We start from the raw sequence: 115,343 nt of genomic DNA on the forward strand, positions 1-115,343 counted from the left end.
ACGAAAAGTGTTGTGGCGGGGTCGAGTCCGTCGAGGGTGGCGACCAGGTGGGAGGGGTCGACGTTGGACACGAAGCGTGCTGAGATGCCGGCGTCGGCGTAGTGCCGTAGTGCGTCGTAGACCATGACCGGGCCCAGGTCCGACCCGCCGACGCCGACGTTGACCACGGTGGTGATGCGCTTGCCGGTGGCGCCGGTCCATTCGCCGGAGCGCAGTTTGTCGGTGAAGGCGCCCATCCGGTCGAGGACGTCGTGGACGTCGGCGACGACGTTCTGGCCGTCGACGGTCAGTTCGGCGCTGGCAGGCAACCGCAGGGCGGTGTGCAGGACGGCGCGGTCTTCGGAGGTGTTGATGTGTTCGCCGGCGAACATGGCGTCGCGGCGTTGTTCGAGGTCTGCGGTGCGGGCGAGGTCGACCAATAGCTTGATGGTTTCGCGGGTGATGCGGTGCTTGCTGTAGTCGATGTAGAGGTCGCCGACGTTCAGCACCAGTTCGGTTCCGCGGGCGGGATCTTCGGCGAAGAACTCGCGCAGGTGGGTCTGGCCGATCTTGTCGTGATGACGGATCAGAGCTTGCCACGCGGCAGTGGTCGAAATATCGGCGCTCTTGCTCATATGGAGAACCCTAGTGTGCGGTGGTGATGAATGGAGTAAATGATGAAGGTATGGATAGCGCAGCCTTGCTGAAGTCAGTTCCAACCGGACTGTGGATCGGCGGTGAGCAGCGGGAAGCTGCCTCGACTTTCGACGTCCTGGACCCCAGCGACGACCAGGTTCTGGCGTCGGTCTCCAACGCCACGGCCGAGGACGCGGTCGCTGCCCTCGATGCCGCATGCGCGGTCCAGGCCGACTGGGCCGCCACCCCTCCGCGGGAACGCGGTGAGATCCTGCGGTCGGTGTTCGAGAAGATCACCGAACGTGCCGACGACATCGCCGCGTTGATGACACTCGAGATGGGCAAGGTGCTCGCGGAGAGCAAGGGCGAGGTGAAGTACGGCGCCGAGTTCTTCCGCTGGTTCGCCGAAGAGGCCGTCCGCATCGACGGGCGTTACACCGCAAGCCCCGCGGGGACCGGTCGCATCATCGTCACCAAGCAAGCCGTCGGCCCTTGCTACGCCATCACACCGTGGAACTTCCCGCTGGCCATGGGAACCCGCAAAATGGGCCCGGCGTTCGCGGCGGGCTGCACCATGATCGTCAAGCCCGCGCAGGAAACCCCGCTGACCATGCTGCTGCTGGCCCAGCTGATGGACGAGGCCGGTTTGCCCAAGGGCGTGCTCTCGGTGCTGCCGACCAATGACGCGCGCGGGGTCACCACGGCGCTCATCGACGACGGCCGGCTGCGCAAGCTCACCTTCACGGGTTCGACGGGTGTCGGCAAGGCCCTGGTGAAGCAATCGGCCGACGCGTTGTTGCGGACGTCGATGGAGTTGGGCGGCAACGCACCGTTCGTCGTGTTCGACGACGCTGACGTCGACGCTGCTGTCGACGGCGCGATCCTGGCCAAGATGCGCAACGGCGGTGAGGCCTGTACGGCCGCCAACCGGTTCCACGTCGCCAATGCGGTGCGCGAAGAATTCACCGACAAGTTGATCAAGCGTATGAGCGAGTTCACCCTCGGCAAGGGTCTCGACCCGTCGTCCACATTGGGTCCGCTGATCAATTCCAGCCAGGTCGCCGCCGTCACCGAGCTGGTCTCCGATGCCGTCTCGCGAGGCGCGACGGTCGCCGTCGGTGGCGTCGCTCCCGGCGGCCCGGGCAATTTCTACCCGGCCACAGTGCTCACCGATGTCCCTGCCGACGCCCGCATCCTCAAGGAGGAAGTGTTCGGCCCCGTCGCGCCGATCATCGGATTCGACACCGAGGACGAGGGCATCGAAGCCGCCAATGACACCGAGTACGGACTGGCCGCCTACGTCTACACGCAGTCGCTCGACCGTGCGCTTCGGGTTGCCGAGGGCATCGAGTCCGGCATGGTCGGAGTGAACCGGGGCATCATCTCCGACCCGGCCGCGCCGTTCGGTGGCGTTAAGGAGTCGGGCTTCGGCCGCGAAGGTGGCTCCGAGGGCATCGAGGAGTACCTCGACACCAAATACATTGCGCTGACGAAGTAGGGATTTCCCAGCGCGCCTTCCCGATTCGGCGCCGCAGGCCACCTAAACTCTCATGCTCGAACCCTAGACGGGAGGGCATGGACGTGACTGCGGCGCCGGTCCGGGTTCCCGTTCGCCGGGCTACCACCGCCCGCCGCGACATCCCGGCACTGGACGGCATTCGTGCTGTCGCCGTACTGCTGGTCGTGGCCGCCCACGGCGGTGTTCCGGGCCTGGGTGGCGGCTTCATCGGTGTGGACGTGTTCTTCGTCCTCAGCGGTTTTCTGATCACCTCGCTGTTGCTCGACGAGTACCGCAAGACCTACCGCATCGATCTCAAGGCGTTCTGGGTGCGCCGGGCGCGCAGGCTACTGCCGGCGATGCTCGTGATGACACTGGCGGTGGTCGCCGCGCGGGACCTGTTCCCGCCCGACGCGGTCGCCAGTGTGCGCAACGACGCCGTCGCCGCATTCTTCTGGATTGCCAACTGGGGCTTCGTGCTTCAGAAGGCCGACTACTTCACCCAGGGCGGCACTCCGTCGCCGCTGCAGCACACGTGGTCACTGGGCGTGGAGGAGCAGTACTACCTCATCTGGCCGCTGCTGTTGGTGGGCGCGGCACTGCTGCTGCGCCGCCGCTCGGCGGGCACCGTGCGATGGGCGGTGTTCGGGCTCGCCGCCGCGGGTGTGGCGGCATCGGCCGCCGAGGCCATCCTGCTGGTCGGCGACAGCACGCAAGACGTCAACCGCGTCTACTTCGGCACCGACACGCGGGTGCAGGCCCTGCTGGTCGGGGCGGCTGCGGCGGCCCTGTTGGTGCGGGACTGGTCGGCACTGACCATGTCCGGCACGCTGATCCGCACCCGACGGCTGCGCTGGGTCGCCTGGCTGCTGCCGGTCGTCGGGCTCGCGCTGCTCGCGGTGGCCGCACATGTCGCCACCGGCGGCGCCGACGACTTCCGGCACGGCTTGCTGATCATCGTCGCGATCGGTGCGGTGTTGGTGGTCGCGCCGGTCGCCCTGGATCAGGACGGATACGTCGCGAAGGCACTGGCCTGGCGTCCGCTCGTGGCGCTCGGCGCCATCTCCTACGGCGTGTACCTGTGGCACTGGCCGATCTTCTTGATCCTCAACGGCGAACGCACCGGCTGGACGAGCTGGTCGTTGCTGACCCTGCGGTGCGCGGTCACGCTCGCAGCGGCCATCGCGTCGTGGTGGCTCATCGAGCAACCCGTGCGGCGTTGGCGTCCCGCGCACGTGCCGATGCTGCGGCTGGCCGCGGCGACGGTGGCGACGGCGGCCGTGCTGACGATGGGTGTCCTGCCCGTCGCGCAGCCCGCCGAACGCACCGGGCCCGACGTGATGTCGGCTGCCCTCAAAGAGGACGTCGGCGCCGAGGTGCCGGTCCCGGTGGGCAATACGCCGCTGCGCGACCCCGGCACCAAGGTGGTCGGGGTGTTCGGCGACTCGGTGGCCTGGACGCTGATGCGCTATCTCCCGTCGACGCCGGGACTGCACTTCAACGACTACACCACCATCGGATGCGGCATCGCCCGCGGCGGCCCGTACCGGTCCAGCGGGGAGACCCTCAACCAGAAACCTGAATGCGACACCTGGCCGGAACGTTGGACCCAGCGCGTGACCCATGACCGGCCTGACGTCGTCTTGCTGATGATCGGTCGGTGGGAGACCGTCGACCGGATGTGGCAGGGCCACTGGACACACATCGGCGACCCGGACTTCACCAAGTACCTGCAGGGCGAGCTGCAGCGGGCGCTGGACATCCTCGGTTCGACGGGCGCGCGGGTGGTGGTGACGACGGCTCCGTACAACCGGCGCGGTGAACGCTCCGACGGCAGCCTCTATCCCGAGGATCAGCCCGCGCGAGTGCAGGAGTGGAACAAGATTCTGCGCACGGCCGTCGGTAACCGGCCGAACTTCGAGGTCCTCGACTTCAACGCCAAGCTCGATCCCGGCGGCGTCTACACCGCGCGCATCGACGGGATCAGGATGCGCAGCGACGGCGTGCACCCCACGGCCGAGGCCGTCAAGTGGTTGGCGCCGTGGTTGGCCGACGCCCTGCGCACCCCGCCGTCGCCGCCGCCCGGCCCGCCGCCGACCCCGGCGCCGACCCCACCGCGGAACGGCATTCCCGGTCGTCAAACGAGCGGCTGAGCAACCCTGGCTGCAGTCTGGGGGCGCGTGTCGGAGCTGCTGAGCAAGATCGCCGGCATGGGCACCATCTTCTTGGGCAGTGAAGCGCTGGCACGTGGCGAACTGACTCGTGGACGCCTACGGTCTGCGTACCGGCCGATATTTCCCGACGTGTATCAACCCCGCATCGCAGAGCCGACGCTCTACGGCAACACCATGGCCGCCTGGCTGTGGTCCAAGCGGCGGGCGGTGATCACCGGACGGGCCGCATCGGCGCTACACGGGGCGAAGTGGGTCGATGACGAAGCTCCGATCGAACTGATCTGGCAAAACCACCGCCCACCGGCGGGCATCGTCACCCACAACGACCGCTTCACCTGTGACGACGTTGTCGAGATCAACGGCATGGCCGTCGCCACGATTCAGCGGACTGCGTTGGACCTCGGCCGGTTCCTGCCTCGAGGCGCGGCCGTTGCGCACCTCGACGCGCTTGCCGCAGCGACCGGCCTGGCGGCTGACCACGTCCTACCGCTCGTCGAGGACTTCCGGGGTGCGCATGGAGTGCGGCGGTGCCGTGAGGCACTGAGCCTGATGGATGCCGGCGGACAGTCACCGAAAGAGACGTGGCTTCGCTTGTTGTTGATGGACGACGGCTATCCCCGACCCGAGACCCAGATTCCAGTGTTGGACGAGTGTGGCTACGAGTTCGCCTATCTGGACATGGGATGGGAGCACGCGATGATCGCTGTCGCGTATGACGGCGATCAGCACCGCACTGACCGGGTCAGGTATGCGTGGGACGTGATCAGGCTCAGGAAGATCGAACGCCGAGGCTGGCTGCATGTCCGCGTCATCAAGGAGGATCGGCCGCGCGACATTCTTGCGCGAGTGCGCGCAGCGTGGGCTCGCCGCCAGGCGGAAGGGAGGGTTGCTCAGCGGCCGGCTTGACGACCCGGAATGCAGTTCCGCGTAACCCCTAGTGGCCGAGCCGTCCCCGACCGAGGCGCAGCAGCAGCATCGCCAGGTCTTTGCCTTCGGGCCCGAGCACGCTGAACCGTTCGATGACCTTCATCTCCCGGCTGTGCACCAGGCGGGTGCCGCCCGACGCCATGCGGGCTTGGCCGATCATCTTGGAGACCTCGGTGCGCCGCTGGACGGCAGCCAGGATGGTGGCGTCGAGTTCGTCGATCTCACGACGCAGTTCATCGATGTCAGGCACGGCTCGATGGTCTCAGTCAAGCCCGTGCCAGCGCAAAACTGTCGTGGTGCGGCGGTAAGTTTGATGGCGATATGACCACCTCGCCCGTCGCTTCGCCGACTGTTTCAGAAACCGATCAGCTCCTGGAAGGGCTCAACCCCCAGCAGCGTCAGGCCGTGCTGCACGAGGGCTCGCCGCTGCTCATCGTGGCAGGTGCCGGATCGGGCAAGACAGCGGTGCTGACGCGGCGGATCGCGTATCTGCTCGCCGCCCGCGACGTCGGGGTCGGGCAGATCCTTGCCATCACGTTCACCAACAAGGCCGCCGCGGAGATGCGTGAACGGGTGGTCGGGCTGGTGGGACCCCGGGCGAGGAACATGTGGATCTCCACCTTCCATTCCTCGTGTGTGCGCATTCTGCGCAACCAGGCCTCGCTGCTGCCGGGGCTGAACTCCAACTTCTCGATCTACGACTCCGACGATTCCCGTCGCCTGCTGATGATGATCGGCAAGGACATGGGTCTGGACACCAAGCGCTATTCGCCGCGGCTGCTGGCCAACAGCATCTCCAACCTGAAGAACGAGCTGATCCGCCCGGAACAGGCCGCGGCCGAGGCCTCGGAGGCCGCCGAGGAGATGGCGGGCATCGTCGCCCAGGTCTATGCGGAGTATCAGCGGCGTCTGCGGGCGGCCAATGCGTTGGACTTCGACGACCTGATCGGTGAGACGGTCGCCGTGCTGCAGGCGTTCCCGCAGATCGCGCAGTACTACCGGCGGCGGTTCCGGCACATCCTGGTCGACGAGTATCAGGACACCAACCACGCCCAGTACGTCCTGGTCCGCGAGTTGGTCGGACACGACATCGAGGGCACCGACAACACGGTGCCGCCCGCCGAGCTGTGTGTGGTGGGCGACGCCGACCAGTCGATCTACGCCTTCCGGGGCGCCACCATCCGCAACATCGAGGATTTCGAACGGGACTATCCCGACGCGACGACGATTCTGCTGGAACAGAATTACCGCTCCACCCAGACCATCTTGAACGCCGCGAACTCGGTGATCGCCCGCAACGCCGGCCGGCGCGAGAAGCGGCTGTGGACCGACGCCGGTGAGGGTGAGCTGATCGTCGGTTACGTGGCCGACAACGAGCACGACGAGGCCCGGTTCGTCGCCGAGGAGATCGACGCACTGGCCGACCGGGAGGGGCTCAAGTACGGCGACGTCGCGGTGTTCTACCGCACCAACAACTCCTCGCGTGCCCTGGAAGAGGTGTTCATCCGGGCCGGCATTCCGTACAAAGTCGTTGGGGGAGTGCGCTTCTACGAGCGCCGCGAGATCCGCGACATCGTTGCCTACCTGCGCGTGCTGGACAATCCGGGTGATTCGGTGAGCATGCGCCGCATCCTCAACACTCCGCGTCGCGGCATCGGGGACCGCGCCGAGGCGTGCGTCGCCGTCTACGCCGAGAACACCGGGGGCAGCTTCAACGATGCGCTGCAGGCCGCCGCAGAGGGTCGGGTGCCGATGCTCAACACCCGCTCGGAGAAGGCCATCGCGAGTTTCGTCGCACTGCTCGACGACCTGCGCGGCAAGCTCGACAACGAGCTCGGCGACCTGGTGGAGGCCGTGCTGGAACGCACCGGATACCGTCGCGAACTGGAGGCCTCCAGCGATCCGCAGGATCTGGCCCGGCTCGACAACCTCAACGAATTGGTCAGCGTCGCACACGAGTTCAGCACGGACCTGGCCAACGCCCAGGCCCTGGCCGAAGATGAACCGGTCGACGAGGACATCCCCGAGACCGGGGTCCTGGCTCAGTTCCTGGAGCGGGTCTCACTGGTCGCCGATGCCGACGAGATCCCTGAGGACGGCGCCGGTGTGGTGACGATGATGACGCTGCACACGGCCAAGGGGCTGGAGTTCCCCGCGGTGTTCGTCACCGGCTGGGAGGACGGCATGTTCCCGCACATGCGGGCGTTGGGCGATCCGACCGAGCTGTCCGAGGAGCGGCGGCTGGCCTACGTGGGCATCACCCGTGCGCGGCAGCGGCTCTACCTGAGCCGGGCCAAGGTCCGCTCGTCGTGGGGCCAGCCGATGCTCAACCCGGAATCCCGGTTCCTGCGGGAGATCCCGGAGGAACTCATCAACTGGCGCCGCGTGGAGCAGCCGGCGTCGGCGTTCAGCGCTCCTGTCGGTAACGCGGGCCGCTATGGCGCTCCACGTCCGGCCCCGGCCCGCCCGGCGGCAGCCCGTAACCGCCCCCTGATCGTGCTGGAGCCGGGCGATCGGGTCACCCACGACAAATACGGCCTGGGACGGGTCGAGGAGGTCTCAGGGATGGGCGAGACGGCCATGTCGCTGATCGACTTCGGCAGTGCGGGGCGGGTCAAGCTGATGCACAACCACGCGCCGGTGCAGAAGCTCTAGCCGGTTCCTCTACACCAGTGCCTGACGCCGGGCAGTAACGCCAACCCGGCGACGACGAGCGGTGCGATGCTCAAGGTCATGTGGGTGGCCCAGGCCAGTGGTGTGGCGATCAGCGCGACGGCGGAGACCACCGCGCCCACGATCACGATGACCTGACCAGACGTCTTGCACAGCATCAACTGAACCGCGCCGACGATCAGCGCCACCGCGGCGACGATCAGCACGGCGGCTGCGGCGACGAACCACCACGACGTCGAATGCTGCTGCGCGGAGTCCGGCTGCAGATTGTCCCAGTTCTGCACTGAGTCAAGCAGTTCGAAGAACAGATGCACCAAAACCCCACTCGCGGCGGCCAGCACGTTGATTCCCGCACAGAGCACGGCCAGCACCGTCGTGGTGATGGCGACGCCCTTGCCTCGACGCGTCGAAACAGGTTGGTAGGTCTGTGGATTCATTGCCGTGGTCCCGCCGCCCACCGCCGGGTGGACGGCAGCAAGGTGAGCGCGATGGCCGCGACCGGCAGCACCGGCATCGCGTACACCACGGGATGCAGCCTGGCGCCCGCGATGAACAGGCTGCCGAAGATCAGCAGGCCGATGATCGAGCCGACGACGACCAGCAGCCGCCCCATGCGTCTGCGCAGAAGCACGGCGATGAGCCCGCCGATGGTGGCCGCGGCCGATATCGCGGTGAGAAAACCGATCGCCAGGCAGAACAGCCGGTCGCTGTGCCACCACCCGGCGATGAGGTCGGTGGCGATCATGGCGGTGGCCCAACCGCTGAGGATGCCGGCCGTCGCGGCCGCGATGGAGGTGCGTGGATTGGCGCCGGCCGGGGAACGGGGAATCGCCAGCGGACGGGCGCGGGGAATGTAGCGGGTCTGGGCCTGGTCGTCGGTGTCGCGGGAGATCAAGCCGGTCGCGGGTTCGGCGTCGGCCGCGGTGGGGATGGCGCCGGTCGGGTGGCGACGGATGATGCTGGTCTTGGGTTCGTGCTGCGCCGTCATCGGTGCGGACACGGGCTCGGCGGGTTGTCGCCGGATGATGCGAGTCTGATCGTCGGACGGGCCGGTTGAGGCTCTGTTTTCGGCGGAGTCGCTCACTCAGCCAACATAGTTGCCCGGGCTGAGCCCGCGCTGCGCCAGCCACGGCACCGGGTCGATGCGCTGCGTGCCGTTGAGCAGAACTTCGAAGTGCAGGTGCGGGCCGGTCGAGTTGCCTCGGTTGCCGACGGTGGCGATCTGATCGCCTGCCATGACGCGCTCACCGACGCTGACGTTCCAGCTGTTGATGTGGCCGTACAGCGTGACGGTGCCGTCTGCGTGGCGCAGCTTGACCCAGGCGCCGTAACCGGCCGTCGGGCCGACGTCGATGACCACGCCGTCGGACACCGCGGCGATGGGGGTGCCGATCGGGCTTGCCAGGTCGATGCCGGCGTGCAGGACGCCCCAGCGGTATCCGAAGGTCGAGGTCCAGACGAAGCCCTTGGTGGGCATCACGAACAGTGGGCGCGACAGCCGGGCCTCGCGCTCGGCGCGCTCCTGCGCGAACGCGGCGGCCTTGGTTATCTCTTCGGCGTGCACCGCGGAGCTGTTGTCGGCGGCGACGGTGACGATCTGCATGCCGTCCACCGAGCCTGTGGCGCCGGCGGTGCGTGCGGTGTTGGCACCGGAGGCGACGATGGTGTCGTCGGCGCTGGCCTGCGTGCCGGTGGTCAACGAGTAGGCCCCTGCGGCGGTGGCGCCCGCAGCCATCGCGGCGATCAGCAGGCGGCTCTTGACGGGGCCGGGCGTTTCCTTGCGATGAGCGCCGCGGCGGCTGCTCATGTCGATGACGTCGGTGGCGGCATTGCCGTCACTCACGTCGGTGTGGTTGTCGCGGTAGGCGTGGCTCGAGCCGCGGGTGCCACGGTCGCTGCCGGATTCGGAGCGGAATTCCGACGGCACGGCCAACCGGATGGGGATCAGGTCATCGGTGTCGTGCATGTCGTCGAGCTCGGGGGCGTGGATCACCCGAGATTCCCGGTCGAACGCGCCGGAGCTGTGGAACTCCAGGTCAGAGAGTTTTCCGAACTCGTTGAACGGGATGATGTCGGTGATTTCCGCAGCGTCCAGTGCATCGGCCGACATGTTTTTCCGGTCCCGAGCGTTCATCGATACCCCTGTGGGAGATACGGACGAACGATGCTGCGACAACCCGGAAATCCTTCTCGTCGTGACCTCAACGTGATCTGGACCAGAGGCACGTTAACCAAATCCCAATGATGGTGGCAACTCCTCCGGCTATTCCGCCGCAGAATGTGATCTGTATCACCGCCAGGGCCCGGTGAGATATACCACATCGTCGGTAGGCGGTGGTTACCGCTCACGAGGTGATGGATAAAGTGCCCACGGGCCCGTCGGTGATACTCCAGACCGGGCAGCTTCGAAGTCAACGCAGACAGATACCGCCTCATAGAGGAAACACATGGATCTTTTCGAGTACCAGGCGAAAGAGCTGTTCGCCAAGCACAACGTCCCCACTTCGGCAGGCCGGGTCACCGACACCGCCGAAGGCGCCAAGGCCATCGCCGAGGAAATCGGCAAGCCCGTCATGGTCAAGGCGCAGGTCAAGGTGGGCGGCCGTGGCAAGGCCGGTGGCGTCAAGTACGCCGCCACCGCCGACGATGCGTTCACCCACGCGCAGAACATCCTCGGCCTGGACATCAAGGGCCACATCGTCAAGAAGCTGCTGGTCGCCGAGGCGAGCGACATCGCCGAGGAGTACTACATCTCCTTCCTGCTCGATCGTGCCAACCGCACGTACCTGGCCATGTGCTCGGTCGAGGGCGGCATGGAGATCGAAGAGGTCGCCGCCACCAAGCCTGAGCGGCTGGCCAAGGTTCCGGTCGACGCCGTCAAGGGTGTCGATCTGGCCTTCGCGCGGTCCATCGCCGAGCAGGGCCACCTGCCCGCCGAGGTGCTCGACGCCGCCGCGGTGACCATCCAGAAGCTGTGGGAGGTGTTCGTCAAAGAGGACGCCACCCTGGTTGAGGTGAACCCGCTGGTGCGCACGCCCGACGACCAGATCCTGGCCCTGGACGGCAAGGTCACCCTCGACGCCAACGCCGACTTCCGGCAGCCCGGCCACGCCGAGTTCGAGGACAAGGACGCGACCGATCCGCTCGAGCTCAAGGCCAAGGAGAACGACCTCAACTACGTCAAGCTCGATGGTGCCGTCGGCATCATCGGCAACGGCGCGGGCCTGGTCATGTCGACGCTGGACGTCGTCGCCTACGCCGGTGAGAAGCACGGCGGCGTCAAGCCCGCAAACTTCCTCGACATCGGTGGTGGCGCCTCGGCCGAGGTGATGGCCAACGGTCTGGACGTCATCCTCAACGACACACAGGTCAAGAGCGTGTTCGTCAACGTGTTCGGCGGCATCACCGCATGTGACGCGGTGGCCAACGGCATCGTCAAGGCGCTGCAGATCCTCGGCGACGAGGCCAACAAGCCGCTCGTCGTCCGCTTGGACGGCAACAACGTCGAAGAGGGCCGCCGCATCCTCGCCGAGGCCAACCACCCCCTGGTCATCCAGGCCGAGACCATGGACGCCGGCGCCGACAAGGCCGCCGAGCTGGCCAACAAGTAAGGGACACTTGATATGTCGATTTTTCTGAACAAAGACAGCAAGGTCATCGTCCAGGGCATCACCGGTGGTGAGGGCACCAAGCACACCGCGCTGATGCTCAAGGCAGGCACGCAGGTCGTCGGCGGCGTCAATGCACGCAAGGCCGGCACGAAGGTCGCCCACAAGGACAAGGACGGCAACGACATCGAGCTTCCGGTGTTCGCATCGGTCGCCGAGGCCATCAAGGAGACCGGCGCCGACGTGTCGATCGCCTTCGTGCCGCCGGCCTTCTCCAAGGACGCCATCATCGAGGCCATCGACGCCGAGATCCCGCTGCTGGTGGTCATCACCGAGGGAATCCCGGTGCAGGACAGCGCTTATGCGTGGGCCTACAACGTCGACAAGGGTCAGAAGACCCGCATCATCGGCCCCAACTGCCCGGGCATCATCACCCCCGGTGAGTCGCTGGTCGGCATCACGCCGAACAACATCACCGGCAAGGGCCCGATCGGGCTGGTGTCGAAGTCGGGCACGCTGACCTACCAGATGATGTACGAGCTGCGCGATCTCGGCTTCTCGACCGCCATCGGCATCGGCGGCGACCCGGTCATCGGCACCACCCACATCGATGCCATCGAAGCGTTCGAGAAGGATCCCGAGACCAAGATCATCGTGATGATCGGTGAGATCGGTGGCGACGCCGAAGAGCGGGCCGCCGACTACATCAAGGCCAACGTCACCAAGCCCGTCGTCGGCTACGTCGCGGGCTTCACCGCCCCGGAGGGCAAGACCATGGGCCACGCCGGCGCCATCGTGTCGGGCAGCTCGGGCACCGCCGCGGCCAAGAAGGAAGCTCTTGAGGCTGCCGGCGTGAAGGTCGGCAAGACCCCGTCGGAGACCGCGGCACTGGCCCGCGCCATCCTCGAGGGCTGATTTTCTCGCGCGAGCAGACGCGTAGGCCCCCGCACGCCCGGCGTGTCGGGGGCCTTAGCGTCTGCTCGGCAGTTAAACGCGACCGCCCAGGTGCTCGGCGAGGAAACGTTCGACGGCGTGGTACATGTCGATCTGGTTGTCCGGGTTGAGGAATCCGTGCCCTTCGTCCGCCTTGACCATGTACTCGACCTCGACGCCGCGGCTGCGTAGCGCTTCGACGAGATTGTCGGACTCGGCCTGGACCACGCGAGAATCATTGGCGCCCTGGACAACCAGCAGTGGTGTGCGGATCTGGTCGACCTTCGTGATGGGCGAGCGGGCCAGCATGTCGGCCTCCTGCTGCGGGTCGCTCGGGTCGCCGACGTACATGTGCCAATTGGTGGCCAGGAACGGCCGGGCCACGTTCGGCAGCGTGCGCATGAAGTTCGCGAGACTGGAGATTCCGACGTAGTCGATGGCCGCGGCGAAGACATCCGGGGTGAACGTGACGCCGACGAGCGCTGCGTAGCCGCCGTACGAGCCACCGAAGATGGCCACCCGGTCGCGATCGGCGTAGCCCTGCTTGACGGCCCAGTCGACGGCGTCGATCAGGTCGTCGTGCATCTTGCCTGCGAACTCCCCGATGGCCGCCTTGGTGAAAGCCTTGCCGTAGCCGGTGGAGCCGCGAAAGTTGACCTGTAGCACCGCATATCCGCGATTGGCCAGCATCTGCACATCGGGTTGGTAGGCCCAGACGTCGCGTGCCCACGGACCGCCGTGCACCAGCAGCACCAGCGGCAGATCCACCGGGTCGATCCCGACGGGCAGGGTCAGATAGGCGTGCAGGTCCAGGCCGTCGCGCGAGGTGATGGTGACCGGCTTCATCGGGGCCAGCGCGTCAGGATTCAGATTCGGGTGCGGCCGGAACAACATTCGGCTCTCGCCGGTCGTGTGGTCGTAGAAGTATGTGACGTACGGGTCGCGGTCGTGCATGAAGTTGACGACCCAGCGTTGCCCGCTGCTGTCGGACGATATCCCACCGAGATCGCCTTCACCGAGCTGACTCAGCTTCTGCAGCACCGCAGCGAAGTCCGCGTCCAGCGCGTGAATCACCTGGCGGTCACCGTAATACCGCGCCCCGATCAATTCGCCCGTGCGCTCGCTGAGGATCAGCGGTGACGGCAGCACCATTTGGGCGGCCAGGTCGAACGACGGGTGACTGTCCACTTCGGTTTCCACGCCGGTCGCGACATCCAGGCGGGCCAGCCTGGTTCGGTCGGTGCCGTGGTTGGACCCGAGCCACATGCCGGTGCCGTCAGGGGTGATCGTCACGGGATGGATACCCACGGGATAGTCGGTGCCATCGTAGGTCTTGATGGGCCGCAACGATTTCGTGGCGGTATCCCATTGCGACAGTTCGACATCGCCGTCGGCGGTCAGAACCGACGTGAACAACTCGCCGTGCTGGCTGCACATCCAGTTGACGACATTGCCCGGATTCTCGGCGAGCAGCGTGAGTTCGCCGGTGGCGATGTCGAGTTCGTAGGCGTCGAACAGCTCGGGGTTGCGCTTGTTGAACTGGACCATGGCCTTGCCGGGACGGCCTTTGAGAAGTGTGAAATCTGCCCGGATACCGGGAAACGGCGTGAGGTCGACCGCCGGACTGTCGGGATGGTCCAGGTCCACGCGGTAGATGTGCCAGTTCTCGTCGCCGCCGGTGTCCTGCATGTAGAGCAGCCAGCGCGGATCCTGGGTCCACCGGTAGATGTAGACGCTGCGGGTCTCGTCGGCTGTCACGCACCGCGGGTCGGTGTCGCCATCGAGGTTCTCTATCCACACGTTGAGCCGGTTCTTCCACGGAGCGAGATAGGCGATTCTGGTGCCGTCGGGTGAGATGGTCGCGGCGGTGCGCACGGGTGGGCTGAAGAAGTCCTCGACGGTGATGAGCTCGGGTAGCGCCATGGCGGTCCTTTCGCTGGGCAGGATTGTTCGACGGGCCAGGCTGGCTCGCGATGCGTATTCGGTTGGGGGATAGGGATTTACTGGGTGACCGGCCCTCCAAGGCGGCCGTTGGTGGCTTCGCGGATGGCTCGGTCCATGAGCGAGAGCGCCTCGTCTTGGCTGACGATCTTGCCGTCGACGACGATCGCCCGGCTGACGTCCTCGTCGACGACCCGGAACGCCCCGGTGACGGCGGCCGCGCACAGGCGCACGGTGAGATCGTCTTCCGGCAGGCCCAGCCGGTCCGCGATGACGGGGGTGAGGCCCTGTTCCATCCGGTCGTGCACCATGAGATAGGCAGTGCGCAGGGCAGGTTCGGTCGCCGTCATGGTGGCGAGCCGCACCGCGCTGAGCTCGTCCTCGATGTCCTGTGGTGACAGCGGATGCGCAATGGCGTCTGCCGCAAGGTGTTCGGACAACGACAGCTCGTGCGGCCAGCGCCGCGCGCTCGCGAGGAACCGGTCGGCCGACTTCGCGAGCAGGGGTTCGACGCAACTTTCCTTGCTGCGGAAGTAGCGCCAGATCGTGCGGGTGGAGAGCCCCGCTGCCTCGGCGATGTCGTCACCGCTGGTTCCGGCGACGCCCCGTTCCCAGAACAGGGCGCAGGCGATGCGCGACACCGCCAGACGTGCCTGGTCTTGCTTCTCGCCGATGGTCCTCACCCCCAACCTGTCACTTAGTGACACGTCCAAGGTGTCACTAAGTGACAGTCCTGTCAAGCGCGCCCGTCGCGATACTGCACGACGCGACGCAGCAGTGGGTCGGTCAGGTCGTACCACGTGGCGCGGCGGTCACCGGCGTCCGATTTCGTGCGGACCACCCACCGGGCAGCGGTCAGCCGGCCCAGCGCCGCTGACGCGGTCTGGTTCGAAACACCCACCGCGGCAGCGAGATCGGACACGGTCCGAGCACCTTCGCCGCGCGCGAGTTCGACCACCAGGCGCTGCTCACCGGCAGGCAATTGCCAGAGCCGCTGCTGGTAGGACGGTGCCAGCCGGTCCAGCAATGCGGCGGTCACCGGCTCCAACGCCTGCAGTGCCGGTACGTCGGCGACTTCGGCGACCATCTGCCACAGGCGCGGTGAGCCGCCGACCAAATGTTCGATGGCGGCAAGCCGGTCGCGTCCCTCGGGGGAGCGGAGGTAGTCGGCGAGATCGCCGGTGGGCGCGATGATCTGGGCCCCCTCGTCGATGGTCAGGGCGGGGAGCTCCTCGACGATGAACGATCCGTACCAGGGGTGGGTGCGCGACGCGACTCCCGGGAAGAGAGCTGGCGCGGTCGCGAAAAGCATGACTGCGGTGGATGTTTCGACCCACGCACGCAGGCTGCCTTGGCCTGCCTCGCCGATTGCCTCGAACACCCGGTCCAGGTTCTCGATCGCCACCAGGATCATTCGGCCGTCGGCGAGGTCCAGGATCGCGCGTTCCAACCCGATGACATCGTCGCGCAGTTCCCGAGCCTCGGGCAACCGCGACCGGATGAGCTCGACGAGCAGATCGCCGTAGCTTCCGATTGCGAGGCTGTCTTCCGGGAGCAGCAGCGGCAGAACGGCTTTCGACGTATCCCGGTGGGACAGTGCACGGTGCACCACGACGTGCAGCGTGTGCGTCTTGCCGCTGCCGTGCGGGCCGATCAGCAGCGTGTGCGGGCGTGAGCCGTCGTGCGCCGCATCGATGATCCGGTCGGTCAGCCGCGACAGGAATGCTGCCCGTCCGACGGTGTGCGCGTCGAGGTCGGCCGGATCGACCGCGCCAGGGGTGAACAGCGGAATGCTCATCGCCTCATCGCCAGCCAGGCGGCCTGCACCAAACCCGACGCGAAACAGTCGTCATCGCCGACGCGGCGCAGATAGTGGTCCTGTTCCAGGCGTTCGATGAACGACACCAGTTGGTCGCGGTTGCGGATCGGCGACCCCTCGGACTGCAGCAGATGTGCCGTGGCGTCGACACTCAACGCGTCCGACGCGTGCGCGTATATGTCGAGCAGGTCGGCAATGGCGGCGGCATCGTCGCCGTAGTAGTTGCGCAGCCGGTCCCGGTAGTGCCGCAGGTCCCATGGGTCGTGTGGGTCGATGATGGCGGCGCGCAACAGATCGGGTATCCGGCCGGGGTCGACCAGCCCGGCCTGCGCCGACGCCGCGACGAGGTGCTGGATGTAGTAGGGCACGTTCTCGGCTGCTGCCGCAATGGATTCGGCGACGCGGTGTCGGTCGGTGGTGGCCACTTGAGCGCCGAGCAGCAGGCACTCCGCCAGATAGGTCGCGTGGTCATGGCGGATCGGCCCGACGGTCACTTTACGGATGTCGTTCACCGAGCTCAGCGCGTCTTCTGAAACATGGTGAAAGCCAATGGATCCGGACAGCACGGTGGCGAGCCGGCCGGTGTTGTCCTGCCGGAAGCGTCTCAACAGATGGAGGAACGCGTCCCCGCCGCCGGGCTTCTCGCGTTCGAGGTTGCGCGCCAGCACGGTCACCTCGTCGATGAACAGCACGAGCGGTCCGCGCTCGGCGCGTGATACGGCGCGCTGCAACAGATCGTCGAGAGCGGCCTCGGCCTGGGTGCGTTCGAAGCGGATCGGGCCGGTGACGAAGGCGACCTTCCACCGTTCGACCTCGTGGCGCAGCGCGTTGTCGATGCGGCCGAGCTCGCCCGCCAACGCGGTCACAAATTCTGCGTAGGTCTGGCGTTCGGCGCTGACCGACACCACCGTCAGGCCCTGCTGACGGGCGGTGTGTGCGACGAGTCGGGCGAGCGACGTCTTGCCGTGCCGCCGGTCGCCGACCAACGCGGCGCCGCCCGCGGGCAGGCTCGCGAGAATCTCCTGCTGCTCGCGAACCCGGCCGACGACGTTCGCCGGAGGCACTATGCCGCCCACCACCAGGGACATCGGTCGGATGGGCCATGTCATTCCCAAAGTCTACGCCTGAATTGATGTACGTCTAGATCGATGTACGTCAACATAGGCGTGGAAATGCCGCGACGCCGATACGAACTCTCGAACGACAATCCGTTAGCGTGGCGAATTAACACGTGTCAGGAGGTTGTTCACAGTGGTCGATCAGCGCACACCGGTCATCGTCGGCGTCGGGCAGTTCACCGAGCACATCGGCGCCTCCGACTACCGCGGCATGTCCTCGGTCGAGCTGGCCGCCGAGGGTGCCCGGGCAGCCTTGCATGACTGTGGAGTCGACGCGGGAATGGTGGCCAGGGTCATCGACACCGTCGCCGGCGTGCGGCAGTTCGAGATCTCGAAGCCCACACCGCCTCCGTTCGGAGTGTCCGACAACTACCCACGGTCGGTGGCGCAGCGCATCGGTGCCGAACCCGCCCGGGCCGTCCTCGAGGTCATCGGTGGGCAGGGCCCACAGCATCTGGTCACCGAATTCGCCGGCTCGATCGCGGCGGGGCGCTCGGACGTCGTCCTGCTGTTCGGCTCGGACGCGGTGTCCACCGAGCGGTATTACGCCAAACGGGACGACAAACCCGACTTCACCGAGATCGTCGGCGGCCAGCTGGAGGACCGGGGTTTCGGATACGACGGAATCTTCGACGAATACACCATCGCCCACGGGCTGATCGGCGCGCCCGTCCAGTACGGCCTTCTGGAGAACGCGCGGCGCGCACGGCTGGGGCTGTCGGTGCACGCATACCGGCGGAGCATGGCCGAACTGTTCGCACCGTTCTCCAAAGTGGCTGCCAAGAACCCTTTTTCGTCGTCCCCGGTGGAACGTTCGGTCGACGAGCTGGCCACGGTCACCCAGAGCAACCGGATGATCTGTGATCCCTATCCGCGGCTCATGGTCGCTCGCGATCAGGTCAACCAGGGTGCGGCGGTCCTGCTGATGTCGGTCGAATCGGCGCGGCGGCTGGGTGTGCCCGAGGAGAAGTGGGTGTACCTGCGTGGCCACGCCGACATGAAAGAGCAGAAACTCCTCGAACGGGCCGACGTCGGGGCCAGTCCCGCGTCGGTCGCGGCGGTGGGTGAGGCCCTTCGGGTGGCGGGGATCGGGCTCGACGAGGTGGCCGCGTTCGACCTCTACAGCTGTTTTCCGTTCCCGGTGTTCAACATCTGCGACAGCACCGGGTTGGCAACCGACGACGAACGTGGCCTGACGCTGACCGGCGGGTTGCCGTTCTTCGGTGGGCCGGGCAACAACTACTCGATGCACGCCATCGCCGAAGCGGTCAACGAAATGCGCGACAAGCCTGGACAGTTCGCGCTTGTCGGGGCCAACGGCGGGATCGCCAGCAAGTACTCGGTGGGCGTCTACTCGACGGAGCCCGCTGACTGGGCCGAGGATGACAGCGCCGCGCTGTGCGACCAGATCGCCGCACGGCCCAAGGTCTCGATCACCGAAAAGGCCGATGGTGCAGCCACTGTCGAGACCTACACGGTCCGTTACGACTGGCAGGCGCCGACGGGCATCGTCATGGGTCGGATGGCTTCTGACGGCAGCCGGTTCCTCGCCACGACGAAAGACGAGGCGCTGCTGGCACTGTTGTGCGACGGTGACCCGCTCGGCGCGTCGATCGTGGTGCGGTCCGGTGAGACGGGCAACCGCGCGGCACTGGGCTGACGGACCGCCTGATGCGGCCCCGATTTCGGGGTTCGCCCTTAGGCTGAACGTATGAGCCAGGGCAGTCATCGGGTGCCGCGGCCGAATCCTCGGGCTTTCCGGACGGCTGTGGCTGCCCTTGCGATGATCGCCACCCTGGCGTCGTGCACCCGCACTGTCGACGGCGTCGCGTCCGCCCCGGTGTCAGGCAAGGGCGCCATGGTGGACGGCGGCAACCTCGAGTCGTTGCTGCTCACTCCCGATGTGGTATCCGGCATCGTGGGACTGCCGAACATGGTGACCATCTCGTCGTGGATGAAGCCGGACACCAGTGACAGCGGTGAAAGCTACGTGCCGCGTGACTGTCTCGGGGCGTTGTACAGCGGGATGTCGGTGGTCTACGCAGGCAACGGCTACTCGTCGATCTTCCAGACACGCACCGGCCCCAACAAATCCAAGCCGGACGCCACGCCGTCCATCGACCAATCGGCGTCGGCGTTCGACAGCCCGGCCGAAGCGCAGAAGGCCATGGACGAGTACCTCGACACGCTGCACAACTGTGCCGGTAAGGATTTCACGTACACCCGTATCCAGCTCACCTGGAAACTCGGGAGCCCCACCGATGCAGGCAACGGGATCACCACGATGGAGAGCACGCTGCAAGGTGGTGACCAGGTGATCGACCGGGCGTTGGCCGTCAAGGGCAACGTTCTCGTCGAAGTGCAGTCTCAGGACCGCAAACCGCTGGCCGACGACGTCAAGAAAATCATGGACAAGGTGCTCGACCAGATCGGCAGCTGAGCCCCGTCACACCAGCGCGGCGAGCTTGCCTGCCAGGTGTTCGACGTATCCGGCCACCTCGGACTCGGCACGGTCGGGCAGGCCGAAAAGTACCTCGGTCACGCCGAGCTCGCGCCAGTGCGCCAGCTTGTCGGCGTCCGGTTTGAAGTCCAGCGCCACGATCTGCGGTGCGCCGTCACGCCCAGCGTCCGACCAGGTGTCCTGCAGCAGTTTCACCGGCTCGTCGATGTTGAAGTCGCGCGGCGTGGTGATCCAGCCGTCGGCCGACTTCGCGATCCACTTGAAGTTCTTCTCGGTGCCTGCCGCGCCGACCAGCACCGGGATGTGCGCCTGCACGGGTTTGGGCCACGCCCACGAGGGCCCGAAGTTCACGAATTCGCCCTCGTAGGAGGCTTCTTCCTGCGTCCACAGTGCACGCATGGCTTCCAGGTATTCGCGCAGCATCGTCCTCCGACGTGCCGGCGGAACGTTGTGGTCGGCCAGTTCGTCTGTGTTCCAACCGAATCCGACACCAAGGCTGACCCGGCCGCCGGACAGGTGGTCGAGGGTCGCGATGGACTTGGCCAGGGTGATGGGGTCGTGCTCGACCGGAAGCGCGACGGCCGTCGACAGCCGCACCCGCGAAGTCACGGCGCACGCCGTACCCAACGACACCCATGGATCGAGGGTGCGCATGTAGCGGTCGTCGGGCAGCGACTCGTCGCCCGTGGTCGGATGTGCGGCCTCGCGTTTGACCGGGATGTGCGTGTGTTCGGGCACGTAGAAGGTGGTGAAGCCGTGATCGTCGGCGAGTTTGGCGGCCTTCGCGGGGGCGATGCCGCGGTCGCTGGTGAAGAGAACGAGCCCGTAGTCCATGCCAGAATTAGAACGTGTTCTAGTCCGAAGGGCAAGACCGAGGGTTCCCGGAGCACCGGCGCCGCCTGTGCGGGCCGCGATGAAAAGTTCAGCGCGAGTGTTACCCGTGACCACCTGCTGGATGTTTGCTGGTATCGGACGCCATGACGACCGAACGCATCGCCGACCACGTCAAGTTCGCCTATTGGGTGCCCAACGTCAGTGGCGGTCTGGTGACCAGCGACATCGAACAGCGGACCGACTGGAATTACGAGTACAACGCGAAATTGGCGCAGACCGCGGAGAACAACGGGTTCGAATACGCCCTGAGCCAGGTGCGCTACGAGGCCAGCTACGGCGCCGAGTTCCAGCATGAATCCACCAGCTTCAGCCTCGCGTTGTTGCTGGCAACACAGCGGCTCAAGGTCATCGCCGCGGTTCATCCAGGGCTGTGGCAACCGGCCGTGCTGGCCAAGCTGGGCGCGACCGCCGACCATCTGTCGGGCGGCAGATTCGCGGTCAACGTGGTCTCCGGCTGGTTCAAGGACGAGTTCACCCATCTGGGCGAACCCTGGCTCGAGCACGACGAGCGCTACCGCCGCAGCGCGGAGTTCCTGCAGGTGCTGCGCAAGATCTGGACCGAGGACGACGTCGATTTCCGCGGCGACTTCTACCGCATCCACGATTTCACCCTCAAGCCCAAGCCGCTCAACACCGCCGAGCGTCCCAACCCGGAGTTGTTCCAGGGTGGCAACTCGTCGGCGGCCCGGCGCAACGGCGGCTACTACGCCGACTGGTACTTCTCCAACGGCAAGGATTTCGACGGGGTGACCGAACAGGTCGTCGAGGTGCGCGACCACGCCCGCGATGCGAACCGGGAAGTGCGGTTCGGGCTCAACGGCTTCATCATCGCCCGGGACACGGAAAAAGAAGCGAAGGAGACGTTGAAGGAGATCATCGCCAAGGCCAACAAGCCCGCGGTGGAAGGGTTCCACAACGCCGTGCAGCAGGCCGGCAATTCGACCGGCGACAAGAAGGGAATGTGGGCGGACTCCAGCTTCGAAGACCTGGTGCAGTACAACGACGGATTCCGCACTCAGCTGATCGGTACGCCCGAGCAGATCGCGGAACGCATTGCCGCGTACCGCAAACGCGGCGTCGATCTGATCCTCGGCGGATTCCTGCATTTCCAAGAGGAAATCGAGTATTTCGGTGCCAAGGTGCTGCCGCTGGTGCGCGAAATCGAGGCGGCCGAACAGGATTCGGTCGATGCTCCTGTTCTGGTACCGGCTTGAGATCGGAATGACACCCGGAGCGTGTGCCACCCACACCTCCGGGTGCGCTAGCGTGGAAGATCGAAACGCTCAGGCGGTCGTGATGATGCCCGCGTGAACGCGCTACGCGACGCCCGACCAGCACAGGAGAGGTTCCATGTCCTATCCGCCCAGTAGTCCCGGATACCCGCCCACCTCGCCGTACGGTGCGCCGCAGCAGCCCGGCCGGCCCGCCGCGCCTGCGGCAGCAGCCACGCCCGCGGGGGAGAACGCGCTGCCCACCTATCTGCTCGGTGCCGTCGCCGGTCTCGGTGTGGTGACCTACCTGCTGAGCTTCGTCGGTCTCACCGAGTCGTCCACCGGTGGCTTCTCGCTGGTCTCCCACGGCGAATGGGACATCTACGCCGCCTTGCTCGCCGCCCTGGTGGCCGGGGTGAGCCTGCTGCCCAAGCAGAAGAAGCGTGCCGCGCTGGTGGCCGTGTTGTCGGCGTTCGGATTCCTGCTGGTGATCCGCAATGTCATCGCGTCGCTCGACACGGCGACGTGGGCGTACTGGGTCGTACTCGGCCTCACCCTGGTGCAGACCGGTCTCGCCCTGTGGGTGGTGCTGCTGGAGTCCGGCATCATCGCGCCGCCGGCGCCCAAGCCGCAATACGAGCCGCAGCCTCCGCAATACGGCCAGTACGGCGGCCCGTCGCAGTACTACGGCCAGCAGAGCCAGCCGCAGCACAGCGCCCAGCCCTACCAGCAGGCCCCGCCCCAGCAACAGCGTCCGGGCTACCCGTCGCAGTACGGCAGCTACTCCGGCGGTCCCAACACCGGTGGTTTCCAGGCTCAGCAGAATCCCCAGGGCGGTTCCCAGAGCGGTCCCGCAGGCGGCCACAACGGCCCGCCGACTCCGCCGACCGGTTTCCCCGCGTTCGGACAGCCGCAGCAGCAGCCGCAACAGCCGCAGCAGCAGTCGTCGTCGGGCAGCTCGAACGCTTCTGCGCCGACCACCCAGGTTCCGACGCAGCAACCGACGCAGCACTCGTCCTCACAGCAATCTGGCCCGTCACAGTCGTAAGCTGGTCCGCGCGTGCGCAACCCGCGCACGCGTGATCATCTGCGAGGAGCGGCCAACCCCGTGAGCAACCGGCCAGCCGGCACACGCCAGGCGCGTGAACTGCTTCGGGTCGCATTCGGTCCGTCCGTCGTGGCGTTGGTGGTGATCGCCGCTGTCACGCTGTTGCAGCTGCTGATCGCCAACAGCGACATGACGGGCGCGTTCGGTGCGATCGCCAGCATGTGGCTGGGGGTGCACCAGGTTCCGGTGTCCATCGGCGGCCGGGTGCTCGGGGTGATGCCGCTGCTGCCGGTGCTGTTGATGGTGTGGGGGACGGCCCGCACGACCGCGGCCGCCACGGCGCCCAACTCGTCCTGGTTCGTCACCCGCTGGGTGGTGGCGTCGGCATTGGGCGGTCCGGTGCTGATCGCCGCGGTCATGCTGGCCGTCATCCACGACGCCGCGTCGGTGCTCACCGAGCTGCAGACCCCCAGCGCGCTGCGCGCCTTCACCGGAGTGCTCGCCGTGCACGCGCTCGGCGCGGTGATCGGTGTGGGATCGAAGGTCGGCCGCCGCACCCTGCACCAGTCGCCATTGCCGAACTGGCTGCCCGACGCGTTGCGCGCGGCGATGGCCGGGGTGCTCGCCCTGTTCGGGCTGTCCGGCGTGGTCACCGCGGCCTCGCTGGTCGTCCACTGGGGCACCATGCACGACCTCTACGCCATCACCGACACCGTGCTCGGCCAGCTCAGCCTCACCCTGCTGGCCATCCTCTACATACCCAACGTGATCGTCGGGACCGCGGCCATCGCGGTCGGTTCCAGCGCCCACGTGGGGTTGGCGACGTTCAGCTCGTTCACGGTCTTCGGCGGCGACATCCCCGCGGTACCCGTGCTGGCCGCCCTGCCCACGCCGCCGCTCGGGCCGGTGTGGGTGGCGCTGCTGATCGTCGGCGCCGCGTCCGCGGTGGCGGTCGGGCAGCAGTGTGCGCGACGGCCTCTGACCCTGCTGCCCGCCGCGGCCAAGCTCGGGGTGGCGTCGGTGGTCGCGGCGGTGACCATGGCGCTGCTGGCGTACGCCGCGGGCGGTCGGCTGGGCAACTTCGGGGACGTCGGGGTGGACCAGTCGACATTCGGACCCGCGGTGTTCCTGTGGTTCGCCGGCATCGGCGGGCTGACCGTGGCGATGTCCGGCGGCATCGCCCGCAGGCCGCGACGGGTCGCCGAGCCCGCACCCGAACCGCAGGCCGCCGAGCCGTACGACGACGAACCGCTGGCCGAGCCGGATGAGCTGGACGAGTCAGAGGACCACGAAGCCGACTTCGAGCCCGAGTATCAACGCGGCTACCGGGGTGGTGACGAGGAACCTCCGCTCGACGTCGAGGAAGTCGACGCCCCCGACGAGGAGCCCATCGTGGCGTGGTCGAGCGGTGACACCACCGCCGACACCGACCACGCCGGCCACTACCCGGAGGATCCCGAGGAGCACTTCATCGCCGATCATGACGTGACCGGCGATCCGCCCCGCGACAGAGCCGACTAGGCTGCTGCGCGTGCAGCAACCGCTACATGTGCCCCCGAGCGCACCCGCACGCCTGGTCGTGTTGGCTTCGGGCACCGGATCACTGCTGGCGTCGCTACTGGCGGCCGCCGCCGACGACTACCCGGCCCGCGTGGTGGCGGTCGGAACGGATCGCGCGTGCGCGGCACTCGACATCGCAGCGGCCGCCGGGGTGAAGTCCTACACCGTCCGCTTGGGTGACCACCCCGACCGGGCAGAGTGGGACCAGGCGTTGACCGCCGCCACCGAGGCCCATGAACCTGATCTGGTGGTCTCCGCCGGATTCATGAAGATCCTTGGGCCCCAGTTCCTTTCGCGTTTCAACGGCAGGGTGGTCAACACCCATCCGGCGTTGCTGCCGAGTTTCCCGGGCGCGCACGCGGTGCCCGAGGCGCTGGCCTACGGCGTACGGGTGACCGGATGCACGGTGCATCTGGTCGACGCCGGGGTGGACACCGGGCCGATCCTCGCGCAGCACGCCGTGGAGGTGCGCGACGAGGACACCGAAGAGACTTTGCACGAGCGCATCAAGGTCGTCGAACGGCGACTTTTGGTGGACGTGCTGGCCGCGCTGGCAACCCGCGGCGTGACCTGGACCGGACGAAAGGCGACCATAGGATGAGCGACAAGCGACCGATCCGGCGCGCACTGATCAGCGTGTACGACAAGACCGGCCTTGCCGAGCTGGCCCGCGGCCTGCACGAGGCCGGGGTGACGATCGTCTCCACCGGGTCCACGGCGAAAACCATTGCCTCGGGCGGTGTTCCCGTCACCCCGGTCGAAGAGGTGACAGGTTTCCCCGAGGTGCTCGACGGCCGGGTGAAGACTCTGCACCCGCGGGTGCACGCGGGCCTGCTGGCCGACACCCGCAAGCCCGAACACCTTGCCGCCCTTCAAGAACTGAACGTCGAGGCGTTCGAGCTCGTGGTGGTCAACCTCTACCCCTTCACCGAGACCGTGGAATCCGGTGCGTCGGTCGACGAATGCGTCGAGCAGATCGACATCGGCGGACCCTCGATGGTGCGCGCCGCGGCCAAGAACCACCCGAGTGTCGCGGTAGTGGTGGACCCACTGGGTTACGACGGCGTGCTGGCCGCCGTGCGGGCCGGCGGCTTCACGCTGGACGAGCGAAAGAAACTGGCGTCCTTGGCATTCCGGCACACCGCCGAATACGACGTCGCGGTGGCCGGCTGGATGGCCTCGACGCTGGCGCCGGAAGAGCCCGCCCAACCGCTGCCGGCCTGGTTCGCCGGCACCTGGCACCGTAGCGCGGTGTTGCGCTACGGCGAGAACCCGCATCAGCAGGCCGCCGTCTACCGCGACGATTCGGCGTGGCCGGGCCTGGCGCAAGCCGAGCAGCTGCACGGCAAGGAGATGTCCTACAACAACTACACCGACGCCGATGCGGCGTGGCGGGCGGCGTTCGACCACGAAGAGATCTGCGTGGCGATCATCAAGCACGCCAACCCGTGTGGCATCGCGATCTCGTCGGTCTCGGTGGCCGACGCGCACCGCAAGGCCCACGAGTGTGATCCGCTCAGCGCGTTCGGCGGCGTCATCGCCTCGAACACCGAGGTCAGCGTCGAGATGGCGGAGACCGTCGCCGACGTCTTCACCGAGGTCATCATCGCCCCGGCCTACGAGCCCGGTGCGGTAGAAGTGCTCGCGCGCAAGAAGAACGTCCGCATCCTGGTCGCGTCCGAGCCTTTGGTCGGCGGAGTCGAGATGCGCCCGATCAGCGGCGGGTTGCTGCTGCAGGACCGCGACGCGCTCGACGCCGAAGGCGACGACCCGAACAACTGGACGCTGGCCACCGGCAATCCGGCCGACGAGCAGACGTTGGCCGACCTGGTCTTCGCCTGGCGGGCGTGCCGGGCGGTCAAGTCCAACGCGATCGTGGTGGCCAAGGACGGCGCGACCGTCGGCGTCGGTATGGGACAGGTCAACCGGGTCGACGCGGCGGCGCTGGCCGTGCAGCGGGCAGGGGACCGGGTGGTGGGCGCGGTCGCGGCCTCCGACGCGTTCTTCCCGTTCCCCGACGGGCTCGAGACGCTGACGCAGGCCGGGGTCAAGGCCATCGTGCATCCGGGCGGGTCCATGCGCGACGACGTGGTCACCGAAGCGGCCGCCAAGGCCGGTATCAGCCTGTACCTCACTGGTGCACGGCATTTCGCACATTAATATTGGCGACCATGGCGACTGCGTCGAAAAGGGCCGTTGCGCTGGCGGCTGCGGCGCTGGTGTTGACGTCGTGCACACATCTGGCCGACGGCCACCCGGTGGCATCGCAAGACCTGCTGGCAGCCGCGAAAACCGGGGAGCTCAAGTGCAACCCGGTTGACGCGCCGCTGGTCACGGTGCCTCGGGTGGATGCCGACGAGCCCACCATCAGGATTCCCCAGCCTCCTGGCTGGGAACGGGTGGAGGGCCGCGACACCGATCTGCTGCGCTACACGATGAGCAATGCCAGCCTGCAGAACGGCAATTTCAAGCCGACCATCGTGATCGCGCTGGAGAGCGTCGCTGATGCGATGACACCGGACGAAGTGTTCGCCGCACAGCGCAAGTCGATCGCCACCCTCGGCGTGCCCGAGAGCGCCATGAAGACCGAGAACATCACGATCTGCGGGCTGCCTGCGCAGACCGTGAACTACCAGATACCGCAGATGGGTGTGCTGCAGCCGCACCCGGCCATCGCATTGTTCGTGGCCTACCGCAGTGAACTGCGCACGTACTGCGCAGGATTGACGGTGCAGACCACGGCCCCTGACAACCTGACGTACAAGCGGGACTCCGAGATGATGGTGTCGGGCTTTCAGGTGCTGCCGGTCAAGAACCCGTAGCCGGCGTCAGGCGCTGACCTCGTCTTCGACCTCGGCCGTCACGAATTCGATGAACGATGTGATCTCGTCGACGGCGCGGCGGGCGTCGGGGTTGACGTCGAAGCTCAGCTGGAACATGTGCATCGCCCGTTCCCACACCTGAACCCATACGGGAATTCCGTCCGCGGTGAGCCGGTCGGCCAGGGCGAAGGCATCGTTGAGCAGCATTTCGTGAGTGCCGACCTGGAGCAGGAACGGCCCGAGGCCGTGCAGGTCGGCTTCCGGTGGCATGACGGGTGTGGGTCGGGTGCCGTTGACGGTGGCGAACACGTCGTAGATGAACTTGACCGTTATGAACGGGAACATCACATCCCGATGTTGTTGCAGGGCACGGTATTTGAGCTCCATGTCCGACGAGGTCAACGGCGAGAGCAGCACCTGGCCGGCCGGCGGCACCAGGCCGGCGTCGCGGGCGGCGATCGCGGTGTCGGCGGCGATCAGCCCGCCTGCCGAATCACCGGCCAGCACAATGCGATTGGGCTCATAACCGAGCGAGAGCACATACCGGTAGGCGTCGAGGCCATCGGCGACGGCGTCTTCGATGCCGGCCTGCGGGGCGAGTCGGTAGCCCACGTTCAACACCCGGGCTCCGGTGCTGGCCGACAGTTTCGAGACGAACCGCCGGTGCGAGTTCAGCCCGAGCGTCACGAGCGCCGAGCCGTGCATGTACACGATCACCGATTCGGACTCACGCGATTGGGAGGCCACTACCCACTCGGCCGGGCAATTCGGCAACGCGACCGGCGTCACCTCGGTACCCGGCAGCGGCGGGACGATGCGCAGCGGGCGGTCGATCACGTCGAGATGAGCGCGCTGCAGCAGCGCCGGTGCGACGCGATTGATGCCGAGGCCGATCAGCGTCAACAGGCCCAGCAACGGTCGGAAGAATATCGCCGACCCGATGCCGAGGGCTCTGGACTGCCACGCAGCCGGTCCGAAGTGCACCGTTGTCGGCCGAGAATGCCAATCTAGCGAATTCACGATACCGAGGGTATCGGGTAACTCGGGTGAGGCAAAACGCGGTGTCGGCTCAGGGCATCACGATGGTGGCCTGAGCGTCGATGACCTTGTTGATGTCGGTCAGCGAGCTCATGTCGCGGTACAGCGAGTCGGCGTTGATCTGCAGGACGAACGCCCCACCCGGGATCGGCATCGTCACCGTCTTCTGGGTGATGGCGCGGCGCCGGCCGTCCTTGACGTACGAGCCGCCCAGGGACACCGACGGGAACCCGTTGAGATTGCCGCGGGTGACCCCGCCGACCGGCTCGTACTCCGCGAGGTTCTGCAGTTCGTTCGGCGCGAACTCGAGCAGCTTGTTGGTGTCGACGTCGCCGACGAGCTTGGAGATCAACGAGATCACCGACGGCGGATCCGTCGGGGTCACGCTGTCGTTGACGATCGCCGAGTAGGCCCACGCCGGAGTGCGGTTGCCTGCGTCGGTCCACGGCGGCGGGGTGGGCATGGTGAACACCGGTGCGCCCGGGTCGGCACGGTGAATGGGCGTTTCGGCGATCTTGTTGTCGCGGATGTAGTCGGCGATGGTGTACGAGTGGCCCGGCGGTTGCGGCGGCGTGGATGCCGTCGTCGTCGGGCTCGTCGACGCCGCGGCCGTCGTGGTCTGGGGCCCGGGAGCGGCATCGTCGCCACCCGACGTCACCGCCAGCGTGACTCCACCGACGATCAGGACGACGGCGGCGAGCGCGCCCGCGATCAGCAGGCCTTTGCGCTTGCCACCCGACTTCTTCACCGGTGCCACGTAGGGCAGCGGCGGGGGACCGAAGTTGGTCGCGGGCGCAGGCGGCATCGGGGGATTGGTCGGTGGTTTGCGGGGAGGCTCTGCCACGGACCACGACGAGGTGAAGACGGGAGGCTCCGACGGCGGTGTGGGCCGCGGCGCCGGTGCGCTCGACGGATTCGACGGGGACATCGGCCGCGGTGGGACAGGCATGGGCGGCGGTGCCATCGGGGGCGTGGCCAGAGGCTTCTGGGCCACCGGCGGCGGGGGCGCGAGCGCAGGCATCTTGAGGGTCGCGGAGGCGCCCGCGGCGGCCTCGGCCAACGCGTTGGCGAAGTCGTGGCAGGTGTCGTACCGGTCCTTGGGATCTTTCGCCAAACCCTTGGCCATCACCGAATCGAACACGGCCAGTTCGGGTTTGGTGGCCGCGAGCTTGGGAACCGGGGAGCTCAGGTGGTGGCTGATGACGACTGCCGGGTTGCTGTGCGCATACGGCGGCGACCCGGTGAACAAGCGGTAGGCGGTGGCGGCCAGCGAGTACTGGTCGGCCCGGCCATCGAGGGTCTGGCCCATCAGCTGTTCGGGCGCCGTGTAGGACATCGAGCCCACCGTGATGTTGGTGGACGTCAGCCCGTTCACCTCGTCGGCCCGGCGTGCGATGCCGAAGTCGGTGAGCATGATCCTGCGTTTGGCGCCGTGTTTGCCGGCGACCAGTATGTTGGCCGGTTTGACGTCGCGGTGCAGCAGCTTTCGTTGATGCGCGTAGTCCAGCGCGTCGCCCACCGCGGCTATGATCTCGATCACATCGGCGGCAGGCATCCCCGTCGGATACACGTCGTGCAGCAGCCGGGCGGCGTCGTGGCCGTCGACGTAGTCCATCGAGATCCACAACCGGCCTTCGAACTCGCCCCGATCGTGGACGCCCACGATGTGTGGGTGCCACAGCGTGGCGGCCATGTCGGCTTCGCGGATGAACCGCTGCCGGAACTCATTATCTGCGCTAACGGTCTGCGGAAGCACTTTGAGGGCGTCCTCGCGCGGCAGCCTGGGATGGGCCGCCAGATAGACCTCGCCCATGCCACCAGTGCCCACCAACCTGACGATGGTGAACCCCGCGAAGACTTGACCGCTAGCCAACGGCATGGGCGCAGACTACCGGTCGAGTGGCAGTCGCCACGACTTTGTAGCCCTATGGTGACCGCAAGTCAGACCGGTGACCATGCCGAGCCGCCGGAGCAGTCGTAGCTTGGTGTAGTGAGCCAATCCAAGGATCTGCCTCGGACGGTCGGTGAGCTGCGTGCATCCGGGCATCGTGAGCGAGGCGTCAAAGCCGAAATCCGGGAGAATCTTCTGGCTGCCCTTGCCGACCGGCGTGACGTATGGCCCGGCATCTTGGGCTTCGACGACACCGTGATTCCGCAACTGGAGCGGGCACTGATCGCCGGGCACGACGTGGTGCTGCTCGGCGAACGCGGTCAGGGCAAGACGCGCTTGCTGCGGGCGCTGACCGGGCTGCTCGACGAGTGGACACCGGTGATCGCCGGAGCCGAACTGGGTGAGCACCCCTACAGCCCGATCACGCCGGAATCCATCCGGCGCGCTGCCGATTCCGGTGAGGACCTGCCGATCGAATGGCGGCACCGCAGCGAGCGGTACACCGAGAAGCTCGCCACTCCTGACACCAGCGTTGCGGACCTGGTCGGTGACATCGACCCGATCAAGGTGGCCGAGGGCCGCAGCCTCGGCGATCCCGAAACCATCGCCTACGGCCTGATTCCGCGGGCACATCGCGGCATCGTGGCGGTCAACGAGCTGCCCGACCTCGCCGAGCGGATCCAGGTGTCGATGCTCAACGTCATGGAGGAGCGCGACATCCAGGTGCGTGGCTACACCCTGCGGCTGCCGCTCGACGTGCTCGTGGTGGCCAGCGCCAACCCCGAGGACTACACCAACCGCGGTCGCATCATCACCCCGCTCAAGGACCGGTTCGGCGCCGAGATCCGCACGCACTACCCGCTGGAGATCGAATCCGAGGTCGGAGTGATACGCCAAGAGGCGCATCTGTCCGCCGAGGTGCCCGATTATCTGCTCGGCGTGCTCGCCCGCTTCTCCCGCAATCTGCGTGAGTCCAGCTCGATCGATCAGCGTTCCGGTGTGTCGGCGCGGTTCGCCATCGCCGCGGCCGAGACGGTCGCCGCGTCGGCCCGGCACCGCGCGGCGATCATCGGCGAGGACGATCCGGTGGCGCGCGTGGTGGACCTCGCCACCGTGATCGACGTGCTGCGCGGCAAGTTGGAGTTCGAGACCGGCGAGGAAGGCCGCGAGCAGGCAGTGCTGGAGCATCTGCTGCGCCGGGCCACCGCCGACACCGCGCAGCGGCTGTTGGGTGGCATCGACGTCGGCCCCGTGGTGGCTGCCGTGGAGGAGGGTTCTCCGGTGACCACCGGCGAGCGGGTGTCGGCCAAGGACGTGTTGGCCGCTCTGCCCGCCCTGCCTGCGCTGGATGCGGTGGCCGCGCGACTGGGAGCCCGGTCGGTCGGAGAACGGGCCGCAGCGGTCGAACTGGCCCTGGAAGCGCTCTATCTGGCCAAGCGCATCGACAAGGTGTCGGGCGAGGGGGAGACGGTCTATGGCTAGTGGCCACGCGGCCAGAGGGCACGGGCACACCTCGCGGTATTCGCGATACAGCGGCGGCCCCGATCCTCTGGCGCCGCCGATCGATCTGCGCGACGCACTCGAGCAGATCGGCCAGAACGTGATGGAGGGCAGCTCGCCGCGGCGCGCGCTCTCGGAGTTGCTGCGTCGCGGGACGCGTGACATGCGTGGTACTGACCGGTTGGCCGCCGAGGCCAATCGGCGGCGGCGGGAACTACTGTCCCGCAACAATCTTGACGGCACGTTGCAGGAGATCAAGAAGCTGCTCGACGAGGCCGTGCTTGCCGAGCGCAAGGAGCTCGCCCGGGCGCTCGACGACGACGCCCGGTTCGGCGAACTGCAGCTCGAGTCGCTGTCGCCGTCACCCGCCAAGGCCGTGCAGGAACTCTCGGAGTACTCGTGGCGCTCGCCGGAGGCCCGCGAAAAGTACGAGCAGATCAAGGATCTGCTCGGTCGTGAGATGCTCGACCAGCGGTTCGCCGGGATGAAGCAGGCGCTGGAGAACGCCACCGACGAGGACCGCCAGCGGGTCAACGACATGCTCGACGACTTGAACGACTTGCTGGACAAGCACGCTCGCGGCGAGGACACCGAGCAGGATTTTCAAGACTTCATGGACAAGCACGGCGAGTTCTTCCCGGAGAACCCGTCGAACATCGACGAGCTGCTCGATTCGCTGGCCCAGCGTGCGGCCGCTGCGCAGCGCTTCCGCAACAGCCTCTCGGCGCAGCAGCGCGCCGAGCTGGATGCCTTGGCGGAGCAGGCTTTCGGCTCTCCCTCGCTGATGAACGCGCTGAATCGGCTCGACGCACACCTGCAAGCCGCCCGCCCCGGCGAGGACTGGTCGGGTTCGCAGCGGTTCTCCGGCGACAATCCGATGGGCATGGGCGAGGGCGCGCAGGCGCTCTCCGACATCGCCGAACTGGAGCAGCTCGCCGACGCGCTGTCGCAGAGCTATTCCGGGGCCACGATGGAGGACGTCGACCTCGATGCGCTGGCGCGTCAGCTCGGCGACCAGGCCGCCGTCGACGCCCGCACGCTCGCCGAGCTGGAGCGGGCCCTGGTCAACCAGGGCTTCCTCGACCGTGGCTCCGACGGGCAGTGGCGGCTGTCGCCCAAAGCCATGCGTCAGCTCGGCCAGACCGCACTGCGTGATGTGGCACAACAACTTTCGGGTCGGCACGGAGAACGCGACACCCGTCGGGCCGGTGCGGCCGGTGAGCTGACCGGGGCGACCCGGCCCTGGCAGTTCGGCGACACCGAGCCGTGGAACGTCACCCGCACGGTGACCAACGCGGTGCTGCGGCAGGCCGGCACCGGTGTCGTGGAGCGGCCCATTCGGTTCGCCGTCGAAGACGTCGAGATCTCCGAGACCGAGACCCGCACCCAGGCCTGTGTAGCGCTACTGGTGGATACCTCGTTCTCCATGGTCATGGAGAACCGCTGGTTGCCGATGAAGCGCACGGCGCTGGCGTTGCACCACCTCGTCAGCACACGCTTCCGGTCAGATGCGCTGCAGATCATCGCTTTCGGGCGCTACGCGCGCACGGTCAGCGCGGCCGAGTTGACCGCGCTGGAAGGGGTTTACGAGCAGGGCACCAATCTGCACCATGCGCTGGCGCTGGCGTCGCGGCATCTGCGCCGGCACCCCAATGCGCAGCCCGTCGTGCTCGTGGTCACCGACGGCGAACCCACCGCGCACCTGGAGGGGTACGACGACGGCTCCGAAGTATTCTTCGACTACCCGCCGCACCCCCGCACCATCGCGCACACCGTGCGGGGTTTCGACGAGGTGGCCCGGCTCGGTGCGCAGGTGACGATCTTCCGGCTCGGCAGTGATCCAGGGCTGGCCAGGTTCATCGACCAGGTGGCGCGGCGCGTCGCAGGCCGCGTCGTGGTGCCCGACCTCGACGGACTGGGCGCCGCGGTTGTCGGCGACTATCTGCGATCCCGCCGACGTTGACCTTGTGCCCGTCGGACCAGCCGCCGGACGATTTCGTGGCCTGCCATGACCGCGTGCAGGGCACCCCACTCGGCAGGGATGTAATCGCGTGTCCGCACCAATCGGGCTGCCAATTCCGGTGATTCGTCGCGCAGTATGCGCCGGGCCCGGCGGGCGTGAAAAGTGTTCGACGCGATCTTGATGGCCGGGGCGTCGGCCAGGAGCGGAATCGAATTCTTGATGTTCTCGACCGTCGTCCGCGATTGGTCGTCGAGGCGAATGTTGGCCGCCGGAACTCCGCGGGAGACAACGGCGTAGTTGGCCATCATCTGGGCTTCCGAGAGCTCGGAGCGCACGGCTCCGCCGGAGAACACGAAGCGCGCCTGCGACGGATCGGTCGAGCGCATGGCGATGCGCACGCGCCAGCGGTGCAGGAGCGGCTCGGGGCAGCCGAGCACGAGGATGGCCTCGCCGGGCGTTATGCGGCTCGGGTCAAGGCGGTCGGCCGGCAGCGCTTCTCGGGACGCCTGCCATGTTCTCCACTCACACCATGCCAATCCCGCACCGGCCGTGACCGTCGCGAGACGGAGGTATCTGGTCCACGTGCTCATGGCGCCATTATCGTGCGCCCACTTCGACGCAAGTGTCGCGCTGCGGGCCGCGCAACGACATTTGCGTCGAATTCGAGGCTGCGGGAGCCGAAATCCCGCTGCGTGCGTCTAAGCAGATGTGCGCACTCCGTTTGTCGGCAGCAACGCCGTCGCCGCAGGTCATCTCACCAAGGGCCAGCTGCGACACCGGTACCGGCCCATCTATCGCGACGTGTACGTGCCGCTGCGACACCAGGTATCCCTGCGGGATCGGATTCTCGGCGCGGCGCTCACGTCCGACGGGGTGATCGCCGGCGTGGCTGCGTCGGCGATCCATGGCGCCAAGTGGGTCGGTGACGACGTTCCCGTCGAGCTGGTCGCGGCCGGCAGGCACCAGCGCGGTCTGGTGATCCGCTACGACACGCTGCACGACGATGAGGTCACCACGGTCGCCGGAGTCCGCGTCACCACGCCCGCGCGCACCGCGTTCGACTTGGGCCGCCGCCTGCCGCGCGGCAGGGCAGTCGAATGCCTGGACGCCCTCATGAATGCCTGCCCGTTCTCGATCGAGGACGTCATGCTGATCGCCAAACGCCATCCCGGGGTGCGGGGGCTGCGTCGTCTGCGGGTGGCGTTGCCACTTGTCGACGGCGGAGCGGAGTCACCGAGGGAGACCTGGTTGCGGCTCCTGTTCGTCGACGCGGGATTACCCAGGCCGACCACACAATTCGTGGTGTATGACCACGGCCGCTACGTGCGACGGCTTGACATGTGCTGGGAAGAGTTCAAGGTCGGGGCCGAATATGACGGCGAGCAACACCTCACCAGCCGCGCCCAGTACGCCCTGGATGTTCGGGTGAACCGCGTGCTGCAGCGACTCGGGTGGCACGTCATCCACGTCATCAAAGAGGACTATGGCCAGGACATCGTCGAGCAGGCGCGCAGTGCGCTGCTGGCACGCGGCTGGCAGGGTACGGTTACCGCCCGAGCAGGGTGTCCGTGAGCGCGTCCGCCGAGCCGACCGTGACGAGCGCGCGGGCATGCTCGACGGGTTCTCCGTATCCCCAGTCCACCAGGATGGTCGGAACGCCGTGCTCGGCCGCGCCGATGACGTCGTGCAGGCGGTCGCCGACCATCACCGGATTGCTGGTGTCGACGCCGTCGGCGCTCAGGCGACGCAGTGCCTCGCCCACGATCGACGCCTTGTCGCTGATGGCTTCGTCTCTCGACGCACCGGAGACCGTGACGAAATAGCGTGCCAGCCCCAACCGTTCGAGCACCTCGATCGCGGTGTGCTCGGGTTTCGACGTTGCCACCGCCATCGGAATGCTTTGTTGCGCAAGTGCTTCGAGAGCGGGAAGGATCTCGCCGAACGGCCGGATGTCGGCGTTGCCGATCCGTTGATAGTGCTTACGATAGACCTGTCGCGCGTGCTCGGCTGTCGCGTCGTCGAAGCCGAACCGCACCCGGAACGACTCTGCCGGTGGCGGTCCCACCCACGTGCGCAGTTCGTCGGGTGGCGGGACGGGCAGGCCCAATTCGTTGAGCGTCGCGGCGAAGGATTCGGTGATGTTCTTGGCCGAGTTCGCGATGGTGCCGTCGAGATCGAACAGCACGCAGGTCCACGTCATGGCTGAGGAGCTCACTCGCCAACCCTAATGGGGTCGAGCGCGCCGATCGTGGCGTCGACCCTGCGGCCGGCGGTTTCGTGCAGGGTGAACGCGGCGGCGATCGCCATCAGCCCCGTCACGATGAGGATGGCCGACGGCGACACCGGGCTACCGGTCGCGGCGATCAACCAGGTCGCGACGTAGGGCGCCGTTCCGCCGAAGATCGCGACCGAGATGTTGAAGCCGATCGAGAAGCCGGCGTACCGCACGCGGCTGGGGAAGATCTCCACCATCGCCGCACCGGAGGCCGACATGAACATTGCCAGGCACACTCCCATGGCCGCGTGCACACTCACGATCAACGCCGTGTTGGCGGTGGAGAACGCGGCGAAGGCGGGGAAGACGATCAGCGTGCTGGTTACGGCACCCAGGATGATGACGGGCTTGCGCCCGAATTGGTCGGAAAACCAGGCGAATACAAATATCGCCACCGCCGCCGCGCACAGGCAGATGACGGTCGACGCCGATGCCATGCCGAACGAGAACCCGACCTGCGACTGTAGGTAGGTCTGCATGTAGACGAAGATGAAGTAGAACGCTGCGGCCTGGAACGCGATGCAGCCGATGACTTGGATGACCTGGCGGCGGCTAGCCGTCAAGGCATCTTTGACAGGCGTCTGGCTCACTTCGCCGGTGCTCTGCAGCCGCTCGAATTCGGCCGTGTCGTTCAGGCGCAGACGCAGGTACAGCCCGACGAGCCCCAGTGGACCCGCGATGAGAAACGGTATGCGCCAACCCCAGTCGAACATCGCCGCATGGCTGAGGATGGCGTTGAGGGTGAGCACCAACACCGACGCGACCGCATTGGCGAGGTAACTCGAGCAGTGCCAGAAGCTGACCGTGCGGGCGCGTCGCCCCCGGGCCGCGGATTCGACGAGAAACGTTGCCGCCCCGCCAGGTTCGCCGCCTGCCGCGAAGCCTTGCAGGATGCGCAGGACGACGAGCAGGACCGGCGCGGCTATGCCGATGCTGGCATAGCCGGGCAGCAAGCCGACGGCAAAGGTGGATGCTGACATCAAGAGAATCGCGGTGGCCAGGATCTTCTTGCGCCCGACCTTGTCGCCGAGCCGCCCGAACACGAAACCGCCGATCGGATTCATCAGGAACGCCACGCCGAACGCGGCGAACGTCGCGAGCAGGCTGGCGGCCGGATTCTCGGAGGGGAAGAAGATCTGGCCGAGCAGCACGGCCAGAAATCCGTAGGCCGCAAAGTCGAACCAGGTGATGAAGTTGCCGATCGCTGCTGCCGTGATGGCACGGCGCAGGTCTGCGCCCTGCAACTGGCCCTCGTGTTCAGTCACGCTGTCGACCCCTGTCGCGGCGCTTGCCATGTGCATCCCGATCTGCCAAATTGTGGATTGTCGACCTGTCGACAAAATAGCGGAGAGTGCTCCACCTCACAACCCACCAACGAGAACGGGAGAGTCGATGGCAACGAAAGTCAGGCTTCTGCACGAACGCTTGGCCGCCGTAGTGAGCCAACTTCGGCACGGAGAGATGGTCGTCGTCGCCGACGCAGGCAGCGGTACGTCACCGGCCAGCCTGGTGCCGCTGTCGCCTGAAGTCGAGGTGATCGACGTGGGCATCGCGCCAGGGGTGCCCACCGTTGCCGATCTCGTCTCGGTGCTGTGGGAGGTCGGCGATTTCGAGGCGGCCATCGTCACCGAGGAGATGGCGACGGCCAACCCGGCGGGGCGCCGATTCGTCTCGGACCTCGTGGGCGACGGCAACGTGCATGAATTACGTTATCTCCCAGACTTTTACCGGGTGCGTGACCGGGCGAAGGTATTCATCCAGACCGGCGACTACGCGGTCCATGGCAATGTCGTGCTGGTGGCGGGTTACCCGAGTCCGCCGATTCCGATGGCGTGGCTGACCTCGTCGACGTGGTTCGCCGAACTCGGCGAGGCGTGAGATGCCTTTTCTCGACGGCGAACGCGGCCGGTTCTACTACCGGCACTGGGATGTCGAGGCGCCACGAGCCCAGGTCCTGCTGCTTCACGGTTTCGGCGAGCACACGGGGCACTATCACCGCCTCGCCGGCCAACTCAACGCCGTGGGCCTCGACGTGTGGGGTCCCGACCACATCGGCCACGGCCATACCGGGGGATCGTCCGGCATGTTCGGGTCGGTCGGTGACCTGGTGTCGAACGCTGCTGTGCTGCTGGACGCGATGGCGGCCAGGCGGTTGCCGGTGGTGATCGTCGGGCACTCCCTCGGGGCGGTGACCGGCGCCATGCTTGCTCTCGAAAAGCCCGCTTCTGCAAAGGGTCTGGTGATGACCGGTGCGCCGCTGTGGGGTCTACCGGAACTTGGCCAGCAAGACCTTGTCATGTCCGCCGACGAGGCTTACCTGGATGCTCTGGCGAATGACCCGCTGGGCTTCGACACCGCGCCGGCCGAGCCGAATCTGTGGCGGGCGCTCGAACCCGCCGGGTATGACGTCCGGCGCGCATTGCCTGCACTCGACATGCCGGTCCTGTTGATCAACGGCGAGCACGACGTATTCGCCTCGCCGGCCAAGGCCGCCGAATTTGCCGCCCAACTCCGACGCGGCCGGTCGATGTCGATCCGCGGCGGCCATCACGATATTCCGAACGACGTCCCGCACCGCCGTGTCGCGGCATTGATCGCTGACGCTTGTCTCGACGCGGTCGGCGAGAAGCCCGCCGAGTTCGACGAAAACGCTGCTCCGGCGCCGTGAACACGACACTGCCGTCGAATTCGAGCTACCCTCCAATTGTGCACTTGTCGACAATCAGCAATATCGCTATGCTGACCACGAGCGGTTCGCTCGGACGATTCGCGGTCACGAAGACCGCTCCCAGTGCAAAGGACACACGATGACCAAGAAGCTCGGCGGCATCCTTGCCGCGGTATCCACCCCGTTCGGTGCCGATGGCGAGGTCGACGAGAGCCGGTTGCGGTCCCACGTCGACTTCCTGATCGACAACGGTCTACACGGCCTGGTGCCCGGCGGCAGCACCGGTGAGTTCGCGGCGCTGACGCTCGACGAGCGCAAGCGGGTCAACGAGATCGTCATCGAGCAGGCGGCCGGGCGCGTTCCTGTTGCGCCGCAGACGGGTTCGACGCGGACCGCTGATGCGATCGAGTTGTCCAAGCATGCGGCCGCCGCCGGGGCCGACGCGGTCCTGCTGGTGCAGCCGTTCTATGAAGCACCGACGCGCCGCGAGGTCATCGAGTACTTCGCCACTGTCGGCGAATCGGCGGGCATCCCGGTGATCGCATACAACCTGCCCGGCGTGACCGGCATGAACCTGGACCGGCCGTTCTATCGCGAGCTGCTCGAGCGCACCGACGCAGTGAAATACATCAAGGACACCTCGGGGTCCATCGAGCAGGCGTTCGACCTGATCTTCAATCTCGGCGACGCCATCGACACCTTCGTCGGCTGGGACACCATCGTGCTGCCGGCGTTCTCGGCGGGTGCCGCCGGATCCATCTGGGGCGCACCGAATTTCGCGCCGAAGGAATGTGTCGCCATCTTCGAGCTGGCCAAGGAGGGCAAGACCGCCGAGGCCTTGGCCATCTTCAAGCGCTTGTGGAACGTGTTCGACTTCCTGGGCAAGGAAGGCTATGCCGTGTCGACCAAGGCGGTCGCGCAGGCCGTCGGTATCGATCTGGGCAGCCCCCGCGCACCGTACGGCGAGCTGGAACCCGAAAAGCTCGACGAATTGCGCAAGCTGGTCGCCGAGACCGGACTCAACTACGCCTAACGTTCTGTTTCGGGAAGTGTCGCCGGGGTCGTGGCTGCAACCGCGGCCCCGGCGACACGAGCGCGCAGAGCCGAGGAGGACGCATGCGCTGGAGCCGGATGGTCAACGTGGTGAAGTGCCATGTGGGCGGTGAGATCAACAACGTCGTCACCGGTGGTATCGGCGACGTGCCTGGCGCAACCGTGTTCGAGAAGATGAAATTCTTCCGCGACCACGACGACGACCTGCGCAAGCTGCTGCTGCACGAACCCCGCGGCGCCGTCACTCACTGCGTGAATTACGTTGTGCCGGCGACGGATCCAGAAGCTCAGTTGGGCTACGTGATCGCCGAGTCGACAGAGTACCCGGCGATGTCCGGCTCCAACACCATCTGTGTCACCACCGCGCTCTTGGAGACCGGGATGATCCGCATGACCGAACCGGTCACCGATGTCGTCCTCGAGGCGCCCGCCGGGCTCATCCGGATCCGCTGCACCTGTCAGGACGGCAAGGTGACCAGCGTCGAGTTCGAGAATCAGCCCGCGTTCGCCTACCGGTTGGCCGCGCCGCTGGAGCTGGAGGGGTACCCGACGCTGAGCGTCGACGTGGCCTGGGGTGGCATGGCCTACGTGCTGGCGTCGGCGCAGGAGCTGGGCCTGCAGCTGACCCCCGACGAGGCCAGGGACCTGTGTGAGCTCGGTCAGCGCGTGAAAACCGCTGCTGCCGAACAGATCCCGGTGACTCATCCGGAGAACCCCGAGTTCGCGGGCATCACCCAGACGGAGTTCGTCGGCCCGCTCGACCGTGCCGATGGCGTGCTGACGTCGCGCAACGCCGTCGTCGTCTCGCCCGGACGCCTCGACCGCTCACCGTGCGGCACGGGCACCTCGGCCCGGCTCGCGGTGCTCAAGGCCCAGGGCTTGATCGATGTCGGTGAGCCGTTCATCCACGAGTCGGTGATCGGCTCGAAGTTCGGCGCCCGGATCGACCGCATGAGCACCGTCGGGCCGTATGAGGCCGTCGTCCCGCGGATCAGCGGCCAGGCCTACATCACCGAGATCAGTCAGGTCGGGCTCGACCCGGCCGATCCTTTCCCGACGGGTTACAAGCTCTCCGACACCTGGCCGGTGTGACCGCGCACGACCTCCCCGAGATTGACGAAAGTGCAGTGCGCAGGCGCGCTCAGCGGCATTTTCGTCGAATTCGGCGCGGGATGCCTAGGCTGGACGCCACGACCCGTCCAAGTCCGGAGAGGGGATGCATGTCTCAGGTGGCAGAGCCGGAACCCGACGACCAGACCAATGAGCCGACCGAGATCACATTCGACGAACATTTGCACCCCGCGCGGCCTCGGGCGTTGCGGTTTCGCCCCAGGGTCAAGTCGCCGTTCGTCCGCCGTTCGGTGGCGCAGGACGGACCCGCCACCGGGGACAACCCGGCATACGTGTCCTGGCTGCTGAGCCAGTCGATGCTGGCCGATGCCAACGAGATCAGCCAGCAGTTCTCGGGCCAGGGCTCGATGTGGCAGAACCCCTATGCCACGCCGAGCCCCCGGGGTGCCGTGGACACCGCGGCGGTGTGGTTCACCGCGTATCCGCTTTCGCTGATCACCCGGCCGGGGGAGTCGTTTCTCAAGGCCATGGCCGATGAGGAGATGTGGAAGGCGTTCGCCGAGATCGGCGTCGACGCGATCCACACCGGTCCGGTCAAACGGGCGGGCGGCATCTCGGGCTGGCAGCTGACGCCCAGTGTCGACGGGCACTTCGACCGGATCAGCACGCAGATCGACCCGGCATTCGGGACCGAGGAAGAGTTCCGCCAGATGTGCGGGACAGCCAACTGGTACGGCGGCACCATCATCGACGACATCGTGCCCGGGCACACCGGCAAGGGCGCGGACTTCCGGCTGGCCGAGATGAAGTACGCCGACTATCCCGGCATCTACCACATGGTCGAGGTCGATCCGCTGGATTGGGATCACCTGCCCGAGGTCCCGGCCGGGCAGGATTCGGTCAACATCGACACGGCCACCGAGGATTGGCTCGACAAGGCCGGGTACATCATCGGTCGGCTGCAGCGCGTGATCTTCTACGCCGAGGGCGTCAAGGAGACCAACTGGAGCGTCACCCGCCCGGTGGTGGGCATCGACGGTGTCGAGCGGCGCTGGGTCTATCTGCACTACTTCAAGGACGGGCAGCCGTCCATCAACTGGCTGGACCCGTCGTTCGCGGGTATGCGGCTGGTGATCGGCGATGCGCTGCATTCGCTGGCAGACCTGGGCACCGGTGGACTTCGCCTGGACGCCAACGGTTTTCTGGGTGCGGAGAAGACCGCGGCCGAGGACAGCACCGCATGGTCGGAGGGGCATCCGCTGTCGGAGGCGGCCAACCATCTGATTGCCAGCATGGTCCGCAAGGTGGGTGGGTTCACGTTCCAGGAGTTGAACCTGACCATCGACGACATCCGGGAGATCGGGGAAGCCGGCGCCGACTTGTCCTACGACTTCATCAACCGCCCCGCCTACCAGCACGCGTTGGCCACCGCCGACACCGAGTTCCTCCGGCTGACGCTGCGCACCACGCTCGAACTCGGCGTGGAGCCGGCTTCGCTGGTGCACGCGTTGCAGAACCACGACGAGCTGACCTACGAGCTCGTCCACTGGTCGACCGGCCACCGCGACGACATCTACACCTTCCGAGGCGAGGAGGTCACCGGAGAAGCGCTCGGCGACATCATCCGTAGGGATCTCACGGAGAAGCTCACCGGTGAGAATGCCCCGTACAACCTGGTTTTCACCACGAACGGCATCGCCTGCACCACCGCTACCGTCATCGCCGCGACTCTGGGTATCACCGATCTCGACGAGATCGAGGATGTCGATCGGATCCGGCGGGCGCACCTGTTGCTGGCGATGTTCAACGCGTTGCAGCCGGGCGTGTTCGCGCTGTCGGGCTGGGACATGTGCGGGATGCTGACGCTGCCGCGCGGCGACGTCGAGGAATTGCTGCACGGTGGCGACACGCGTTGGATTCACCGTGCCGCACACGATCTGATGGGGCACAACCCGACGGCGACTCGGTCGATCGCCGGGATGCCAAGGGGGAGAAGCCTTTACGGGTCAATCCCGGAGCAGCTCGCCGACGAGACCAGTTTCCTGCGACAGCTGCAGGCCATTCTGCGGGTGCGCAAGCACTACGAGATCGCCACCAGCCGTCAGGTCGACATCCCCGAGGTGTCCCATCGCGGCATGCTGGTGCTCGTCCACGAACTCGCCAGCGGTGACCATCAGCTCACGGTGCTCAACTTCGCCAACGAGGAGATCGCGGGCACCGTCCGCTCAAAAGCGCTGCCACCCGGCGCGTCGGTGTCGGACATGTTCACCGGTAAGCACTTGGCCACGGTCGACGACCTGCACAGCTTCGCCATCGAAATGCCCGCCCACCACGGCATGTCGCTGCTGGTGGACGGATTGCCTACGCCGCGGGGCGAAGCCGCGAAATGATGCCGTCGATATCGATGGCAAACATCTCGGGGCGGAACACGTGGCCGCCGGGAACCTCATGCCAGTCCTGGGGAATGCCTGCGGCGTCGAGCAATCCGCGGAACTCGCGCTGCCCGGCGAGCACCTCGGTCTCGTTGGCGCTGTCGAACCAGTTGATCGGGTCCGGGCTGGTGCCCGCCACCAGGAAAATCCGCTTGTTGCGGTAACTTTCGATGCGCTCGACCGGGTTGTCTGCGCTGACCCTGGCCTGGTCCCACAGCGGTGCGCCGTAAACGGTGCCGCCGGCCAGGTCGAGTACCGCCGACGTGATGTTGGCCCAGTGCACGACGAGTCCGAAGTCGCGACGCAGGCTCGCCGGCCCGGAGTGGGCGCTCACCGACGCGAAATGGCCGTAGTACTTGGCGGCATACTTCAGGGCGCCGAAGCCGCCCATCGAGAATCCGCCCACTGCGCGTCCGTCGTATTCGGCATAGGCGCGGAAGTTCGCTTCGATCCAGGGCAGCAACTGGGCGATGTGGAATGTCTCCCAGTTGCGCGGGCCGACGAATGAGGCGACCGGGTTGGAGTACCAGCCCGCGTGCCCGCCGTCGGGCATCACCACGATGATCGGCTTTCCCACGGTCCAGTCGCGGATACCCATGAAGTCGAACGAGCGGAAATCGTCGTTGCCGCCGTGGAACATGTACAGCACGGGATAGGTACGCCCGCTGGTGTGATAGTCGTCGGGCAGTAGCACATTGACGCCGGGGTTCCAGCCGATCGCGTCGGTTTGGAAGCGGTAGTACCACAGCCGCGGGTCGCTCTCGTTGCGGTCGACGATGCGAAGACCGAACCCGTCGCTGCGGCCGGCGAAGATCACCAGCGACTGCCCGACCGACAGGGCGTTGGGGTTGGCGATGCCGTTGACAGTGGCGATGACGGGGAAGTAGTTGGCGTCACCGTAGAAGCGCAACGCCAGTGCCGACAACGTATCCCCGGCGACGACGCGGTATTTCGTGACGTTCGGAATGATCAGCTGCTGGCCCGCGACCAGGGCTGCGTTGTCGGCGATGCCGCTGGACGCGGCGATCAAGTGGGCCAGGCCCGCGTCGCCGTAGAAGCGCACCGCCAAGTCCGCCAAGGTGTCTCCCGCGGCGGCGGGGTACCGGGTGAAGTCGGGAAAGATGAGCTGTTGCCCGATATTGATGACGCTGGGGTCGGTGACGCCGCTGGCGGTGGCGACCAGCCGGTAAAGCTCGGCTTCGCCGTAGTACCGCAACGCCAATGCCCACAGTGTTTCTCCCGCGACCACCGTGTGTGTTCTGACCATTTCGTCTCACTCCCCTCGCGTTGAAACAGGCTCTACTTCGATTGTGCGCCCGTTTCTGGGGAATCGGTGGAACGGAATTGGTAGCCGGCCGATTCGTCGTCGACGCGCCACACGTCGACCTCGCCGTCGATGAAGCAGACGAGCCAGCAGATGCCCGAGGCGGACGGCACCGTCATCGCGATCTGGGCCCACGGGGTGTACCGATGGGGGTTGCGCAGGTCCAGACGCCGTACGTATTGGCGCACCCGCACTTCCGGATCGGTCGTAGCGGTGCCGTCCTCCTCGGTCATGACAGGCTCAAGATGACCTGCTTGGTGCGGGTGAACTCCTCCAGCCCCGCGGTGCCGCCTTCTTTGCCGTAGCCCGAACCCTTGAAACCGCCGAGCGGGCCTTCGGGGCCGACGGCCATGTGGTTGTTGACCCACACCACGCCGGCTTCAATTGCGTTGACATTGCGCAAGGCTCGGCCGATGTCGCGGGTCCATACGGAGGCGGCCAGCCCTTGTTCGACGGCGTTGGCCTTGGCGATCGCGTCGGCTTCGTCGGTGAATGTCTGCACCGTCGCCACCGGTCCGAAGATCTCCTGCTGTACCAGATCGTCGTCCTGGCCGACACCGGTGATCAGGGTGGGCTCGAAGAAGAAGCCCGGCCGGTCCAGCGCGTGACCACCGGTGACGAGTTCGGCGCCGGCGGACCGGCCGTCAACCAGCCCCACCACCCGATCACGCTGGATCTGCGAGATGAGCGGTCCCAGAACCGTGTTGGGGTCCGAGGCGTCCCCGACGGTGACGGCCGTGAGCTGATCGGCCAGTGCTGCGACGAAGGTGTCGTGGATCTTCTCGCTGACCAGCATCCGGGTCGCCGACATGCATTCCTGGCCTGCGTTGAACAGGACGCCGTTGGTCAGGATGGGGAGCGCGGCTTCCAGATCGACGTCGTCATAGATGATCACCGGGGCATTGCCGCCCAGTTCGAGCACCACGCGCTTCGGGCTGCCGCCGGCGGCAGCAGCGATCTTGCGCCCGGCCGCGGTCGAACCGGTGAACGACACCAGGCTCACGTCGGGGTGGCGCACAAGCGCATCGCCGATCACGCCTCCGGATCCATGGACGATGTTGAGCACGCCGGGTGGCAGCACCTCCTGGGCCAGTTCGGCGAAGCGGATGGTGGCCAGCGGCGTGAGCTCGGCCGGTTTGATCACCACGGTGTTGCCTGCCGCCAGCGCGGGGCCGAGCTTCCACACCGCCTGCCACAGCGGGAAATTCCACGGCGTGATGCCGAGCACAACACCGAGTGGTTCGCGTCGGGTGTAGGTGGTGTTGTTCTCGACGAACTCGCCGGCAGCCTGGCCGGTGAGAACGCGTGCGGCACCGGCGAAGTGACGCAGCGCGCCCGCGATGCCGGGGAGTTCCACATCCCGGGCGGCGGTGGTGGGCTTGCCCGCGTCAATGGTCTCGAGTCGGGCCAGTTCGTCGATGTTGTCCTCGAGGACCTGGACCAGTTGGTGCAGCAGTTCGGATCGGGCGCCCGGAGTGCGCGCCGCCCAGGCGGGAAACGCTGCGCGGGCCGCGGCGACGGCGCCGTCGGCGTCGTCGACGGTGGACTCGGTCACCTCGGCGATGACCTCACCTGTCGACGGGTTGAGCACCTGGCGGGTCTGGTCGGAGGATCCGGGAAGTGTCTTGCCGTCAATGAGATTCGCGACGGAGATGGACATGGCAGCGTGCCTTTCGGTTCTGTGCGGATCAGAGATGGCCGGTTTGCGTATCGATGGACTTGCCGCGGCGGCTCTTCGGGATGGTCATGTAGATCACGGCGCCCGCCCCGATCACCATCACCATGCCCAACCCGACGTGGATCGGGTCGGAGTAGACCAGCAGGGTGCACAGGACGGCCGACCATGCGATCGCGAGGACGAAGATCACCGGGCTCAATTTGCCGTAATGCCAAGGATGTTTGGGGAGCTTCTTCTTGAGCAGGGCGTAGAGGCCGACGGTGACGACGACGCCGTAGGCCAGGCCCCACGCCAGCGCGGTCATGGCGGTCAGCACCGACAGCAGCGAGGACCACAGGGCGAAGACGACCGACAGCGCGAAGATGGTCAGCGTTGCGTTGATGGGGATGCGTTGCTTGCTGACCTTGCGCATCCACGATGCCGCGGGAATCTGGCCGTCCCGGGCTTGCGACCACAGCACGCGAATACCGGTGAGCTGCAACATGACCACTGCGGCGAACAGGGCGACGATCGCCACCGCTTCGAAGACGTTGGCGAAGGCCGAGCCGACGGCGGTGTCGAGGATGTCCTTGACCGGCAGGGCGCTACCCATGATGGCGGGCAGATCCTGGATGGCCAGCATCAGCATGCCGACCATGACGACACCGACGACGTAGGACGACACATTGGCCAGGACGGAGGCCAGCGGTGCTTTCAGCGCGGCGTTCTTGGTCTCTTCGGAGGCGTTGCCGGTCGCGTCGAACGATGAAATGGCGTAGGCGGGCAGGATCATCGCGAACAGGAACGGGACGAACCAGTGGCCGCCGGTGGCGGTGCCGCCGGAGTCGGTGAGGAAGCCCAACGGCTGGGTCGGATGCTTGAAGAACACCAGCACGCCGATGAGGCCGAATACGCAGACGCACTCGGCGACGACACCGATATTGTTCAGCAGCGCAGCGACTTTGACGCCGGCGATGTTGATGATCGTGGCCAGGACGATCAGCCCGAGCGTCCAGGGCAGCGCGTCGACCGCGCTCTCGAACGTCACACCGAACCAGCCGGCGATGAACGGGGCGATGCTCACCGAGCAGGCGGTGACGGCGACGGTGTGCGCGATCAGCAGCCACCAGCCGGTCTGCCAGGCCAGCCAGGGTTTGCCGGTGATGCGCCCGGTGATCTGGTACACGCCGCCTGCCAGTGGGTAGGACGACACCAGCATGGCCACGGCGAGCCCGACCGTGAAGACCTGCAACGCGCCGCCGACGAGGAACGACCAGAAGGCGGCGGGCCCGAAGAAGCCGATGCCGACGACCAGAGTGGTGAAGATGCCCGAGGCGATGGCGATCGAGGTGAACTGCACGCCGAACGCCGAGAACAGCCCCAGGCTGCGGTTGAGCTCCTGCTTGTAGCCGAGCTTCTCCAGGTAGGCGGCGTCGGCGTCGACTGCCGGAGTGGACGGAGGTCGACGGTGGAACACGCCAGACTCCTCGGGGGTAATCGCCATGGTGACCTCATGTTTTCAATAAGCGGGGGATGCGGCTGCGGAATGGATGACGGCTGTCGCTCGATCCTTATTTTGTACTACTGTCGACAATCTACACGCTAGCCGGAGTGATCGCAATCACTACTTCCGGCTAGATTGCCGGCATGCGGGCTGGTCGCGGTCGGCCGAGGATCAGGCCGCGTCGAGTGCTGCACCGGTGGCACGGGCCAACCCAGCGGGGATCAATCAGCTTGCGCCGCAGGGAGTTCAGCGCAATCAGGCGTCTTTGGCTGCGGCCGTTTCGGCTCGGGGCCGGCCGCCGTGCACGTGGCGGTCGATCTCGGCGGTGATGGCGTCCAGATCGCCGGAGTCGACGATCTTCAGCAGCCGCTTGTGTTCGGCGACCATGTCGTGCAGATCGGCGAAGGCTTGGTGATCTGCCGAGAAGAACAGTTGCAGTTGAGCTTCCCAGCTCCGCCACAACTCCAAAAGCAGTTTGTGGCCGGATAATTCGTAGAATCCCCGGTGAAAACTCATGTGAGCGTCGATGGTCGCCGCAGGGTCGTTGTTGTCCGCGCCGAGCTCCATGTCCTCCAGTGCGCGGGTCACCCTCACGCGCGCGCTTCCGCGCAGGCTCGGGAGTGCGAGCTCGATGGCGTACGGCTCGAGACGCTTGCGCAGGCTGGCGATTTCGGCAATCCCATCGGCGCTGACCTCGGCGACGAACGCGCCGCGGTAGGGAATCTTGTCGACGAGCCCTTCTTCGGCGAGCAGGCCAAGCGCTTCGCGCAGGGGTGCCCGGCTGACGCCCAGGTCGGTGGCGAGGTGGGTTTCGCGTAGCTGGCTGCCGGGTTTGAGGGTTCCGTCGAGGATCGCGGTACGGAGCACCTGGGCGACCGAACTCGGCGTCGTGCGTTGCGTGATCCGTCCCAGCGACACCGCGTCGCGGCCTGCCTCACTCAGCGTCGAGAGCGCGCCGTCTTGCGGGGCTGCAGCCATCGGGTAACTCCTCCCAGCCATGTTGCCTAATTGTCGACAGTAGTCCTTCACGCTCTGCTGTCCACGTTGTACGGCATTTGCGGCCAGATGTCGTCGATGGGGTTGGGCAGCCAGGCGTCGTCGGTGATCAACGGGACGTCACCATCGGCCAACCGCCGGAGCAGTCGCCGCCCCCATTCGACAAGGCGCACCGCCGCTCACTCTCCGGCAGCGGATACGTAGATCGGCCCGCGCTCGATGACGGGATCGAGGATCCCCGTCTCCAACTCGTTGGCGGCATCCTCCAGGCCGGCCGGATCGCGATGCTGGCCGGGATAACCGATGAGTTTCTTGACCTGCGGCGTCATGAAGTAGGCGCCGGCGATCACCGACGACAGCGGGTCGAAGGTGAATTTGTCCTCGGCCCACATCTTCTTCAAGGCGCCGCGCAACTCGGTGTCCGGCACGTCGGCAAGGGCGCGCACGGCCGTCAGGACAGCGTCGAAGACGTCGGCGCGTGCGGCCAGGGCTAGGTGCAGGTACGGCTGAAACTCTTCGGCCGCACTGGCTTTCGGGTTGGGACCGGCTTCGGGAATCAGAGTGTCCGCGATGCGCAGCAGCGTGGTGAGCTCGGTGTCGGTGAGCGGACGCGGTGGCGTGGTCACCCGTGGTGGAACCGACAGGCGCCTCTGACCGGACTGCAGTGTCATGCCATCGCCTTTCTGGCGGTCGTCTGTTCCACGACCTTCTTGCCCACCCGCAGCGCCAGGGCGGTGATGGTGCAGGTGGGGTTGGCTGATCCCGACGTGACGAAGATGCTCCCGTCGGCGATGTAGAGGTTGTCGACGTCGTGGCACTTGCCGTATGAGTCGACGACGGAGGTCTTGGGGTCGTCGCCCATGCGGGCGGTGCCCAGCAGATGCCCGGGTTGATCCACCCAGAGTTCTTGGGTGATAACCCGTTTGGCGCCGGCTGCCTCGTGCGCCTTGACCATCTGTTCGACGGTGAACTTGAGCAGCTTGCGGGTGTTCTCGCTGACCCGGTACTCGACCTTCGGCGCGGGCAGTCCGTCGGAATCGACCAGGGTCTGCGACAGTGTCACGCGATTGTGTTCTTCGGGAAGGTCTTCGGTGTTTGCCGCCCACAGGATGCCGTTGCGTGCCGCGCGGGCAACGTCGTGGATGGCCGGGCCCCACAGCTCGTCGAAATCGAGTTCGCGGTGGGCCTCGATCGCGTTGAGCGGACCGGGAGTCGGCAGGGCATGCAACTTGGCGCCGCGGACGAACCCGCGCGACACATCGGTCTCGTAGAACTCCATGGAGTGGATCAGCTGACCGGCCGGGCCGCGCCAACTTTCCAGATCCTCCTCGTAGTAGCCCAGCGCTGTGCAGTTCGGATGCAGCATGAGGTTCTTGCCGACCAGGCCCGATGAATTGGCCAGGCCCTCGGGATGGCGGTCATCTGCCGACAACAACAGCAGGCGCGGGGTGCCAATGCCGTTGGCGCACAGCACTACCGAATGTGCCGGCTGGAATCTCACCGTGCCGTCCTGGTCGATGTACTGCGCTCCGGTGGCCAACCCGTTCTCATCGGTGACGATCTTCGAGACGCGTGCTCCGGTGACCACCTCGGCGCCGGCCTGCTGCGCCTGCGGCAGGTAGATCAGGTCGAACGAGGCTTTCGCTCCCTGCGGACAGCCCCACTCACAGACGCCCCAGCGCGCGCACTGTTCCAGCGTCTTGTTCTTCTGGCTCGGGATCGCGTTGGTTCCGGGCCACCAATGCCAGCCGAGTGCGTTGGCCGCGGCCGCCGCCTTCATGCCGGGTTTCCCCAGCGGGTGTGGAGGCAGGGGATAGTCGAGGCCCTCGGGGTAAGCGGTGTCCCCGCCGACCCCCGAGACGCCGATGAATTCGTCGACCTCGTCGTGATACGGCTTGAGATCGTTGTAGCTGATCGGCCAGTCATCGGCAACGCCGTCAAGGGTTTTCACGCGGAAATCCGACGGCAGCAGCCTGGGCCATTCGGCACCGTAGTAGATGGAGCTGCCGCCGACGCCGTTGAACATGACCGGCCACATGTCCGAATCGGTGACGTCGACCGGATAGTCCGACGGCAGGCCACGGACGTTGGGATCGTGCGCCCAATTGTGTTGGATGAGCAGTTCCCACTCCGGGAAGTTGGCGGGGAAGTCGCTCGGGTTCACCCAGTCGCCCTGTTCGAGGCAGACGACGCTCAATCCCGCGGCGGCTACTGTGTGGGTGACCACCGCGCCGGACGGGCCTGCGCCGATCACCAGCACGTCGACCTGCTTGTTATCGAATGTCATTGGCTGGCCTCACTTCCTGTGCGACTTGGCCTATGCGCCTGCGAGCACGCCGCCGTCGACGACGAACGCGGTGCCGGTGATGGCGGTGGAGTGATCGGACAGCAGGAACGCTACCGAGTGGGCGATCTCGATGGGCTCGATCGCGCGTCCGATCGGCTGGAAATCGGGCAACCCGGCCTCGAGCGCTTCCCGGCCGCCGAGCGCCTCGTAGTGCGGCACGTTGAGCGGGGTGTCGACGAAGCCTGGGCACACGGTGTTGGCGCGGATGCCCTGCGCGCCGAAGTCCAGCGCGATGGCTTTGGTCAGCGTGAGCACGGCACCCTTGCTGGCCGTGTAGGTGGTCAACAGCTTCTCGGCGCCAATGGAATTGATCGAGCCGAAGTTCACGATCGAGCCGCCGCCGGCCTTGAGCAGCTCCGGTATCGCGTACTTGGAGCCGAGGAAGACACCCTTGACATTCACATCGAAGGTCTTCTGGAAGTCCTCGACCGAGGCGTCCAGGATGGTGCCCGGGATCAGGATGCCCGCGTTGTTGACGATGCCGTCGAGCTTTCCGAACGTATCGACGGTGAACGCGATGAGGTCTTTGACCTGTTGCTCGTCGGTCACGTCGACAACTCGGCCGATGAGGCGGTCGTCGTCGACCTTGAGCTGGGGCAGGTGCTCCGGCGAACGGACGGTGGCGACCACCTGAGCGCCCTCTTCGTGCAGGTGGTGGGCCGTCGCCAGGCCAATGCCGCGTGCGGCGCCGGTGACGATGACGGTCTTCCCTGACAACAGCGTGCCCATGGGGTGCTCTCTTCCTGTCGATGGCCGGACATCTCTTCCGGCGGAATGTCGAGATTGTGCATTTGTCGACAATTGGTCAATAGGAGTGTGCCGTGGACAGTGCGTGGCCGTCAAGCGTGAGTTTGTGCGGCGCGTGGGGGCGGCGGCCCGGTGGCGGCCAGCCGCCGGGCCGGGTGAGGGCGGGCGCCGAGATCAGGACGCCAGTGCCAGTCGGTGCCCGACGCTGTCGGCGGTCACGATGCGATCGACGCCGTGGCCGAATCGGTGTTCGACCCGGGAGATGAGCTGTTCGAGCTGGGCGGCATCCGATGAATCAGCGGCGATCGCGATGACCTGAGATGCACTGTAGCCGTGCAAGATCCGTGTCAGGGGTGCCGCGTGGCGAGCGCTCACGGCGACGCGGCAGCCCGCCTGCAGCAGCTGGTGTGCGGTGTGGCGTCCGTGTTCGGTATCCGCGTCGAGTACCAGGACGACTTCGCTGTTGCGGGGCTGTGCCGACATCGTTTTCTCCTTCGTGTTCGGATGTTTCCAGCCAATCGCCGCCACCTTGGTGCCTGATGAGAGGCCGATGTGATGTGCACTTGAATTGCGGGAGAAGAGGATTGGCTGGGTTGCGGTGGTTGACAGATGCCGGGTGGGGCGGTGCCCAGTTGATTTGCGGGAGCCAGTCCAGCAAATAATGTGCGTGACGCCGCCCACACTCGCGCGTGCGACGCGCCGAACGGATCGGACGCCGTCGAAAATTAACGTGTTTGTCATTGTTCTTATCGCTGACCGAACAGCGGGTGAACAACATGGGTTTTCCCTTGGCGCGCCCTGTCAAAGTGCCTTACATTTCGCTCCGTCTCAGCGCCACAGCACGTCGCGGGGACCTGAATCGAGCTGCGGCGCAATGCCGAAATGACGAAGGGGTATTGGCATGGCAAAACATCGCAAGGCTTCTGAAAGATCGGTGCGCACGCGCACGTTGGTGGCCGGTGTGCTGGCCGGTGGCGCGCTGGCGGCGGTCGTGCCCGCAAGCATCGCGTCGGCGTCCACCGACCCGTCGGCTGACGCCGTCAAGCGTCCGGCATTCGGAAACCCTGCTCCCGGTGTGCGCGTCGCACAGGCGGTCGGTGACAAGGTGTTCAACCAGACGCCGGGCATCAACAAGACTCTCGACGACAGCCCGCTGGGCGAGGGCTACCACATCAACTTCGGCACACCGGCCGGCGGCGTCGACACCAGCACCCGCACGGCGAGCAACCCGAACCCGGCTCCCCTGACCACCGGTACCAACGGCGCCATCAAGGGCGAGCTGAACGTCAACGCGGGCCAGTACTACTACGACCAGACCCAGAAGTGGGCGCAACTGACCGTCGGCAACAAGATCCTCCCCGACGAGAGCGACCTGCCGGGCACCCTTCCGAAGGCGGTCGCCGGGGCCAGCCCCCTCAGCGCCACGAGCGCCAAGCCCTCCAACGCCAACAAGGCCCTTACTTGCGTGGCCGCCGCCACGTGCAGCCACTGATCACGGCGGAAAACAAGAGCGGGCGGGCCAATCGGCCCGCCCGTTTTTCGTCGCTACTCTTCGATCTGGTTGCGTCGCTTCTTGCGTTTGATCCCGACGCTGCCCCATAACGAGAAACCACGGATGCGCACCCGCGGCGCTCCGGGTGAGCCCTCCTCGGGGACGGAATGGTCGAAGCTGCCCATGATGGCGTGGCCACTGATTTCCACGTTCACTTCCGGCGGCACCAGAATGGTCTGCCCGCCGCAAATCGAATAGGACCGGATTTCGACTTCCGGAGCGGTGAAATCGGCGTAGCGCATATCGACCACGCCGCCACCGAAGAGAGTGAATGTCGTGAGCTTCATCGGCACATTCCACCGGCCCCGACGTTCGAATCCGCTCATGATGGCCAGCAACAGCGTCGACGGCGCGGGATGACAGGGGCCACCTTTGTTGCAAGGAATGGCGCCGGGCAGATCGTTGCTCAACCGCGCCAAATCGGCATACGTTTGCGCCGAGTAAGCCTTGGCCAATCGGTCCTCGTATTCCGTCATCGGCAAGCGGCCCGCGGCCGCGGCCTCAGTGAGCAGCTGCGCCACCTGAATCCGATCGGTGTCGGCAGCTCTGGTTGAGCGGCTCTGCGGCGCTGAAGTGCTCATCAGAGACGAGCCTACGACGAACGCCTGCACATGCAAGACGGTTGGCCAAACTGTGGCTTCGGTCGCACCAGCGAAACCGTCAGCCTGCCGAATTTTTATCAGCCTGAGCTGAGGTAATCCTGAAAAGTTGTGGTGCCGACCGCGTTTTCGGGCACCAGATTGGCCCCCGTTTTGTAACCCGCGACAACACGACCGCCGAGCGTGAGACTCAACACGTGCCGCCTGCTGCCGCGTGCCGCGAGGTACATCCGGCCCAGTTCGTCGTGGTCGTGCACCGCCGGGCCGCCGATGTCGGGTACCCGTCCGGCCGGGGAGGCACCGACCAACTCGGCCAACCGGACGGCGACGTCCCGCGTGTCGATCGGCTGGAACCGCACGCCGCGAAGGGCCCACAGCACGGGTGAGAACCGCTGGACCGCGAAGATCTTCTCGATCAGTTCGTGGAACTGCGTGGCGCGAAGCACGGTGTGCCCGATGCTCGACGCCGCCAACGCCTCTTCCACCCGCAGCTTGGCCTTGTAGTACGGCAGCGGGATCCGGTCGATCCCGACGATCGAGATGTAGACGATGTGCTCGACGCCGGACCGGGCCGCCGCGGCGAGCAGGTTCTCGGTGGCGGTGACGTCCTTGCCGCCGGTGGGCTGCGTCGCGCAGTGGACCACGACGTCCACCCCGTCAAGCGCCGCGTCCAGGCCCGTGCCCCTGGTTAGATCACCTTGGCACCAGTGCACACCGGTATAACCAACGCGCTCATGGCGACTCAGCGCCCGTACGGAGTGTCCGGCGGCCGTCACTTCCGGCACCACGTGGTGTCCGAGCGTTCCGGTGGCGCCGGTGACCAATACGCACCGAGGCATGCCCCCCAGGCTAGGTGCGGCTACCGAAAAACCACACCCCCGCTCCGGTGGCCGTGTCGTCCCGCCGGCTCAGCCGAACGGCGAGAGTGCCTTGGCGATGCCGCCGGTGAGCTTGTCCACGGCGTTTTCCCACGGCCCCTTGGCGTCATTGCCCGGCCAGATCTTCTCCCACGGGCCGTTCGAGGTGGCCTGCTCCCACGGGCCCTTGCCGCTGCTGCCGCCGAAGACCTTCTCCCAGGGAGCGTTGGCGGTCACGGTCTCCCATGGGCCGTTGGCGGTCAATGCCTCCCACGGCGCCTGCGGTGTGCTCGAACTCGATGACTTGGACGACGACGTGCTGGGCGCGGCGCCGGCTGCGACCGTGGTGGTCTTGCCTGACGTCGGCGGCTTGCACGGATTGGAGCAGCTGACCGTGGTGCTGGGGTCGGCCAGCGCCGGCGCGGCGAAGGCGAGGGGTGCCGCGATCAGAGCGGCGCCGATCACGGTACGTCGAAGAAGCATCCAGAGTCCTTTGGTCTTTGCGCGCGAGGCCCCCGCCGCAAGGTGCAATTGTTTGCTGGATATTTTTCACCAGCGTCATGCACCGGCAGCTTAAGTCCCGGTGTCGGGTCTTGCAGGGTGGGCCGTATGGCGCCGAAGCACTGCTTCATGCCAGCTCGCCGGGTTATCTGGCCGAGCCGGCGCACTGCTCCCGCGTTTTCCCAGGAAGGGCCTCGGTGGTCCGACGATTCTGTTGTGCAGTGGCTCACACAGTTAGCTGGCTGATAGGTCTGTCACGGTGGTCGTCGGCCAAAACGACAACACCCCCGCGGGAGCTTGGCTCCCACGAGGGTGTTGTGCGGATCGAGTTACTCGGCGGGCGGGAACGCCTTCTCCCAGGCGCCGCCGTTGATCGCCTCGACGCCGTTCTCCCAGGCGCCCTTGGCGTCGCTGCCCGGCCACACCTTCTCCCACGGGCCGAAGGACGTCACTTCGTTCCAGACCGGATCATTCTTCCCGTCATTGTTGATGTCGCCGACGCAGGGAGCGCAGTCGAAGTTCATGCCGCTGGGCTTGGCCATTGCCGGGGCGGCGAAGGCGAGGGGTGCCGCGATGAGAGCGGCGCCGACGGCAGTGCGTCGAAGAATCATGTCGGCTCCTTGTGGTGTTTGCTGAGCAATAGACCCAATCTACGGTGTGGATCCGCTGAACACCAGCTGTGAAATATGCGTGTAGCCCTGATACTTGCCTTTGCAATAACGTTGTCGCTGCTCAGGGCGGTGTTCGTACATTCTGGCTGGTTGCAGGCGTGACTCGGCGCGGGGGTGATTTAGCTCAGGGGAGGCGCAACTTCTAATTAGCTGTGACGTCAATGTGACCTTGGTGGACCGTGGAAAACGCTCCGTACCGCCGGAAAAATTGCCGTTGAGCAGGGGATACGCCGCGCATCTCAGCGTTCTTTAAGGTACGGTTCCCCGAGCACCACTCACAGCACTCTGCCAACCAGGGCACAGCGGCTGCACGGTCGATCAGGCGGGATCCAAGAGAGGAACACAACCGATGGCGTGGACGAAGATTCCTGCTGCTGCGGCGTCGATCGCATGCGCGGCATGCATCGCAGCTGCGACGGCGGTGCCAGGCGCTGAAATGCAGGCGGCCCACCTCGCCAAGGCGGTTAGCGGTGATGTTCAGTTCACGGCTCTCGAGGATGTGCTCACGGATGTATTGACGGCGACCCTTCAGCTGGACTCGCTGAATGGAATCGCCCCTCTGCTGAACTTCGCCACTGGGGGAAGCGGAGACCCGTTTAGTGCATTTGTTCCAGGTATCGAGCCGGGTTGGCCTGGCTACGCAGCCCTCAGCGCGTTGTGGTTTTACCAGAACACCTTTACTGGTAGTACCACTTATGCAGGAATCGAGGGGATTTCAGCATTTAGTGGAATTCCGGGCTATCTAAACGCGTTGGGCGGTGACTTCACCGGGGTTTCGGTATTCGACGGAATCACGTCCTTCCAGAACTTCCCAGAGGAAGGCCTTAAGGCCTTCGTTCCTCTAGAGGACGACCCCAACACCGAGAACGTGAATGAGTATCAGGCCGGCTACGCGGCTCTCAGCGGGCTGTACTTCTACAAGAACTTCGTCGCCAACGGCTTCGACACGTCAGCCGACGGTTTGGGCGGCATTGATGCGTTCAGTGCGCTGCCGCTGTACAAGGATGTGATTGCGGGTGACGAGGAAACCCGCGACAAAGCGCTGCGAGGTCTCGATTCGGTCAGCGCCGTTCCCGAGTACAAGACTCTGTTTTCGCGCGACGCGACAGTTGGGCAGCGGGCTGACGCGTTGAGGAGCCTGGATGCATTCAGTGCAATCCCGGTGTATCTCGGCCTTCCGACAGCGGCGGAAGAGGAAGCGGTCGATCCGAACGTGCTCGCAAAGACCAACATCCAAACCGCGTCGGAGAAAACTGAGGTTTCCTCGTCTGAGGCCGAATCGAAACTGTCAAAGCCGAGCAACCCAGTGACAGCGCTGTCGAGTGTCACGCCGCCGTCCGCTGAGGCGTCGGACTCCGGTGTGCCTGCGGCAGCGCCAGCCGCACCCGAGGCGCCGGCCGCGCCCGCTGGTAGCAGCTCCACTTCGACAAAGCAGAGCAACGGGTCGTACTCAGGCGTCTTCAAGCCCAACAATCCAGTCGTTCTGTTCGGCACAGGTAAGGGCGGTGGCGCCGACAACGGCATCCGCGGCTGGGACAAGGTGGCGAACGGAATTCGTGGCGCGCTTGGACTTCCCAAGGACAACAGCGGCTCCAGCGACAGCGGTAGCAGCGGAGGCGAATAGCCAGTCGACCACCGGTCGTCTCGCTGCTGCAGACAGCTTGTTGACAGCTAAATCTCAGCAGTTCCTCAGCGCCCGGCGTCGAGAAAGTTCTTTGCGCAAGAAATCTTGACGTCAGCGTGCATTACCTGGTGCGACGTGACCTCTTTTGCGGTACTTTGCTGCGTACGTGGGGCGGGGTAGCCCGAGGCGTCAGCAAACTAGGTAGTGCGGCGCCACCCCGATCGCAGAAGGGTGACGCCGATGGTGTTGGCAAGGGTTTCGGGGATGGCAACCGCACTGGCTTGCGCGGCATGCATCGCAGCTGCGGCCGCGATACCCGGGGTGGAGACCGAAGCAGCGCACATCGCAAATTCCGTCGCCGGCGATGTGCAGTTGTCGGCGATTGACCTAAGCCAACTGGCCTGGCTGAACGGCATCCCGGCATGGCAGACGTTCCTGTCGACCGGTGACCTCAGCGCATTCGTTCCGGCAGCCGATGGCAGCGGTGGATATGCCGCTCTCAGCGCGCTGGCCTCGTATCAGAACTTTTTTGCTACCGGTGACATAACGCAGGCCACCGGTCTCGGCGGCATCGCCGCATTCAGCGCGCTGCCGTTCTGGGTCAACGGTGATATCACTGCGATACCGGCTGCATTTAGCGCCGTTCCGGTATACGAGAAGCTTGCCAGTGGCACCGCCACTGTCGATGACCTGGCACCTCTGTCTTCTGTGAATGCGTTGGTCGCCTTCTCGAAAGTTCCCACTGAGGGATTGCAGGCGTTCATGCCCTCCGCCGATGGTAAGAATCCCGGATATGCCGCGCTCAGCGGGGCGTATGACTGGCAGCAGTTTTTGACGACGGGTGACCCGACTGCGCTGTCCGATATAGCTGCCTTCAGTGCCATTCCGAACTTGAAGAACTTCGTCTCATCGGGTGACCTGTCGGCGAAGGGGCTCGGCGGGATCGCAGCCTTCAGCGCATTACCCGCGTTCGGCCTCACATCGCTTCCGGCCGCGGCGCCGTTGACAACCACGACCAAACAGGCAGCACCCCTGACGACCAACACGACCGAAACCCCAGTGGTCAAGGGCGCAGAGATCCCGGAGGTGCAAACCAAGACGGTCGAAACGCCGAAGACGATCACGACAGCGCTTTCAGACGTCACCCCGCCGTCGTTCAACACCGGTAAGCAGGACGCCCCTGAGCAGGCACCGGTCACCCCGGATGTGCCGAGCCTCCCGACCTCGAATGACAAGAGCACTCTTCCGACAGGCAAGCCGTCGAACGGGTCGTACTCAGGAACGTTCAAGCCGAACAACAGCTCTGTCTACCTGTTCGGCAGTGGTGGCGGCAGCAACAGCGCCGACAATGGCATCCGCGGTTGGGACAAGGTCGTCAGCGGCATCAAGGGCGCGCTCGGCGGCAGCAGCAGCTCAAGCAGCGGCGGCTAGCCAACAACGCACCTCACGCAAATCGGGCGGGCTCGCAAGAGCCCGCCCGATTTGTCTTTGTCGTGAGCTACGCCGCGGCCTTGTCGGAAGCCCTCGCGGACTTGCCTTTTGGCGATTTGTCTTCGGTCTGCTCCTTGGCGGGCTTGGTCACCTTGTCGAGCTTCTTGGCGACGTCGGCACGGACCTTCGCCACGGTGTCCTTGACCGACTTCTTGAGCGGATCGTTCGGATCGGCGGCGTGCTTGCCCGGCGCGCTCTTGAGCGAGTCGGCGATCTTCTGCGCGGTCTTGTCGAGTCGGGTGGAGCTGCTCGGCACGTCCAGAGTGCGCAATGTGCTGTTGGTTGACGGAATCGACGTGACAGGTGCCGGCGCTGCTGCGAGCGTCATCGACTTCGCCGCCGTCTTGGCGGGTTCCTTCACCTTCAGCGCCGTGTCTATGGCATCGGTGACCTGCGTGTTGACGCCGTCAAGCGCACCGGTGACCGGTGCGAGCCCGGTCTCGACGGCTTTGAACATCGGATCGGTCAGGTTCTTCTGGATCTGGTCGATCGCGTCGCGCAGCGCCTTCGCCCCGGCTTCGGACAACGCATTCTGTGTCATGGGGGAGAGGTCGACTCCGGGAAGCTTCGGCGTCCACTTCGACGGGGTCAGGGCGTTGGCTTCGATGCCGTCGACAAGGGCGTTGAAGACGGTCTTCGTCGCGGCGAGCTGCTGAGTGGGAGTCAGCGGGGAATGCCAGAGGTACGCCTGCTCGCCACCCATGTCGTACTTCCGCTGCAGGGTCACCGGGTCGACATCCTGGTAGCCCATGTTGACCAGCATGCGCAGGGCATCCTCGACGCTGTCGGTCAGCGGCGTCGGAACATGAACGCCCGGAACCAGATTCAGTAGACGCGGCGCCATGTTGAACGGTTCGAGCAAGGGCAGGTTGCCCGAGTCGTAGGTGATGTAGGTGGCAGTGCCCGGGAACTTGGTGGCGTCAGCGACCTTGTCCAGAGCTTCACCAAGACCGAGGTGCAGCCAGTCGATGTCCTTCGCGGTCCGGACGATGTCGGCCCATCCGGGCACCATCTCGATGCCCTGGCCGCCGGTGGGGTCCAGCATGACCTTGAGACCATCGGCGATGCCCAGGCCCAAGGGGACTATCAGGCTGTCGATGTTGTTGCCGTCGCCGGGTATCAGATAGGTGAGGAACACCCCGCCGGCCGCGGCGTTTGCCCACGCCAGCGGATTGAGCGTGGTCGGCGCATCTGACAGCGGGTTGTAGGCCCAGGTGATGTCGAGAATCGACGTGTTCAGGACCTTGGTCATGTTGCCGTTATTGGCGTCCGCATTGGCGTAGCTGCCCGCCGGCGGAGTGGACAGGTTCACCCCGAGCAGGTTGGTGAAAGGTGTTGCGAGGGCAAACAACCCACCGCCGGGGCGGCTGGGGTTGTTGACGAACACCAGCCACTGTCCGGTGACACCTACGCCCCAGTCGGGATCGTTGGACTGCACCGCCTTGATCATGTCCCGGTAGGCCAGCGAGGTGGTCAGCCCGCCCAGGCTCTCGGAGAAGATGATGGCCCGGCGCTGATTGAGAATCGGCGCGGTCTTCACCAGTGCCGCAACGGCGTTGGCGAAGGCCTTGGCGAGGGCGGGGCCGATGACCGGGATGCCTTTGATCGGTGCGGTCAGCGCATCCGCGACGCCGGTGGTGCTGTATTGCAGCCCGTTGACCGCGTCGTAGACGTCGCTGGGCAGCGGGCCCTTCACCCCGGCCTCGATCGGCGAGATCTTGTCGAGGACGTCCAGGAGTTGGTTGACGGCCGTCGCCAGCTCGCTGCCGCCGACCACTCCGGCGGCTGCTTCGACGACGTTCTGCGGCGTGATGCCCAACAACTCGGCAGCCCAGAAAATCGGCCCGACCCCGTAGATCCCGACGATCTTAGGCATCGACGGCAGTTGGGGCGCCGCGGTGAGGCTGACTTCCGCAGTAACTGTTCGCTTTTCGGCGAGCAGCGCTTCGGGTGCGGACGACGCGACGCCGGCGGTGAGTGCGGCAGTGGTGGCGACGACGGCGGTCGCGACCGCGGCGGCCTTGGTCTTCTGGAGGCGCGCAGGAGTGGGGTGGGACAAGTCGCTTCGGGCCTTCGCTGTGAAGTGGCTGACAGGGCGTGCACACTTTAGCAATACTGTCTAGTCGTCCTGAGGTATTTGCCTGAAAAACTATCTGACGCGTTAAAAGTGGCTCGTCCGCCGCTGCGGACGCGGCTGAGTTTGCGAAAAACGTCGCAGTCGAACCACGGGCGCCAGGGGTTTCGGAAGCCGCTGGTTCCTGTGTACGGGCCGAATCCGACTCCTTGATTCCTCCGGCCTGGAACCCTTTACTGCATGACCTGGACAGTCGGGGCTTCGGTATTGACGTTCGTGCTCGGCGCAATCCTGACCTATGTCATCCACGCGTCAACGCAGCATCAGGCTTTCGCATTGTCTGTTGCTGGACGGAAAATTGCCCTACGTGATGACCGGCGCGAAGTCATCTATGCGTTTATCGACGAGATGCAGGAAATCGAAAAGATGCTCGACCAGGAGTACCGGAATTTGCAAGCAGGTCGACCGTCGTCTGTAACAGAAGCTGACAAGCTGACCCGGCAGCATCGAATGTGGTTCCAGCAGAAGCGTATCGAGGTCGTCGGAAGTGCAGGACTGATTGAAAAATCTCGACACTACGCACTCACCATGGATGATTTGATCTTTCATCCGCCGCCCGACGTTCTAAAACCCGGGTACAGGATTTGGAAGAACACGGACCGGCGAGATGCGAACAAGGCATTTCTGCAGCAGGCCCGTAATGAATTGTATTCGCCCGAAATCTTCCAGAGCGAGGATGAAAGGCGCTCTCGGCGTCCGAGAATTCGCCGTAAACCACGGAACACGGGGTCGCCCGGATAGCCGACCATCGACGGCGGACAGCCGTCGATGGTCGGGCACCCGCAGTTACCCGATCGGCGTGGGCGGCAGCTCGCCGCGGAGCACGGCGAGGGCGTTGTCGGCGGCCAGCGTCGCCATGGCGGTTCGCGTCTCGATGGTGGCTGAGCCGAGATGCGGCACGAGCGCGACGTTTCCGAGCTCAAGCAGCTCGGGATGCACCTCGGGCTCCCGCTCGAAGACGTCGAGACCCGCGCCGGCGATGGTGCCGTCACGCAACGCGGTGGCCAGCGCCGCCTCGTCGACGATCGGGCCACGCGCCGTATTGACGAGGTAGGCGGAGCTCTTCATCGCGGAGAGCTGCTCGGCACCGATCAGGTGATGGGTGGCCGGCCCGTAGGGGCAGTGCAGCGAGACGACGTCCGAGACCGCCAGCAGCTCATCGAGGTCAACCCGGCGCGCGCCGAGCTCGGCCGCGACGTCGGGATCGATCTCGCTGCGCGACTGGTAGACGACATCCATGCCGAACGCCTTGGCACGGCGGGCGGTCGCCTGGCCGATGCCACCCATGCCCACGATGCCCAGGGTCTTGCCCTGCAGGCCGGTGCCGAGCAGGAAGAACATGCCCCACTTCCACGGCTGGCGGTCGCGGATGATGCGCTCACCTTCACCGAGTCGGCGCGTGGCCATGAGGATGAGGGCGAACGCGATGTCGGCGGTCGCCTCTGTCAGCACGCCGGGCGTGTTCGTCGCAACCACGCCGCGCTCCCGGCACGCCGCGACGTCGATGTTGTCGTAGCCCACGGCCACGTTCGCGACGACCTTGAGCTGAGGGCCTGCGGCGTCGAGCAGCTCGCCGTCGACGCGTTCGGTGAGCAGGGTCAGGATGGCGTCGGCGCCGGCCACGCTGCGCAGCAACTCATCGCGGCTGATCGACTCCGGACCCGGCCACGCGTCGACCTCGTGCTCGACGCGCAGCTTCTCGATGGCAGCGTCCGGAACTCGCCCGGTGACCACGACCCGGCTCATTTGGCGCTGATCCACTCGTTCAGGCGGCCGAGGCCCTCGCGGATGTCGTCGACCTCGATGCCCGAGTAGGCCAGACGGATGTACTGGCGCTCCTCGCCCGGCTGGCGGCGGCCGAAGTGCTCGCGCGTGCAGAACGAGACGCCGGTCTGGTGCAGTGCCACGGCGGCGAAGTCGCCGACCGCGGTGTAACCCATGCGATCCATGGCCTCGGTGACGTCGGGGAACAGGTAGAACGTCGAGTGGGGCACGGCAACATTCATACCCGGGATGGCGTTCACGGCTTCGCATGCGGCGTCGCGTCGCTCGCGCAGGACCTTGAGCATCTGCTGGACGGGCTCCTGGGTGCCGCGCAGCGCCTCGATGCCTGCCCACTGCACGTAGTGCGTCGTACATGACTCGTCATTGGTGTTGAGCGTGCTGAACACCTTCGCGAGGTCGACCGGCGCGACGGCACAGCCGAGGCGTGAGCCGGTCATCGCGAACTTCTTGCTGAACGTGTAGAGGATGACCGTGCGCTCGAGCATGCCGGGAAGCGACGCGATGGAGCTCGACACACCTTCATAGCGCGTCTCGAAGTAGGCCTCGTCGGAGAGCACCCAGAGATCGTGCTCCTGGGCGAGCTGCGCGATGGCCTCACGCTCGGCTGCCGTCGACTCCGCTGAGATGGGGTTCTGCAGGTCGTTGTAGATGATCGCCACCGTGTTGGGCGTGATCGAGGCCCGCAGTTGATCGAGGTCGATCGCGAAGCCCTCGTCGGTGGGGACGTAGCGGTACGGCAGCGCTGTGCCGCCGAGGTACTCGATCTGCGACTCGTAGATCGGGAAGCCCGGGTTCGGGTAGAGCACTTCCTGGCCGGGGTTCATGACGGTCTGCAGGAACTTCGTGATGACGGGCTTGCCTCCCGTCATCACGACGACGTTGTCGGGGGAGAGGTCGATGCTGCGGGCCGACCCCAGGTCGTCGGCGAGCGCCTCGCGCAGCTGGGGGATGCCGGGCCCGGGGCAGTAGCCCGTGTAGCCGTCGGCGATCGCCTTGTTCATCGCATCCACGATGTGTGGGGCCGTCGGGATGTTGATGTCGCCCAGGTGGAAGGGAAACACGCGGTGTCCCTTCGCCTTCCAGGCCGCGGCGGCCTGCGCGACGCTGAACGCCGTCTCGGTTCCCAGACGTTCGAGCCGGTGGGCGAGTTGCTGCATCCTGTCGTACTCCTCATCAGCTGAATCACGGCGGTGGCCGAGGGCATCGCCATTGGTATACATTTGGCGTGCGACTAGTATATTACTGATGTATCAGAACGTCGAGAGGTCAAAGCGGGTGAATTCCGCACGTCTCAGGGGCCTGGGCGCGCATCGTCATCGCGCCGGGGCAAGTGCAAGGGCTCTCAGTGCTGGAATCCTGGCCCGCGACGTCTCTCGGGGTCGACGGGTGCACCGGCCGGTGTCGGATCCGCCGCTCTGGCGGCGTTAGGTCGAAAAGGATTGGTGCGCAGCAGGTTTCGTGGGCCTACTACGCAATACTCGACCGCGCGCCCGACCCGGAGGCGAGCACGCGGGAGGTGGGGCGGCAGCTCACCGCGATCGGCGTTGACATCGCCGCCGACGCCCTGCGGGCGAGCGGCCTATGGCCGTCGAAAAGGCTGGGCCGGTCAGCCCTTGTTGACCGTGTTGTTGTTACCGGTGTTGGACACCTTCGGGTCGCCGGCCTTGTAGGTCACGGTGTTGTTGAACCCGAGCACGGCCAGATCCTTGTCGATCTTCTCGAAGGTGATCTTGTTGTCGGAGCCGCCGATGTTGACGCTGGAGCACGTGCCCTTGACGGTCAGCGTGTTGTTGGTGCCGCCGATCGTGAGCGATTTGCCACTGGCGCAATCGATGTCGGCCGTGGTGCCGACCGACGCGTAGTTGATGGTGTTGCCGATCTCGACGTTGAGGCCCGACGTGCCGGCCGTCGCGGACGGTGAAGAGTTCTTGTTGTCCGATCCGCCGCCGCACGCGGACAGCGCGACAACGGCGGCACCTGCCGCGACAACGCCGATGATCCCGGTGGTGTAGCTATGCATGTTCTCTCACTTTCCGTATCAGGCGGGTACGCGATCCAGCCGGTTCGTCATCCCGAGCTCACGGCCACGGTCGACCAGGACCGGGTCCCCGCCCTTGAAGAACACGGTCTGATCGAAGCCGTAGACCGTGACGTCGTTGATGACGTTGTCGGCGACGATCGTGTTCGACGATCCCTGCACCGTGATGGCATAACAGGTTCCGAGGGCGGTGACCGTGTTGCCGGTGCCGTTCACGAACAACGTCGCGCCGTTGCAGTCGATGGTCTGGTTGATGCCCTGCCCTGTGATGTGGGTGTCGCCGTCCTTGGCGGAGGCCTGGGTTACACCCGCGGTCAGCGCCAGCGGCACCGCGATCAAGCCCGCACTCAATCTTCGGCACGCAGCTGTCCAACGCACGGTCATTCCCCTTCGTCCGAATCCGGTGCAACGACATCCGATGCAGGGAAGCGTACGTTGCGCCGCCATCGGTTCGGCAGTGCTTGGGCGGTTCGGTGTACCCGGTCGACCAGTCGCGGGAGTTCGCAGTGCTCGGTAGCGTGTTGTCCGATGCGTCGGCGTGTTGTGGAGGCTGCTGCCGTGGCGGTCACCGCGATAATGACTGTCGCGGGGTGCTCGCACACCGTCAGCGGGACGGCGCAGCGGGCCGATTCCGGCGGCGCAGGCACCGACCGCGGTTATGGATATCTCGACGACAGATGCGGTCTGCTGACCGACAGCTCGGTCCAGGAACTGCTCAAAGCCGACCACATCGTCCGTCCCTACAGCGGCGCGGTCTGCCAGTACGTGCTGTCACGCAAGGCCGATGCCAACGCGTCGCCCGTCATGCTCGATGTCGTCTTCTCGTGGTTCGAGTCAGGATCCTTGGAGCGCGAACGGGCGGTGGCGCAGGAGCGCAAGGCGCAGATCACCGACACCGTCGTCGAGCGTCATCAGGCGTTCCTGGCGCGCCGCGACATCACCGGCGCGGCCTGCGCTGCGACTGCCGCGGCGGGCTCGGGCGTCTTGAGCTGGTGGGTGCAGTACCGCGGGCAGAACAGCGGCGACCCGTGCAAGGACGCCCAGATGCTGCTCTCCAAGACCCTGCAGGCGGAGCTCTGACATGGCGTCGCGAACACTGGTCCTCGGCGTCGCCGTCGGCGCTGCGGTTCTGACCGCGTGCGGACCGTCCGAGCAGGCCGAACAACCCGCCGCGCCACCACCTGCTGGCGGCTTCCACTCCGTGGACTGCAACGGCATCACCGATGCCGATGTGGCCAAGGCCGCGGGCTCGATGTTCACCAAGGCGGTGGTCAGTGACACCGGCTGCTTCTGGCAGGAGAACACCCTGCTGGGCACCTTCGGTGCCGGCATGGGCATCTCGACCTGGTGGTACCGAGGCAGTGACATGGACGCCGAGCGGACGTTGGAAGAACGCGCCGGACGCACGCTGACCGAAGTGTCCATCAACGGCAACAAGGGGTTCAGGGCCCAGGACGCCAATGTCTGCAGCATCTATGTCAGCAAGGGCAGTGACGTCATCACCTGGTCGATCCAGTCGATGAACCCTGCTGTTCTGCCCGATCTGTGCACCGTCACCGGGCAACTCGCCCAAGTCAGCCAGGACCGCGTGAACTGACGTTTGCGGACAGGGAACGGCTAGAGTTTCACCGCGACCCAGTTCAGGGTCTTTTCCCGTCGACCAGAAACGTCCGTCGACCCGATCAGGTGGAGCCCACATGTCAACTCGGCCGGAATCGCAGGCGGCCGGTGGCCGACCGCGCCCGGCGCGGACCACCCGGCTCAGCCGCGATGCGATCGTGAACGCCGCCTTGACGTTCCTCGACCGCGACGGCTGGGACGCGTTGACCATCAACGCGCTGGCCAGCCAGCTCGGCACCAAGGGGCCATCGCTCTACAACCACGTCGACAGCCTGGAAGACCTGCGCCGCACGGTCCGGATGCGCGTCATCGACGACATCATCGGGATGTTGAACACCGTGGGGCAGGGCCGCACCCGCGAAGACGCGATCGTGGCCATGGCCAGCGCGTACCGCAGCTACGCCCATCACCATCCGGGCCGGTATTCGGCCTTCACCCGCATGCCGTTCGGGGGCGACGATCCGCAGTACTCCGCGGCCACGAAGGCGGCCGCCGGACCGGTGATCGACGTCCTGGCCTCGTTCGGGCTGGAAGGGGAGGACGCGTTCTACGCGGCACTGGAATTCTGGTCGGCCCTGCACGGTTTTGTACTGCTGGAGATGACCGGCGTGATGGACGATATTGACACCGATGCGGTGTTCACCGACATGCTGCTGCGCCTGGCGTCCGGCATGCAGCGTCGACAGGCGTAGGCTCTGACCTGCGATTAGTCGACTGCGCACGAGTTTGGTTCGTCGCGGTCGGCCCTGGTATTGTGGTGGATCGTGCCTGGCCGGAAAGGCGCATGCGGCTAAGTGTTTCGCAAGCGTGCCCGCACGCCGGGCCAATTCGCATGTCTTACCAGCATCGGAATTTCTCCGGTGTGAGCACGTGCGACACGCCCGATCGCGGGGTACGCGACTCGGGGGTAACCGCAGTACAGAGACTTGAAGAACAACAGAGCAGCACAAAGCAACACACAGAAAGCCGGTACATGCCAACCATCAACCAGCTGGTCCGCAAGGGTCGCCGCGACAAGGTCGCGAAGGTCAAGACCGCGGCCCTCAAGGGCAGCCCGCAGCGCCGCGGCGTGTGCACCCGCGTGTACACCACCACCCCGAAGAAGCCGAACTCGGCGCTTCGTAAGGTCGCCCGCGTGAAGCTGACCAGTGGCGTTGAGGTCACCGCTTACATCCCGGGTGAGGGTCACAACCTGCAGGAGCACTCGATGGTGCTGGTGCGTGGTGGTCGTGTGAAGGACCTCCCCGGTGTCCGTTACAAGATCATCCGCGGGTCGCTGGACACCCAGGGTGTCAAGAACCGCAAGCAGGCCCGTAGCCGTTACGGCGCCAAGAAGGAGAAGAGCTGATGCCGCGCAAGGGTCCCGCGCCGAAGCGTCCGTTGGTCAACGATCCGGTCTACGGGTCGCAGCTGGTCACCCAGCTGGTCAACAAGGTTCTGCTGGACGGCAAGAAGTCGCTGGCCGAGCGCATCGTCTACGGTGCGCTGGAGCAGGCCCGTGACAAGACCGGCACCGATCCGGTCGTCACCCTCAAGCGTGCGCTCGACAACGTCAAGCCCGCCCTCGAGGTGCGTAGCCGCCGCGTCGGTGGCGCCACCTACCAGGTCCCGGTCGAGGTTCGCCCCGATCGCTCCACCACGCTGGCACTGCGCTGGCTGGTGAGCTTCTCCAAGGCCCGTCGCGAGAAGACCATGGTCGAGCGGCTCGCCAACGAGATCCTCGACGCGAGCAACGGCCTTGGCGCCGCTGTGAAGCGTCGTGAGGACACTCACAAGATGGCCGAAGCGAACCGGGCTTTCGCGCACTACCGCTGGTGATGTCCGCCCTCCGGGCGTCCAGTGTCGGACGCCCGTGAGGGTGCATCCGAACACCTAATCAAGCAAGCGAAAGAGTGGGAAGACTTCCGTGGCACAGGACGTGCTGACTGACCTGAGCAAGGTCCGCAACATCGGCATCATGGCGCACATCGACGCCGGCAAGACGACGACGACCGAGCGCATCCTCTACTACACCGGCGTCAACTACAAGATCGGTGAGACGCACGACGGTGCCTCCACGACCGACTGGATGGAGCAGGAGCAGGAGCGGGGTATCACCATTACCTCCGCCGCTGTGACGTGCTTCTGGAACGGCAACCAGATCAACATCATCGACACCCCCGGGCACGTCGACTTCACCGTTGAGGTGGAGCGCAGCCTTCGTGTGCTCGATGGCGCCGTGGCCGTGTTCGACGGCAAGGAAGGCGTGGAGCCGCAGTCCGAGCAAGTGTGGCGTCAGGCCGACAAGTACGACGTGCCGCGTATCTGCTTCGTCAACAAGATGGACAAGCTGGGTGCGGACTTCTACTTCACCGTGCAGACCATCAAGGACCGCCTCGGCGCCAAGCCGCTGGTGATTCAGCTGCCGATCGGTGCCGAGAACGACTTCGAGGGCATCGTCGACCTGGTCGAGATGAACGCCAAGGTCTGGCGCGGCGAGACCAAGCTCGGCGAGAGCTACGAGACCGTCGAGATCCCCGCGGATCTGGCCGAGCGGGCCGCTGAGTACCGCAGCGAACTGCTGGATACCGTCGCCGAGACCGACGAGGCGCTCCTGGAGAAGTACCTCGGTGGCGAAGAGCTCACCATCGACGAGATCAAGGGCGCGATCCGCAAGCTGACCGTGTCCAGCGAGCTCTACCCGGTGCTGTGCGGCAGCGCGTTCAAGAACAAGGGCGTGCAGCCCATGCTCGACGCGGTCATCGACTACCTGCCCTCGCCGCTGGACGTCGAGTCGGTCCGTGGCCACGCCCCGGGCAAGGAGGACGAGGAGATCCTGCGTCGTCCGTCCACCGACGAGCCGTTCGCTGCGCTGGCGTTCAAGATCGCCGTGCACCCGTTCTTCGGCAAGCTGACCTACGTGCGTGTGTACTCGGGCAAGGTCGAGTCGGGCGCCCAGGTCATCAACGCCACCAAGGGCAAGAAGGAGCGTCTGGGCAAGCTGTTCCAGATGCACGCCAACAAGGAGAACCCGGTCGAGACGGCCTCTGCGGGCCACATCTACGCGGTGATCGGCCTCAAGGACACCACCACCGGTGACACCCTGAGCGACGCGAACAACCAGGTCGTGCTGGAGTCGATGACCTTCCCGGACCCGGTTATCGAGGTGGCCATCGAGCCCAAGACCAAGAGTGACCAGGAGAAGCTGGGCACCGCGATCCAGAAGCTCGCCGAAGAGGATCCCACCTTCAAGGTGCACCTGGACCAGGAGACCGGCCAGACCGTCATCGGCGGCATGGGCGAGCTTCACCTGGACATCCTGGTGGACCGCATGCGTCGCGAGTTCAAGGTCGAGGCCAACGTCGGTAAGCCGCAGGTGGCCTACCGCGAGACCATCCGCCGCAAGGTGGAGAAGGTCGAGTACACCCACAAGAAGCAGACGGGTGGCTCGGGCCAGTTCGCGAAGGTGCTCATCGACCTCGAGCCGTTCCACGGCGAGGACGGTGCGACCTACGAGTTCGAGAACAAGGTCACCGGTGGCCGCATCCCGCGCGAGTACATCCCTTCGGTGGATGCCGGTGCGCAGGACGCCATGCAGTACGGCGTGCTCGCCGGCTACCCGCTGGTGAACGTGAAGGTCACCCTGCTCGACGGCGCCTACCACGAGGTCGACTCCTCGGAAATGGCATTCAAGGTTGCCGGCTCGCAGGTGCTGAAGAAGGCCGCTCAGGCCGCTCAGCCGGTCATTCTCGAGCCCATCATGGCTGTCGAGGTCACCACGCCCGAGGACTACATGGGCGACGTGATCGGCGACTTGAACTCCCGCCGTGGTCAGATCCAGGCCATGGAGGAGCGCAGTGGTGCGCGCGTCGTCAAGGCGCAGGTTCCGCTGTCGGAGATGTTCGGCTACGTCGGCGACCTCCGGTCGAAGACGCAGGGCCGGGCGAACTACTCCATGGTGTTCGATTCGTACGCCGAGGTTCCGGCGAACGTGTCGAAGGAGATCATTGCGAAGGCGACGGGTCAGTAACCCGGTAGCCTCGCAGACCGCACAACTGAACACATCAACACTGCTTAAGTACAAGCACCAACACAGTCCAGGAGGACACCACAGTGGCGAAGGCGAAGTTCGAGCGGACGAAGCCGCACGTCAACATCGGGACCATCGGTCACGTTGACCACGGCAAGACCACGCTTACTGCAGCAATCACCAAGGTTCTGCACGACAAGTACCCGGAGTTGAACGAATCGCGCGCATTCGACCAGATCGACAATGCGCCTGAGGAGCGTCAGCGCGGTATCACCATCAACATCTCCCACGTGGAGTACCAGACCGACAAGCGCCACTACGCCCACGTGGACGCCCCCGGTCACGCCGACTACATCAAGAACATGATCACCGGTGCGGCCCAGATGGACGGCGCCATCCTGGTGGTCGCCGCCACCGACGGCCCGATGCCGCAGACCCGCGAGCACGTGCTGCTGGCCCGCCAGGTGGGTGTGCCCTACATCCTGGTCGCGCTGAACAAGTCGGATGCGGTGGACGACGAGGAGCTCATCGAGCTCGTCGAGATGGAGGTCCGCGAGCTGCTGGCTGCGCAGGACTTCGACGAGGAAGCCCCGGTCGTCCGCGTCTCGGCGCTCAAGGCGCTGGAAGGCGACGAGAAGTGGGTCAAGTCGGTCGAGGAACTGATGGATGCGGTCGACGAGTCGATCCCGGATCCGGTTCGTGAGACCGACAAGCCGTTCCTGATGCCCGTCGAGGACGTCTTCACCATCACCGGTCGTGGCACCGTGGTCACCGGTCGCGTCGAGCGTGGCGTGATCAACGTGAACGAGGAAGTCGAGATCGTCGGCATCCGTCCCGACACCACCAAGACCACGGTCACCGGTGTCGAGATGTTCCGCAAGCTGCTCGACCAGGGCCAGGCCGGTGACAACGTCGGTCTGCTCCTGCGTGGTATCAAGCGTGAGGACGTCGAGCGTGGCCAGGTTGTGGTCAAGCCCGGCACCACCACCCCGCACACCGAGTTCGAGGGCCAGGTCTACATCCTGTCCAAGGACGAGGGCGGCCGCCACACGCCGTTCTTCAACAACTACCGTCCGCAGTTCTACTTCCGCACCACCGACGTGACCGGTGTTGTGACGCTGCCGGAGGGCACCGAGATGGTTATGCCCGGTGACAACACCGACATCTCCGTCAAGCTGATCCAGCCCGTCGCCATGGACGAGGGCCTGCGCTTCGCGATCCGCGAAGGCGGCCGTACCGTCGGCGCCGGCCGGGTTACCAAGATCAACAAGTAAGTTCGATCTGCTGCAAAGCGGCGCTCACCTTCGGGTGGGCGCCGCTTTTGCGTGTAGCAATTGCGTAACGCCTGTGACTGCTGGGGCGATAGTGCAGGTAGTTTTGCTGTGTACGGGTAGGGGGTTCCGCTGTGATTCGTCGTCTGTTCGTGGCGGTATGTTGCGCCGTCGGCCTCATCGGATTGACAGTGGCACCCGCCAACGCCGTGGCGTGCCCCGATGTTCACTGGATCGGTGTTGCCGGCTCAGGTGAACGTGACGACCCGGCTTCCTACGGCGGCATGGGTCGCGTGGTGTACCAGTCACTACAGGACCTGTCCCAGCAGGTACAGCGTGATGGTCGGACCATGACCGCCGAGGCGGTCAACTATCCCGCTGTCGCGGTACCCGACACAGGCAACCTGCTCGGCTGGGCGGGCTTCATGAGCAGTGTCGACGCCGGCGTCGCCGCGCTGGCCAACCAGTACACCGCATTCACCCAGCAGTGCCCTTCCACGAAGGTGGTGCTGGCCGGCTATTCACAGGGCGCGATGGTGGTCCACCGGAACCTGCAAACCCTGGCAGGCAATCCCAATCTTGCGGCTGTTCTGCTGGTCGCCGACGGCGACCGGTTGCCCGCCGACCCGACGTACAACCTCGGTAGCGCCACCGCCGTGCGCGGTGCTGCCGGCAAGGGGATGGCGCAGCAGTGGCCGCTGATGGCGCATGCGCCGACGACTCCGTTGCCGGTAGCCGTCGGCTCCCGCACCATCAGTGTGTGCGATGTCGGGGATCCGGTCTGCGACGCGATCACCGACGACGACGAGGTGACACCGGCCGGGGTGGCCATCCACACGAGCTATGCGCGGGCGCGGTCTGGCGGGTACGCCTGGACCTGGCCGCTGTACCAGCTGCTGGGAGCGGCGCTGCCGGTGGGCAACACGGCCACCGTCGGACCGCCGATGTGACGGTCCTCGCGTAGAGCGGCCGATTACCTTACCAGTCGAACCGCGCAAGAGTCGGCGATTCTGGCAAATTTTTCTGCAGATCACGGTTAGATCGAGGTTGCGCACGCCACCATCGCTGGCAATTTGCTGTGGGTATTGGTCAGGAATTGCCGCGCCACCAGCGTTGTGGCCGCGTTTATTGCTTTGACCAGCAAAGATGCGGGAATGGGCGTGCCTCCACGCGCGCATGAGAAATGGCCGACAAGGCTCATCTGGCTTTGCCGCGCATCTGCCCGTCTGATTACAACGTGATCCTTGACACACCTTATGGCAAAGCTTACTGTCTGCTTGCGAAATCGAAATTGACAGTGCTGTCAGTTGAGGGGAGCGCCGCTGATGGCTGATAACGACCATGGTCCGGGCACGCGACGTACGCGCGGCGCGCACAGGATGCCGGCGAGACACTCGGTCCTCACCCGCACGGTAGCCGCCGGGGGCGCGGCGTTCTGTATCGGCGCCGTCGCGGAAACCCCCGCGGCGGAAGCCCTGTCGATCATTCTCCCGGCCGGCGGAGCCGGGAACACCACTCAGCTCAACATCCTCGAGGGCAACATCATCAACCCTCAGGTCGCGATCCCGGGGTCGAACGTCAGCAGCAATTCGACGGCGGGCGGCATTGCTGCGGGCAACGGCAACAACAGCACGGTCGTCGCGGGGTCCACGTTCTGGTCCCAGACCATCAACCTGGCGGGCACCACCGGAACGGGAAATACCACTCAAGTCGACATCTTCTCGTACAACGTCATCAACCCGCAGCTGAGCATGGGCGGCAGCAACACGAGCAACAACTCATCGGTCAGTAACGTCGCCACCGGCAACGGGAACAACAGCAGCACCACGGTGACGTCGGGAGCTGGGACAACCATGGTCGGCGCGGCGGTCGGCAACGGCAACACCACGCAGATCGCGATCGGCTCCGGCAACATCATCAACCCGCAGTGGAGCTTCGGCGGCAGCAATACCAGCAACAACACCACCGTCGGCAATGTGTCCGCAGGCAACGGCAACAACAGCAGCACCACCGTGGACTCGACGGGAGGATCTGGGACCACCGCCGTCGGGGGCGTGACCGGCAACGGCAACACCGTCCAGACGTCGTTCCTGTCCTTCAACATCATCAATCCGCAACGCAGCTTCGGTGGCAGCAATACCAGCAACAACTCGACGACCAGCAATGTGTCGAGCGGGAACGGGAACGGCAGCAGCACGGATGTGAGCGGGGGCGGCGGTTCGACGACCGTCGTCGGCACGACCGGTAACGGCAACACCACCCAGCAGTCCAACCGTTCGGGGCAGATCTTCAACCGCCAGACGACCTCTGCCTTGCCGTCGCTGTCCTTCCGGCCGCCGACGTCGACCTCCGGCCCGGCTTCGACGCAGTCCTCCGGGGCGGGTGTCACGTCGGTTTCGGTATCCACCGCATCGTCGCCGTCGCCGAAAGCGCGCACCACGTCGTTCGGTGGTGGTGCGCTGGGCGGTGTGCGTTCGATCGCCTCGAAGCTGTCCGGTCAGTCCGGCGCAGGCCCGCGCCACGCAAAGGCTGACGGATGACATCGCGTTATCAGCACCACACCGACCTGCCGCCATGAGAGCGCCCGCAGGTTAGTTTTCCGCGGACGGGCCCGTGCGGGCGCCGTCAATTGAAGCATCGCCAATTGCGCGATAGCCGATGGGCTGAATTGTCGCCGACAGCTGCCCGTTGAATTCTGCTGGAATTCGGTACTACGCGTGCCGTGCATTCGACGTGTAACTCAATCTGATGTGATGTGTTTTCGCGTGTGTGCGACCCCGCGAAACGGTACTCGTCGTCCATATATTTGCAATTGAAAAAGCAAACAACACAGCGAAATTAAATGCTTGACACGGTTGTGTAAAGCGCAATAGATTCCAGCTCAAATGGCACTTCAGGGGAGGTGTGTAGATATGACAATCTGCAGTCTCGGTGCGCATGAATTGGAAGACATAAGCCGTAGTCCACCTGGTGATTAGGCGCGCCCGGCGCCTTTCCTGTTTGGCGGCTGATGCAGGCCGGCCATGTGCGAATGCATTTCATGGATCGGACCTTCACGGGTCCCTCAATTAATACAGCCATGCCCAAAAACAGCAAATACCAAGGAGCTCAGACAATGGGTAAGCACACCAAGCCTCGCAAGCCGACTTCGTGGAACAAGACGCTCGCGGCCGGCACCGTTGCCGGTACGACTGCGTTGGGATTCGGCGCTTTGGCTGCGCTGGATTCACCTATGGCCAACGCCTCGTTGTTCAATTTCTCGAACTTGTTCAACCCCAGCCCCAAGACCACCACAGTGGTCGGGACCACGGGCAACGGCAACACCACCCAGAAGTCGACCGCGTCGGGGAACATCAACAATCCGCAGGCCAGCGTGCTGAGCCCAGCCGTCGGCGGCGTCTCGAGCAGCGGCCCGGCCACGTCATCGGCAGTCGGTGGTCCGGGCACCAGCACCTCGGCCAATACCGCGGTCAACACGGGTGGAGCTGCGGTTGGTGGTCCGACGACGGGCGGCACGGCGGCGAGCACCACGACCGGCGTTAGCCCGGCCGTCGGCGGAGCAGGCGTCGGTGGGGTTTCGACAGGTGGTTCGGGGGTCGGCGGGGCAGGTGTCGGCGGTTCGAACGTCAATGGCGCCACCACCGGTGGGACGTCGACCGGCGGTACGAACGCTGCCGTTGACACCGGCGGCGCCGGACTGGGCGGCTCAAATGTCAACGGCGCCACCACAGGTGGCCCCGCGACGGATGCCGTTGTCAGCGCCAACCCGGCGACTGATGCGTCCGCGCCGGTCAACACGCAGACCGGTGGTACGGCAGCTGTTGTCAGCACCGGAGATGGCACTGCGACCGCGGGCGGCCCGACCGGGCCGACTACCACCAGTAGCGCGACCAGTGGGGACACCTCAAGTGGCGGGGCGACCGGCGGAGCGGCGACCACCGGGCAGACCGGCGGGGCCGGCACGGGTGGCGCGGTGACGACCTCCCAGACGGCCGGAGGCGGAACGTCCGGCGGCGGCACCACCAACCAGACTGCCGGCGCAGGTACTGGAGGCGCGGGCACCGGAGGATCGGCGACATCGGGCGGCGGTCAGGGTGGCTCGGCCACCGGCGGCGCGACCACGGGCGGCAATGCCACCACCGGCAACACCACGGGTGGCACCACCAAGGGCGGTAGCGCGGGTTCAGTCCAGTCGAGCACCAGCAGCGCGACGGGTGGCAGTGCCACCAGCGGCAGTGCCACCAGCTCGGCCAACTCCAGTGCCAACAGCGGCAATACGTCGAAGAACAGGACGAGCGTCAACACCTCGAAGTTCAACGGCAACGGCAGCAGCGTCAAGATCGGCTGACATCGCGAAAGGAACCACTGAATGCTGGACCGTCGCCGTCAACCGGCGGCGGTCCAGCGCTTTCTCATCGGGTGGTCTGTTTGGCCCACCCCAGCACCAGCAGTGAGGTGGGCAGCAGCAAGATCGCGATGGTCAGCAGGATGGCCGAAATCCCGCCTCCGGGAGACGATCCCGCGTGTTCGAGCATCTCCAGCACGGTGCCGGTGACCGCGATTCCGACGCCACCCAGCGTCACCATGGAGGTCAGCGCCACGCCCGCCGCAGCGCCGGCCCGCTCAGGCGGTACGACTGCCTGGGTCGCCACTGTGGTGAACGCGTACACCAATCCCATGGTGAAGCCGCAGGCTGTCAGTGCGATGAGGTAGAGCGGCCAACCGCGTGAGAGGGCAAGCACGGCAAGCGAAATCGCGGCGGCCGCACCTGTCGTACCCATCACCGCCATGGGTGGGTACTTCGTGGCCAGCCGTCCGGAGAGCACACCGCCTGCTGCGGCGCCGGCCGACGGGCCGAGGAATGCCAGCCCCGCGGTCAACGGGTCGAGGCCCCGTACCTCCTGCAGATTCAAGGTCGAGAGGTAGATCGCCACCACATAGGCGATGTTGGCCACGGTGCCCGTGAGGATCAGCGCGGTGAACCGTTGGTCGCGCAGAAGCGAGAGATCCACCAACGGCCATTTGACCCGGTGCTCGGTCACGACGAACGCCGTCATGGTCAGGATCGAGATGATGAACGCCGCCACTGTCGGCAGCGAGAGCCAACCCCAACTCGGGCCGCGATCGAAGGTCAGCGTGAACAGGCCGATGCCAATGGTGATCAGAGCGAGCCCGGTGAGATCGATCCGGCGTGGCACGGTTTGGTCGGAGCTCTCCGACATGGTGAGGCCGCCGATCACGGCTGAGACGACGGCCAGGGGCACGAGCAACCAGAAGATCGCGCGCCATCCGACCGTCTGGGTGAGCAGACCGCCGACCAACGGGCCCGCCGCGTTGCCCAATCCGCCTATCCCATAAGCCAATCCGATGGCCCGGGAAGCCCGCTCCGCCGTAAACGAGTTGGTCAGCACACTCACCGAGACCGGGAAGATCAGTGCCGCGCCCAATCCTTGGGCTGCTCTCGAGCCGATCACCCATGCCGCGGACGGGGCCATCGCGCACACCGCCGACGACGCGCCGAACACCGCGATGCCGATCAGCAGGGTGCGCCTGCGGCCGAAGATGTCGCCGATGCGGCCGGCAGGCACCATGCAGGCTCCCAGGGTGAGCATGTAGATGCTGATCACCCACTGCAGATCGGTGGCCGTGGTGTCCAGATCCTCCGCCATCGTGGGCAGGGCGAGGTTGACGGCGAAATAGTCGAGTTGGACGCAGAACAGCGCGGTGGAGACGGCCGCGAGGATCCAGCGGTCGCGGGATGCGGTCGGCGCCGTCACCGCCGCGACCTCCGATGATCTGTCACAACCGTAAGTTTCCTGCGCGCAGTCCAGACATCGAGGATGAATGACGATAATCTGACACCCGTATCGGCGATCCTGAGGAGGGTCAGGTGGTCGGGCGGTATCTGAAGGCTCAGCTGTGGGTGCTGCTCTGCGGCGGCCTGGTCGGGCCGATCTTTCTCGTCGTGTATTTCGCCATCGGCGAGAGCAGCCTGGTGCGGTGGATGTTCTGGACGGGTCTGCTGATCACTGCGGCCGATGTTCTGATCGCCCTGGCCTTGGCGAACTACGGCGCCAAGTCCGCTGCCAAGTCGCAGTTCCTGGAACAGCAGGGTGTGTTGGCACTTGCTCAGGTCATCGGCATCGCCGAAACCGGCACCATGATCAACGATCAACCACTTGTGAAGCTCGATCTCCGCATCGAAGGGCCGGGTTTGACGCCGTTCGAGAGCCAGGACCGGGTCATCGCCTCGGTGACGCGGATGCCGCTGATCACCGGCCGCAAACTCGTCGCGCTGGTCGACCCCGCCACCAGGGACTATCAAATCGATTGGCAGCGAAGTGCTTTGGTAGGCGGTCTGGTGCCGGCTCAGTTCACCGTGGACGAGGACCGCCGGACCTACGATCTGTCGGGGCAGGCCGGGCCGCTGCTGGAGATCCTGCGGATCCTCAAGGCCAACAACGTCCCGATGAACGGCACCGTCGACATCAGGTCCAACCCTGTGGTGCGCCAACAAGTCACCAATGTGGTGCGCCGTGCGGCGGCGCAGCAGGCCCCGGCGGCACCCGTGCCTGCGCCCACCGTGCAGGCCCCCGAACCGTCGACCGCGCAGCGGTTGCAGGAATTGGAGACATTGCGCGCCACCGGTGCCATCACCGACGCGGAGTACACCGCCAAACGACAGCAGATCATCTCGGAGTTATAAGAGTCGGCAGATCAATTCGGGGGGACGGCAGTGGTCGCATCCGACCAACAGACGGCAGAGAAGGATCAGAAGGTCAGCCTTCCCACGTTGACCGCCATGGTCGTCGGATCGATGGTCGGCTCGGGTGTCTTCCTGTTGCCACGCCGATTCGGCGTCGAGACCGGTGTCGCCGGTGCGCTGATCGCCTGGACGATCGCGGGCACGGGCATGCTCATGCTGGCGTTCGTGTTCCAACGGCTCGCCACGCGCAAGCCCGATCTGGACGCCGGCATCTACGCATACGCAAAGGCGGGGTTCGGTGACTACGTCGGCTTCAATTCCGCGTTCGGGTTCTGGGCGTCGGCGTGCGCAGGCAACACGTCGTACTGGGTGCTGATCATGACGACGACGAGCGCGCTGTTCCCCGCGCTCGGTGCGGGGGACACCGTCGTCGCGGTGCTCTGCTCGTCGGTCGGCGTCTGGTTGTTCTTCTCCCTGATCCTGGCCGGCGTCAAGGAAGCCGCGATCATCAACCGGATCGCGACCTTCGCCAAGGTGGTTCCGATCCTGGTGTTCATCGTGATCGCCCTGATCGCCTTCAAGGCGGGCGTATTCGCCGACAACTTCTGGGGTGGCGACGGGAACTATTCCTGGGCCTCACTTTTCGACCAGGCCAAGGGCACCATGCTGATCACGGTGTTCGTGTTCATGGGGATCGAAGGCGCCAGCGTGTATTCGCGGTTCGCCCGCAAGCGCGAGGATGTCGGCCGCGCCACGGTGATCGGCTTTCTGTCGGTACTGGCGGTGTTCATGCTGGTGACACTGTCGTCCTACGGTGTGCTCCCGCAGTCCGAGCTGGCCGGCGTCGCGCAGCCGTCCATGGCCTCCGTGCTGGAATCGATTGTGGGGCACTGGGGCTCGATTTTCATCAGGGTCGGGGTGATCCTGTCGGTACTCGGTGCGTACCTGGCCTGGACGTTGATGGCCGCCGAGATCCTCTACATCCCGGCCAAGACCGACGACATGCCGAGATTTCTGGCCCGCGAGAACGCCAAGGGCGCGCCTGTCACCGCGCTGATGATGGCAGGCGGGCTGGTGCAGCTGCTGCTGATCCTGCTGCTGTTCACGTCCGAGGCACTGGATTTCATGCTGGATCTGACGGCTGCACTGGCGGTCATCCCATACCTGCTGGCCGCCGGATACGCGCTGAAACTGACCGTCACCCGCGAGACCTACGGCGATCGCCGCTCGCTGGTGCCCGACACGGTCATTGCGGCGTTGGCGACGTTCTACACGCTGTTCCTGGTTTACGCCGCCGGATGGGACCACCTGCTGCTGTCGTGCATCCTCTACGCCCCCGGGGCCCTGTTGTATTGGATTGCGCGCCGGGAACGCGGCCTGCGGGTGTTCCGTCCGGCTGAGGCCGCGCTGTTCGTGGTCATCCTGATCGGGGCCGTGGGAGGCGTATACGGCCTGGTTTCGGGAGCCATCCAGATTTAGCCATTTTCGAGGGTGTGACGAGAGGAAACGACATGGATCCGGCCGACGCATACGGCGTGCATTCCGAGGTGGGCAGGCTGCGGAAGGTGCTGGTGTGTTCGCCGGGCCTGGCCCACGAACGGCTGACGCCGACAAACTGTGACGACCTGCTGTTCGACGACGTGATGTGGGTGCAGAACGCACGGCGCGACCACTTCGACTTCATGGACAAGATGCGTGAGCGTGGCGTCGAAGTGGTCGAGTTGCACAATCTGCTCACCGAGACGATGGACATACCCGAGGCCAGGACGTGGCTGCTGGAAAGCAAGATCGTCCCCAACGAGGTCGGCCTCGGGCTGGTCGACGACACCCGCGGCTTCCTCGACTCGCTGACGTCGCGACGGCTCGCCGAACTGCTGATCGGCGGGATGTCGATTCGGGACCTGCCACCCGAAATGTCTTCCGGTTACCGCTCTTTGGCCCGGGAGGCGGCCGGCATCACGGAGTACCTCATGCCGCCGCTACCCAACACGCTCTACACCCGCGACACCACCTGCTGGATCTACGGCGGGCTGACCCTCAATCCGCTGTTCTGGCCGGCCCGCCACGACGAGACACTGCTGATGAAGGCCATCTACACCTTCCACCCCGACTATGCCGGGTCCACGCTGTGGTGGGGTGATCCCGAGGAGAGTTGGGGCTTGTCCACCATCGAGGGCGGAGACGTCATGGTGCCCGGCAACGGCATCGTGTTGATCGGGATGAGCGAGCGGACGTCGCGGCAGGCCATCACACAGGTGGCGGCCGAGCTGTTCGCCAACGAAGCGGCCGAGAAGGTGCTCGTGGCGGGCATGCCGAAGCTGCGTTCGGCAATGCATCTCGATACGGTTTTCACCTTCGCCGACCGTGACGTGGTCACCATCTATCCCGAGATCGTCGACGCGATCCAGACGTTCGTGTTGCGTCCCAGCGATACCGCGCCGGGGGTGGAGGTCGAGGAAGCCACCAAACCCTTCGTCGAGATGGTTGCCGCGGAGCTGGGGATCGGTCGCCTGCGTGTCGTGGAAACCGGTGGCACGAAATATGATTCCGAGCGTCAGCAGTGGGACAGCGGCAACAACTTGGTTGCTGTCGAACCGGGCGTGGTGTTCGCCTACGACCGCAACACCCACACCAACTCGCTGTTGCGCAAGGCGGGCATCGAGGTGATCACCATCGTCGGCGCGGAACTGGGCCGGGGCCGCGGCGGCGGGCATTGCATGACCTGTCCGATCATCCGCGATCCGGTGCAATGGTGACGGGGGACCACTGGACTGGGTCTAGAACACGTTCTACTTTTGCTGTTAGCCTATCGCTGACTCAGCGAAAGGACCGGTGACGTGGCAGATAGTGGAACGCTCGAGGGTCGGGTGGCATTCGTGACCGGGGCAGCACGCGGTCAGGGCCGCGCCCATGCGGTGCGCCTCGCGAACGAGGGCGCCGACATCATCGCCATCGACGTGTGTCGCGCGGTGGACGACACCATCACCTATGCGCCGGCCACGCCGGAGGATCTCGCCGAGACGGTCCGCGCGGTCGAGGCCGCGGGCCGCAAGGTGCTCGCCCGCGAGGTCGACATCCGAGACCTCGCCGCCCAGCAACAGGTGGTCGCCGACGGCGTCGAGCAGTTCGGCCGTCTCGACATCGTCGTGGCCAATGCGGGTGTGCTCAGTTGGGGCCGGCTCTTCGAGATGTCGCCCGAGCAGTGGGACACCGTCGTCGACGTGAACCTCAACGGAACGTGGCGGACCATCCGCGCCGCAGTGCCCGCGATGATCGAGGCCGGCAACGGCGGCTCCATCGTCATCGTCAGTTCGTCGGCCGGTCTCAAGGCCACGCCCGGCAACGGTCACTACTCGGCGTCCAAGCACGGCCTGGTGGCGCTGACCAATGCGCTGGCATTGGAGGTGGGGGAGTACGGAATTCGGGTCAACTCCATCCACCCGTATTCGATCGACACCCCGATGATCGAGCCGGAGGCCATGGCCGCGGTGTTCTCCAAGCACCCGAACTACCTGCACAGCTTCGCGCCGATGCCGCTGCAGCCGGTGGGACAGGACGGCAAAGGCCTGTCCACCTTCATGACACCCGAAGAGGTCGCCGATGTGGTGGCCTGGCTGGCCGGGGATGGCTCGGCCACGCTGTCGGGCAGCCAGATCGCCGTTGACCGCGGTGTGCTGAAGTACTGAGTTCGTCCCGCGAGCAGACACCGCGGTACCCGACACGCCGTGGTTGGCGCACCGCGGTGTCTGCTCGCCCAGCTAACGCGACTGCCGCGCGTCGGCGAGGGCGTCGGCGAATTGGTCGACGGCCCAGTCGATCTCGTCGGCTGTGACCACCAGGGGCGGGGCGAACCGCAGTGTGGACCCGTGGGTGTCCTTGGCGAGCACACCGCGCTCGGCCAGCGCCACGCACAGTTGCTTGCCGGTGCCGAGCTCCGGGTCGATGTCGACGCCCGCCCACAGTCCCAGGCCTCGTACCGCTTGCACGCCGTGGCCGATCAACATCTCGAGGCGCCGGTGCAGATGCGTGCCGAGTTCTGCTGAGCGGGCCTGGAATTCACCCCGCTGCAGCATGCCCACGACGGTGCTGCCAATCGCGGCGGCCAGCGGGTTCCCGCCGAAAGTGGAACCGTGCTCGCCGGGGTGCAGCACACCCAGCACATCGCGGTCGGCCACCACCGCAGACAGTGGCAACACGCCACCACCGAGCGCCTTGCCCAGCAGGTAGACATCGGGGACGACGTCCCAGTGCTCGCACGCGAACGTGCGTCCGGTGCGACCGAGCCCCGACTGGATCTCGTCGGCGATCATCAGCACGTTGCGCTCGGTGCAGATCTGGCGGACCCGCGGCAGGAAGTCCGCGGGCGGGACGATGATCCCGGCCTCACCCTGGATGGGTTCGATCAGCACCGCGACCGTGTTGTCGTCGACCGCGGCGGCGAGCGCGTCGGCGTCGCCGAACGGCACCGAGCGGAATCCTGGTGTGTACGGGCCGAACCCGCGGCGCGCGGTCTCGTCGTCGGAGAAGCTGATGATCGTGGTGGTGCGGCCGTGGAAGTTGTTGTTGGCGACCACGATATTGCCGGCGCCCGGGGCCACGCCCTTGACGTCGGTGCCCCACTTGCGGGCCACCTTGATCCCGCTCTCGACGGCCTCGGCGCCACTGTTCATGGGTAGCACCATGTCTTTGCCGCACAGCCCGGCCAGTGCGGCGCAGAACGGTGCGAGCCGATCGGAGTGGAATGCGCGGCTGACGAGAGTGAGGGTGTCGAGTTGGGCGTGCGCGGTCGCGATGATCTCCGGGTGGCGATGGCCGAAGTTGACGGCCGAATACGCCGCCAGGAAATCCAGGTATCGGCGGCCGGTCACATCCGTGATCCACACCCCCTCCGCGCTGGCGGCCACCACCGGCAGTGGTGCGTAATTATGTGCGACGTAGCGATCGTCGAGTGCGATGGCTGCGGAGACTGTGTCGGTGTCCACGCCGTCCAGCATGCTCACGGGTGTAGTTCCAGGGTGCAACATTTGACGGATCCGCCGCCTTTCAACAGTTCGGTGAGGTCGACGCCGATCGGTTCGAATCCGGCGTCATGGAGTTGGGTCGCGAAACCGGTGGCCGCCGCGGGCATCACGACGTGACGGCCATCGGAGACGACATTGAGACCCAGCACATGGGCGTCTGCGTCGGCGACTTCGATGGCGTCGGGGAACAGCTCGGCGATCCGGGTCCGGCCGGCATCGGTGAACGCCGGCGGATAGTAGGCGATGGTGGTGTCGTCGAGCACGGCCAGGGCGGTGTCGAGATGGTAGAAGCGCGGGTCGACCAATTCGAGGCTCACCACGGGCCGTCCGGTGATGGCGGAGATCTCGTCGTGCGCGGCGCGCTCCGTACGAAAACCCCAGCCCGCCAACAGGATTGATCCGGCGGCGAGAACGTCGCCCTGACCTTCGTTGACATGCTCAGTATGCGCGAGTGTGAGGCCTCGTCCGGTCATCCATTCGGCGTAGGCATCGGCCTCGGGTGCGCGTTGTGGGTACGCGAATCTCGCCACCACGGCCGTGTCGCCGACGACGACGCCCCCGTTGGCGGCGTACACCATGTCGGGCAAGCCTGGGCGGGGCGCGACGAGGTCGACGGTGTGGCCGAGGTCGAGGTATGTCCGGCGGAGGGCATTCCACTGGTCCACCGCGCGCTGCGAGTCGACCGGCGTCGAGGTGTCCATCCACGGATTGATTGCGTACTCCACGGCGAAATGCCGGGGTTCCGTCATGGCGTAGCTGCGGGTGGTGGCGCGGCGCGCGGTGGGCGCGCAAGTGCGCATGACATCGTGAACTGTTGTCATGAATCGACGATAGAAACCTGCCGCCACGCAATCAATCGCTGGATATTGCGCGTCTACCAGCGATACATTGCAAACAGAGCCCCTTTTCGGTGTTCTGTTGCGCGCAGAGGAATGACATGGAGCGTCTTGACGAGACCGACGAGCGGATCCTCGCCGAGCTTGCCGAACATGCCCGGGCCACCTACGCCGAGATCGGGCAGCGGGTGAGCCTGTCGGCACCCGCTGTCAAGCGGCGAGTGGACCGCATGATCGCCGACGGGGTGATCCGCGGTTTCACCACCGTTGTCGACCCCAACGCCCTGGGCTGGCGCACCGAGGCCTACGTACAGGTGTTCTGTCATGGCACCATCGCGCCCGCCGAGCTGCGTGCCGCGTGGGTCAGCATCCCCGAAGTCGTCAGTGCCGCAACGGTAACCGGCACCGCCGACGCCATCCTGCACGTCCTCGCGCGCGACATGCGACACCTGGAGGAGGCACTGGAACGCATCAGGGCCAGCGCCGACATCGAGCGCAGTGAGAGCATCGTGGTGCTCTCCAGGCTCATCGAGCGGGCCAGGCCGTGATAGCGCCCATCAGTAGGGTGGCCTACCACCCTGCGGGATGATCGTGTAGAAACCCCCTCGTGACTACACCTGGGGGCATCGTCATCGTCGGAGGTGGCCTCGCGGCTGCCCGAACCGCTGAGCAGCTGCGACGTTCGGAGTACTCCGGAGCGATCACGATCATCAGCGACGAGGACCATCTGCCCTACGATCGGCCACCGCTGTCCAAGGAAGTGCTGCGTGCCGAGACCGACGACGTCACGCTCAAGCCCGCTGAATTCTATGCGGACAACAACATCACTTTGCGCCTCGGCTCTGCCGCGCAGTCGGTGGACACCACCGCCAAGTCGGTCACGCTGGCCGACGGCAGTGAGGTGGCCTACGACCAGCTGATCATCGCGACGGGCTTGGTGCCCAAGCGCATCCGCTCTTTCCCCGACCTGCCGGGTATTCGGGTGCTGCGGTCCTACGACGAGAGCCTGGCGCTGCGTGCCGACGCCGGGTCGGCGCGGCGCGCCGTGGTGGTCGGGGCCGGTTTCATCGGCTGCGAGGTGGCCGCAAGCCTGCGCAAGCTCGGCGTGGAGGTGGTGCTGGTGGAGCCGCAGCCCACGCCGCTGGCGTCGGTGCTGGGGGAGACGATCGGCGCTCTGGTCACCCGGCTGCACCAAGCCGAGGGTGTCGACGTCCGCTGCGGTGTTGGGGTCATCGAGGTGCGCGGCACCGACAAGGTCGAGCAGGTCGTTCTGGGCGACGGCACGGAGTTGGACGCCGACCTGGTCGTGGTAGGCATCGGTTCCCATCCGGCCGTCGAGTGGCTGGACGGCAGCGGCGTCGCGCTCGACAACGGCGTGGTCTGCGACGAGGTGGGCCGGACCAGCGTCGCCGGCGTGTGGGCCATCGGCGACGTGGCGTCATGGCGTACCGAGGTCGGAGATCAAGTGCGCGTTGAACATTGGAGCAACGTCGCCGACCAGGCCCGTGCCCTGGTTCCTGCGCTCCTTGGCCAGGAAGCTTCGCGGGTGAGCTCGGTGCCGTACTTCTGGAGTGACCAGTACGACGTGAAGATCCAATGCCTGGGCGAGCCCGAGGCACAGGACACCGTGCATGTCGTCGAGGACGACGGCCGCAAGTTCCTGGCCTACTACGAGCGCGACGGCGTGGTCGTCGGCGTCGTCGGCGGCGGCATGCCGGGCAAGGTGATGAAGGTCCGCAGCAAGATCGCCGCAGGCGCTCCCATCGCTGACGTTCTCGGCTGACTTTCCCCGCTCGGCGGTTGGAGCCGGCGCTCTAGAACTGGCCGAGGTAGAACCGGCTGCCCTGGTCGTCGGTGCACTCGGCCATCAATCCGTAGGGCTGCTGGCTCGGTTCCTGCAGCACGGTCCCGCCGGCTTCGCGCACCCGCGCGACCGCCGTGTCGATGTCGGCGACGGTCCACATGGGCACGGTGGTGGTGGTCGCGCTGCTGCCTGCCATGCCGGACATCGGTTGGCTGCCCTGGATGCCCCAGCCGTCGTTGATCCGGCCCGGTTCGAACGTCCAGGAGAACACCCGGCCGTAGAACTCCTTGAACGCCGCTGAATCGGTCACCTCATAGGTGAGATACGAAAGTTCGCCTGGCCCTGCGCCATTGAGGGCGGGACGGGGTACTTCGGTGGACGGCTGGAACACCGCGAAAGCTGTGCCGCTGGGATCGGTGGCGTCCAGGATCGTGCCGAATTCGCGTTCGTCGGGTTCACCGACGGTGCCACCGCCCGCGGTGATGGCCTGCCGGGCCGCGTCGAGATCGTCGACGGCGTAGCAGCAGAACAGCGTGGGCGGACCGGGCATCGGATAGATCCCGACGTGCTGCACGGTGTTGGTGACCTTGCGGGCGACCGGGTCATAGATCCACCCCAGGACATGTCCATAGAACGCCGCGGCCTTGTCGGGGTCGGGGGCCCACACCGACACATACCCAACGTCGCCGTGCTGGATCAGAGCGGGCACACCGGTCGACGGGCCGGACAGCATCCAGCGGTGGCCCGAAGGGTCGATGATGGTCGCATTGCGCGATCCGTAGTTCTCATACGGCTCCCGCTGCACATGCGCACCGTGGCGGCGAGCTCGGTTCAACGCCGCGTCGGTATCGGTCACGTGCAGCATCAGGCTTACCGAATTTGCTTGCGGTGCTGGGGCTTTCAGGCCCATGTCGGGGAATTCGTCGGCGAGATACAGCACGCCTCCGGCGAGCCTGAGTTCGGCGTGGCCGATGCGGCCGTCGTCCATCACGATCGGCTCGCCGACCTGCACCGCGCCGAGCGCCTCGGTGTACCAGGCGATGGCGGCGCGGGCGTCGGGAACCGCCAGGTAGGGGACCGCGGCGGGCGGAGACGCGGCAGCAGGTTCAGAATTCAGGTCTGCGATGGCGGTATCAGTGCCTGTCATGACAACTCCTTGCGTTCGATTCGGAAGTGTGAGAGCCGATTCCAGACGCGCTCGCAGCGTGGCAGCGAACTGCGGGTCCGGGGCAACCGGGAGGTCGGCGTCAGTCAGCACGGTCAGCGGATCGTGGTTGTTGTTGATCATGACTTCCCTCCTTCCGGTCCTGGATACTGCGTTCGAAATGCCCGGCGGGCCCGCACCAGAAGAGCTTCGGTGGCCTGCACGGTGCGGCCGATCAGCTCGGCACATTCGGGCACGGTGCAGTCGTCCATGTAGCGCAGTGCGAGCACGGTGCGGTGTTGCTCCGGCAGGCGAGCGAGCACGCTCTCGGCCACGATGCGGTCCAGCTCCGCATCCCAGTCGTCGGCCGGTTCGACCGGCTCGGGCAACTCGGCCACCGGGATGCTGAATCGGTCGTGGCGGCGCCGGTAATGGTCGGCGAGCTTGTGCCGGGCCACCCCGATCAGCCACGGCACCGAGAGCTGCGGCGGCGACGGTTTGCGGGCGGCATCCATCGCCGCCAGGAACGTCTCCGACGTCAGGTCCTCGGCAGTTCCGCGGTCACCGCAGCGCCGGGCGAAGTACCCGTACACCACTGGCAGCGCCTCGTCGTAGAGGGCTAACAGTGCCCGCGGAGCGTCTGTTTCGGCGCTCACATCTCTATCGTCGCCGTTGGGGCCCGAACTCCGACACCCCAATTTTCCGTGAATAATCGTTCGCTTGTCCGGCTGCGTGTGGGCGATGGTGGATGACGTGATCGATGTCGACGCCTTTATCCGGGACGGGTACGTCAAGGTGGAGCGGGCGGCGCCTCGCCAGATCGCAGATCAGGCAAGGGATCTGCTGTGGCATCAGATGGGACTGTCGCCCGCCCGGCCGCAGTCGTGGACCCAGCCGGTGGTCTGGACCGCCGATCTGACCGGCGCCGGACCGTTCGGTGAACTGGCGTCCAGCGTGCGGTTGGCCGCCGCGCTCGACGCGATGTGCGGGGCCGGTGGTTGGCAGCCCCGGCGTGCGCTCGGAAACATTCCGGTGCGGTTTCCGGTCCACCCGCCTGCCGATGACCGGGGCTGGCACATCGACCTCAACACGCCGGATTCGACCGGTGCCTGGATGGTCAGCGATCGACCGCACACCATGCTGCTGCTGACACTGCTGTCGGAAGTGGGTCCCGACGACGCGCCGACCCGGATTCGGGCGGGGTCGCACCGCGATGTCGCGACGGCGCTGGGCGGGGAGCCGGTGGACGCGCCCACGGCGGGTGCGATGGTCGACGCGGCGACCTGCGACCGGCCGGTTGCGCACGCGACGGGCGTTCCGGGCGACATGTACCTGCTGCATCCGTTCACCGTGCACGCGGCCGACGAACATCGGGGCAGCACACCGAGATTCATGTCGCAGGCGCCGATCGTGCTGACCGAACCGCTCGGCCCGGACAGCGATTCCGCGCTCGCCTGCGTGTGGCGCTAGCTACTCGGCCAACGCGTCAAGGCCGGGCGAGACGATGTCGAATGCTTCGGCGATGGCGTCGGTCAGCGACACCGACTCGTCGGCGAGCCAGTGCTCGTACGCCGACAGCGCGACCCCGAGCATGAGCCACGCCACGGTCTGCGGGATCAGGTCCGTGGACACCCGACCGGTGCGGACGGCCACGTAGCCGGCGATGACTTCGCGCCAGCCCGCATACATGGTCATCGAATATGCCTGGAGGCCAGCGGTTTCCAGGATCACGCGCATGCGTTTCCGATGCTGGGCCATCTCATCGGCCTCGTAGGTGTTGAAGGCGAGCAGGGCCTCGCGCAGGGCCTCGCGCAGGGTCACGCGCGGACTCAGGGTCGCGAGCAGTTCACGCAACTGCTGCAGGTGTGCATCGAAGTTGCCCCAGGGGATGGCGTTCTTCGACGGGTAGTACCGAAACAGCGTGCGCCGCGAGATACCCGTCGCGGCGGCCACGTCGTCGACGCTGACGTCGTCGAACCCGCGGGCCGCGAACAACTCGATGGCCACTCCGGCGATGTGGTCCTGGGTGGTCGACCGACGCCGTCCCGCACTCATCTGAAACCCGGCCTTCCATTTCGGCACTCGATGCCATATTGTTGCGACCTGGGTCACAATAGTCGAGGCCCAGCGTACGAAAGGGGCAAATCCATGGAACCGAATCAGCAAGTCGAATCCGACACCGAACTCGTGACCGAGACCCTCGTCGAAGAGGTGTCGATCGACGGGATGTGCGGGGTCTACTGACCATGACCGGGCCTGTGTCCGCACCCGCCGGTGCGGCACCTTCGTTCGATCCGGGCTGCGGCTGGCGGCTGCACCACCAGGTGGCGGTGCGGCCGGAGCCGTTCGGTGCGTTGCTGTATCACTTTGGTACGCGCAAGCTTTCGTTCCTGAAGAACCGGACGATCGTGACGGTGGTCAACTCCCTGGCCGACCATCCCGATGTCCGGTCGGCGTGCCGGGCCGCCGGGATCGGCGACGATCAGCAGGCCCCGTACCTGCATGCCCTGGGTGTGCTCGCCCAGTCCAAGATGCTCGTTCTCAAGGAGAACCGATGACTTCCGTAGCACCTGTACCGCGACTGGTCGAGCAGTTCGAGCACGGCCTCGACGCGCCCATCTGCCTGACGTGGGAGCTCACCTACGCCTGCAACCTGGCGTGCGTGCACTGCCTGTCGTCCTCGGGCAAACGCGATCCGCGTGAGCTCACCACCCAGCAGTGCAAGGACATCATCGACGAGCTGGAACGCATGCAGGTGTTCTACGTCAACATCGGTGGCGGCGAACCCACTGTGCGGTCGGACTTTTGGGAGCTTGTCGACTACGCGACCGCCCATCATGTCGGCGTGAAGTTCTCCACCAACGGCGTGCGCATCACGCCTGAGGTGGCGACGAAACTGGCGGCCAGCGACTACGTCGACGTTCAGATCTCCCTGGACGGGGCGACCGCCGAGATCAACGATGCGGTGCGCGGACCCGGCTCGTTCGCCATGGCCGTCCGGGCCTTGGAGAACCTCAAGGCCGCCGGGTTCAAGGACGCCAAGATCTCGGTGGTGGTGACGCGCCACAACGTCGACCAGCTCGACGATTTCAAGGCGTTGGCCGATCAGTACGGCGCCACGCTGCGCATCACGCGGCTGCGGCCCTCGGGGCGCGGCGCCGACGTCTGGGACGAACTGCACCCCACCGCGGCCCAGCAGCGTCAGCTGTACGACTGGCTGGTGGCCCACGGTGAGCGGGTGCTGACGGGGGATTCGTTCTTCCACCTGTCGGGCCTGGGCGAGCCCGGCGCGCTGGCCGGGCTCAACCTGTGTGGAGCCGGCCGGGTGGTCTGCCTGATCGATCCGGTGGGCGACGTGTATGCCTGCCCGTTCGCCATCCATGACCGCTTCCTGGCCGGAAACATCCTGTCGGACAGCGGCTTTGGGGCTGGCTTCCAGAACGTCTGGCAGAACGCCCCGCTGTTCCGCGAGCTGCGCGAACCGCAGTCGGCCGGTGCCTGCGGCAGCTGCGGACACTACGACAGCTGCCGCGGTGGCTGCATGGCCGCCAAGTTCTTCACCGGTCTGCCGATGGATGGCCCCGACCCCGAGTGCGTGCAGGGCTACGGAGAGCCCGCACTCGCGCTGGAGCGGGACAAGCCCAAGCCCAGCGTCGACCACTCCCGCACCGCCCCGCGCAAGGGACCCGTCCCGCTCAAGCTCCTCACTGTTCCTCCCAAGAAGTTCTGCAACGAAAGTCCGATCTGATCATGGCCCGCGATACCTGGTTCGAAACCGTCGCCATCGCTCAGCAGCGAGCGAAGAAACGTCTGCCCCGGTCCGCCTACTCCTCGCTGATCTCGGCGAGTGAGAAGGGCGTGTCGGTCTCCGACAATGTCGAGGCATTTGCCCAACTCGGCTTTGCCCCGCACGTCGTCGGGGCCACCGAAAAACGTGAGATGTCGACAACCGTGATGGGTCAGGACATTTCGATGCCCGTCATCATCTCCCCGACCGGTGTGCAGGCGGTCGACCCCGACGGCGAGGTGGCGGTCGCCCGCGCCGCGGCGGCGCGCGGCACCGCGATGGGTCTGTCGTCGTTTGCCAGCAAGCCGATGGAAGAAGTCACCGCGGTCAACGACAAGATCTTCTTCCAGATCTATTGGCTCGGCAGCCGGGACGAGATCGCCGAGCGCGTACAGCGCGCGAAGGACGCGGGCGCGGTCGGCTTGATCGCGACGACCGACTGGAGCTTCAGCCACGGCCGGGACTGGGGCAGCCCCAAGATTCCCGAGCGCATGGATCTCAAGACCATGATCAAGATGTCTCCGGAGGTGCTCACCAAGCCGCGCTGGCTGTGGAGCTTCGGCAAGCATCTGCGTCCGCCGGACCTACGGGTTCCGAATCAGGGGCGCCGCGGCGAGCCGGGTCCGACGTTCTTCGAGGCGTACGGGCAATGGATGGCGACCCCGCCGCCGACCTGGGAGGACATCGCCTGGCTGCGCGAGCAGTGGGGCGGTCCTTTCCTGCTCAAGGGCATGGTGCGGGTCGATGACGCCAAACGTGCTGTCGATGCCGGGGTTTCGGCGATCACCGTGTCCAACCACGGCGGCAACAATCTGGATGGCACGCCTGCGTCGATCCGGTGCCTGCCTGCCATCGCCGAGGCGGTCGGTGATCAGGTCGAGGTTTTGCTCGACGGCGGTGTCCGGCGGGGCAGCGACGTCGTCAAGGCCGTGGCGCTGGGTGCGCGGGCCGTCATGATCGGCCGGGCCTACCTGTGGGGTCTGGCGGCCAACGGACAGGCCGGCGTGGAGAATGTGCTCGACATCCTCTCGGGTGGCATCGACTCGGCGTTGCGCGGGCTCGGCAAGGCCTCGATCCACGATCTGTCGCCCGATGACATTTTGGTGCCGCCGGGATTCCTGCGGTCGCTGGGAGTGCCACCGACCGCTGGCATCTGACCGGGGGTCTGGTCGGGACGGTCCGTAGCGCGTAACCTCCCCGTGACAGGGGTGGCTGGAGAGGCGCACGTGATGGCTTTGGGGAGCCGGCGGAGAAGTTCCGGGAAATCAATTGCTGCTCATGCTTCAACAATTGGCGCACTCCAGGTGAATTCGGCCTACCATCGGCACGTGGCTTTCCCCAGCGAGCTCGGGAACTCGACGACGAGGCAGCTACGCAACGTGTCGCCCATGTTGGTAATCCCGGTCGGTTCTACCGAACAGCACGGACCGCACTTGCCGCTGGACACCGACACGCGCATCGCCTCGGCGGTGGCGCGCGCCGCGGTCGAGCGGCTCGGCGACGCGGCCGGGCCCGACTGGGTCCTGGCACCGGCGATCGGCTACGGAGCCAGCGGCGAGCACGAGGGCTTCGCCGGCACCATATCGATCGGCACCGAGGCTTTGCGGCTTTTGCTGGTGGAGTACGGCAGGTCGGCCGCGAGCTGGGTGTCGCGCCTGGTGTTCGTCAACGGCCACGGGGGCAATGTGGAGGCGCTCACGGCGGCTGCCGCGCTGCTCCGCTACGAGAGCCGCGACGTCGGCTGGGTCTCGTGTACGGCGGCGGGCGCCGACGCGCATGCCGGCCATACCGAAACTTCTGTATTGCTACATATTTCACCGAGCGATGTGTGGTGCGACGAGGTCGCACCGGGGAACACCGCGCCACTGGCGGATTTGATGCCCCAGTTGCGTCGTGGTGGCGTTGCCGCGGTCAGCGCGGCAGGAGTGCTCGGTGATCCGACCACCGCCACTGCGTCCGAGGGGGAGCGTATCTTTGCTGAGATGGTCGAGGGGTGCACGGATCGGATCCGGCGCTGGCGGCCCGACCGGAACGGGATGCTGACGTGACCGGGCCGAGGCTGCCTGACGGCTTTGCCGTACAGGTGGATCGCCGCGTCAAGGTGCTCGGTGAGGGGTCGGCCCTGCTGGGTGGGTCGCCGACGCGTCTGCTGCGACTCGCCCCGACCGCGCAGACCATGCTCAACGGCGGTCGCCTCGAGGTCCACGACGCCGTCAGCGCGCAACTCGCACGCACCCTGCTCGACGCCACCGTCGCTCATCCGCGTCCCGCCAGCGGGCCGTCGCATCGCGACGTCACGGTGGTTATCCCGGTGCGTGACAACGTATCTGGGCTGCACCGGCTGATCGGGACGTTGCGTGGGCTTCGGGTGATCGTGGTCGACGACGGCTCTGCGGTACCGGTGTCCGAGAACGAGTTCTCCTCGATGCACTGCGATGTCCAGGTGCTGCGGCACACCCGCAGCAAAGGGCCGGCAGCCGCCCGCAACACCGGCCTGGCGGCCTGCGAGACGGACTTTGTCGCGTTTCTCGATTCCGACGTGGTCCCTCGCCGCGGTTGGCTCGAAGCGTTGCTGGGGCACTTCTGCGATCCCGCAGTGGCGTTGGTCGCGCCTCGGATCGTCGGGCTGCACACCACCGACAACCTGGTTGCTCGGTACGAGGCAGTGCGGTCATCACTGGACCTGGGTGTCCGGGAGGCGCCGGTGGTTCCGTACGGGACGGTGTCCTACGTTCCGAGCGCTGCGATCATCTGCCGACGCTCGGCGTTGCTCGGTGTCGGCGGGTTCGACGAGACCATGCAGTCCGGCGAGGACGTCGACCTGTGCTGGCGGTTCGTCGAGGCCGGCGCCCGGTTACGGTACGAACCCATCGCCCTGGTAGCCCACGACCACCGCACCGACCTTCGAGAGTGGTTCAGTCGCAAGGCCTTCTATGGCACATCGGCAGCTCCGCTGACCGTGCGGCATCCCGGAAAGACGGCGCCGCTGGTGATCTCCGGTTGGAGTCTGGTGGTGTGGCTGCTACTGGCCGTCGGCTCGTGCATCGGCTATCTGGCCTCGTTGGTCGTCGCGGTCATGACCGGCAGGCGCATCGCCCGTTCGCTCAGCACGGTCGACACCGAACCTCGCGACGTCGCCGTCGTCACCGCGACTGGATTGTGGTCGGCTGCTCTGCAGCTGTGTTCGGCGATCTGTCGGCACTACTGGCCCATCGCTCTGATCGCCGCGCTGCTCTTCCGTCGGGCCCGGCAGGCGGTGTTGCTGGCGGCCGTGGTCGACGGGGTGGTGGACTGGGCGACCAGACGCGGCAACGCCGACGACGACACCAAGCCCGTCGGCCTGCTGACCCACATCATGCTCAAGCGCCTCGACGACATCGCGTACGGCACGGGCCTGTGGACCGGCGTCGTGCGTGAGCGCAACCTCGGCGCCCTCAAACCTCAGCTGCGGAGCTAACGCTGAGGGCAGATGTTGGCGACGTTTTCTGCTCCTCAGTGCGCGCCGACGTATTGATCGTCGGTGCCGGCAGCGCCGGATCGGTCTTGGCCGAACGACTTTCCGCCGATCCCTCATGCCGCGTCTGCGTCGTCGAAGCCGGGCCTGCGCCGTCGGACCCTCGGGTGGCCGCTCAGATCACCGATGGATTGCGCCTTCCCATCGGCACCGCCAGCGGGGTGGTGCGCCACTACCGGTCGACGTTGACCGAGCATCCGCCCCGCCACACCGAGATCATCCGCGGCTCGGTCGTCGGTGGTTCGGGAGCAGTCAACGGGGGTTACTTCTGCCGCGGGCTGCCCCGCGATTTCGACGGCTGGGCAGTACCGGGCTGGAGCTGGCGCGACGTGCTGCCGCATTTCCTTGCGATCGAGACGGATCTGGATTTCGACACCGCACTGCATGGCTCCGACGGGCCCATTCTGGTCCGGCGGGTGCATGAATTCGACGGGTGCACGGCCTCTTTCGTCTCCGCGGCGACGGCGGCCGGATTCAGCTGGCTGCCTGATCTGAACGGGTCGGATATCGACGCGACGTTGCCGGCAGGTGTGGGCCCGGTACCGCTGAACATCAACAGCGGAACGCGCCTCGGCCCGGGTGGTGCCTATCTGCAGCCGGCGCTGCATCGCCGCAACCTGGAGGTCCGCGCCGATACCAGGGTGTGCCGGATCCTCTTTGCCGGGACCCGTGCGGTCGGCCTCGAGTGCCTGGGCGGTGAGACCCTCGCCGCGGATCGAATTGTCTTGTGCAGCGGCGCAATCGGATCAGCTCAGCTGTTGATGCTGTCCGGCATCGGCCCCGCCGCCGATCTCGAGCGCTTGGGGATCGCGGTGCTGGCGGGATTGCCCGTCGGGACCTCGACGGTGGACCACCCCGAGTGGGTGCTGCCCGTCGACTGGACTCCGACGCACGATCTGCCTCCGTTGGAGGCCGTGCTGACCACCGCGGACGGCATCGAGGTACGCCCGTACACCGCGGGGTTCGCGGCAATGGTGCACGGGCCCGCGCACGATCCCACCGAATTACCGCACCTCGGGGTGGCGCTGATGCGGCCCCGGTCCCGTGGCCGGGTCAGACTCGCCTCGACAGATCCGACGACGGCTCCGATCATCGAACACCGCTATGACAGTGTGGCGTCCGATGTCGAAGCGCTGCGCGAAGGCACCGCGATGGCCCGTGAATTGGTCAGCGGCACTGCGGAAGTCGGCGAATCATCATGGTCGACGTCGCAGCATCTGGCCGGCACCGCGCCGATGGGCAATGGCCCAGAAGCCGTGCTCGACCCGAGCTGCCGAGTGCACGGAACCACCGGCCTGTGGGTGGTGGACGGTTCGATCATGCCGGCCATCACCAGTCGTGGACCACACGCGACCATCGCGATGATCGGCCATCGTGCCGCCGAGTTCATTCTCCGCTGAGCACGCCGAAGCTGCTCAGCGCAACGAGTAACGCACCGGCAGGTGCTTGAGACCACCGACGAACGTCGTCGCGGAAAGCACTGGGCTTCCTGACAATTCGATATGGTCCAGGCGCGACAGCAGTTCGGTGAACAGGCTCGCCATCTCCATCCTGGCCAGCGCCGCGCCAAGGCAGAAGTGGACACCGTAACCGAACGCCAGGTGCTTGTTCGGGTCGCGCGCGACGTCGAAGCGGAACGGATCAGCGAACACGTCTTCGTCGCGGTTTCCGGAAACATAAGCGAGGTAGACGGATTCGCCCTTGGCGATGGGCACGCCACGCACCGTGGTATCGGCTGTCGCCGTGCGCATGAACTCCTTGACCGGCGTGGACCACCGGATCATCTCCTCGACCGCGGTGCCCATCAACTCGGGGTTGGCTCGCAGCCTTTCCAGCTCGCCGGGATTCTCGACGAGAGCGAGCAGCCCTCCCGATATCGCGTCCTTGGTGGTGTCGTGACCTGCACTGGCGACGATCACGTAGTACGAGGCGGTGTCGACGTCGGACAACGGTTCCCCGTCGATGCGGCCGTTGGCGATGGCCGACGCGAGGTCTCCGGTCGGGTTCGCCCGTCGCGACGCGGTCAACTGCGAGAAGTACGCGAAAAAGTCCAGAAGCACGGCCAATTGGTCTTCCAGCGACCCGCCCTCGCGCTTGTACTCCTCGTCATCACCGCCGAACATCTCCTGGGTAAGCATGTGCATGCGACCGAAATCCTCCTCGGGCAGCCCGAGTAGCGACATGATCACGTACAGCGGGAAGTCGACCGCCACCGTGGTGACGAAATCGCATTCCGGTCCGGCCGCGGCCATCTTGTCGACGTAGCGAGTGGCAAGTTCGTCGACCCGGACTTTGAGATCGCGCATTGCCTTGGGGCGGAACCAGTCTGCTCCGATGGACCGGACCTTGCGATGATGCGGATCGTCCATGTGGATCAGCGTCCGCAGGCCCATCCCGGCTTCGAGCTGTTGGCGGGCGAGATCGTCGGCTGCCGCGGTGGCCAGCAGCGGCCGGGGTTCACTGATGAACAGCTCGTTGTCGCGCTCGATGGCCATGATGTCGGCGTGCTTGGTGATCGCCCAGAACGGGCGGTACGGCGGGTTGTCCACCCACGCGACCGGGTTCTCGGCGCGCAGTCGGGTCAGCGCCCCGTGCAGGCGGGCGTCGTCGGCGTAGGCCGTCGGATCGGCCAGGACCCTGGCGGCGTCATCCATCGCGGGCGCGCTCATACAGAAACTCCTCCAACCAGCAGTTGACGGGTGTCAAGTAGCCAGTCTATGTGACCGGCGCCACTTGGGGCGGCGGAATGTCGGATCACCACCGGCTAGGCTCGGCGACTGTGCAGCCAGCAAAGGTGCGCCATAGGGATCGGTGTGTGACGGCCGTTCTCGCGGTGGTCGTCGTCATCATGGGATTGATGCTCGCCGGATGTGGTCGCGGCGCCAGTCGAACGGTGTCGGGGTCACCGGAACCGGCACAAGATCCGTCCTACGTACACGTCGCGCAGGGCACGCTGCGCGGTAACGTGGCCACCGACCATCGGTTGTTCGCCGGAATCCCTTACGCCGCAGCGCCTGTCGGGCCGTTGCGATTCGCCCCGCCGGCTCCGGCGCCCGGTTGGGCCGGGGTACGCGACGCTTCGGTGTTCGGACCGCGATGCGTTCAGGACCCGACCGCCGATCCCGAACGGGGGCGCAACACCTCCGAGGATTGTCTGAGCCTCAACGTCTGGACGCCGCCCGTGTCCGGCGAGCGCAGGCCGGTGATGGTGTGGATCCACGGCGGCGCGTTCGTCAACGGCAGCAGCGGGGTGTACGACGCGCGCTGGCTGGTGGCGCGCGGGGACATCATCGTCGTGAGCATCAACTACCGCCTCGGCACTCTCGGATTCCTGGCTCACCCCGCACTCGGGCCCGCGGATGATGTCGGCAACTACGGGATGCTGGACCAGCAGGCCGCGCTCCGCTGGGTACACGACAACATCTCCGCGTTCGGCGGCGACCCAGATCGGGTGACCATCGCCGGTGAATCCGCCGGCGGGATGTCGGTGTGCAATCACCTGGTGGCTCCGGGTTCGGCCGGGCTGTTCCGGGCCGCGATCCTCATGAGCGCGCCGTGCCAGGCGCAGGCCGATCTGGCCACCGCGCAACGCCGAAGCCTCGACTACGCGGCCGCCGTCGGCTGTCCCGACCCCGCGGTCGCAGCGGCCTGCCTACGCGCGCTGCCGGTGGATCGGCTGCGAAAGCCGGTCTGGTACTACAACATCGGCCGTGACGAGCTGACCGGTCCGATCACCGGCACCAAGGTCCTGCCGGTCGCGCCGTTGGCGGCGTTCGCGGCGGGGCAGAGCCCGCGGGTGCCGGTGATGGTGGGCACCACCCGAGATGAGTTCACGTTGTTCGTGGCGATGCGCTACCTGCAGGACGGTGAGCGCTTCACCCCCGACGAATACCCACGGCTGCTCGCCGAGACGTTCGGCGCCGACGCCGCCAAGGTGGGTGCGCAGTATCCGCCGGATCGGTACGGCGGTGTGCCGCAAGCATATTCGGCGACGGTGACCGATGCCGATTTCTCCTGCGTGGCAGACCGGATGGCCGCGACGCTGTCGGGGCCGGTGTATGCCTACGAATTCAACGACCGGGACGCTCCCGCGCCGGAACCCTTCCGGACCCTGCCGTTCCCGGTCGGTGCGAGCCATTCGCTGGAGCTGCGGTATCTGTTCGACATCGGTGGTGCCCCGCCGCTGAACCCGGCGCAAAAGGCCTTGTCGGACACCATGATCGACGACTGGAGCCGATTCGTCGCCAGTGGTAGTCCGGGCTGGCCTGCGTGGGACGGTGCGTCGGGTTCGCCCCGAATGTCGTTGCAGTCCAGCGGTAGCCACATGGCCGATGGGTTCGCGCAGGAACACCAGTGCCCGTTCTGGGCCGGACTGAAAGGCCGCTGATATGCCGACGCCGCAACCGCAGCCCTTTGCCGACGCCTGGGTCCAGGCCTGGAACGCCCACGACGTCGACGCCGTACTGGCGCATTTCCACGACGATGTGGTGTTCAGTTCACCGGTCGCTGCTCGCGTCGTGCCCGAAAGCCACGGCGTGGTGCGGGGCAAGGCCGCGCTGCGGGACTACTGGACCACTGCGCTGGCGGGGATGCCGGATCTGCATTTCGAGGTGCTGGCGGTGTACCGCGGCGAATCCACCCTGGTGATCAACTACCGAAACCAACGCGGGGGACTGGTCAACGAGGTGCTGCTCTTCGACGGTGAGCTCGTGCGCGAAGGCCACGGCACGTACCTCGAGTAGCGCGTCAAACCGGGGTCACCCAGGTGGTGATGTCGGCGTGCACCACTTCGACGCCGTGCCGATCGGTGACGCTGACGGGCACCACGATGTCGGCGCCTTCGGTGATCAGCGTGAAGTCCGGCGGATCCAGCCGGGCCGTCGCGCGCAACGACGTGGTGGCCTTGGCCAGATAGCTCACCGTCATGGCTTTGGGGATCCAGCGGTGGCTGGTGGGCACCGTCGCCTCCATCAGCATCCCCATCGCCATCTCCGCGGCATTGCACGACGCGATTGCGTGCACGGTGTGCAGGTGGTTGTAGATGAAGAACCACTTCGGCACCGTCACCTCGGCCAAGCCGGGCTCCATGCGCACGACGTGCGGCACGATCGACGCGAAATACGGAACGCGTGCCATGGCCGCGGCGGAGAACAGGCGGGTGCCCAGCGGCTTGCCTGCCAGCTGCTGCCACGCCCGGTAGGTGGCACTTGACGCCCCTGAAATGGTGCTCATGGACCCATCTTACTCGGGAGTAAGATAGGTCGGACGCGCTGCCCGTTCGGCATGCACCGCGGCGTTACGTAGGCTGGATCGGAACGGCCGAGTCGCCTTCCATCAGGGATTTGGAGCGCGCGGCGATCTAGGGCATACTGTTCAGGTTGCCTTGAGCTGGGTACTCCCTGGCCTGGGCATCCGACCAGCGCCCACACGGGCGCATCCGGTTCCAACCTCGATCGTGACGGATTTCCTGAGCGAACGAGTGTGCGGGAGGGCGACACACCCGACCGCGGGGGCCGGTGAACCATAGACAGGTAAACAGCGGCGGCAAATCTCGGCGCAATCCGCGCCGGGGCACCAGGCCCGACGGGTTCGTCCCCGGGACGGCCGGCCGATGTACGAAGCAGGAGCGAGGTAGGAGAAGCGTGGCGGGACAAAAGATCCGCATCAGGCTCAAGGCCTACGACCACGAGGCCATTGACGCCTCGGCACGCAAGATCGTCGAAACGGTCACCCGTACCGGTGCCAGTGTGGTGGGCCCTGTGCCGCTGCCGACCGAGAAGAACGTTTATTGCGTCATCCGGTCGCCGCACAAGTACAAGGACTCGCGCGAGCATTTCGAGATGCGCACGCACAAGCGGTTGATCGACATCCTCGACCCGACGCCCAAGACCGTTGACGCTCTCATGCGCATCGATCTGCCGGCCAGTGTCGACGTCAACATCCAGTAGGAGACCCGAATCAAATGGCTAGAAAAGGCATTTTGGGCACCAAGCTGGGCATGACGCAGGTGTTCGACGAGAACAACAAAGTCGTCCCGGTGACGGTCGTCAAGGCCGGCCCCAATGTGGTGACCCGTATCCGTACCACCGAGCGCGATGGCTACACCGCCGTGCAGCTCGCCTATGGCGAGATCAGCCCGCGCAAGGTCAACAAGCCGGTCACCGGTCAGTACGCCGCCGCGGGTGTGAACCCGCGTCGTCACCTGGCCGAGCTGCGGCTCGATGACGAGGCCGCTGCCGCCGAGTACGAGGTGGGTCAGGAACTGACCGCCGAGATCTTCGCCGACGGCGCTTACGTCGACGTGACCGGCACCAGCAAGGGCAAGGGCTTCGCCGGCACCATGAAGCGCCACGGCTTCCGTGGTCAGGGCGCCGCGCACGGTGCCCAGGCTGTGCATCGTCGCCCCGGTTCGATCGGTGGCTGCGCCACCCCGGGCCGCGTCTTCAAGGGCACTCGCATGTCGGGCCGCATGGGCAACGACCGGGTGACCACGCAGAACCTGAAGGTGCACAAGGTCGACGCCGAGAACGGCGTGCTGTTGATCAAGGGCGCCATCCCCGGACGTAACGGTGGACTGGTTGTTGTCCGCAGCGCAATCAAGCGAGGCGAGAAGTAATGACTCTGAAAATTGACGTTAAGACTCCGGCAGGCAAGACCGACGGTTCCGTCGAGCTGCCCGCTGCGTTGTTCGACGTTGAGCCCAACATCGCGCTGATGCACCAGGTGGTCACCGCGCAGTTGGCGGCCAAGCGTCAGGGCACGCACGCGACCAAGACTCGCGGTGATGTCTCCGGTGGTGGCAAGAAGCCGTACCGGCAGAAGGGCACCGGCCGCGCCCGTCAGGGCTCGACCCGCGCGCCGCAGTTCACCGGTGGTGGCGTCGTCCACGGCCCGCAGCCGCGCGACTACAGCCAGCGGACCCCGAAGAAGATGATCGCCGCCGCGCTGCGCGGTGCGCTCTCGGACCGGGCCCGCAACGAGCGGATCCACGCGGTCACCGAGCTGATCGAGGGCCAGACCCCGTCGACCAAGAGTGCCAAGGCATTCCTGGGCAGCCTGACAGAGAACAAGAAGGTGCTCGTCGTCATCGGTCGCACCGATGAGGTCGGCGCCAAGAGCGTTCGCAATCTGCCTGGCGTGCACGTGATCTCGCCGGATCAGCTCAATACCTACGACGTGCTCCACGCCGACGACGTGGTGTTCTCGGTCGAGGCCCTGAACGCCTACATCGCCGCGAGCACCAAGGATCAGAAAGAAGAGGTGTCGGCCTGATGGCAACCGTGACCGACCCCCGCGACATCATCCTGGCTCCGGTCATCTCGGAGAAGTCGTACGGGCTGATCGAGGACAACGTGTACACGTTTGTGGTGCACCCGGATTCGAACAAGACGCAGATCAAGATCGCTATCGAGAAGATCTTCAACGTCAAGGTCGATTCGGTGAACACCGCGAACCGGCAGGGCAAGCGCAAGCGCACCCGCGCCGGCTTCGGGCAGCGCAAGAGCACCAAGCGCGCCATCGTCACGTTGGCCGCGGGCAGCAAGCCGATCGATCTGTTCGGAGCACCGGCCTAGCGCCGGGAACTAAGAGGATTTAACTGATATGGGAATTCGCAAGTACAAGCCGACGACCCCGGGTCGTCGCGGTTCGAGCGTCTCCGATTTCGCCGAGATCACTCGTTCGACTCCGGAGAAGTCGCTGGTTCGTCCGCTGAGCAGCACCGGTGGGCGTAACGCCCACGGCCGCATCACCACCCGGCACAAGGGTGGCGGCCACAAGCGCGCCTACCGCGTCATCGACTTCCGTCGCCATGACAAGGACGGCGTCAACGCCAAGGTCGCGCACATCGAGTACGACCCGAACCGCACCGCGAACATCGCGCTGCTGCACTTCCTGGACGGCGAGAAGCGCTACATCATCGCGCCGCAGGGCATCAAGCAGGGCGACGTGATCGAGTCGGGCGCCAACGCCGACATCAAGCCCGGTAACAATCTGCCGCTGCGCAACATCCCGGCAGGCACCGTGATCCACGCCGTGGAGCTGCGGCCCGGTGGCGGGGCCAAGCTGGCCCGTTCCGCCGGTGTCAGCATCCAGCTGCTCGGTAAGGAAGGCACCTACGCCTCGCTGCGTATGCCGTCGGGCGAGATCCGTCGTGTCGACGTGCGCTGCCGCGCCACCGTCGGCGAGGTCGGCAACGCCGAGCAGGCGAACATCAACTGGGGCAAGGCCGGCCGTATGCGGTGGAAGGGCAAGCGCCCCACCGTCCGTGGCGTCGTGATGAACCCGGTCGACCACCCGCACGGTGGTGGTGAGGGTAAGACCTCCGGTGGTCGTCACCCGGTGAGCCCGTGGGGCAAGCCCGAGGGCCGCACTCGTAAGCCCAAGAAGGCGAGCGACAAGCTCATCGTCCGTCGCCGGCGCACCGGCAAGAAGCGCTAGGAGTAAATAGCGATGCCACGCAGCCTGAAGAAGGGTCCGTTCGTCGACGACCATCTGTTGAAGAAGGTCGACGTTCAGAACGAGAAGAACACCAAGCAGGTCATCAAGACCTGGTCGCGCCGGTCCACCATCATCCCGGACTTCATCGGTCACACCTTCGCCGTCCACGACGGTCGCAAGCACGTGCCGGTGTTCGTCACCGAGGCGATGGTCGGGCACAAGCTGGGCGAATTTGCGCCCACCCGTACGTTCAAGGGTCACATCAAGGATGACCGGAAGGCGAAGCGCCGGTAATGACTACGACGACTGAATACCCGTCCGCGACGGCGAAGGCGCGCTTCGTGCGCATCTCGCCGACCAAGGCCCGACGCGTTATCGACCTGGTCCGCGGCAAGAGCGTCGAGGAAGCCCTCGACATCCTGCGGTGGGCGCCCCAGGCCGCCAGCGAGCCGGTCGCCAAGGTGATCGCGAGCGCTGCCGCCAACGCGCAGAACAACGAGGGGCTCGATCCGGCCACGCTGGTCGTCGCCACCGTCTTCGCAGACGAAGGCCCGACCGCCAAGCGCATCCGGCCGCGTGCCCAGGGTCGTGCGTTCCGAATTCGTAAGCGCACCAGCCACATCACCGTGATCGTGGAGAGCCGTCCGCCCAAGCAGAAGGGTGCGTCCGCACAGTCGGCACGCAGCCGTCGTGCCCAGGGCAGCAAGGCTTCCGCTGCTGCGAAGGCGGCAGCCTCAGACACGGCCGCTAAGTCCGCTGACTCGAAGGGAGGCTCGGAGTAGTGGGCCAGAAGATCAATCCCCACGGCTTCCGACTCGGCATTACGACCGAATGGAAGTCCCGCTGGTACGCCGACAAGCAGTACAAGGACTACGTCAAGGAAGACGTCGCCATCCGTCGCCTGCTGGCCACCGGCCTGGAGCGGGCCGGCATCGCCGATGTGGAGATCGAGCGCACCCGTGACCGGGTTCGCGTTGACATCCACACCGCGCGTCCCGGCATCGTGATCGGCCGCCGCGGCACCGAGGCCGACCGCATCCGTGCGGACCTGGAGAAGCTGACCGGCAAGCAGGTTCAGCTCAACATCCTCGAGGTGAAGAACCCTGAGTCGCAGGCTCAGCTCGTCGCCCAGGGTGTTGCCGAACAGCTGAGCAACCGTGTCGCGTTCCGTCGCGCCATGCGCAAGGCCATCCAGTCGGCGATGCGTCAGCCCAACGTGAAGGGCATCCGGGTGCAGTGCTCTGGCCGCCTCGGCGGTGCTGAGATGAGCCGCTCGGAGTTCTACCGCGAAGGCCGGGTTCCGCTGCACACGCTGCGGGCCGACATCGACTATGGCCTGTACGAGGCCAAGACCACCTTCGGCCGGATCGGCGTGAAGGTGTGGATCTACAAGGGCGACATCGTCGGTGGCAAGCGCGAGCTCGCTGCCGCCGCGCCGGCCGGTTCCGACCGTCCGCGTCGTGAGCGTCCTTCGGGCAGCCGTCCGCGTCGTAGCGGCTCGTCGGGTACCACCGCGACGAGCACCGAGGCCGGCCGTGCTGCCGAGGAGACCGCGGAGTCCGCAGTGCCGGTGACGGCCGAGGCCTCCGCAGAGAACACGGAGAGCTGAACATGCTGATTCCCCGCAAGGTCAAGCACCGCAAGCAGCATCACCCCGAGCAGCGTGGCATCGCCAGCGGCGGCACGTCGGTGAGCTTCGGCGACTATGGCATCCAGGCCTTGGAGCACGCCTACATCACCAACCGGCAGATCGAGTCCGCTCGTATTGCCATCAACCGGCACATCAAGCGTGGCGGCAAGGTGTGGATCAACATCTTCCCGGACCGTCCGCTGACCAAGAAGCCTGCTGAAACCCGTATGGGTTCCGGTAAGGGTTCGCCGGAATGGTGGGTCGCCAACGTCAAGCCCGGCCGCGTGCTGTTCGAGCTGAGCTACCCGGACGAGAAGATCGCCCGCGACGCGCTCACCCGCGCGATCCACAAGCTGCCGATCAAGGCACGCATCGTGACCCGAGAGGAGCAGTTCTGATGGCAGTGGGAACTTCGCCTGGTGAACTGCGCGAACTGACCGACGACGAGCTGAAGAGCAAGCTCCGCGAGTCGAAGGAAGAGCTGTTCAACCTGCGCTTCCAGATGGCGACCGGGCAGCTGGCCAACAACCGTCGGCTGCGCACTGTGCGCCAGGAGATTGCACGGCTTTACACCGTGCTGCGTGAACGTGAGTTGGGTCTGGCTTCCGGGCCCGGTGGTGAGGATTCGTAATGGCAGAAACTAAGGGCCCCAAGCACACCCCGGCCACCGAGCAGCCCCGTGGCCGTCGCAAGACCGCCATCGGCTACGTGGTGAGCGACAAGATGCAGAAGACCATCGTGGTCGAGCTGGAAGACCGCAAGAGCCACCCGCTCTACGGCAAGATCATCCGCACGACCAAGAAGGTCAAGGCGCACGACGAGAACGGTGAGGCCGGCATCGGCGACCGCGTCTCGCTGATGGAGACCCGTCCGCTGTCGGCCAGCAAGCGCTGGCGGCTGGTCGAGGTGCTCGAGCGCGCCAAGTAAGACATCACGAGTAGATGTGCCCCGGATCCTCCGATCCGGGGCACATTTGCGTTTCAGCCCGGGTCTCGGCCCGCGTCGATTTCGACGTGAGGGTCGTGGTTCTGGCTGAGCAACGACCATCACGTCGAAATCGGCGGCGCGATCATCTTTTCGCCGTCACCCACCGCTCGTGACAAAAGGCCGTCGCCCATCGCGGTCTGCTCCTGCCGACCAGTTTTGCTGAATCCGCAGCACGGGGAGACACCCGGTCTACGTCGCTGATTCTTGTTTGCTCACCGCCGCGGCTGTCATACCATCGCGCGTATGGGAGCGGGGAAATGGCATGTTGTCGAGGGTCATTGGGCTGAGCGCGCAAACTGCGTACTGGCTGCCCGGTTAGCCATGGACGTCCGCCTGTAGCGGCGATGACGACGACATCCTCGTCGACGGCATCGTCGACGGTCTCGACGGGCCGGCCCGGATTCACCACGATTCTGACGCGGTACTACGACGTCCATCCGTTCTACCGACTGGCCCTGCGGTGGGCCTTGATCGTCGGCCTCACGGCGTTCGCGTTCCACGACAGCTTCGGCAGTCTCATCGCCACCACCAGGGCGGGCGGCATCGGCGGTTACGTCTGGACAGTGCCGGTGGCGGCAGCGCTGGTGGCCGTCGGGGTATCCCGACGCAACCGCACCGAGCTCCCGATCCATGACCGGCAGACCGACATCATCGTCGGCATCATGTGTTTGGGCTTGGCGCTGATGATCCAGGCCGCGCTGCTCGACCGGTACGCGCTGTACTTCCACCTGTTGCGTCTGGATCTGGTCGCGGCGTGGCTGTTCGTACTGTGCTGCTGCATCGTGCTGTTCGGTCTTCGCCCGGTACTGCGGTTCTTCTGGGTGTGGACGCTGTTTGCGATGGGGTTCTCCCTGCCGTACTACCTGACGGTGGTGGTTCTGGGCGGAGGGAAGTTCGCCGCGGGCGCGGCCACGCTGATCGTCGCCGCGATCGGGACCGGGATCGCCGTCGGCCGGACCGTTCGTCGCGGCGTCATCGGGTCGGTTGCTGCGTGGGTGTTCGGTTTCGCGGTGCTCATCACCATCAGCGTGGTGCACCCCGCCGCGCCGCTGATCGTCTATCAACAACTGCCCGCTCTGTCAGCGATCTGTGTGGTCAACGTCGTGATGTATCTGGCGGCGCGCCGGGGTGTTCCGAAGCGGTGGTTGGACCGCAAGGTGGAACCTCTTGCGGCCAGGCAGGTGTGGGCAGGAGTTCCCCTCGTCGTCGCGGTCGCGGTGGCACTGTCGTTCTGCGCGTTGCCGACTCAGGTGACCACGGCTCCCATCAGTCGTCCCAGCCCCGATGTGCTGTCCCCCGGGCAGCCACTGGATGCACCGCCGGGCTGGTCGACGACCGCCCGCGAAAACCACACCGAGGTACATCGGCTGTATGGCGACAATGCCGTCCTGGTGCGCCAGTACATGCGTGCGGACACCGGAAACCCGAGCTGGGACAAGCTGGCCAGGCCGCGCACCCTCGTGGTGGACAGCATCGTCAGTCAGCGTCCATTCACATTCGGGGTGTATCCGGCACGTGTCGTCTACGGGCTGACCGGCGCACGGTTGAGCCAACTGCGCCCGGTCGACCTCGGCAACGGAGTACACGCGCAGATGCTGTCGGTGGTCGACGACGATCTCCTGGTGACCTGGAACTCACTGCAATTCGCTTGGGGCGACAAGGATCTGGCGCAGCGGGTGACGGTTTTCGCGGTTGACAATCACGAGCCGAATGCACCTTTTCCGCATCCGTCGAAGAACATCGCCTCCACCTTGCGGACGCTGACCACGTTGTTGTTCCGCGGCAACGCCGTTCTCGACGAGCAGACGCCGACCTTCAAGGACGGTGAGCTTCTCACCCTTTTCGGGCGAGCATTGGTTGCTGCGCAGTTTCCCTGCATCGGGCGATGCCAATGACTTTCATGGACCGTGCTTACGGATATAACGATTTCTGTGAACCCGGGCGCGTCCGCAAAGTCCGGCTTAGGCTTCGACCTGTGACTGCACGGATGCTGCCGCTGTTCGCTGCTGTGATAGTCGTTGCCGGAACGGTCCTCCCGGGAGTCGCGACCGCTGCGCCGGAAGATGGTCTGTCGCTCGCAAATTCGCCGACATTGAGTCTGCGGACGTTGGGTTCCGATCCGGACATCGCACTCTACGGCGTCGAAGGTGTTCAGACGGTGACGGTCCCGGTGCAGCCGGGCCTCACTGCGGCCGAATTGGTCGCAACTGCAGTGCTGCCGGTCAATGCGCGGGGCGGAACACTCGAAGTCACTCAGGAGGATCGCACCCTGGCCCGGGTGCCACTGCCTCCCGACCAAGGGCCCATATCCATCCCGCTGGCCGGCGCCCGAGTCGTTGACAACGCGGTCTCGGTGTTGCTGCGCAGCTATCTGACGTTGCCCGACGGGTACTGCGTCTACGACGCGACGAATCCGCTGCGGTTGGTCGACGCCTCGATCCGGTACACGGGCCAGGAACTGCCGCCCGCCACGATCGCCGACTTCCTGCCGCCGGTACTGCAGAAGCTCACGGTGTTCGTGCCGTCGAATCCGTCGAAGGCCGAGTCGGACGCGGCACTGCGGCTCGTCACGGCCACCGTGGCGCGCTACGGCCCGCAGCGCACCGCTGTCGACCTCGTGCCGACCGATGGCGGGGCCGTGCCACCTCCGGGCCCACTGGAACGGCAGATCGTGGTACGTGAAGGACAAGCGCCCGGCCTGAGCCTCGAGGGTCCCAATGCCGTTCCTGCCCTCGTGGTTTCCGGGCCTGCAGGGGAGCTGAGCAACCAGGCGCGGCTGCTGTCCAGTGACATCTCGAAACTTGCCGTCCGCTCGAAAGCCGTCGCCGGACCGTTGTCGACGACTCCGCAGCTACCCGGTGACATGACCACCATCCGCCGGCTCGGCCAGCCCGGCGTCAATGCCACCGCACTGGTCAACCCACGGGTGACCGTGCCGCTCGACCAGACCAGGCTGGGCAGGTCCGTTCACGGCGTCAGAGTCCATCTGCAAGGCTCCTACACACCACTGCCGTCCACCGTCGCCGGGCAAGTCGTGGTGAGCATCGGGGGACAGACCATCGACCGCTGGGCGACCGAGACCGACGGCCGCATCGACCGCTGGATCGACGTCCCGGACCGGTTGCTGCAGCGGTACACGAACGTGGACATCGCGATCGATGCGGCGGGAAACACCGGACGCTGCGGGGAGTTCCAGCCCATCACCCTCACCATCGACGGCGAGACACCGGTCGAGAGCAAGCTGGCCAAGCCTCCGGTGCCGGGCGGTTTCCAGGCATTGCCGCAGGCATTGATGCCGCGCCTGGAGGTCGGGATTGACGACGGCTTCGTCAACCTGCGGCGGGCGGCACTGCTCCTCATCGGTCTGCAGCGGCTCAGTGCCCGTCCGTTCGACACAGCCGTGGTTTCCCGCCAGGACGCCATCACCTCGTCGAATCCCGCCGTGGTGGTGAGCCCCGATCGCTGGGACACCGCCTCTATCGCCCTGCCGGTGTCTGTGGACTCGCACGACATGATCACTGTCGAGAATGTCGACGGCAGTGGCACGTCCAGCACACTCACGCTGGATCCGAAGATCGGATTCGGCTCGTTGCAGACGCTCTACTCCGGTGGGCGCACACTGCTGGTCGCGACGTCCACCAACACCCCGGACGAGCTCGACCGGCTGCTGGGATGGCTCAACGCCGATACCGCCCGCTGGTCCGGCCTGACCGGCAATGCGCTGATCGCCGTGGCTGATCGTGACCCGATCCAAGTCAACACTGCGACAGCACAACCGGATTCGGTGGCCGCGACCGCTGATCGTAAAGCCCTGTACCTCGGTATCGGTGCCGTCGTGGTCGTACTGGCTGCCCTGGGTGCGGGGGCGATCGCCTGGCGCAGCCGTCGGTCGCGGGGCTAGCCGTGACCGCGACCGTCGACGCTGACGCCGACACGGGACGATGGGAGTCCTTGCAGTCCTGGTGGTTCGGCTTGAATCCCACAGTTCGTCTGGTGTCGCGGTGGCTTCTCGTCGCCGTGCTGACGCTCGTGGCGTTCTGGGACAGCCTGGTCAACCTCGTCGACACCACATTGGCAGGCGGCCTCGTCGGCTACGTGTGGATGGTTCCCATCGCGGGGCTGCTCGCTGCGTTGGGGGTGAACTTCCGACGTCGTACCGAATTGCCCATCCACGACCGGCAGACCGATGTCATCGTCGGCATCATCGGTTTGGGGCTGGCGCTCATGGTCCAGGGCGTGCTGCTCAAACGCTATTCGGAGTTCTTCCACCTCATGCGCCTGGATCTGCTGGCCATGTGGCTTTTCGTGCTCAGCAGCAGCATTGTGCTGTTCGGCGTGCGTCCGGTCGCACGATTCGGCTGGGTGTGGGTGCTGTTGTCGCTCGTGTCAGCGCTGCCGTACCAGGTGGTTGTGATCACGCTGGGCGGCGGCAAGTTCGCCGCAGGAGTCGGGACGCTGTTCATCGCGGCCGCGGCGACCGCCATCGCGGTGGGGCGCAACCGCAAGCGCGCGGCAGTCGGTGCCGCCGGCGCGTTCCTCTTCGGCTTTGTACTCCTGATTCTCCTGCAGCTTCTGGCGCCCGACGCTCCGGTCCTGGCGTATCAGATGATTCCCTCGCTCACGGCGATCGTGGCGGTCGGAGTCTCGGCGTTTCTCTACACCCGCCGGGGCCAGCCCAAGAAGCTGCTGGATCGCAAGATCGAACCGCTTGCCGCCAAGCAGATCTGGTCGGCCATCCCGCTCGTGGTGGCGGTTGCGGTCGCGCTGGCGCTGATGCCGTTGCCGCGACAGCTGAGTGCGACCGAGATAAGCCGCAGTGCGCCCTACGATCTCGTTCCAGGACGACGCCTGTCCGCGCCGCCCGGGTGGACGGCCGTCGGGGACCAGACCTATACCGGGGTGGCGCGCTATTACGGTGATGACGCGATCCTTGTGCGCCAACGGATGGTCGCCAATGTCGGTGATGCCCGCTTCGACAAACTGTCCGCGCCGCGAATACTCATGGTCGACAGCATCGTCAGCGAGCTGCCGTTCTCGTTCGATGCCTATCCGGGCCAGGTGCTGTACGACACCACCGGTACCCGGCTCAGTGCTCCGCGCGCCGTCGACCTAGGCCACGGGGTGCGGGGAAAGCTCTTCTCGGCCATCGACGATCGCCTGCTGGTGACCTGGGACGTGTTGCGGTTCGCGTGGGGCGACGAGGATCAAGACCAGCTCGTCGATGTCTTCGCGGTCGACAACCATCTGCCCGATGCGCCGTTCCCCGATCCGCAGCGCGGTCTCGTGTCCACGCTGCGCAACCTGCTCACCGTGTTGTTCCGCGGCAACTCCGTTCTGGTGCAGCGACTGCCGACCTACAAGGATGCCGAACTGCTCACCGAGTTCGGACGGGCGCTGGTGGCCGAGCAGTTCGCGCGGGCGGGGACCGGCCGATGAGGTATGGCGAGACCTTCGATCCGGAATCCGTCACCGACGATCAGCGGGAGTACGCACTGCACCGGGCGATCAACGGCCTGCGGGAAGACGATCCGGTGCATTCCGCGTCGACGCCGCTGCTGGGCTGGCAGAAGCCCGCGCTGTGGGGCCTGCTGGTGGTCGTCATCGCCTTCGGCGTGTGGCGGCCGATGCAGACGGCGGTCGTGCTCATCGGATTGTGCACGTTGGCCTATCTGTTGACGTTGGGTGACCGGGTGCTGATCTTCAAGCGCGGGTTGGCGTCCCGGCCCATCGTGATCTCCGACGAGGCCGCCCGCTCGATTTCGGATGCCGATCTGCCGTCGTACACGATCCTGGTACCTGCCTACAACGAACCGGAGGTGGTCGCCGACCTCATCGGCGCGATGGACGCGCTGGAATACCCCCGCGACAAGCTGCAGGTGCTGCTGTTGCTGGAGGCCGACGATCAGGTCACCATCGACGCCGCCGAGGCATGCGGCGAATCCGACGTCATCACAATCCTTCTGGTGCCGCCCGCAGAGCCGCGTACCAAGCCCAAAGCGTGCAACTACGGTCTGCACTTCGCCACCGGGGACATCGTGACGATCTTCGATGCCGAGGATCTGCCCGAACCGTTGCAGCTGCGCCGCGTCGTGACTGCGTTCCGTCAGCTGCCGGACAATGTGGCGTGCGTGCAGGCCAAGCTCGTCTACCACAACGGCCATCAGAATCTGTTGACCGCGTGGTTCACCGCCGAGTACGCACTGTGGTTCGGCTATCTGCTGCCCGGGATGATGGTGAGTACGTCACCGATCCCGTTGGGCGGCACGTCGAATCACCTGCGGCGTGACATCCTGCGCAAGATCGGCGCATGGGATCCTTTCAACGTCACCGAAGACGCCGACCTCGGCCTGCGCATCGCGTCGCACGGCTATCGCACGGCAGTCATCGACTCCTTCACGCTGGAAGAGGCCAACAGCGATGCGATCAACTGGATTCGGCAGCGGTCCCGGTGGTACAAGGGCTATCTGCAGACCTGGCTGGTTCACATCCGTCAGCCACTCAAGCTGTACCGCACTCTCGGCTTGCGCAGCTTCATCCGGTTCACCCTGGTGCTCGCGGGCACCCCGATCATCGCAGTGCTGAATCTGCTGTTCTGGTTCATCACGGTGTTGTGGTTCCTCGGCCAGCCCGCTGTGGTCGGCGAAGTGTTTCCCGTGTTCATCTACTTCCCGGCGCTGATCGCGATGGTCATCGGCAACTTCACCGTGATGTACATGAACATGGTCGCCCTCCGTGAGGACGACCGGTCGGATCTGCTGCTGGCAGCGCTGAGTGTGCCGCTGTTCTGGCTGATGATGAGCGTGGCCGCGGCCAAAGGCTGCTATCAGATGATTCGGCAGCCGTCGTTCTGGGAGAAGACGTTTCACGGACTGGCCGAACGTCCCGCCGACACCACGACCGACGAGGCAGCCGCAGCATGACCGGCACGACGCCGGCAAGGTCGGACCGCCGCCTCAAATTCACCGTCTTCTTCGTGTTCCTGTTCATCTATCTCGCGGTGGGGTACTGGCTGCAGGTCCGCCACGGATTCATCATGGGCGACACACTGTCGCGGGTGGCGGCCACCCAATCCGTGTTGTTCAGCCGCGATCCGCATCTCGCTGCCCTGGGCTTCATCTTCACGCCGGTCGCGGCGATGGTGCAGATACCGGCCATCGCACTGAGTACCCTGTGGTCGGACATCGCCGCACGCGCGTTCTCCGGAACCATCATGTCGGCGACCTTCATGGCGGGCGGCGCCGTGCAGATCCTGAGCATGGGCACCGATCGTGGTCTGCCCCGGGCGTATTCGCTGACCATCACGGTGCTGTTCGCGCTCAACCCGATGATCGTGTTCTACGGCTCGAACGGCATGAGCGAGGCGCCGTTCATCTTCTTCATGTCCTGGGCGGTGCGCCGGCTCATCATGTGGATGGTCGACGACGATGTGCACCACCTGGTCACCGCGGGCGGCATCGCAATGGGGTTGGCGTATCTGACCCGTTACGACGCCGCGGCGTGCATCGGCGCCGCAGGAATCCTGGTGGGCTTGACCACCTATGTGCGGGCCACACCACGCCCACGAGTTCGGCGCGCGATTCTGGATCTTCTGATCGTGAGCGGTCCGGGCGCACTGGCCTTCCTGGGCTGGGCTGCGGCAGGCTGGTTGATCACCGGTGAGGCCTTCGCGCAGTTCACCTCCCAATACGGCAACACCGCGATCCTGGAGCAATCAGGCCAGACTGCACCGAATTTCGCGCACGGCGTGCAGTTCGCCCTGGTGTGCATCATGCTGCTGGCCCCGACGCTGCTCCCGCTGATGTTGTGGGTGCTGATACAGCGGTGGGGACGCCCCAACTGGCAGGTGCTGCTGGTACCGGTGGCGTTGTTCGGTGCCGTGCTCGCATTCCAGGCCTACAGCTACGCGGCCGGGTCGACGTTTCCGTTCTTGCGCTTCTTCATCATCGCGATTCCGATGACGGCATGCCTGGCCATGCTCGCGGTACCCGACGGCGTCCTCGCAACGCCGACCCGGCGCGGCCGGTACGCACCCGAGGTCGTCACACCCGCCGGCGAACCGCCGAAGAGACGCTCCGTCGTACGCTACGCGGCGGTGGCGGCCGTCGTCGCGATCGGTATCCCCGTGACGCTCGTGGGCATGGCTCAACCCGACTACGCCCCACAGGAATACGGCCTCGGTGCAGTGCTGAAACCGGACCCGTACAACGTCACCGTGCGCAAGGCCACCGAGCACCGCATCGCCCGGACCTTCGGCACCGAACGCAAGATCGCGGAGTATCTGCAGTCGTTGAACCTGCCCGACAGCTCGGTGATCACAGACACCGTGTACGGCTTCGGCATTCTCGCCGCGTCGCCACGTCCGCGGGTCTTCGTGATCCCCTCCGACCCGGACTTCACCGAGTTGCTCAACGATCCGAGTGCCAACGGCATCCGGTATCTGCTCGCGGTGCCGCCCATCGGCCGCGGCACCTCCGACGCGCTCAATCTGCGGTATCCGACGCTGTACAACACCGGAGCCGACGTCGCGACCCTGGAGCTCGAGATTCCCAACGACGGTGACGGCCAGCCTGATTGGCGGCTCTACCGGGTCAATGAGCGCGTGGGTGTACGTTAGCCATTCCCCGGCAGCGGGCGCTGCTCGGCATCAGGGGTAGCCAGCCGCCCGGCCAGCCACGGCAACGCATCCGCGAAGCCCTGGGCAGCCGCCGTGAAGGTGTGGTCGCCGGGGTAGCTGACGACCGAACACTCCACATTGTGGGCGCTGAGCAGCCCGCACAACTTGTTGGCGTTGGCGGCGTGGTCCTCGGAGTACTGATCCCACCCCGCAACGGCCTCGGGTTGGAGAGGATCATCGCCTCCGGCGCGGTGGACCGTCGGCGTATCCTCTGAAACCCCCAGCCAGGCAGCCATGTTCGCATAGCGCCCGTGCTTCTCGATCAGAGTCTTCGGGTCGAATGCAGCCCATGCGTCTGCGTCGCCCCCGAACAGCCGGGCGATGGTCTGCGGCTTGGTTCCGCTGTTGGGACCCAGCTGCCCGTCCAGCGCGACGAATGCGCTGAACAACTCCGGATTCCTGGCTGCCAGCATGAGCGCGCAGGTGCCTCCCGACGACCAACCGAGCAGACCCCAGTGGGCGGGGTCGGGACTCACCCCGAAGCGCGACACCACGTACGGTCGGACGTCCTCGGTGAGATGGTCGGCCGCGTTGCCACGCGGGCCGTTGACGCACTCGGTGTCGTTGTTGAAGGTGCCTGTGGAGTCGGGGAACACCACCACCGGCGTGTTTCCACGGTGGAACGCGGCGAATTCGTCGAGCGTCTTGAGCGCACCACCGGACTCCGGCCAGTCGGAAGGATGACTGAACTCCGCGCCGATGGCCATCACGGCCGGCAACTTCGGCGGGGGATCTGAGCGGAACCAGGCCGGCGGCAGGTAGACCAACTCGCGTCGATGACCGAATCCTGAGGCTTCCCTGGGGATGTCCACCCACACCATGGTGCCGCGGGTAGGCTCTTCGTGGTTCTGGCGCATCGTGGCCAAAGCCGCCTCGTCGAT

General features: G+C 65.9%; 111 protein-coding genes (1 of these 111 running past the window's edge). 68 read left to right on the top strand and 43 right to left on the bottom strand.

What is annotated here, in order from left to right; translation table 11 throughout:
• Positions 1–614, bottom strand: a 614-nt coding sequence (locus BST13_RS18775) for a glucose-6-phosphate isomerase (protein ID WP_483869187.1), incomplete at its 3' end; no start/stop codon positions are given.
• A 50-nt stretch (positions 615–664) separates the two neighbouring features.
• Here BST13_RS18775 and BST13_RS18780 point away from each other — a divergent pair.
• From BST13_RS18780 to BST13_RS18790, 3 genes are all read left to right on the top strand, one after another.
• Positions 665–2,113 (top strand): NAD-dependent succinate-semialdehyde dehydrogenase, encoded by a 1,449-nt coding sequence (locus BST13_RS18780; protein ID WP_083165542.1) that lies wholly within the window; start codon positions 665–667, stop codon positions 2,111–2,113.
• Positions 2,114–2,190: 77 nt separating this feature from the next.
• Positions 2,191–4,266: an SGNH/GDSL hydrolase family protein gene (locus tag BST13_RS18785; RefSeq protein WP_245839729.1), complete on the top strand. Its 2,076-nt coding sequence runs from the start codon at positions 2,191–2,193 to the stop codon at positions 4,264–4,266.
• Between the two features lie 57 nt (positions 4,267–4,323).
• Positions 4,324–5,193 carry a hypothetical protein gene (locus tag BST13_RS18790; RefSeq protein WP_083165637.1) on the top strand — a complete coding sequence of 290 codons (870 nt, stop codon included), beginning with the start codon at positions 4,324–4,326 and terminating at the stop codon, positions 5,191–5,193.
• A 28-nt stretch (positions 5,194–5,221) separates the two neighbouring features.
• Here BST13_RS18790 and BST13_RS18795 read toward each other — a convergent pair whose 3' ends face one another.
• Positions 5,222–5,464, bottom strand: a complete 243-nt coding sequence (locus tag BST13_RS18795) for a chorismate mutase (RefSeq protein WP_029372559.1) — start codon at positions 5,462–5,464, stop codon at positions 5,222–5,224.
• 71 nt (positions 5,465–5,535) lie between these two features.
• Here BST13_RS18795 and pcrA point away from each other — a divergent pair, with 71 nt between their 5' ends.
• The gene (gene pcrA / locus BST13_RS18800) at positions 5,536–7,869 is read left to right on the top strand and encodes a DNA helicase PcrA (RefSeq protein ID WP_083165543.1); all 2,334 of its coding nucleotides are present in this window, start codon (positions 5,536–5,538) and stop codon (positions 7,867–7,869) included.
• Here the strand turns inward: pcrA and BST13_RS18805 are convergent.
• The 3 genes from BST13_RS18805 to BST13_RS18815 are packed head-to-tail and all read right to left on the bottom strand — an operon-like array spanning position 7,866 to position 10,063.
• On the bottom strand, positions 7,866–8,324 hold the full coding sequence (locus tag BST13_RS18805; RefSeq protein ID WP_083165544.1) for a hypothetical protein: 459 nt from the start codon (positions 8,322–8,324) through the stop codon (positions 7,866–7,868). The two genes, pcrA and BST13_RS18805, sit on opposite strands and share 4 nt — an antisense overlap.
• Positions 8,321–8,971 carry a hypothetical protein gene (locus BST13_RS18810; protein WP_083165545.1) on the bottom strand — a complete coding sequence of 217 codons (651 nt, stop codon included), beginning with the start codon at positions 8,969–8,971 and terminating at the stop codon, positions 8,321–8,323. The genes BST13_RS18805 and BST13_RS18810 overlap by 4 nt, the downstream gene beginning before the upstream one ends.
• Positions 8,972–10,063, bottom strand: coding sequence for a M23 family metallopeptidase (locus BST13_RS18815; protein ID WP_083165546.1), 1,092 nt, complete (start codon positions 10,061–10,063; stop codon positions 8,972–8,974).
• Positions 10,064–10,334: 271 nt separating this feature from the next.
• On the opposite strand from BST13_RS18815, the gene sucC reads away from it, so the two are divergent.
• Together sucC and sucD are read left to right on the top strand one after the other, a co-directional pair.
• Positions 10,335–11,498: an ADP-forming succinate--CoA ligase subunit beta gene (sucC, locus tag BST13_RS18820; RefSeq protein WP_083165547.1), complete on the top strand. Its 1,164-nt coding sequence runs from the start codon at positions 10,335–10,337 to the stop codon at positions 11,496–11,498.
• A gap of 12 nt (positions 11,499–11,510) precedes the next feature.
• Positions 11,511–12,410 carry a succinate--CoA ligase subunit alpha gene (gene sucD, locus BST13_RS18825; RefSeq protein ID WP_083165548.1) on the top strand — a complete coding sequence of 300 codons (900 nt, stop codon included), beginning with the start codon at positions 11,511–11,513 and terminating at the stop codon, positions 12,408–12,410.
• 72 nt (positions 12,411–12,482) lie between these two features.
• Here sucD and BST13_RS18830 read toward each other — a convergent pair whose 3' ends face one another.
• The 4 genes from BST13_RS18830 to BST13_RS18845 all read right to left on the bottom strand — a co-directional run bounded on the left by BST13_RS18830 (position 12,483) and on the right by BST13_RS18845 (position 17,276).
• Positions 12,483–14,351: a S9 family peptidase gene (locus BST13_RS18830; protein WP_083165549.1), complete on the bottom strand. Its 1,869-nt coding sequence runs from the start codon at positions 14,349–14,351 to the stop codon at positions 12,483–12,485.
• Positions 14,352–14,428: 77 nt separating this feature from the next.
• Complete coding sequence (locus BST13_RS18835) at positions 14,429–15,043, bottom strand: TetR/AcrR family transcriptional regulator (protein ID WP_211296123.1); 615 nt, start codon at positions 15,041–15,043, stop codon at positions 14,429–14,431.
• Positions 15,044–15,105: 62 nt separating this feature from the next.
• Positions 15,106–16,167 (bottom strand): MarR family transcriptional regulator, encoded by a 1,062-nt coding sequence (locus BST13_RS18840; protein WP_083165550.1) that lies wholly within the window; start codon positions 16,165–16,167, stop codon positions 15,106–15,108.
• On the bottom strand, positions 16,164–17,276 hold the full coding sequence (locus BST13_RS18845; protein ID WP_083165551.1) for an ATP-binding protein: 1,113 nt from the start codon (positions 17,274–17,276) through the stop codon (positions 16,164–16,166). Before BST13_RS18845 ends, BST13_RS18840 begins: the two co-directional genes overlap by 4 nt.
• 163 nt (positions 17,277–17,439) lie before the next feature.
• On the opposite strand from BST13_RS18845, the gene BST13_RS18850 reads away from it, so the two are divergent.
• Both BST13_RS18850 and BST13_RS18855 read left to right on the top strand, forming a co-directional pair.
• Entirely contained in the window at positions 17,440–18,966 is a 1,527-nt protein-coding gene (locus BST13_RS18850) for an acetyl-CoA acetyltransferase (RefSeq protein ID WP_083165552.1), read from the top strand.
• A gap of 51 nt (positions 18,967–19,017) precedes the next feature.
• Positions 19,018–19,746, top strand: a complete 729-nt coding sequence (locus BST13_RS18855; RefSeq protein WP_083165553.1) for a sensor domain-containing protein — start codon at positions 19,018–19,020, stop codon at positions 19,744–19,746.
• Positions 19,747–19,752: 6 nt separating this feature from the next.
• On the opposite strand, the gene BST13_RS18860 is transcribed toward BST13_RS18855, so the two are convergent.
• Positions 19,753–20,601, bottom strand: coding sequence for an LLM class F420-dependent oxidoreductase (locus tag BST13_RS18860; protein WP_083165554.1), 849 nt, complete (start codon positions 20,599–20,601; stop codon positions 19,753–19,755).
• Positions 20,602–20,744: 143 nt separating this feature from the next.
• On the opposite strand from BST13_RS18860, the gene sfnG reads away from it, so the two are divergent.
• The 6 genes from sfnG (at position 20,745) to BST13_RS18890 (ending at position 27,302) form a co-directional block, all read left to right on the top strand.
• Entirely contained in the window at positions 20,745–21,875 is a 1,131-nt protein-coding gene (sfnG, locus tag BST13_RS18865) for a dimethylsulfone monooxygenase SfnG (protein WP_083165555.1), read from the top strand.
• Between the two features lie 136 nt (positions 21,876–22,011).
• Complete coding sequence (locus BST13_RS18870) at positions 22,012–22,920, top strand: DUF5336 domain-containing protein (protein WP_083165556.1); 909 nt, start codon at positions 22,012–22,014, stop codon at positions 22,918–22,920.
• 60 nt (positions 22,921–22,980) lie between these two features.
• Positions 22,981–24,441 (top strand): cell division protein PerM, encoded by a 1,461-nt coding sequence (locus tag BST13_RS18875; protein WP_083165639.1) that lies wholly within the window; start codon positions 22,981–22,983, stop codon positions 24,439–24,441.
• Between the two features lie 10 nt (positions 24,442–24,451).
• Positions 24,452–25,081, top strand: coding sequence for a phosphoribosylglycinamide formyltransferase (purN, locus tag BST13_RS18880; RefSeq protein WP_083165557.1), 630 nt, complete (start codon positions 24,452–24,454; stop codon positions 25,079–25,081).
• Complete coding sequence (gene purH / locus BST13_RS18885) at positions 25,078–26,640, top strand: bifunctional phosphoribosylaminoimidazolecarboxamide formyltransferase/IMP cyclohydrolase (RefSeq protein WP_083165558.1); 1,563 nt, start codon at positions 25,078–25,080, stop codon at positions 26,638–26,640. Before purN ends, purH begins: the two co-directional genes overlap by 4 nt.
• A gap of 11 nt (positions 26,641–26,651) precedes the next feature.
• Positions 26,652–27,302: an LpqN/LpqT family lipoprotein gene (locus tag BST13_RS18890; protein ID WP_083165559.1), complete on the top strand. Its 651-nt coding sequence runs from the start codon at positions 26,652–26,654 to the stop codon at positions 27,300–27,302.
• A 6-nt stretch (positions 27,303–27,308) separates the two neighbouring features.
• Here BST13_RS18890 and BST13_RS18895 read toward each other — a convergent pair whose 3' ends face one another.
• Together BST13_RS18895 and BST13_RS18900 are read right to left on the bottom strand one after the other, a co-directional pair.
• A complete protein-coding gene (locus BST13_RS18895; RefSeq protein WP_083165560.1) occupies positions 27,309–28,322 on the bottom strand; it encodes an alpha/beta hydrolase in 1,014 nt (337 codons plus the stop codon).
• A 49-nt stretch (positions 28,323–28,371) separates the two neighbouring features.
• Entirely contained in the window at positions 28,372–30,219 is a 1,848-nt protein-coding gene (locus tag BST13_RS18900) for an LpqN/LpqT family lipoprotein (protein ID WP_083165561.1), read from the bottom strand.
• A gap of 111 nt (positions 30,220–30,330) precedes the next feature.
• Here BST13_RS18900 and BST13_RS18905 point away from each other — a divergent pair, with 111 nt between their 5' ends.
• Together BST13_RS18905 and BST13_RS18910 are read left to right on the top strand one after the other, a co-directional pair.
• On the top strand, positions 30,331–31,713 hold the full coding sequence (locus BST13_RS18905; protein WP_083165562.1) for a sigma 54-interacting transcriptional regulator: 1,383 nt from the start codon (positions 30,331–30,333) through the stop codon (positions 31,711–31,713).
• Positions 31,706–33,694: a vWA domain-containing protein gene (locus BST13_RS18910; RefSeq protein WP_083165563.1), complete on the top strand. Its 1,989-nt coding sequence runs from the start codon at positions 31,706–31,708 to the stop codon at positions 33,692–33,694. The genes BST13_RS18905 and BST13_RS18910 overlap by 8 nt, the downstream gene beginning before the upstream one ends.
• Here the strand turns inward: BST13_RS18910 and BST13_RS18915 are convergent.
• Positions 33,670–34,284, bottom strand: a complete 615-nt coding sequence (locus BST13_RS18915) for a YdcF family protein (RefSeq protein ID WP_083165564.1) — start codon at positions 34,282–34,284, stop codon at positions 33,670–33,672. The genes BST13_RS18910 and BST13_RS18915 overlap by 25 nt on opposite strands.
• A gap of 118 nt (positions 34,285–34,402) precedes the next feature.
• Here BST13_RS18915 and BST13_RS18920 point away from each other — a divergent pair, with 118 nt between their 5' ends.
• Entirely contained in the window at positions 34,403–35,266 is an 864-nt protein-coding gene (locus BST13_RS18920; RefSeq protein ID WP_083165565.1) for a hypothetical protein, read from the top strand.
• On the opposite strand, the gene BST13_RS18925 is transcribed toward BST13_RS18920, so the two are convergent.
• Both BST13_RS18925 and BST13_RS18930 read right to left on the bottom strand, forming a co-directional pair.
• Positions 35,241–35,909 (bottom strand): HAD hydrolase-like protein, encoded by a 669-nt coding sequence (locus BST13_RS18925; protein WP_211296121.1) that lies wholly within the window; start codon positions 35,907–35,909, stop codon positions 35,241–35,243. The two genes, BST13_RS18920 and BST13_RS18925, sit on opposite strands and share 26 nt — an antisense overlap.
• Positions 35,906–37,234 (bottom strand): MFS transporter, encoded by a 1,329-nt coding sequence (locus BST13_RS18930; RefSeq protein WP_083165640.1) that lies wholly within the window; start codon positions 37,232–37,234, stop codon positions 35,906–35,908. Before BST13_RS18930 ends, BST13_RS18925 begins: the two co-directional genes overlap by 4 nt.
• Positions 37,235–37,361: 127 nt before the next feature.
• On the opposite strand from BST13_RS18930, the gene BST13_RS18935 reads away from it, so the two are divergent.
• The 5 genes from BST13_RS18935 to treS all read left to right on the top strand — a co-directional run bounded on the left by BST13_RS18935 (position 37,362) and on the right by treS (position 43,151).
• A complete protein-coding gene (locus BST13_RS18935; RefSeq protein ID WP_083165567.1) occupies positions 37,362–37,847 on the top strand; it encodes an RbsD/FucU domain-containing protein in 486 nt (161 codons plus the stop codon).
• 1 nt (position 37,848) lies between these two features.
• Positions 37,849–38,637, top strand: coding sequence for an alpha/beta hydrolase (locus BST13_RS18940; protein WP_083165568.1), 789 nt, complete (start codon positions 37,849–37,851; stop codon positions 38,635–38,637).
• Between the two features lie 139 nt (positions 38,638–38,776).
• Positions 38,777–39,670, top strand: a complete 894-nt coding sequence (locus tag BST13_RS18945) for a dihydrodipicolinate synthase family protein (RefSeq protein ID WP_083165569.1) — start codon at positions 38,777–38,779, stop codon at positions 39,668–39,670.
• An 83-nt stretch (positions 39,671–39,753) separates the two neighbouring features.
• Positions 39,754–40,782: a proline racemase family protein gene (locus BST13_RS18950; RefSeq protein WP_083165570.1), complete on the top strand. Its 1,029-nt coding sequence runs from the start codon at positions 39,754–39,756 to the stop codon at positions 40,780–40,782.
• A gap of 128 nt (positions 40,783–40,910) precedes the next feature.
• Positions 40,911–43,151, top strand: coding sequence for a maltose alpha-D-glucosyltransferase (treS, locus tag BST13_RS18955; RefSeq protein WP_083165571.1), 2,241 nt, complete (start codon positions 40,911–40,913; stop codon positions 43,149–43,151).
• On the opposite strand, the gene BST13_RS18960 is transcribed toward treS, so the two are convergent.
• From BST13_RS18960 to BST13_RS19000, 10 genes are all read right to left on the bottom strand, one after another.
• Entirely contained in the window at positions 43,123–44,460 is a 1,338-nt protein-coding gene (locus tag BST13_RS18960) for an alpha/beta hydrolase-fold protein (protein WP_083165572.1), read from the bottom strand. The two genes, treS and BST13_RS18960, sit on opposite strands and share 29 nt — an antisense overlap.
• A 32-nt stretch (positions 44,461–44,492) precedes the next feature.
• Positions 44,493–44,750 (bottom strand): hypothetical protein, encoded by a 258-nt coding sequence (locus BST13_RS18965; protein ID WP_083165573.1) that lies wholly within the window; start codon positions 44,748–44,750, stop codon positions 44,493–44,495.
• On the bottom strand, positions 44,747–46,177 hold the full coding sequence (locus BST13_RS18970; protein WP_083165574.1) for an aldehyde dehydrogenase family protein: 1,431 nt from the start codon (positions 46,175–46,177) through the stop codon (positions 44,747–44,749). The genes BST13_RS18965 and BST13_RS18970 overlap by 4 nt, the downstream gene beginning before the upstream one ends.
• A 28-nt stretch (positions 46,178–46,205) precedes the next feature.
• Positions 46,206–47,678: an APC family permease gene (locus BST13_RS18975; RefSeq protein WP_083165575.1), complete on the bottom strand. Its 1,473-nt coding sequence runs from the start codon at positions 47,676–47,678 to the stop codon at positions 46,206–46,208.
• 255 nt (positions 47,679–47,933) lie between these two features.
• Positions 47,934–48,656: a GntR family transcriptional regulator gene (locus BST13_RS18980; protein WP_083165576.1), complete on the bottom strand. Its 723-nt coding sequence runs from the start codon at positions 48,654–48,656 to the stop codon at positions 47,934–47,936.
• A gap of 47 nt (positions 48,657–48,703) precedes the next feature.
• Positions 48,704–48,847 carry a hypothetical protein gene (locus tag BST13_RS39070; RefSeq protein ID WP_158087167.1) on the bottom strand — a complete coding sequence of 48 codons (144 nt, stop codon included), beginning with the start codon at positions 48,845–48,847 and terminating at the stop codon, positions 48,704–48,706.
• 6 nt (positions 48,848–48,853) lie between these two features.
• Complete coding sequence (locus BST13_RS18985) at positions 48,854–49,345, bottom strand: hypothetical protein (protein ID WP_083165577.1); 492 nt, start codon at positions 49,343–49,345, stop codon at positions 48,854–48,856.
• A complete protein-coding gene (locus BST13_RS18990; protein ID WP_083165578.1) occupies positions 49,342–50,961 on the bottom strand; it encodes a GMC family oxidoreductase in 1,620 nt (539 codons plus the stop codon). The genes BST13_RS18985 and BST13_RS18990 overlap by 4 nt, the downstream gene beginning before the upstream one ends.
• Positions 50,962–50,991: 30 nt before the next feature.
• Positions 50,992–51,750 carry an SDR family NAD(P)-dependent oxidoreductase gene (locus BST13_RS18995; RefSeq protein WP_083165579.1) on the bottom strand — a complete coding sequence of 253 codons (759 nt, stop codon included), beginning with the start codon at positions 51,748–51,750 and terminating at the stop codon, positions 50,992–50,994.
• A gap of 192 nt (positions 51,751–51,942) precedes the next feature.
• A complete protein-coding gene (locus BST13_RS19000) occupies positions 51,943–52,251 on the bottom strand; it encodes an SDR family NAD(P)-dependent oxidoreductase (protein ID WP_083165580.1) in 309 nt (102 codons plus the stop codon).
• Positions 52,252–52,669: 418 nt separating this feature from the next.
• On the opposite strand from BST13_RS19000, the gene BST13_RS19005 reads away from it, so the two are divergent.
• Positions 52,670–53,260 carry a hypothetical protein gene (locus tag BST13_RS19005; RefSeq protein ID WP_142282805.1) on the top strand — a complete coding sequence of 197 codons (591 nt, stop codon included), beginning with the start codon at positions 52,670–52,672 and terminating at the stop codon, positions 53,258–53,260.
• 53 nt (positions 53,261–53,313) lie between these two features.
• Here the strand turns inward: BST13_RS19005 and BST13_RS19010 are convergent, their stop codons facing one another.
• From BST13_RS19010 to BST13_RS19025, 4 genes are all read right to left on the bottom strand, one after another.
• A complete protein-coding gene (locus BST13_RS19010; RefSeq protein WP_083165582.1) occupies positions 53,314–53,901 on the bottom strand; it encodes a DUF1707 SHOCT-like domain-containing protein in 588 nt (195 codons plus the stop codon).
• A 98-nt stretch (positions 53,902–53,999) separates the two neighbouring features.
• Positions 54,000–54,758 carry an SDR family oxidoreductase gene (locus tag BST13_RS19015; protein ID WP_083165583.1) on the bottom strand — a complete coding sequence of 253 codons (759 nt, stop codon included), beginning with the start codon at positions 54,756–54,758 and terminating at the stop codon, positions 54,000–54,002.
• Between the two features lie 69 nt (positions 54,759–54,827).
• Positions 54,828–55,259 carry a hypothetical protein gene (locus BST13_RS19020; RefSeq protein WP_142282806.1) on the bottom strand — a complete coding sequence of 144 codons (432 nt, stop codon included), beginning with the start codon at positions 55,257–55,259 and terminating at the stop codon, positions 54,828–54,830.
• Between the two features lie 347 nt (positions 55,260–55,606).
• Complete coding sequence (locus BST13_RS19025) at positions 55,607–55,888, bottom strand: hypothetical protein (RefSeq protein ID WP_083165585.1); 282 nt, start codon at positions 55,886–55,888, stop codon at positions 55,607–55,609.
• Positions 55,889–56,297: 409 nt separating this feature from the next.
• Between BST13_RS19025 and BST13_RS38725 the strand changes: the two genes are divergently transcribed.
• Together BST13_RS38725 and BST13_RS19035 are read left to right on the top strand one after the other, a co-directional pair.
• Positions 56,298–57,572: a hypothetical protein gene (locus tag BST13_RS38725; protein WP_142282807.1), complete on the top strand. Its 1,275-nt coding sequence runs from the start codon at positions 56,298–56,300 to the stop codon at positions 57,570–57,572.
• Between the two features lie 264 nt (positions 57,573–57,836).
• The gene (locus BST13_RS19035) at positions 57,837–59,003 is read left to right on the top strand and encodes a hypothetical protein (RefSeq protein ID WP_083165587.1); all 1,167 of its coding nucleotides are present in this window, start codon (positions 57,837–57,839) and stop codon (positions 59,001–59,003) included.
• Between the two features lie 67 nt (positions 59,004–59,070).
• On the opposite strand, the gene BST13_RS19040 is transcribed toward BST13_RS19035, so the two are convergent.
• Entirely contained in the window at positions 59,071–61,122 is a 2,052-nt protein-coding gene (locus BST13_RS19040) for a PE-PPE domain-containing protein (RefSeq protein ID WP_083165588.1), read from the bottom strand.
• Between the two features lie 255 nt (positions 61,123–61,377).
• Between BST13_RS19040 and BST13_RS19045 the strand changes: the two genes are divergently transcribed.
• Positions 61,378–61,938: a hypothetical protein gene (locus BST13_RS19045; RefSeq protein WP_083165589.1), complete on the top strand. Its 561-nt coding sequence runs from the start codon at positions 61,378–61,380 to the stop codon at positions 61,936–61,938.
• A 45-nt stretch (positions 61,939–61,983) separates the two neighbouring features.
• Here BST13_RS19045 and BST13_RS19050 read toward each other — a convergent pair whose 3' ends face one another.
• The 4 genes from BST13_RS19050 to BST13_RS19065 all read right to left on the bottom strand — a co-directional run bounded on the left by BST13_RS19050 (position 61,984) and on the right by BST13_RS19065 (position 65,398).
• Positions 61,984–62,943, bottom strand: a complete 960-nt coding sequence (locus BST13_RS19050; protein ID WP_083165590.1) for a 2-hydroxyacid dehydrogenase — start codon at positions 62,941–62,943, stop codon at positions 61,984–61,986.
• Positions 62,940–64,139, bottom strand: coding sequence for a pyridoxal phosphate-dependent aminotransferase (locus BST13_RS19055; RefSeq protein WP_083165641.1), 1,200 nt, complete (start codon positions 64,137–64,139; stop codon positions 62,940–62,942). Before BST13_RS19055 ends, BST13_RS19050 begins: the two co-directional genes overlap by 4 nt.
• A gap of 449 nt (positions 64,140–64,588) precedes the next feature.
• The gene (locus BST13_RS19060; RefSeq protein WP_083165591.1) at positions 64,589–65,002 is read right to left on the bottom strand and encodes a DUF3060 domain-containing protein; all 414 of its coding nucleotides are present in this window, start codon (positions 65,000–65,002) and stop codon (positions 64,589–64,591) included.
• An 18-nt stretch (positions 65,003–65,020) separates the two neighbouring features.
• The gene (locus BST13_RS19065; protein ID WP_083165642.1) at positions 65,021–65,398 is read right to left on the bottom strand and encodes a DUF3060 domain-containing protein; all 378 of its coding nucleotides are present in this window, start codon (positions 65,396–65,398) and stop codon (positions 65,021–65,023) included.
• A 150-nt stretch (positions 65,399–65,548) separates the two neighbouring features.
• Between BST13_RS19065 and BST13_RS19070 the strand changes: the two genes are divergently transcribed.
• From BST13_RS19070 to BST13_RS38735, 10 genes are all read left to right on the top strand, one after another.
• Positions 65,549–66,100, top strand: coding sequence for a DUF3558 domain-containing protein (locus tag BST13_RS19070; RefSeq protein WP_211296122.1), 552 nt, complete (start codon positions 65,549–65,551; stop codon positions 66,098–66,100).
• Between the two features lies 1 nt (position 66,101).
• On the top strand, positions 66,102–66,617 hold the full coding sequence (locus tag BST13_RS19075; RefSeq protein ID WP_083165593.1) for a DUF3558 domain-containing protein: 516 nt from the start codon (positions 66,102–66,104) through the stop codon (positions 66,615–66,617).
• A gap of 100 nt (positions 66,618–66,717) precedes the next feature.
• On the top strand, positions 66,718–67,332 hold the full coding sequence (locus BST13_RS19080) for a TetR/AcrR family transcriptional regulator (protein ID WP_083165594.1): 615 nt from the start codon (positions 66,718–66,720) through the stop codon (positions 67,330–67,332).
• Positions 67,333–67,613: 281 nt separating this feature from the next.
• Entirely contained in the window at positions 67,614–67,988 is a 375-nt protein-coding gene (gene rpsL, locus BST13_RS19085) for a 30S ribosomal protein S12 (RefSeq protein ID WP_003881867.1), read from the top strand.
• Positions 67,988–68,458 (top strand): 30S ribosomal protein S7, encoded by a 471-nt coding sequence (gene rpsG, locus BST13_RS19090; protein ID WP_018601866.1) that lies wholly within the window; start codon positions 67,988–67,990, stop codon positions 68,456–68,458. Before rpsL ends, rpsG begins: the two co-directional genes overlap by 1 nt.
• An 88-nt stretch (positions 68,459–68,546) precedes the next feature.
• On the top strand, positions 68,547–70,649 hold the full coding sequence (fusA, locus tag BST13_RS19095; RefSeq protein ID WP_083165595.1) for an elongation factor G: 2,103 nt from the start codon (positions 68,547–68,549) through the stop codon (positions 70,647–70,649).
• 83 nt (positions 70,650–70,732) lie between these two features.
• Entirely contained in the window at positions 70,733–71,923 is a 1,191-nt protein-coding gene (tuf, locus tag BST13_RS19100; RefSeq protein WP_029369150.1) for an elongation factor Tu, read from the top strand.
• A gap of 131 nt (positions 71,924–72,054) precedes the next feature.
• On the top strand, positions 72,055–72,870 hold the full coding sequence (locus tag BST13_RS19105) for a cutinase family protein (RefSeq protein ID WP_083165596.1): 816 nt from the start codon (positions 72,055–72,057) through the stop codon (positions 72,868–72,870).
• 375 nt (positions 72,871–73,245) lie between these two features.
• The gene (locus tag BST13_RS19110; protein WP_083165597.1) at positions 73,246–74,460 is read left to right on the top strand and encodes a hypothetical protein; all 1,215 of its coding nucleotides are present in this window, start codon (positions 73,246–73,248) and stop codon (positions 74,458–74,460) included.
• 575 nt (positions 74,461–75,035) lie between these two features.
• Positions 75,036–76,268, top strand: coding sequence for a hypothetical protein (locus BST13_RS38735; RefSeq protein WP_142282810.1), 1,233 nt, complete (start codon positions 75,036–75,038; stop codon positions 76,266–76,268).
• 64 nt (positions 76,269–76,332) lie between these two features.
• On the opposite strand, the gene BST13_RS19125 is transcribed toward BST13_RS38735, so the two are convergent.
• Complete coding sequence (locus BST13_RS19125) at positions 76,333–77,697, bottom strand: MFS transporter (RefSeq protein ID WP_083165600.1); 1,365 nt, start codon at positions 77,695–77,697, stop codon at positions 76,333–76,335.
• 113 nt (positions 77,698–77,810) lie between these two features.
• Between BST13_RS19125 and BST13_RS19130 the strand changes: the two genes are divergently transcribed.
• The 4 genes from BST13_RS19130 to BST13_RS19145 all read left to right on the top strand — a co-directional run bounded on the left by BST13_RS19130 (position 77,811) and on the right by BST13_RS19145 (position 82,312).
• Entirely contained in the window at positions 77,811–78,626 is an 816-nt protein-coding gene (locus BST13_RS19130) for an SHOCT domain-containing protein (protein WP_083165601.1), read from the top strand.
• 30 nt (positions 78,627–78,656) lie between these two features.
• Positions 78,657–80,105, top strand: a complete 1,449-nt coding sequence (locus BST13_RS19135; protein ID WP_083165602.1) for a basic amino acid/polyamine antiporter — start codon at positions 78,657–78,659, stop codon at positions 80,103–80,105.
• A gap of 32 nt (positions 80,106–80,137) precedes the next feature.
• On the top strand, positions 80,138–81,382 hold the full coding sequence (locus tag BST13_RS19140) for an arginine deiminase (RefSeq protein WP_083165603.1): 1,245 nt from the start codon (positions 80,138–80,140) through the stop codon (positions 81,380–81,382).
• Positions 81,383–81,463: 81 nt separating this feature from the next.
• The gene (locus BST13_RS19145; RefSeq protein ID WP_083165604.1) at positions 81,464–82,312 is read left to right on the top strand and encodes a mycofactocin-coupled SDR family oxidoreductase; all 849 of its coding nucleotides are present in this window, start codon (positions 81,464–81,466) and stop codon (positions 82,310–82,312) included.
• A gap of 72 nt (positions 82,313–82,384) precedes the next feature.
• Here BST13_RS19145 and rocD read toward each other — a convergent pair whose 3' ends face one another.
• Both rocD and ddaH read right to left on the bottom strand, forming a co-directional pair.
• On the bottom strand, positions 82,385–83,620 hold the full coding sequence (gene rocD / locus BST13_RS19150; RefSeq protein ID WP_083165605.1) for an ornithine--oxo-acid transaminase: 1,236 nt from the start codon (positions 83,618–83,620) through the stop codon (positions 82,385–82,387).
• A gap of 2 nt (positions 83,621–83,622) precedes the next feature.
• Positions 83,623–84,468: a dimethylargininase gene (gene ddaH / locus BST13_RS19155; RefSeq protein WP_083165606.1), complete on the bottom strand. Its 846-nt coding sequence runs from the start codon at positions 84,466–84,468 to the stop codon at positions 83,623–83,625.
• A 116-nt stretch (positions 84,469–84,584) separates the two neighbouring features.
• Here ddaH and BST13_RS19160 point away from each other — a divergent pair, with 116 nt between their 5' ends.
• Positions 84,585–85,031, top strand: coding sequence for an Rv2324 family transcriptional regulator (locus BST13_RS19160; RefSeq protein WP_083165607.1), 447 nt, complete (start codon positions 84,585–84,587; stop codon positions 85,029–85,031).
• A gap of 59 nt (positions 85,032–85,090) precedes the next feature.
• Positions 85,091–86,266, top strand: coding sequence for an NAD(P)/FAD-dependent oxidoreductase (locus BST13_RS19165; RefSeq protein WP_083165608.1), 1,176 nt, complete (start codon positions 85,091–85,093; stop codon positions 86,264–86,266).
• Between the two features lie 31 nt (positions 86,267–86,297).
• Here BST13_RS19165 and BST13_RS19170 read toward each other — a convergent pair whose 3' ends face one another.
• On the bottom strand, positions 86,298–87,572 hold the full coding sequence (locus BST13_RS19170; RefSeq protein ID WP_083165643.1) for a VOC family protein: 1,275 nt from the start codon (positions 87,570–87,572) through the stop codon (positions 86,298–86,300).
• Positions 87,572–88,087, bottom strand: a complete 516-nt coding sequence (locus BST13_RS19175) for an RNA polymerase sigma factor (RefSeq protein WP_083165609.1) — start codon at positions 88,085–88,087, stop codon at positions 87,572–87,574. Before BST13_RS19175 ends, BST13_RS19170 begins: the two co-directional genes overlap by 1 nt.
• Before the next feature lie 97 nt (positions 88,088–88,184).
• Here BST13_RS19175 and BST13_RS19180 point away from each other — a divergent pair, with 97 nt between their 5' ends.
• The gene (locus BST13_RS19180; RefSeq protein ID WP_211296124.1) at positions 88,185–88,901 is read left to right on the top strand and encodes a phytanoyl-CoA dioxygenase family protein; all 717 of its coding nucleotides are present in this window, start codon (positions 88,185–88,187) and stop codon (positions 88,899–88,901) included.
• Here BST13_RS19180 and mftR read toward each other — a convergent pair whose 3' ends face one another.
• Complete coding sequence (mftR, locus tag BST13_RS19185; RefSeq protein WP_083165644.1) at positions 88,902–89,486, bottom strand: mycofactocin system transcriptional regulator; 585 nt, start codon at positions 89,484–89,486, stop codon at positions 88,902–88,904. It abuts the gene before it with no gap.
• Between the two features lie 93 nt (positions 89,487–89,579).
• Here mftR and mftA point away from each other — a divergent pair, with 93 nt between their 5' ends.
• The 7 genes from mftA to mftG all read left to right on the top strand — a co-directional run bounded on the left by mftA (position 89,580) and on the right by mftG (position 96,132).
• Positions 89,580–89,675 (top strand): mycofactocin precursor MftA, encoded by a 96-nt coding sequence (gene mftA, locus BST13_RS19190; RefSeq protein WP_063827636.1) that lies wholly within the window; start codon positions 89,580–89,582, stop codon positions 89,673–89,675.
• Positions 89,676–89,677: 2 nt separating this feature from the next.
• A complete protein-coding gene (mftB, locus tag BST13_RS19195; RefSeq protein ID WP_083165611.1) occupies positions 89,678–89,989 on the top strand; it encodes a mycofactocin biosynthesis chaperone MftB in 312 nt (103 codons plus the stop codon).
• Entirely contained in the window at positions 89,986–91,179 is a 1,194-nt protein-coding gene (gene mftC / locus BST13_RS19200) for a mycofactocin radical SAM maturase (RefSeq protein ID WP_083165612.1), read from the top strand. The genes mftB and mftC overlap by 4 nt, the downstream gene beginning before the upstream one ends.
• A 2-nt stretch (positions 91,180–91,181) precedes the next feature.
• Positions 91,182–92,375, top strand: a complete 1,194-nt coding sequence (mftD, locus tag BST13_RS19205; protein ID WP_083165613.1) for a pre-mycofactocin synthase MftD — start codon at positions 91,182–91,184, stop codon at positions 92,373–92,375.
• Between the two features lie 147 nt (positions 92,376–92,522).
• On the top strand, positions 92,523–93,266 hold the full coding sequence (gene mftE / locus BST13_RS19210; RefSeq protein ID WP_083165614.1) for a mycofactocin biosynthesis peptidyl-dipeptidase MftE: 744 nt from the start codon (positions 92,523–92,525) through the stop codon (positions 93,264–93,266).
• On the top strand, positions 93,263–94,675 hold the full coding sequence (gene mftF, locus BST13_RS19215; protein ID WP_083165615.1) for a mycofactocin biosynthesis glycosyltransferase MftF: 1,413 nt from the start codon (positions 93,263–93,265) through the stop codon (positions 94,673–94,675). Before mftE ends, mftF begins: the two co-directional genes overlap by 4 nt.
• Positions 94,676–94,713: 38 nt before the next feature.
• Positions 94,714–96,132 carry a mycofactocin dehydrogenase MftG gene (gene mftG, locus BST13_RS19220; protein WP_083165616.1) on the top strand — a complete coding sequence of 473 codons (1,419 nt, stop codon included), beginning with the start codon at positions 94,714–94,716 and terminating at the stop codon, positions 96,130–96,132.
• A 15-nt stretch (positions 96,133–96,147) separates the two neighbouring features.
• Here the strand turns inward: mftG and BST13_RS19225 are convergent, their stop codons facing one another.
• Complete coding sequence (locus BST13_RS19225) at positions 96,148–97,401, bottom strand: cytochrome P450 (RefSeq protein WP_083165617.1); 1,254 nt, start codon at positions 97,399–97,401, stop codon at positions 96,148–96,150.
• Positions 97,402–97,478: 77 nt separating this feature from the next.
• Between BST13_RS19225 and BST13_RS19230 the strand changes: the two genes are divergently transcribed.
• Complete coding sequence (locus BST13_RS19230; protein WP_083165618.1) at positions 97,479–99,119, top strand: carboxylesterase/lipase family protein; 1,641 nt, start codon at positions 97,479–97,481, stop codon at positions 99,117–99,119.
• A 1-nt stretch (position 99,120) separates the two neighbouring features.
• Positions 99,121–99,474 carry a nuclear transport factor 2 family protein gene (locus tag BST13_RS19235; RefSeq protein ID WP_083165619.1) on the top strand — a complete coding sequence of 118 codons (354 nt, stop codon included), beginning with the start codon at positions 99,121–99,123 and terminating at the stop codon, positions 99,472–99,474.
• Positions 99,475–99,478: 4 nt separating this feature from the next.
• On the opposite strand, the gene BST13_RS19240 is transcribed toward BST13_RS19235, so the two are convergent.
• Complete coding sequence (locus BST13_RS19240) at positions 99,479–99,964, bottom strand: hotdog fold domain-containing protein (protein ID WP_083165620.1); 486 nt, start codon at positions 99,962–99,964, stop codon at positions 99,479–99,481.
• 410 nt (positions 99,965–100,374) lie between these two features.
• Between BST13_RS19240 and rpsJ the strand changes: the two genes are divergently transcribed.
• The 16 genes from rpsJ (at position 100,375) to BST13_RS19320 (ending at position 114,402) form a co-directional block, all read left to right on the top strand.
• Entirely contained in the window at positions 100,375–100,680 is a 306-nt protein-coding gene (gene rpsJ, locus BST13_RS19245) for a 30S ribosomal protein S10 (RefSeq protein WP_003883485.1), read from the top strand.
• Positions 100,681–100,694: 14 nt separating this feature from the next.
• Positions 100,695–101,348, top strand: coding sequence for a 50S ribosomal protein L3 (gene rplC, locus BST13_RS19250; protein WP_029369117.1), 654 nt, complete (start codon positions 100,695–100,697; stop codon positions 101,346–101,348).
• The gene (gene rplD, locus BST13_RS19255) at positions 101,348–102,004 is read left to right on the top strand and encodes a 50S ribosomal protein L4 (RefSeq protein ID WP_083165621.1); all 657 of its coding nucleotides are present in this window, start codon (positions 101,348–101,350) and stop codon (positions 102,002–102,004) included. The genes rplC and rplD overlap by 1 nt, the downstream gene beginning before the upstream one ends.
• Positions 102,004–102,306: a 50S ribosomal protein L23 gene (gene rplW / locus BST13_RS19260; protein WP_018601839.1), complete on the top strand. Its 303-nt coding sequence runs from the start codon at positions 102,004–102,006 to the stop codon at positions 102,304–102,306. The genes rplD and rplW overlap by 1 nt, the downstream gene beginning before the upstream one ends.
• 28 nt (positions 102,307–102,334) lie before the next feature.
• Complete coding sequence (gene rplB / locus BST13_RS19265) at positions 102,335–103,171, top strand: 50S ribosomal protein L2 (RefSeq protein WP_029369115.1); 837 nt, start codon at positions 102,335–102,337, stop codon at positions 103,169–103,171.
• A 12-nt stretch (positions 103,172–103,183) separates the two neighbouring features.
• On the top strand, positions 103,184–103,465 hold the full coding sequence (gene rpsS, locus BST13_RS19270; RefSeq protein ID WP_010908582.1) for a 30S ribosomal protein S19: 282 nt from the start codon (positions 103,184–103,186) through the stop codon (positions 103,463–103,465).
• A complete protein-coding gene (gene rplV / locus BST13_RS19275; protein WP_083165622.1) occupies positions 103,465–103,953 on the top strand; it encodes a 50S ribosomal protein L22 in 489 nt (162 codons plus the stop codon). The genes rpsS and rplV overlap by 1 nt, the downstream gene beginning before the upstream one ends.
• On the top strand, positions 103,953–104,780 hold the full coding sequence (gene rpsC, locus BST13_RS19280) for a 30S ribosomal protein S3 (protein ID WP_083165623.1): 828 nt from the start codon (positions 103,953–103,955) through the stop codon (positions 104,778–104,780). The genes rplV and rpsC overlap by 1 nt, the downstream gene beginning before the upstream one ends.
• A 2-nt stretch (positions 104,781–104,782) precedes the next feature.
• Positions 104,783–105,199 (top strand): 50S ribosomal protein L16, encoded by a 417-nt coding sequence (gene rplP / locus BST13_RS19285; RefSeq protein WP_024453873.1) that lies wholly within the window; start codon positions 104,783–104,785, stop codon positions 105,197–105,199.
• Positions 105,199–105,432 (top strand): 50S ribosomal protein L29, encoded by a 234-nt coding sequence (rpmC, locus tag BST13_RS19290; RefSeq protein WP_083165624.1) that lies wholly within the window; start codon positions 105,199–105,201, stop codon positions 105,430–105,432. The genes rplP and rpmC overlap by 1 nt, the downstream gene beginning before the upstream one ends.
• Positions 105,432–105,728, top strand: coding sequence for a 30S ribosomal protein S17 (gene rpsQ / locus BST13_RS19295; RefSeq protein ID WP_029369109.1), 297 nt, complete (start codon positions 105,432–105,434; stop codon positions 105,726–105,728). Before rpmC ends, rpsQ begins: the two co-directional genes overlap by 1 nt.
• A 404-nt stretch (positions 105,729–106,132) precedes the next feature.
• Positions 106,133–107,683: a hypothetical protein gene (locus tag BST13_RS19300; RefSeq protein WP_083165625.1), complete on the top strand. Its 1,551-nt coding sequence runs from the start codon at positions 106,133–106,135 to the stop codon at positions 107,681–107,683.
• A gap of 80 nt (positions 107,684–107,763) precedes the next feature.
• Positions 107,764–109,689, top strand: coding sequence for a cellulose biosynthesis cyclic di-GMP-binding regulatory protein BcsB (locus tag BST13_RS19305; protein ID WP_245839732.1), 1,926 nt, complete (start codon positions 107,764–107,766; stop codon positions 109,687–109,689).
• 2 nt (positions 109,690–109,691) lie between these two features.
• Positions 109,692–111,224, top strand: coding sequence for a hypothetical protein (locus BST13_RS19310; RefSeq protein ID WP_083165627.1), 1,533 nt, complete (start codon positions 109,692–109,694; stop codon positions 111,222–111,224).
• The gene (locus BST13_RS19315; protein WP_083165628.1) at positions 111,221–112,708 is read left to right on the top strand and encodes a glycosyltransferase; all 1,488 of its coding nucleotides are present in this window, start codon (positions 111,221–111,223) and stop codon (positions 112,706–112,708) included. Before BST13_RS19310 ends, BST13_RS19315 begins: the two co-directional genes overlap by 4 nt.
• Positions 112,705–114,402: an ABC transporter gene (locus BST13_RS19320; protein WP_083165629.1), complete on the top strand. Its 1,698-nt coding sequence runs from the start codon at positions 112,705–112,707 to the stop codon at positions 114,400–114,402. The genes BST13_RS19315 and BST13_RS19320 overlap by 4 nt, the downstream gene beginning before the upstream one ends.
• Here BST13_RS19320 and BST13_RS19325 read toward each other — a convergent pair.
• Positions 114,399–115,343, bottom strand: the 3' portion of a protein-coding gene (locus tag BST13_RS19325) for an alpha/beta hydrolase (protein ID WP_095533617.1). Its footprint extends 411 nt past the window's final position; the window shows 945 of its 1,356 coding nt (coding positions 412–1,356); the start codon falls outside the window, past its right edge — the gene reads right to left on this strand; its stop codon occupies positions 114,399–114,401. The genes BST13_RS19320 and BST13_RS19325 overlap by 4 nt on opposite strands.

This window comes from Mycobacterium aquaticum (assembly GCF_002086485.1).
Classification (GTDB): domain Bacteria; phylum Actinomycetota; class Actinomycetes; order Mycobacteriales; family Mycobacteriaceae; genus Mycobacterium; species Mycobacterium aquaticum.

Coding starts and splice junctions, on each gene's coding strand:
- BST13_RS18780 (WP_083165542.1), top strand. CDS start 665: ATGGATAGCGCAGCCTTGCTGAAGTCAGTTCCAACCGGACTGTGGATC.
- BST13_RS18785 (WP_245839729.1), top strand. CDS start 2,191: ATGGACGTGACTGCGGCGCCGGTCCGGGTTCCCGTTCGCCGGGCTACC.
- BST13_RS18790 (WP_083165637.1), top strand. CDS start 4,324: ATGGGCACCATCTTCTTGGGCAGTGAAGCGCTGGCACGTGGCGAACTG.
- pcrA (WP_083165543.1), top strand. CDS start 5,536: ATGACCACCTCGCCCGTCGCTTCGCCGACTGTTTCAGAAACCGATCAG.
- BST13_RS18805 (WP_083165544.1), bottom strand. CDS start 8,324: ATGAATCCACAGACCTACCAACCTGTTTCGACGCGTCGAGGCAAGGGC.
- sucC (WP_083165547.1), top strand. CDS start 10,335: ATGGATCTTTTCGAGTACCAGGCGAAAGAGCTGTTCGCCAAGCACAAC.
- sucD (WP_083165548.1), top strand. CDS start 11,511: ATGTCGATTTTTCTGAACAAAGACAGCAAGGTCATCGTCCAGGGCATC.
- BST13_RS18830 (WP_083165549.1), bottom strand. CDS start 14,351: ATGGCGCTACCCGAGCTCATCACCGTCGAGGACTTCTTCAGCCCACCC.
- BST13_RS18840 (WP_083165550.1), bottom strand. CDS start 16,167: ATGAGCATTCCGCTGTTCACCCCTGGCGCGGTCGATCCGGCCGACCTC.
- BST13_RS18845 (WP_083165551.1), bottom strand. CDS start 17,276: ATGTCCCTGGTGGTGGGCGGCATAGTGCCTCCGGCGAACGTCGTCGGC.
- BST13_RS18855 (WP_083165553.1), top strand. CDS start 19,018: ATGAGCCAGGGCAGTCATCGGGTGCCGCGGCCGAATCCTCGGGCTTTC.
- BST13_RS18860 (WP_083165554.1), bottom strand. CDS start 20,601: ATGGACTACGGGCTCGTTCTCTTCACCAGCGACCGCGGCATCGCCCCC.
- sfnG (WP_083165555.1), top strand. CDS start 20,745: ATGACGACCGAACGCATCGCCGACCACGTCAAGTTCGCCTATTGGGTG.
- BST13_RS18870 (WP_083165556.1), top strand. CDS start 22,012: ATGTCCTATCCGCCCAGTAGTCCCGGATACCCGCCCACCTCGCCGTAC.
- purH (WP_083165558.1), top strand. CDS start 25,078: ATGAGCGACAAGCGACCGATCCGGCGCGCACTGATCAGCGTGTACGAC.
- BST13_RS18890 (WP_083165559.1), top strand. CDS start 26,652: ATGGCGACTGCGTCGAAAAGGGCCGTTGCGCTGGCGGCTGCGGCGCTG.
- BST13_RS18900 (WP_083165561.1), bottom strand. CDS start 30,219: ATGCCGTTGGCTAGCGGTCAAGTCTTCGCGGGGTTCACCATCGTCAGG.
- BST13_RS18910 (WP_083165563.1), top strand. CDS start 31,706: ATGGCTAGTGGCCACGCGGCCAGAGGGCACGGGCACACCTCGCGGTAT.
- BST13_RS18915 (WP_083165564.1), bottom strand. CDS start 34,284: ATGAGCACGTGGACCAGATACCTCCGTCTCGCGACGGTCACGGCCGGT.
- BST13_RS18935 (WP_083165567.1), top strand. CDS start 37,362: ATGGCAACGAAAGTCAGGCTTCTGCACGAACGCTTGGCCGCCGTAGTG.
- BST13_RS18940 (WP_083165568.1), top strand. CDS start 37,849: ATGCCTTTTCTCGACGGCGAACGCGGCCGGTTCTACTACCGGCACTGG.
- BST13_RS18945 (WP_083165569.1), top strand. CDS start 38,777: ATGACCAAGAAGCTCGGCGGCATCCTTGCCGCGGTATCCACCCCGTTC.
- BST13_RS18950 (WP_083165570.1), top strand. CDS start 39,754: ATGCGCTGGAGCCGGATGGTCAACGTGGTGAAGTGCCATGTGGGCGGT.
- treS (WP_083165571.1), top strand. CDS start 40,911: ATGTCTCAGGTGGCAGAGCCGGAACCCGACGACCAGACCAATGAGCCG.
- BST13_RS18960 (WP_083165572.1), bottom strand. CDS start 44,460: ATGGTCAGAACACACACGGTGGTCGCGGGAGAAACACTGTGGGCATTG.
- BST13_RS18965 (WP_083165573.1), bottom strand. CDS start 44,750: ATGACCGAGGAGGACGGCACCGCTACGACCGATCCGGAAGTGCGGGTG.
- BST13_RS18970 (WP_083165574.1), bottom strand. CDS start 46,177: ATGTCCATCTCCGTCGCGAATCTCATTGACGGCAAGACACTTCCCGGA.
- BST13_RS18975 (WP_083165575.1), bottom strand. CDS start 47,678: ATGGCGATTACCCCCGAGGAGTCTGGCGTGTTCCACCGTCGACCTCCG.
- BST13_RS18980 (WP_083165576.1), bottom strand. CDS start 48,656: ATGGCTGCAGCCCCGCAAGACGGCGCGCTCTCGACGCTGAGTGAGGCA.
- BST13_RS18985 (WP_083165577.1), bottom strand. CDS start 49,345: ATGACACTGCAGTCCGGTCAGAGGCGCCTGTCGGTTCCACCACGGGTG.
- BST13_RS18990 (WP_083165578.1), bottom strand. CDS start 50,961: ATGACATTCGATAACAAGCAGGTCGACGTGCTGGTGATCGGCGCAGGC.
- BST13_RS18995 (WP_083165579.1), bottom strand. CDS start 51,750: ATGGGCACGCTGTTGTCAGGGAAGACCGTCATCGTCACCGGCGCCGCA.
- BST13_RS19000 (WP_083165580.1), bottom strand. CDS start 52,251: ATGTCGGCACAGCCCCGCAACAGCGAAGTCGTCCTGGTACTCGACGCG.
- BST13_RS19005 (WP_142282805.1), top strand. CDS start 52,670: ATGGCAAAACATCGCAAGGCTTCTGAAAGATCGGTGCGCACGCGCACG.
- BST13_RS19010 (WP_083165582.1), bottom strand. CDS start 53,901: ATGAGCACTTCAGCGCCGCAGAGCCGCTCAACCAGAGCTGCCGACACC.
- BST13_RS19015 (WP_083165583.1), bottom strand. CDS start 54,758: ATGCCTCGGTGCGTATTGGTCACCGGCGCCACCGGAACGCTCGGACAC.
- BST13_RS19020 (WP_142282806.1), bottom strand. CDS start 55,259: ATGCTTCTTCGACGTACCGTGATCGGCGCCGCTCTGATCGCGGCACCC.
- BST13_RS19025 (WP_083165585.1), bottom strand. CDS start 55,888: ATGATTCTTCGACGCACTGCCGTCGGCGCCGCTCTCATCGCGGCACCC.
- BST13_RS38725 (WP_142282807.1), top strand. CDS start 56,298: ATGGCGTGGACGAAGATTCCTGCTGCTGCGGCGTCGATCGCATGCGCG.
- BST13_RS19035 (WP_083165587.1), top strand. CDS start 57,837: ATGGCAACCGCACTGGCTTGCGCGGCATGCATCGCAGCTGCGGCCGCG.
- BST13_RS19045 (WP_083165589.1), top strand. CDS start 61,378: ATGACCTGGACAGTCGGGGCTTCGGTATTGACGTTCGTGCTCGGCGCA.
- BST13_RS19050 (WP_083165590.1), bottom strand. CDS start 62,943: ATGAGCCGGGTCGTGGTCACCGGGCGAGTTCCGGACGCTGCCATCGAG.
- BST13_RS19055 (WP_083165641.1), bottom strand. CDS start 64,139: ATGCAGCAACTCGCCCACCGGCTCGAACGTCTGGGAACCGAGACGGCG.
- BST13_RS19060 (WP_083165591.1), bottom strand. CDS start 65,002: ATGCATAGCTACACCACCGGGATCATCGGCGTTGTCGCGGCAGGTGCC.
- BST13_RS19070 (WP_211296122.1), top strand. CDS start 65,549: ATGCGTCGGCGTGTTGTGGAGGCTGCTGCCGTGGCGGTCACCGCGATA.
- BST13_RS19075 (WP_083165593.1), top strand. CDS start 66,102: ATGGCGTCGCGAACACTGGTCCTCGGCGTCGCCGTCGGCGCTGCGGTT.
- BST13_RS19080 (WP_083165594.1), top strand. CDS start 66,718: ATGTCAACTCGGCCGGAATCGCAGGCGGCCGGTGGCCGACCGCGCCCG.
- rpsL (WP_003881867.1), top strand. CDS start 67,614: ATGCCAACCATCAACCAGCTGGTCCGCAAGGGTCGCCGCGACAAGGTC.
- rpsG (WP_018601866.1), top strand. CDS start 67,988: ATGCCGCGCAAGGGTCCCGCGCCGAAGCGTCCGTTGGTCAACGATCCG.
- BST13_RS19110 (WP_083165597.1), top strand. CDS start 73,246: ATGGCTGATAACGACCATGGTCCGGGCACGCGACGTACGCGCGGCGCG.
- BST13_RS38735 (WP_142282810.1), top strand. CDS start 75,036: ATGGGTAAGCACACCAAGCCTCGCAAGCCGACTTCGTGGAACAAGACG.
- BST13_RS19140 (WP_083165603.1), top strand. CDS start 80,138: ATGGATCCGGCCGACGCATACGGCGTGCATTCCGAGGTGGGCAGGCTG.
- rocD (WP_083165605.1), bottom strand. CDS start 83,620: ATGCTGGACGGCGTGGACACCGACACAGTCTCCGCAGCCATCGCACTC.
- ddaH (WP_083165606.1), bottom strand. CDS start 84,468: ATGACAACAGTTCACGATGTCATGCGCACTTGCGCGCCCACCGCGCGC.
- BST13_RS19160 (WP_083165607.1), top strand. CDS start 84,585: ATGGAGCGTCTTGACGAGACCGACGAGCGGATCCTCGCCGAGCTTGCC.
- mftR (WP_083165644.1), bottom strand. CDS start 89,486: ATGAGTGCGGGACGGCGTCGGTCGACCACCCAGGACCACATCGCCGGA.
- mftA (WP_063827636.1), top strand. CDS start 89,580: ATGGAACCGAATCAGCAAGTCGAATCCGACACCGAACTCGTGACCGAG.
- mftB (WP_083165611.1), top strand. CDS start 89,678: ATGACCGGGCCTGTGTCCGCACCCGCCGGTGCGGCACCTTCGTTCGAT.
- mftC (WP_083165612.1), top strand. CDS start 89,986: ATGACTTCCGTAGCACCTGTACCGCGACTGGTCGAGCAGTTCGAGCAC.
- mftD (WP_083165613.1), top strand. CDS start 91,182: ATGGCCCGCGATACCTGGTTCGAAACCGTCGCCATCGCTCAGCAGCGA.
- BST13_RS19225 (WP_083165617.1), bottom strand. CDS start 97,401: ATGAGCGCGCCCGCGATGGATGACGCCGCCAGGGTCCTGGCCGATCCG.
- BST13_RS19230 (WP_083165618.1), top strand. CDS start 97,479: ATGTCGGATCACCACCGGCTAGGCTCGGCGACTGTGCAGCCAGCAAAG.
- BST13_RS19235 (WP_083165619.1), top strand. CDS start 99,121: ATGCCGACGCCGCAACCGCAGCCCTTTGCCGACGCCTGGGTCCAGGCC.
- BST13_RS19240 (WP_083165620.1), bottom strand. CDS start 99,964: ATGAGCACCATTTCAGGGGCGTCAAGTGCCACCTACCGGGCGTGGCAG.
- rplC (WP_029369117.1), top strand. CDS start 100,695: ATGGCTAGAAAAGGCATTTTGGGCACCAAGCTGGGCATGACGCAGGTG.
- rplD (WP_083165621.1), top strand. CDS start 101,348: ATGACTCTGAAAATTGACGTTAAGACTCCGGCAGGCAAGACCGACGGT.
- rplW (WP_018601839.1), top strand. CDS start 102,004: ATGGCAACCGTGACCGACCCCCGCGACATCATCCTGGCTCCGGTCATC.
- rplB (WP_029369115.1), top strand. CDS start 102,335: ATGGGAATTCGCAAGTACAAGCCGACGACCCCGGGTCGTCGCGGTTCG.
- rpsS (WP_010908582.1), top strand. CDS start 103,184: ATGCCACGCAGCCTGAAGAAGGGTCCGTTCGTCGACGACCATCTGTTG.
- rplV (WP_083165622.1), top strand. CDS start 103,465: ATGACTACGACGACTGAATACCCGTCCGCGACGGCGAAGGCGCGCTTC.
- rplP (WP_024453873.1), top strand. CDS start 104,783: ATGCTGATTCCCCGCAAGGTCAAGCACCGCAAGCAGCATCACCCCGAG.
- rpmC (WP_083165624.1), top strand. CDS start 105,199: ATGGCAGTGGGAACTTCGCCTGGTGAACTGCGCGAACTGACCGACGAC.
- rpsQ (WP_029369109.1), top strand. CDS start 105,432: ATGGCAGAAACTAAGGGCCCCAAGCACACCCCGGCCACCGAGCAGCCC.
- BST13_RS19300 (WP_083165625.1), top strand. CDS start 106,133: ATGACGACGACATCCTCGTCGACGGCATCGTCGACGGTCTCGACGGGC.
- BST13_RS19315 (WP_083165628.1), top strand. CDS start 111,221: ATGAGGTATGGCGAGACCTTCGATCCGGAATCCGTCACCGACGATCAG.
- BST13_RS19320 (WP_083165629.1), top strand. CDS start 112,705: ATGACCGGCACGACGCCGGCAAGGTCGGACCGCCGCCTCAAATTCACC.